Source organism: Zobellia barbeyronii (assembly GCF_018603515.1).
In the GTDB taxonomy this organism is placed as follows: Bacteria; Bacteroidota; Bacteroidia; order Flavobacteriales; family Flavobacteriaceae; genus Zobellia; species Zobellia barbeyronii.
Map to the genome: position 1 here is coordinate 692,059 of NZ_JACATN010000004.1, position 115,343 is coordinate 807,401.

The 115,343-nt window shown below is 37.0% G+C and carries 117 protein-coding genes and 1 tRNA gene (2 of these 118 only partly in view); 63 read left to right on the top strand and 55 right to left on the bottom strand.

The window, feature by feature from the left end:
• The 5 genes from treF to HW347_RS15475 form a co-directional block, all read right to left on the bottom strand.
• Positions 1–496: the start of an alpha,alpha-trehalase TreF gene (gene treF / locus HW347_RS15450; RefSeq protein WP_214612652.1), read on the bottom strand. Its footprint begins 1,103 nt before the window's first position; the window shows 496 of its 1,599 coding nt (coding positions 1–496); the start codon lies at positions 494–496; its stop codon lies beyond the left edge, outside the window.
• Between the two features lie 42 nt (positions 497–538).
• Positions 539–1,717, bottom strand: coding sequence for an acyl-CoA dehydrogenase family protein (locus HW347_RS15455; protein ID WP_214612653.1), 1,179 nt, complete (start codon positions 1,715–1,717; stop codon positions 539–541).
• Between the two features lie 55 nt (positions 1,718–1,772).
• A complete protein-coding gene (locus HW347_RS15460) occupies positions 1,773–2,486 on the bottom strand; it encodes a tRNA1(Val) (adenine(37)-N6)-methyltransferase (protein ID WP_214612654.1) in 714 nt (237 codons plus the stop codon).
• Positions 2,487–3,198: 712 nt separating this feature from the next.
• Positions 3,199–3,369 (bottom strand): cysteine peptidase family C39 domain-containing protein, encoded by a 171-nt coding sequence (locus HW347_RS20695; RefSeq protein WP_225901944.1) that lies wholly within the window; start codon positions 3,367–3,369, stop codon positions 3,199–3,201.
• Between the two features lie 916 nt (positions 3,370–4,285).
• The gene (locus HW347_RS15475; RefSeq protein WP_214612656.1) at positions 4,286–4,444 is read right to left on the bottom strand and encodes a hypothetical protein; all 159 of its coding nucleotides are present in this window, start codon (positions 4,442–4,444) and stop codon (positions 4,286–4,288) included.
• 681 nt (positions 4,445–5,125) lie between these two features.
• On the opposite strand from HW347_RS15475, the gene HW347_RS15480 reads away from it, so the two are divergent.
• The 3 genes from HW347_RS15480 (at position 5,126) to HW347_RS15490 (ending at position 11,018) form a co-directional block, all read left to right on the top strand.
• On the top strand, positions 5,126–8,248 hold the full coding sequence (locus HW347_RS15480; RefSeq protein ID WP_214612657.1) for a SusC/RagA family TonB-linked outer membrane protein: 3,123 nt from the start codon (positions 5,126–5,128) through the stop codon (positions 8,246–8,248).
• A 28-nt stretch (positions 8,249–8,276) separates the two neighbouring features.
• Complete coding sequence (locus tag HW347_RS15485; protein WP_214612658.1) at positions 8,277–9,734, top strand: SusD/RagB family nutrient-binding outer membrane lipoprotein; 1,458 nt, start codon at positions 8,277–8,279, stop codon at positions 9,732–9,734.
• 240 nt (positions 9,735–9,974) lie between these two features.
• A complete protein-coding gene (locus HW347_RS15490; protein WP_214612659.1) occupies positions 9,975–11,018 on the top strand; it encodes a sugar phosphate isomerase/epimerase family protein in 1,044 nt (347 codons plus the stop codon).
• 44 nt (positions 11,019–11,062) lie between these two features.
• On the opposite strand, the gene rimM is transcribed toward HW347_RS15490, so the two are convergent.
• Both rimM and HW347_RS15500 read right to left on the bottom strand, forming a co-directional pair.
• The gene (gene rimM, locus HW347_RS15495; protein ID WP_214612660.1) at positions 11,063–11,593 is read right to left on the bottom strand and encodes a ribosome maturation factor RimM; all 531 of its coding nucleotides are present in this window, start codon (positions 11,591–11,593) and stop codon (positions 11,063–11,065) included.
• A 16-nt stretch (positions 11,594–11,609) separates the two neighbouring features.
• Positions 11,610–12,161, bottom strand: coding sequence for a 30S ribosomal protein S16 (locus HW347_RS15500; protein ID WP_214612661.1), 552 nt, complete (start codon positions 12,159–12,161; stop codon positions 11,610–11,612).
• A gap of 307 nt (positions 12,162–12,468) precedes the next feature.
• Between HW347_RS15500 and dnaE the strand changes: the two genes are divergently transcribed.
• From dnaE to HW347_RS15520, 4 genes are all read left to right on the top strand, one after another.
• Positions 12,469–16,908 (top strand): DNA polymerase III subunit alpha, encoded by a 4,440-nt coding sequence (dnaE, locus tag HW347_RS15505; RefSeq protein WP_214612662.1) that lies wholly within the window; start codon positions 12,469–12,471, stop codon positions 16,906–16,908.
• A gap of 139 nt (positions 16,909–17,047) precedes the next feature.
• Complete coding sequence (trxA, locus tag HW347_RS15510) at positions 17,048–17,365, top strand: thioredoxin (RefSeq protein WP_038237640.1); 318 nt, start codon at positions 17,048–17,050, stop codon at positions 17,363–17,365.
• A gap of 121 nt (positions 17,366–17,486) precedes the next feature.
• Positions 17,487–18,416 carry a DUF58 domain-containing protein gene (locus HW347_RS15515; protein WP_214612663.1) on the top strand — a complete coding sequence of 310 codons (930 nt, stop codon included), beginning with the start codon at positions 17,487–17,489 and terminating at the stop codon, positions 18,414–18,416.
• Between the two features lie 72 nt (positions 18,417–18,488).
• Positions 18,489–18,562 (top strand) — tRNA-Asp (locus HW347_RS15520).
• A gap of 118 nt (positions 18,563–18,680) precedes the next feature.
• On the opposite strand, the gene HW347_RS15525 is transcribed toward HW347_RS15520, so the two are convergent.
• From HW347_RS15525 to HW347_RS15540, 4 genes are all read right to left on the bottom strand, one after another.
• Positions 18,681–19,406, bottom strand: coding sequence for a hypothetical protein (locus tag HW347_RS15525; protein WP_214612664.1), 726 nt, complete (start codon positions 19,404–19,406; stop codon positions 18,681–18,683).
• A 438-nt stretch (positions 19,407–19,844) separates the two neighbouring features.
• Entirely contained in the window at positions 19,845–20,510 is a 666-nt protein-coding gene (locus HW347_RS15530; RefSeq protein ID WP_214612665.1) for a DNA-binding response regulator, read from the bottom strand.
• A 12-nt stretch (positions 20,511–20,522) separates the two neighbouring features.
• Positions 20,523–22,418, bottom strand: a complete 1,896-nt coding sequence (locus HW347_RS15535; protein WP_214612666.1) for a tetratricopeptide repeat-containing sensor histidine kinase — start codon at positions 22,416–22,418, stop codon at positions 20,523–20,525.
• Between the two features lie 196 nt (positions 22,419–22,614).
• Entirely contained in the window at positions 22,615–23,352 is a 738-nt protein-coding gene (locus tag HW347_RS15540; RefSeq protein WP_214612667.1) for an NUDIX hydrolase, read from the bottom strand.
• Between the two features lie 253 nt (positions 23,353–23,605).
• Between HW347_RS15540 and HW347_RS15545 the strand changes: the two genes are divergently transcribed.
• Genes HW347_RS15545 through HW347_RS15570 form a run of 6 tightly spaced genes read left to right on the top strand, consistent with a single transcriptional unit; the run spans position 23,606 to position 30,521 of the window.
• Positions 23,606–24,487, top strand: coding sequence for a hypothetical protein (locus HW347_RS15545; RefSeq protein WP_225901945.1), 882 nt, complete (start codon positions 23,606–23,608; stop codon positions 24,485–24,487).
• A gap of 40 nt (positions 24,488–24,527) precedes the next feature.
• Positions 24,528–25,592, top strand: a complete 1,065-nt coding sequence (locus tag HW347_RS15550; protein ID WP_214612668.1) for a substrate-binding domain-containing protein — start codon at positions 24,528–24,530, stop codon at positions 25,590–25,592.
• Between the two features lie 17 nt (positions 25,593–25,609).
• On the top strand, positions 25,610–27,124 hold the full coding sequence (locus tag HW347_RS15555; RefSeq protein ID WP_214612669.1) for a sugar ABC transporter ATP-binding protein: 1,515 nt from the start codon (positions 25,610–25,612) through the stop codon (positions 27,122–27,124).
• A 27-nt stretch (positions 27,125–27,151) separates the two neighbouring features.
• Positions 27,152–28,120, top strand: coding sequence for an ABC transporter permease (locus HW347_RS15560; RefSeq protein ID WP_214612670.1), 969 nt, complete (start codon positions 27,152–27,154; stop codon positions 28,118–28,120).
• A gap of 22 nt (positions 28,121–28,142) precedes the next feature.
• The gene (locus HW347_RS15565; protein WP_214612671.1) at positions 28,143–29,639 is read left to right on the top strand and encodes a mannitol dehydrogenase family protein; all 1,497 of its coding nucleotides are present in this window, start codon (positions 28,143–28,145) and stop codon (positions 29,637–29,639) included.
• Positions 29,640–30,521, top strand: a complete 882-nt coding sequence (locus HW347_RS15570; protein WP_214612672.1) for a carbohydrate kinase family protein — start codon at positions 29,640–29,642, stop codon at positions 30,519–30,521.
• Positions 30,522–30,533: 12 nt separating this feature from the next.
• On the opposite strand, the gene HW347_RS15575 is transcribed toward HW347_RS15570, so the two are convergent.
• Positions 30,534–32,024 (bottom strand): mannitol dehydrogenase family protein, encoded by a 1,491-nt coding sequence (locus tag HW347_RS15575; protein WP_214612673.1) that lies wholly within the window; start codon positions 32,022–32,024, stop codon positions 30,534–30,536.
• Positions 32,025–32,182: 158 nt separating this feature from the next.
• On the opposite strand from HW347_RS15575, the gene HW347_RS15580 reads away from it, so the two are divergent.
• From HW347_RS15580 to HW347_RS15590, 3 genes are all read left to right on the top strand, one after another.
• Positions 32,183–32,908 carry an NUDIX hydrolase gene (locus HW347_RS15580; RefSeq protein ID WP_214612674.1) on the top strand — a complete coding sequence of 242 codons (726 nt, stop codon included), beginning with the start codon at positions 32,183–32,185 and terminating at the stop codon, positions 32,906–32,908.
• Between the two features lie 253 nt (positions 32,909–33,161).
• Positions 33,162–33,470, top strand: coding sequence for a T9SS type A sorting domain-containing protein (locus tag HW347_RS15585; protein WP_214612675.1), 309 nt, complete (start codon positions 33,162–33,164; stop codon positions 33,468–33,470).
• Between the two features lie 206 nt (positions 33,471–33,676).
• Positions 33,677–34,000, top strand: coding sequence for a T9SS type A sorting domain-containing protein (locus HW347_RS15590; RefSeq protein ID WP_214612676.1), 324 nt, complete (start codon positions 33,677–33,679; stop codon positions 33,998–34,000).
• Positions 34,001–34,125: 125 nt separating this feature from the next.
• Here the strand turns inward: HW347_RS15590 and HW347_RS15595 are convergent, their stop codons facing one another.
• Positions 34,126–34,557, bottom strand: a complete 432-nt coding sequence (locus HW347_RS15595) for an FKBP-type peptidyl-prolyl cis-trans isomerase (protein ID WP_194532759.1) — start codon at positions 34,555–34,557, stop codon at positions 34,126–34,128.
• A gap of 268 nt (positions 34,558–34,825) precedes the next feature.
• Between HW347_RS15595 and HW347_RS15600 the strand changes: the two genes are divergently transcribed.
• Positions 34,826–35,803, top strand: a complete 978-nt coding sequence (locus HW347_RS15600) for a LuxE/PaaK family acyltransferase (RefSeq protein WP_214612677.1) — start codon at positions 34,826–34,828, stop codon at positions 35,801–35,803.
• Here HW347_RS15600 and HW347_RS15605 read toward each other — a convergent pair.
• Together HW347_RS15605 and tyrS are read right to left on the bottom strand one after the other, a co-directional pair.
• Positions 35,800–36,330 (bottom strand): hypothetical protein, encoded by a 531-nt coding sequence (locus tag HW347_RS15605; protein WP_214612678.1) that lies wholly within the window; start codon positions 36,328–36,330, stop codon positions 35,800–35,802. The two genes, HW347_RS15600 and HW347_RS15605, sit on opposite strands and share 4 nt — an antisense overlap.
• 86 nt (positions 36,331–36,416) lie before the next feature.
• A complete protein-coding gene (tyrS, locus tag HW347_RS15610) occupies positions 36,417–37,712 on the bottom strand; it encodes a tyrosine--tRNA ligase (RefSeq protein WP_214612679.1) in 1,296 nt (431 codons plus the stop codon).
• 102 nt (positions 37,713–37,814) lie between these two features.
• Between tyrS and HW347_RS15615 the strand changes: the two genes are divergently transcribed.
• Complete coding sequence (locus HW347_RS15615) at positions 37,815–38,822, top strand: NAD-dependent epimerase/dehydratase family protein (RefSeq protein WP_214612680.1); 1,008 nt, start codon at positions 37,815–37,817, stop codon at positions 38,820–38,822.
• Here HW347_RS15615 and HW347_RS15620 read toward each other — a convergent pair.
• Genes HW347_RS15620 through HW347_RS15630 form a run of 3 tightly spaced genes read right to left on the bottom strand, consistent with a single transcriptional unit; the run spans position 38,803 to position 41,291 of the window.
• Positions 38,803–39,225: a DUF4296 domain-containing protein gene (locus tag HW347_RS15620; protein ID WP_214612681.1), complete on the bottom strand. Its 423-nt coding sequence runs from the start codon at positions 39,223–39,225 to the stop codon at positions 38,803–38,805. The genes HW347_RS15615 and HW347_RS15620 overlap by 20 nt on opposite strands.
• A gap of 1 nt (position 39,226) precedes the next feature.
• A complete protein-coding gene (locus tag HW347_RS15625) occupies positions 39,227–40,561 on the bottom strand; it encodes a dihydroorotase (protein ID WP_214612682.1) in 1,335 nt (444 codons plus the stop codon).
• Between the two features lies 1 nt (position 40,562).
• Positions 40,563–41,291, bottom strand: a complete 729-nt coding sequence (locus HW347_RS15630; RefSeq protein ID WP_214612683.1) for a polyprenol monophosphomannose synthase — start codon at positions 41,289–41,291, stop codon at positions 40,563–40,565.
• Positions 41,292–41,453: 162 nt separating this feature from the next.
• Here HW347_RS15630 and HW347_RS15635 point away from each other — a divergent pair, with 162 nt between their 5' ends.
• Genes HW347_RS15635 through HW347_RS15645 form a run of 3 tightly spaced genes read left to right on the top strand, consistent with a single transcriptional unit; the run spans position 41,454 to position 44,530 of the window.
• On the top strand, positions 41,454–43,121 hold the full coding sequence (locus tag HW347_RS15635; RefSeq protein ID WP_214612684.1) for an ArnT family glycosyltransferase: 1,668 nt from the start codon (positions 41,454–41,456) through the stop codon (positions 43,119–43,121).
• Entirely contained in the window at positions 43,118–43,777 is a 660-nt protein-coding gene (locus HW347_RS15640) for a DUF4271 domain-containing protein (RefSeq protein ID WP_225901946.1), read from the top strand. Before HW347_RS15635 ends, HW347_RS15640 begins: the two co-directional genes overlap by 4 nt.
• A 6-nt stretch (positions 43,778–43,783) precedes the next feature.
• Positions 43,784–44,530 carry a uroporphyrinogen-III synthase gene (locus HW347_RS15645; RefSeq protein ID WP_214612685.1) on the top strand — a complete coding sequence of 249 codons (747 nt, stop codon included), beginning with the start codon at positions 43,784–43,786 and terminating at the stop codon, positions 44,528–44,530.
• A gap of 87 nt (positions 44,531–44,617) precedes the next feature.
• Here the strand turns inward: HW347_RS15645 and pckA are convergent, their stop codons facing one another.
• Both pckA and HW347_RS15655 read right to left on the bottom strand, forming a co-directional pair.
• Entirely contained in the window at positions 44,618–46,216 is a 1,599-nt protein-coding gene (gene pckA / locus HW347_RS15650) for a phosphoenolpyruvate carboxykinase (ATP) (RefSeq protein WP_214612686.1), read from the bottom strand.
• A gap of 86 nt (positions 46,217–46,302) precedes the next feature.
• Entirely contained in the window at positions 46,303–46,689 is a 387-nt protein-coding gene (locus HW347_RS15655; protein ID WP_214612687.1) for a DUF423 domain-containing protein, read from the bottom strand.
• 81 nt (positions 46,690–46,770) lie between these two features.
• Here HW347_RS15655 and HW347_RS15660 point away from each other — a divergent pair, with 81 nt between their 5' ends.
• From HW347_RS15660 to HW347_RS15675, 4 genes are all read left to right on the top strand, one after another.
• Positions 46,771–48,150, top strand: a complete 1,380-nt coding sequence (locus tag HW347_RS15660) for a saccharopine dehydrogenase family protein (RefSeq protein ID WP_214612688.1) — start codon at positions 46,771–46,773, stop codon at positions 48,148–48,150.
• An 87-nt stretch (positions 48,151–48,237) separates the two neighbouring features.
• Positions 48,238–48,708, top strand: a complete 471-nt coding sequence (locus HW347_RS15665; protein ID WP_155594960.1) for an Lrp/AsnC ligand binding domain-containing protein — start codon at positions 48,238–48,240, stop codon at positions 48,706–48,708.
• 40 nt (positions 48,709–48,748) lie between these two features.
• Positions 48,749–49,075: a hypothetical protein gene (locus tag HW347_RS15670; RefSeq protein ID WP_214612689.1), complete on the top strand. Its 327-nt coding sequence runs from the start codon at positions 48,749–48,751 to the stop codon at positions 49,073–49,075.
• A 103-nt stretch (positions 49,076–49,178) separates the two neighbouring features.
• The gene (locus HW347_RS15675) at positions 49,179–49,691 is read left to right on the top strand and encodes a ferritin (RefSeq protein WP_214612690.1); all 513 of its coding nucleotides are present in this window, start codon (positions 49,179–49,181) and stop codon (positions 49,689–49,691) included.
• Between the two features lie 84 nt (positions 49,692–49,775).
• Here HW347_RS15675 and HW347_RS15680 read toward each other — a convergent pair whose 3' ends face one another.
• The 3 genes from HW347_RS15680 to HW347_RS15690 form a co-directional block, all read right to left on the bottom strand.
• Positions 49,776–50,471, bottom strand: coding sequence for a zinc metallopeptidase (locus HW347_RS15680; RefSeq protein WP_214612691.1), 696 nt, complete (start codon positions 50,469–50,471; stop codon positions 49,776–49,778).
• A gap of 197 nt (positions 50,472–50,668) precedes the next feature.
• Positions 50,669–50,923: a SemiSWEET family sugar transporter gene (locus HW347_RS15685; protein WP_194552100.1), complete on the bottom strand. Its 255-nt coding sequence runs from the start codon at positions 50,921–50,923 to the stop codon at positions 50,669–50,671.
• 35 nt (positions 50,924–50,958) lie between these two features.
• The gene (locus tag HW347_RS15690) at positions 50,959–54,021 is read right to left on the bottom strand and encodes a leucine--tRNA ligase (protein WP_214612788.1); all 3,063 of its coding nucleotides are present in this window, start codon (positions 54,019–54,021) and stop codon (positions 50,959–50,961) included.
• An 81-nt stretch (positions 54,022–54,102) separates the two neighbouring features.
• Between HW347_RS15690 and HW347_RS15695 the strand changes: the two genes are divergently transcribed.
• The 5 genes from HW347_RS15695 (at position 54,103) to HW347_RS15715 (ending at position 57,672) form a co-directional block, all read left to right on the top strand.
• The gene (locus HW347_RS15695; RefSeq protein ID WP_214612692.1) at positions 54,103–54,981 is read left to right on the top strand and encodes a cell division protein FtsX; all 879 of its coding nucleotides are present in this window, start codon (positions 54,103–54,105) and stop codon (positions 54,979–54,981) included.
• A gap of 67 nt (positions 54,982–55,048) precedes the next feature.
• The gene (locus HW347_RS15700) at positions 55,049–55,318 is read left to right on the top strand and encodes a DUF3098 domain-containing protein (RefSeq protein WP_214612693.1); all 270 of its coding nucleotides are present in this window, start codon (positions 55,049–55,051) and stop codon (positions 55,316–55,318) included.
• Positions 55,319–55,320: 2 nt separating this feature from the next.
• Positions 55,321–56,115 (top strand): undecaprenyl-diphosphate phosphatase, encoded by a 795-nt coding sequence (locus HW347_RS15705; protein ID WP_214612694.1) that lies wholly within the window; start codon positions 55,321–55,323, stop codon positions 56,113–56,115.
• A gap of 42 nt (positions 56,116–56,157) precedes the next feature.
• Complete coding sequence (gene truB, locus HW347_RS15710; protein ID WP_214612695.1) at positions 56,158–56,871, top strand: tRNA pseudouridine(55) synthase TruB; 714 nt, start codon at positions 56,158–56,160, stop codon at positions 56,869–56,871.
• 117 nt (positions 56,872–56,988) lie between these two features.
• Positions 56,989–57,672 carry a hypothetical protein gene (locus HW347_RS15715; RefSeq protein ID WP_317195323.1) on the top strand — a complete coding sequence of 228 codons (684 nt, stop codon included), beginning with the start codon at positions 56,989–56,991 and terminating at the stop codon, positions 57,670–57,672.
• Here HW347_RS15715 and HW347_RS15720 read toward each other — a convergent pair.
• Together HW347_RS15720 and HW347_RS15725 are read right to left on the bottom strand one after the other, a co-directional pair.
• On the bottom strand, positions 57,649–58,275 hold the full coding sequence (locus HW347_RS15720; RefSeq protein ID WP_214612696.1) for a thioredoxin family protein: 627 nt from the start codon (positions 58,273–58,275) through the stop codon (positions 57,649–57,651). The genes HW347_RS15715 and HW347_RS15720 overlap by 24 nt on opposite strands.
• A gap of 183 nt (positions 58,276–58,458) precedes the next feature.
• The gene (locus HW347_RS15725; protein ID WP_214612697.1) at positions 58,459–59,589 is read right to left on the bottom strand and encodes an esterase-like activity of phytase family protein; all 1,131 of its coding nucleotides are present in this window, start codon (positions 59,587–59,589) and stop codon (positions 58,459–58,461) included.
• A 154-nt stretch (positions 59,590–59,743) separates the two neighbouring features.
• On the opposite strand from HW347_RS15725, the gene HW347_RS15730 reads away from it, so the two are divergent.
• Positions 59,744–60,310 carry a DNA-3-methyladenine glycosylase I gene (locus tag HW347_RS15730; protein WP_214612698.1) on the top strand — a complete coding sequence of 189 codons (567 nt, stop codon included), beginning with the start codon at positions 59,744–59,746 and terminating at the stop codon, positions 60,308–60,310.
• A 22-nt stretch (positions 60,311–60,332) separates the two neighbouring features.
• The gene (locus HW347_RS15735; RefSeq protein ID WP_214612699.1) at positions 60,333–60,920 is read left to right on the top strand and encodes a hypothetical protein; all 588 of its coding nucleotides are present in this window, start codon (positions 60,333–60,335) and stop codon (positions 60,918–60,920) included.
• Positions 60,921–60,924: 4 nt separating this feature from the next.
• Here the strand turns inward: HW347_RS15735 and aat are convergent, their stop codons facing one another.
• From aat to HW347_RS15755, 4 genes are all read right to left on the bottom strand, one after another.
• Complete coding sequence (gene aat, locus HW347_RS15740) at positions 60,925–61,608, bottom strand: leucyl/phenylalanyl-tRNA--protein transferase (protein ID WP_214612700.1); 684 nt, start codon at positions 61,606–61,608, stop codon at positions 60,925–60,927.
• 96 nt (positions 61,609–61,704) lie between these two features.
• On the bottom strand, positions 61,705–62,082 hold the full coding sequence (locus HW347_RS15745; protein WP_214612701.1) for a DUF3127 domain-containing protein: 378 nt from the start codon (positions 62,080–62,082) through the stop codon (positions 61,705–61,707).
• A 101-nt stretch (positions 62,083–62,183) separates the two neighbouring features.
• On the bottom strand, positions 62,184–62,852 hold the full coding sequence (locus HW347_RS15750; RefSeq protein WP_214612702.1) for a hypothetical protein: 669 nt from the start codon (positions 62,850–62,852) through the stop codon (positions 62,184–62,186).
• Positions 62,853–62,942: 90 nt separating this feature from the next.
• The gene (locus HW347_RS15755; RefSeq protein WP_394370284.1) at positions 62,943–63,827 is read right to left on the bottom strand and encodes a flavin reductase family protein; all 885 of its coding nucleotides are present in this window, start codon (positions 63,825–63,827) and stop codon (positions 62,943–62,945) included.
• Between the two features lie 145 nt (positions 63,828–63,972).
• Here HW347_RS15755 and HW347_RS15760 point away from each other — a divergent pair, with 145 nt between their 5' ends.
• Positions 63,973–65,121: a sensor histidine kinase gene (locus HW347_RS15760; protein ID WP_214612703.1), complete on the top strand. Its 1,149-nt coding sequence runs from the start codon at positions 63,973–63,975 to the stop codon at positions 65,119–65,121.
• A 51-nt stretch (positions 65,122–65,172) separates the two neighbouring features.
• Positions 65,173–65,514, top strand: a complete 342-nt coding sequence (locus HW347_RS15765; RefSeq protein WP_214612704.1) for a hypothetical protein — start codon at positions 65,173–65,175, stop codon at positions 65,512–65,514.
• A 6-nt stretch (positions 65,515–65,520) separates the two neighbouring features.
• On the opposite strand, the gene HW347_RS15770 is transcribed toward HW347_RS15765, so the two are convergent.
• Together HW347_RS15770 and greA are read right to left on the bottom strand one after the other, a co-directional pair.
• Positions 65,521–65,910: an HIT family protein gene (locus HW347_RS15770; protein WP_214612705.1), complete on the bottom strand. Its 390-nt coding sequence runs from the start codon at positions 65,908–65,910 to the stop codon at positions 65,521–65,523.
• Between the two features lie 11 nt (positions 65,911–65,921).
• Positions 65,922–66,398 carry a transcription elongation factor GreA gene (gene greA / locus HW347_RS15775; RefSeq protein WP_214612706.1) on the bottom strand — a complete coding sequence of 159 codons (477 nt, stop codon included), beginning with the start codon at positions 66,396–66,398 and terminating at the stop codon, positions 65,922–65,924.
• Between the two features lie 145 nt (positions 66,399–66,543).
• Between greA and HW347_RS15780 the strand changes: the two genes are divergently transcribed.
• Complete coding sequence (locus HW347_RS15780; RefSeq protein ID WP_214612707.1) at positions 66,544–66,981, top strand: Rieske (2Fe-2S) protein; 438 nt, start codon at positions 66,544–66,546, stop codon at positions 66,979–66,981.
• Between the two features lie 7 nt (positions 66,982–66,988).
• Here the strand turns inward: HW347_RS15780 and HW347_RS15785 are convergent, their stop codons facing one another.
• The 3 genes from HW347_RS15785 to HW347_RS15795 form a co-directional block, all read right to left on the bottom strand.
• Entirely contained in the window at positions 66,989–67,648 is a 660-nt protein-coding gene (locus tag HW347_RS15785; protein WP_214612708.1) for a YqgE/AlgH family protein, read from the bottom strand.
• 6 nt (positions 67,649–67,654) lie between these two features.
• Entirely contained in the window at positions 67,655–68,632 is a 978-nt protein-coding gene (locus HW347_RS15790) for a Gfo/Idh/MocA family protein (protein ID WP_214612709.1), read from the bottom strand.
• 132 nt (positions 68,633–68,764) lie between these two features.
• Entirely contained in the window at positions 68,765–70,993 is a 2,229-nt protein-coding gene (locus tag HW347_RS15795; protein ID WP_214612710.1) for a TonB-dependent receptor, read from the bottom strand.
• Between the two features lie 371 nt (positions 70,994–71,364).
• Between HW347_RS15795 and HW347_RS15800 the strand changes: the two genes are divergently transcribed.
• Positions 71,365–73,860 carry a hybrid sensor histidine kinase/response regulator gene (locus HW347_RS15800; protein ID WP_214612711.1) on the top strand — a complete coding sequence of 832 codons (2,496 nt, stop codon included), beginning with the start codon at positions 71,365–71,367 and terminating at the stop codon, positions 73,858–73,860.
• Here HW347_RS15800 and HW347_RS15805 read toward each other — a convergent pair.
• The 13 genes from HW347_RS15805 to HW347_RS15865 all read right to left on the bottom strand — a co-directional run bounded on the left by HW347_RS15805 (position 73,835) and on the right by HW347_RS15865 (position 82,808).
• The gene (locus HW347_RS15805; protein WP_214612712.1) at positions 73,835–75,217 is read right to left on the bottom strand and encodes a sigma-54-dependent transcriptional regulator; all 1,383 of its coding nucleotides are present in this window, start codon (positions 75,215–75,217) and stop codon (positions 73,835–73,837) included. The two genes, HW347_RS15800 and HW347_RS15805, sit on opposite strands and share 26 nt — an antisense overlap.
• 179 nt (positions 75,218–75,396) lie before the next feature.
• Complete coding sequence (locus HW347_RS15810; RefSeq protein WP_214612713.1) at positions 75,397–75,708, bottom strand: hypothetical protein; 312 nt, start codon at positions 75,706–75,708, stop codon at positions 75,397–75,399.
• Between the two features lie 71 nt (positions 75,709–75,779).
• Entirely contained in the window at positions 75,780–76,091 is a 312-nt protein-coding gene (locus HW347_RS15815) for a hypothetical protein (protein WP_214612714.1), read from the bottom strand.
• A gap of 70 nt (positions 76,092–76,161) precedes the next feature.
• Entirely contained in the window at positions 76,162–76,473 is a 312-nt protein-coding gene (locus tag HW347_RS15820) for a hypothetical protein (RefSeq protein WP_155594986.1), read from the bottom strand.
• A gap of 355 nt (positions 76,474–76,828) precedes the next feature.
• Positions 76,829–77,179: a DHCW motif cupin fold protein gene (locus HW347_RS15825; protein ID WP_214612715.1), complete on the bottom strand. Its 351-nt coding sequence runs from the start codon at positions 77,177–77,179 to the stop codon at positions 76,829–76,831.
• 116 nt (positions 77,180–77,295) lie between these two features.
• On the bottom strand, positions 77,296–77,844 hold the full coding sequence (locus HW347_RS15830) for a hypothetical protein (protein WP_214612716.1): 549 nt from the start codon (positions 77,842–77,844) through the stop codon (positions 77,296–77,298).
• Positions 77,845–77,950: 106 nt separating this feature from the next.
• Complete coding sequence (locus tag HW347_RS15835) at positions 77,951–78,268, bottom strand: hypothetical protein (protein WP_214612717.1); 318 nt, start codon at positions 78,266–78,268, stop codon at positions 77,951–77,953.
• Positions 78,269–78,632: 364 nt separating this feature from the next.
• The gene (locus HW347_RS15840) at positions 78,633–78,941 is read right to left on the bottom strand and encodes a hypothetical protein (RefSeq protein WP_155594990.1); all 309 of its coding nucleotides are present in this window, start codon (positions 78,939–78,941) and stop codon (positions 78,633–78,635) included.
• A 230-nt stretch (positions 78,942–79,171) separates the two neighbouring features.
• Positions 79,172–80,710, bottom strand: a complete 1,539-nt coding sequence (locus tag HW347_RS15845) for a DUF4301 family protein (RefSeq protein WP_214612718.1) — start codon at positions 80,708–80,710, stop codon at positions 79,172–79,174.
• Positions 80,707–81,273, bottom strand: coding sequence for an AAA family ATPase (locus HW347_RS15850; protein ID WP_194552076.1), 567 nt, complete (start codon positions 81,271–81,273; stop codon positions 80,707–80,709). Before HW347_RS15850 ends, HW347_RS15845 begins: the two co-directional genes overlap by 4 nt.
• Positions 81,228–81,866, bottom strand: a complete 639-nt coding sequence (pnuC, locus tag HW347_RS15855) for a nicotinamide riboside transporter PnuC (protein ID WP_214612719.1) — start codon at positions 81,864–81,866, stop codon at positions 81,228–81,230. The genes HW347_RS15850 and pnuC overlap by 46 nt, the downstream gene beginning before the upstream one ends.
• Entirely contained in the window at positions 81,850–82,110 is a 261-nt protein-coding gene (locus tag HW347_RS15860) for a thiamine-binding protein (RefSeq protein ID WP_214612720.1), read from the bottom strand. Before HW347_RS15860 ends, pnuC begins: the two co-directional genes overlap by 17 nt.
• A gap of 65 nt (positions 82,111–82,175) precedes the next feature.
• Entirely contained in the window at positions 82,176–82,808 is a 633-nt protein-coding gene (locus HW347_RS15865) for a 4'-phosphopantetheinyl transferase family protein (RefSeq protein WP_214612721.1), read from the bottom strand.
• Between the two features lie 82 nt (positions 82,809–82,890).
• On the opposite strand from HW347_RS15865, the gene ahcY reads away from it, so the two are divergent.
• Positions 82,891–84,207, top strand: a complete 1,317-nt coding sequence (gene ahcY, locus HW347_RS15870; RefSeq protein WP_214612722.1) for an adenosylhomocysteinase — start codon at positions 82,891–82,893, stop codon at positions 84,205–84,207.
• A gap of 166 nt (positions 84,208–84,373) precedes the next feature.
• Positions 84,374–84,991 carry a hypothetical protein gene (locus tag HW347_RS15875; protein ID WP_214612723.1) on the top strand — a complete coding sequence of 206 codons (618 nt, stop codon included), beginning with the start codon at positions 84,374–84,376 and terminating at the stop codon, positions 84,989–84,991.
• 153 nt (positions 84,992–85,144) lie between these two features.
• Here the strand turns inward: HW347_RS15875 and rpmA are convergent, their stop codons facing one another.
• From rpmA to HW347_RS15890, 3 genes are all read right to left on the bottom strand, one after another.
• Complete coding sequence (gene rpmA, locus HW347_RS15880; protein WP_155594997.1) at positions 85,145–85,405, bottom strand: 50S ribosomal protein L27; 261 nt, start codon at positions 85,403–85,405, stop codon at positions 85,145–85,147.
• Positions 85,406–85,484: 79 nt separating this feature from the next.
• Complete coding sequence (gene rplU / locus HW347_RS15885) at positions 85,485–86,132, bottom strand: 50S ribosomal protein L21 (RefSeq protein ID WP_214612724.1); 648 nt, start codon at positions 86,130–86,132, stop codon at positions 85,485–85,487.
• A gap of 185 nt (positions 86,133–86,317) precedes the next feature.
• On the bottom strand, positions 86,318–86,782 hold the full coding sequence (locus tag HW347_RS15890; RefSeq protein ID WP_214612725.1) for a DUF4199 domain-containing protein: 465 nt from the start codon (positions 86,780–86,782) through the stop codon (positions 86,318–86,320).
• Between the two features lie 167 nt (positions 86,783–86,949).
• Between HW347_RS15890 and HW347_RS15895 the strand changes: the two genes are divergently transcribed.
• Positions 86,950–88,272, top strand: coding sequence for a M16 family metallopeptidase (locus tag HW347_RS15895; RefSeq protein WP_214612726.1), 1,323 nt, complete (start codon positions 86,950–86,952; stop codon positions 88,270–88,272).
• 30 nt (positions 88,273–88,302) lie between these two features.
• Positions 88,303–90,372 (top strand): M16 family metallopeptidase, encoded by a 2,070-nt coding sequence (locus HW347_RS15900; RefSeq protein ID WP_214612727.1) that lies wholly within the window; start codon positions 88,303–88,305, stop codon positions 90,370–90,372.
• A gap of 161 nt (positions 90,373–90,533) precedes the next feature.
• Here the strand turns inward: HW347_RS15900 and HW347_RS15905 are convergent, their stop codons facing one another.
• The 4 genes from HW347_RS15905 to HW347_RS15920 form a co-directional block, all read right to left on the bottom strand.
• On the bottom strand, positions 90,534–91,640 hold the full coding sequence (locus tag HW347_RS15905; RefSeq protein WP_214612728.1) for an imelysin family protein: 1,107 nt from the start codon (positions 91,638–91,640) through the stop codon (positions 90,534–90,536).
• Positions 91,641–91,653: 13 nt separating this feature from the next.
• The gene (locus HW347_RS15910; protein WP_214612729.1) at positions 91,654–93,084 is read right to left on the bottom strand and encodes a di-heme oxidoreductase family protein; all 1,431 of its coding nucleotides are present in this window, start codon (positions 93,082–93,084) and stop codon (positions 91,654–91,656) included.
• Between the two features lie 69 nt (positions 93,085–93,153).
• On the bottom strand, positions 93,154–94,329 hold the full coding sequence (locus HW347_RS15915) for an imelysin family protein (protein ID WP_214612730.1): 1,176 nt from the start codon (positions 94,327–94,329) through the stop codon (positions 93,154–93,156).
• 161 nt (positions 94,330–94,490) lie between these two features.
• The gene (locus HW347_RS15920) at positions 94,491–95,366 is read right to left on the bottom strand and encodes a DMT family transporter (protein WP_214612731.1); all 876 of its coding nucleotides are present in this window, start codon (positions 95,364–95,366) and stop codon (positions 94,491–94,493) included.
• Between the two features lie 213 nt (positions 95,367–95,579).
• On the opposite strand from HW347_RS15920, the gene HW347_RS15925 reads away from it, so the two are divergent.
• Both HW347_RS15925 and HW347_RS15930 read left to right on the top strand, forming a co-directional pair.
• Positions 95,580–95,990: a hypothetical protein gene (locus tag HW347_RS15925; protein ID WP_214612732.1), complete on the top strand. Its 411-nt coding sequence runs from the start codon at positions 95,580–95,582 to the stop codon at positions 95,988–95,990.
• Between the two features lie 111 nt (positions 95,991–96,101).
• Positions 96,102–96,521, top strand: coding sequence for a hypothetical protein (locus tag HW347_RS15930; RefSeq protein WP_214612733.1), 420 nt, complete (start codon positions 96,102–96,104; stop codon positions 96,519–96,521).
• Between the two features lie 44 nt (positions 96,522–96,565).
• Here the strand turns inward: HW347_RS15930 and HW347_RS15935 are convergent, their stop codons facing one another.
• A complete protein-coding gene (locus HW347_RS15935; protein ID WP_214612734.1) occupies positions 96,566–97,819 on the bottom strand; it encodes an NAD(P)/FAD-dependent oxidoreductase in 1,254 nt (417 codons plus the stop codon).
• A gap of 207 nt (positions 97,820–98,026) precedes the next feature.
• Here HW347_RS15935 and HW347_RS15940 point away from each other — a divergent pair, with 207 nt between their 5' ends.
• The 21 genes from HW347_RS15940 to HW347_RS16040 all read left to right on the top strand — a co-directional run.
• The gene (locus HW347_RS15940) at positions 98,027–99,565 is read left to right on the top strand and encodes an HAL/PAL/TAL family ammonia-lyase (protein ID WP_214612735.1); all 1,539 of its coding nucleotides are present in this window, start codon (positions 98,027–98,029) and stop codon (positions 99,563–99,565) included.
• On the top strand, positions 99,562–100,689 hold the full coding sequence (locus tag HW347_RS15945; RefSeq protein WP_214612736.1) for a WG repeat-containing protein: 1,128 nt from the start codon (positions 99,562–99,564) through the stop codon (positions 100,687–100,689). The genes HW347_RS15940 and HW347_RS15945 overlap by 4 nt, the downstream gene beginning before the upstream one ends.
• Before the next feature lie 103 nt (positions 100,690–100,792).
• Positions 100,793–101,548 carry a 3-oxoacyl-ACP reductase FabG gene (gene fabG, locus HW347_RS15950; RefSeq protein WP_214612737.1) on the top strand — a complete coding sequence of 252 codons (756 nt, stop codon included), beginning with the start codon at positions 100,793–100,795 and terminating at the stop codon, positions 101,546–101,548.
• 17 nt (positions 101,549–101,565) lie between these two features.
• Positions 101,566–102,783: a beta-ketoacyl-[acyl-carrier-protein] synthase family protein gene (locus HW347_RS15955; RefSeq protein WP_194552059.1), complete on the top strand. Its 1,218-nt coding sequence runs from the start codon at positions 101,566–101,568 to the stop codon at positions 102,781–102,783.
• A 12-nt stretch (positions 102,784–102,795) separates the two neighbouring features.
• Complete coding sequence (locus HW347_RS15960; protein ID WP_194552739.1) at positions 102,796–103,038, top strand: acyl carrier protein; 243 nt, start codon at positions 102,796–102,798, stop codon at positions 103,036–103,038.
• A 23-nt stretch (positions 103,039–103,061) separates the two neighbouring features.
• Complete coding sequence (locus HW347_RS15965) at positions 103,062–103,949, top strand: LpxL/LpxP family acyltransferase (RefSeq protein ID WP_214612738.1); 888 nt, start codon at positions 103,062–103,064, stop codon at positions 103,947–103,949.
• 71 nt (positions 103,950–104,020) lie between these two features.
• The gene (locus HW347_RS15970; protein WP_214612739.1) at positions 104,021–104,944 is read left to right on the top strand and encodes a dialkylrecorsinol condensing enzyme DarA; all 924 of its coding nucleotides are present in this window, start codon (positions 104,021–104,023) and stop codon (positions 104,942–104,944) included.
• Between the two features lie 9 nt (positions 104,945–104,953).
• On the top strand, positions 104,954–106,087 hold the full coding sequence (locus tag HW347_RS15975) for a beta-ketoacyl-ACP synthase III (protein WP_214612740.1): 1,134 nt from the start codon (positions 104,954–104,956) through the stop codon (positions 106,085–106,087).
• Between the two features lies 1 nt (position 106,088).
• Entirely contained in the window at positions 106,089–106,526 is a 438-nt protein-coding gene (locus HW347_RS15980; protein ID WP_214612741.1) for a hypothetical protein, read from the top strand.
• 1 nt (position 106,527) lies between these two features.
• Positions 106,528–106,980, top strand: coding sequence for an ABC transporter permease (locus HW347_RS15985; RefSeq protein WP_225901947.1), 453 nt, complete (start codon positions 106,528–106,530; stop codon positions 106,978–106,980).
• 36 nt (positions 106,981–107,016) lie between these two features.
• Positions 107,017–107,415 (top strand): hypothetical protein, encoded by a 399-nt coding sequence (locus HW347_RS15990; RefSeq protein WP_214612742.1) that lies wholly within the window; start codon positions 107,017–107,019, stop codon positions 107,413–107,415.
• Positions 107,416–107,423: 8 nt separating this feature from the next.
• Positions 107,424–108,419, top strand: a complete 996-nt coding sequence (locus HW347_RS15995) for a BtrH N-terminal domain-containing protein (RefSeq protein WP_214612743.1) — start codon at positions 107,424–107,426, stop codon at positions 108,417–108,419.
• A 75-nt stretch (positions 108,420–108,494) separates the two neighbouring features.
• A complete protein-coding gene (locus HW347_RS16000; RefSeq protein WP_155595015.1) occupies positions 108,495–109,238 on the top strand; it encodes an ABC transporter ATP-binding protein in 744 nt (247 codons plus the stop codon).
• Positions 109,231–110,499 (top strand): ABC transporter permease, encoded by a 1,269-nt coding sequence (locus tag HW347_RS16005; protein ID WP_214612744.1) that lies wholly within the window; start codon positions 109,231–109,233, stop codon positions 110,497–110,499. Before HW347_RS16000 ends, HW347_RS16005 begins: the two co-directional genes overlap by 8 nt.
• Entirely contained in the window at positions 110,489–110,926 is a 438-nt protein-coding gene (locus tag HW347_RS16010; protein WP_155595017.1) for an acyl-CoA thioesterase, read from the top strand. Before HW347_RS16005 ends, HW347_RS16010 begins: the two co-directional genes overlap by 11 nt.
• Positions 110,919–112,067 carry a beta-ketoacyl synthase N-terminal-like domain-containing protein gene (locus tag HW347_RS16015; protein ID WP_214612745.1) on the top strand — a complete coding sequence of 383 codons (1,149 nt, stop codon included), beginning with the start codon at positions 110,919–110,921 and terminating at the stop codon, positions 112,065–112,067. The genes HW347_RS16010 and HW347_RS16015 overlap by 8 nt, the downstream gene beginning before the upstream one ends.
• Positions 112,064–112,672 carry a 3-oxoacyl-ACP synthase gene (locus HW347_RS16020; protein ID WP_214612746.1) on the top strand — a complete coding sequence of 203 codons (609 nt, stop codon included), beginning with the start codon at positions 112,064–112,066 and terminating at the stop codon, positions 112,670–112,672. The genes HW347_RS16015 and HW347_RS16020 overlap by 4 nt, the downstream gene beginning before the upstream one ends.
• Positions 112,669–112,926 carry a phosphopantetheine-binding protein gene (locus HW347_RS16025; RefSeq protein ID WP_155595020.1) on the top strand — a complete coding sequence of 86 codons (258 nt, stop codon included), beginning with the start codon at positions 112,669–112,671 and terminating at the stop codon, positions 112,924–112,926. The genes HW347_RS16020 and HW347_RS16025 overlap by 4 nt, the downstream gene beginning before the upstream one ends.
• 114 nt (positions 112,927–113,040) lie before the next feature.
• Complete coding sequence (locus tag HW347_RS16030; protein ID WP_214612747.1) at positions 113,041–114,243, top strand: beta-ketoacyl-[acyl-carrier-protein] synthase family protein; 1,203 nt, start codon at positions 113,041–113,043, stop codon at positions 114,241–114,243.
• Positions 114,243–115,307 carry a beta-ketoacyl synthase N-terminal-like domain-containing protein gene (locus tag HW347_RS16035; RefSeq protein WP_214612748.1) on the top strand — a complete coding sequence of 355 codons (1,065 nt, stop codon included), beginning with the start codon at positions 114,243–114,245 and terminating at the stop codon, positions 115,305–115,307. The genes HW347_RS16030 and HW347_RS16035 overlap by 1 nt, the downstream gene beginning before the upstream one ends.
• Positions 115,301–115,343: the 5' portion of a polysaccharide deacetylase family protein gene (locus HW347_RS16040; protein ID WP_214612749.1), read on the top strand. Its footprint extends 734 nt past the window's final position; 43 of the gene's 777 nt are visible here — the first part of the coding sequence; the start codon lies at positions 115,301–115,303; the stop codon falls past the right edge of the window. The genes HW347_RS16035 and HW347_RS16040 overlap by 7 nt, the downstream gene beginning before the upstream one ends.

Below are 115,343 nucleotides of genomic sequence, written 5' to 3' on the forward strand. Positions count from 1 at the left end.
AACTGTCCCAATAATAAACTTCTCGGAAACGACCACCTGGAACTATATAGGGCTCAGGTAAAGGAATAAGCGTGCTACCTTCATTTTTAGCATCTGAAACTCTCGTTAGAACCGGCCATAGTGAGACAACATGTTCCGCCGCAGATTTGCTCTTATCCGTCTTAAAGTCTAAACTTATGGTCTCCGGTAATTCAAAATTCTCGAGTACGAATGCCTTCAAATCAAAATTTGCAGAGTCACTTTCCTGCTCATACGCTATTTTAATTTCGGAGTAAGGCCTTTTGGCAATGCAATCAACGAATGTCTTGCTGTCCGGAAAAACCTGTTCTAATTGTACATCTTCGAATAGCTGACCAAGTAAACCATCAAGAGTTTGATGTGTTTCTCCTTTTTCTAAGGTCTCTTGGGTTGTGTTTACTATCTCAACGGCCTTTTTATCCGGTTCGGTCTTACAGGAAATAAAGGCTAATAAGAAAAATAACAAATAGTATCGCATAGCAATGTGAAGTCTTGGTTACGATCTAAAAGTAAGGCTTTACTATTTAAATGCGGAATGACCCGTTATATCCATTCCGGTAATCAACAGGTGAATATCATGGGTACCCTCATAGGTAATTACACTTTCTAGATTCATCATATGGCGCATGATGCTATATTCCCCAGTAATACCCATACCACCTAAAACTTGTCTGGCTTCTCTGGCTATCTTAATAGCCATATCTACGTTATTACGTTTGGCCATAGAAATTTGAGCTGTTGTAGCCCTGCCTTCGTTTTTTAATTGTCCTAAACGAAAAGCCAATAGTTGTGCCTTGGTGATTTCAGTAATCATCTCAGCCAATTTTTTCTGCTGTAATTGAGTGGCGGCAATCGGTTTTCCGAACTGCACCCGTTCTTTAGCATATTTAAGAGCAGTGTCATAACAATCCATAGCTGCGCCAATGGCACCCCATGCAATACCGTAACGTGCAGAATCCAAACAACCTAAAGGAGCTCCTAGTCCAGATTTATTAGGTAAGAGATTCTCTTTGGGAACTTTTACGTTATCAAATATCAATTCACCTGTAGCAGATGCTCTCAAAGACCATTTATTATGCGTTTCCGGTGTTGAGAAACCTTCCATACCACGTTCTACAATAAGCCCGTGAATCCGACCTTCCTCGTTCTTAGCCCATACCACAGCAATGTCCGCAAAAGGCGAATTGGATATCCATAGTTTGGCTCCATTTAAAAGGTAATGGTCTCCCATATCCCTGAATTTGGTTTCCATTCCGCTAGGGTTAGAACCGTGATTAGGCTCCGTAAGCCCAAAACAGCCCATCATTTCACCAGAGGCTAATTTTGGTAAATATTTTTTTCGTTGTTCTTCTGATCCGTACGTATAAATAGGGTACATAACCAATGAAGACTGTACCGAAGCTGTAGAACGCACACCACTATCACCACGCTCTATTTCTTGCATGATAAGTCCGTAGCTGATTTGATCTAAGCCAGCACCGCCATACTCTTCAGGAATATAGGGTCCGAATGCGCCTATTTCGGCCAATCCACCAATAATTTGCTTCGGAAACTCTGCTTTTTGAGCATATTCCTCAATTATAGGTGAGACATCCCTTTTTACCCACTGGCGTGCAGCATCACGCACCAATTTATGCTCCTCGGAAAGAAGGTCATCAAGATTGTAATAGTCTGGCGCTTCGAACAAATCAGGTCTCATAGGATGAATTTTAATCAAATATAATGATGAAACGTAACATTATGCGTACTAATTGTTACATTTTTAAATAAAAATCTTTAGTCAATGAAATATAGTCTTCGGTGTACTCGTGCCTGCCTATTTCAATAGTTAGCTCACTGGTTTCCAGTTCTACCTCCTCAAAACCAAACTGAATTAAGCTGCGTTTAATCTCCGAAGAAGGAGTTCCTTTTACACGGGTGATTCGTTGTGGGTATAATTTAAAGGAATTAGCCAGTTTCAAAAAGGTTTCTTCTTCTTTAAAAGGAATAATCGTCGCAAATGAACCTTTTGGCGCCATTAGTTTTGATACGCCTTCTAACAATTCATCAAACGGTAAAGATTGATTTTGTCTTGCTTTATCTCGCGAATCATCTCCACTGGAAACTTCTTCGGAATAGAAAGGCGGATTAGACAATATTAAGTCATAGGGCTCTTCCCATTCTTCAACAAACTCATCAAGACCAGCATGATAGCAAAAAAGTCTATCAGCCCAATCAGAACTATCAAAATTTGAAACACATTGTTCATACGCATCTTCATCAATCTCCAAAGCATCTATGGTTTCCGCAGTACTACGTTGGGCAATCATCAAAGCTATCAGTCCCGTACCGCCACCAATATCTAGAATAGAATCCGGATTACTTCCTAAGGACGCCCAAGCCCCCAACAAAACACCATCAGTACCTACTTTCATGGCACAGCGGTCTTGCTCTATCTGGAATTGTTTGAATTTAAATGGCTTCATCAAGTTTGACTTGGTTTAATTTTTTGAAATTCAATTTTTTGGATTGAATTCAGAAAAGGGTTTGCATTTGAAAATTAGAATATAGCTGAATCAACAGAAATATACTGAGTAAAGTTAAGATATGGAAAGCATTTAACTACCACGGTATTTTTAAGAATACACTTTATTCCATGAAGCCAACCATAAATAACATTCTCAAAACCTTATTTATATTATTTATTCGTCTATCCCTTATTGTTTAGGCTATCCATTTCTGAAAATCAAAAAAGACAAATCAGAAGTTGACTTTTAGACGAGTACTTCATACAGTAATCTTTAGATAAACTTTGTAGTAATTCTATTACATACCATACATTTTTTGAGTTTTATATCAAGCCCAAATAGATGCTTTTTCTACTTCAAAATAACTGCATTTATGACCATGGGACTTTATGCTATTTTCCCGACATAAAAAAAATTCAATGCGTTTTATCAATTTGTAAAATGATAAAAATCAAGCTGAAATATTCTTCATTAAAAAAATTAAATATCTGCTATTTATGTATTTGGTAAATACATCATTTGGACCCATAATTTTGATGTGGATCTTGGCAGCTTCGTAAATAACAACATAGTGGTGCAATACCTTCTTGACGATAACATGTGCAATGGTCGGTTTAGGTATTTAAATAAGTTCTCGAATTCGCCTCGGACTCCCTTTGCTTCAAACCTCAATTTATCCGCCACTTCTAGAAGCCCCCAAAACATTAGTGTCTTTTTTATCGGTACTTGCGTATTGTCGAATTCTGGCGATAGGTAGCTGTAAATCGTAATGTGTCGTAATAAAGGCCATACAAGCCGCACCGCAATCGGTGATGTCGTGTTGTTTGATGGTTTTCTTTACCATAGTTTCTAAAGTTTATGGCGGTAAGGCAGTAGGGGAAACTGCAAAAAGTTTGCAGCCTAAGAAATAGTACTTTGGTGTGCTAAGAACGATTAAAATTTAAAATTAATCTTTTCAATACTACATCATGTCTTCTGAAAATCATCACTTGTTAAGCGTGGTACCAATAACCATAGGCAAATCCTGTGGCATTGATAAATATATGTAACAACAAACCCCAAATAAATCCATGTTTCAATCTGAGAAAGCCGAAAACAACCCCGTAAACAAATTGAACAAGAACTAAAACTGGAAAGAAAATTTTCTGATAGAAAGTGAGAGGTACAAAGTTGAGCAAATGGATTAATGCAAAAGTGCAACAAGAGAACCAAAGGACATATTTTAAATTTATACCTTTTAATTTATTGATTACGGAACCTAAACGCAGATTTAAAAGTGATACCAGAAAAAACGATGCTACCACCCTTATAATAAATGTTTCGTTATGGAAATCGTAAAACCATGACCGGGCGTATAACGATAATAAAAAGTAAACCGTAAAAAAAAGCGATATACTTATTGTTAGTCTATTTATTTTAAGGTAGAACCGATAACATAATTCTTCTACCAGAGGTCCTACTAAAATGACAAGGTATGCGTTAGATAGTGAAGATTTAAACCGCAGAAATGATTGGGGTTGTTTAAAGATTTGTTCCTGAACTATCATAGAAATGAATGCACCTATGACAGCAACAACTAAAAGAGTCAACATGCATGTCGCCCACCCGTAGAAAAAATCGTACAATACTTTTTTTCGCTCAACGGAAATACCCTTTTCGGAAGGATCATTTGCAAATTGATATAGGGATTGAAAGAATTTAAACATAAGAGTAAAAGGAGGGCTTAAAGGCCTTCCTCTAAAGATATTAATTAGTACTAGTTAGACCAGTGTAAAACCATCAGAAATAGCGTCCCATGCCTCCCATGTATTACTAAGAATTCTCCTAGTATATGCACCAGCCCTATATCCCCAACTATAGGCGGTACCGCCGTGTCCTCCATTAATCGCAATTAATTGAATATGACTTAAATTTTTCATCTTTTTATTTTTTTTAATTGCTAGTAACCGGATTCGATAAATCCTGATAAATAACCTCTTACAGAACCACTTATCTGAAAAGAGTTTGCATTTGAAAATTGGAATATATCTCAATCAACAGAAAATATACTGAGTAAAGTTAAGATATGGAAAGCATTTAACTACCACAGTATTTTTAAGAATACACTTTATTCTGTGAAGCCAACCAAAAATAACATTCTCAAAATCTTACTTTATGTTATTTACCCGTCTACTTTATTATTTAAGCTATCCATTTCTAAAACATAAAAAGGACCAGTCAGAAGTTGACTTTTAGACGAGTACTTCATAAAGTAATCTTTAAATAAACTTTGTAGTACATCTATTCCATACCATAAATTTTTTGAATTTAATTTCAAGCCCAAATAGATGCTTTTTCTACTTCAAAATAACTGCATTTATGGCCATGGGACTTTATGCTATTTTCTTGACATAAAAAAAAATTCAATGCATTTTATCGATTTGTAAAATGATAAAAATCTAGCTGAAATATTCTTCATTAAAAAAATTAAATATCTGCTATTTATGTATTTGGTAAATACATCAGTTTTGTTGCGTTTTTCTTTGTCATTTCTTCCAATTGGTAAATTTTTATCAAACATTTAACAAAACGATAAGAATTACCAAACTAACTATCTTAAAATGATGAAAAAACAAAAACTGCTATTTGTATTGTTCTCACTCCTTGTGATGTACAATGCCAAAGCCCAGACAAACACGATTAGCGGAACCGTTTCCGATCACAATTCCCTTCCCCTTCCCGGTGTTAACATTCTTGTACAAGGCACCACCAATGGAACTCAAACTGATTTTGATGGTAATTATACGATTGAAGCCAGTGAAGGCCAGACCTTATTATTTACTTATATGGGTCAGCGAGACAAAGTAATTACCGTAGAATCTGCCCAAATCATTAATGTTATGATGGAAGAAGATGCTCAAGCCTTGGACGAAGTTGTTGTTACCGCTCTCGGAATCAAAAGAGAAAAAAAGAGCCTAGGCTTTTCCCAGCAAAGCATTGCTGGCGAAGATATTGTAATGGGTAAAGAAACCGATATCAGTCAAGGCCTTGCCGGAAAGATTGCCGGTGTACAGTTGGTAGGCTCTCCCAGTTCTACTTATGAAGCTTCTAATATAAGGTTAAGGGGAGAAGTAGGAGCGCTGTATGTAGTTGATGGTATTAAGGTTAACTCCTCAGGCGACATTAACATGGAGGACGTCGCAAACATCTCAGTGCTCAAAGGTATTGCAGGTACCGCTTTATATGGTCCCGAAGCCCGAAACGGAGCAGTAATAATTACAACAAAAACAGCAAAGAGTGGAGAAACCAAAGTTACCCTAGACGTTGCAACCTCTGTATCCAACCTTTACTTATTACCTGAATATCAAAATGAATATGGCGGAGGTTACACACAGTCATTTTCAGAATTAAATGGCCAAAACATACCTAACTATTCTGCTGATGAATCATGGGGTCCTAAGCTTGATGGTACTTTAGTAAGACATTGGGACAGTTGGGTGCCCGGAACTTCTGAATTTGGAAAACTAAGAGCTTGGTCTCCAACAACAAGTGATGTTCGCGATTTTTACAAAACGGGTGTCACTAAAAATATTACAATTGGCTTTTTAAAAGGTGGAGAAAACTATGATATTAAGACTACTATAAACAATCTTAACACCACGCTCATCAACCCTAATAACGATAGAAAGCAAACAACAATTTCCATGAAAGGGAATTACAATGTTACAGACAAACTTAAATTCAAGGGTGTTTTTAACTATCAATACAGATCTACTTTCAACAACCCCGAATCACGAGGGTATGCCGGGAATTTTAATGAATGGTGGCAAAGACAATTAAATATTGACCGACTGAGAGACTATGAACAGAATGGTCAAATTGTTTCATGGAACATGAGATCATATGACAATCCAACACCTTTATATTGGGATTCACCTTATTTTGAAGTATATGAAAACATAAATAATGAAACTAAAAATGCAATTTATGGTAGTATAGGATTGGAATATGATATTAATGACAATCTAAAGGCACTAGTTGACCTAAGAAGAACTTTTGACCTAACCAACTTTGATGATAAACGAGCATGGGGAGGTTTATCCGTGCCATGGTTTCAAGAACTAACTGAACAAAATAGCTTTACGGAAGCGTATGCTCAGTTAAGTTATAACAAAAATTTTGGAGATATAGATGTCGTTTCTAGCATAGGGGGGCAAACAAACCAAAGAAAATATAAATGGTTAAGGGCAGAAACCGTAGGAGGGCTGCAAATACCGGGCTACTACAGTATTAATACATCAGTAGACACCCCCGACTATGACAGAGACACGGAAGAGCAAAAATTAAATTCGCTCTTTGCATCTGCTTCAGTCGGATATAAAAGCATGCTTTATTTAGACGGTTCTTTTAGAAGGGATTGGGGGTCAACAGCAACAGCTGATGACAATAAATTGAACACCTATGGGTTAACCGGTAGTTTTATTTTCTCCCAACTACTAAATCCTGGAGGTTTTATCAGCTTTGGAAAATTACGTGCTGGTATTGGCCAAGCGCCTAGTTTTCCCGATGTTTATCAACTTCAAAGCTCCTACTCCATATCTAATCCTTATGGCTCAAGCGTTGCTTTAAGTGTTCCTGAAACATTGGCCAATCCATTATTAACTGGTGGCGTAAGGGAAGAAAAAGAAATTGGTATGGAATTAAAATTCCTTCAAAATAGATTTGGTATTGACTTCACCTATTTCACAAGGAATGACGAAAACCTTCCTACAGATCTTACCTTAACCGGAGCTACTGGCTATGCGGAAACTGTAGGCAATGGATCTATAATAGAGACCAAAGGATGGGAGTTAGCTTTAAATCTAGCTCCAATTAGAACGGATAATTTCAACTGGGACATAAATTTTAATATTTCCAATTTTGATAAAAAAGTCATAAAGATTAATGACATCGTATCATCAGTACAAGTTGCAGAAGGTAGAACTGCATATCTAGTTCATGATGCAAATGACGATTGGGGAAATATTTACGGTTACAATATAGTAACCAATGATGCTGGAGTACCATTAATTAATAGCAATGGTCTTAGGGTTTATTCGGATAATTTTGAAAAAGTTGGTAATGTACAGGCCGATTTTAACGGTGGACTTATCAATTATTTTCGCTACAAGAATTTTAACCTGGGTATATCTATAGATTTTCAAGGTGGTGGCGAATATTATTCTGTCACCAGACAACTATTAGCCTATTCAGGTCTGGGAGACTTTACAGTTGGTGACAATAGTCTGGGCAACCCTCTAAGAGACCCTGTACTAGATGTGAGCGGCAATGAAGTTAACCAAGTACTAGCCTCAAATGTGGGAACTGGCTCTGGTGGTGTTCTTGTAGAGGGTGTAGATGAAGCTACAGGAAACCCTGTCTCCTATTATACAAGCTCATATTCCTATTTCAAGAGTATGAACAGAAAAGCGGGTGAGTGGATTTATGACGCCAGTTATGTTAAGCTTAGGCAATTGTCTTTGGGATACAGCATTCCTAAAAAGACAATTGAAAAATTGCCTTTAGACGCAATCACTATTAACCTATATGCCAACAATTTATGGTTAATCTATTCGGAAATAGATGGTATTGACCCTTCTGAAATTGAGGCCTACGAAAGTACTGATGACGATATTCGTTGGACAGAAAATGCACAAGATCCAAACCAAAGAACATTTGGCCTAGGTGTTAAACTCTCTTTCTAACTTCTCGTGAAACAAAACAAAAAATATTATGAAAACATATTCTAAAATTATTCAACCTATCCTTTTATCCCTAGTATTTCTAGGGTGTGAAAATGTGGATTTTGGAGACACCAATTCAGACCCAGACGTTACCACAACTGTGGTCAGCAGCGGTCTACTAACCTATGCAGAGCGTTACATAGGCGATGTTGTAACAGACGAAATGGGAGACCTATATACCCAACACATATCACAGATCACCTATACAGACGGCTCCAGATATGTAGACTTGAGCACAGACTCCGATTACTTATATCAAAACCCACTAATCAATTTAAAAACTATAATTGATTTTAACTCAGATGAGCAATATACGCTTGAACAATCTGCTTACGGGTCCAACGCCAACCAAATTGCGGTAGCTAAAATTCTCATGGCCTACTATTATCAATTCATGACCGATCGGTGGGGAATGATGCCATATACCGAAGCGCTACAAGGAACCGAAAACACCTATCCCGTTTTTGATTCTCAAGAAGCGATCTACAATGGCCTTTTTACTGATATTGATGATGCATTGGCTCTTATAGATGATGGAGCTGGACCAACTGGAGATATTCTTTTTGGAGGAGATATGGAACGCTGGAAAAAATTTGCCAATACACTTAAATTGGTCATGGCTTTAAGACTATCTAACATCTACCCAGATCCTTCCGGTTATGCGGCCACAAAATTCAACGAAGCCATCTCAGGAGCTATAACCTCACATGCTGAAACTATTTATTACCCCTTTCTTTCAGATGACAATAATGACAACCCTTGGCAAGATAATTTCCAAACCCGAGAAGATTATGCCATAAGCGATGTATTGATTGACAGGCTACTAGCTGATAACGACCCTAGAATTGCTGTTTATGCCGAGTTCACAAGAACTTCTGTTTCTTTAGGGTCTCCTGAATATTTAGGCATGCCCTACGGGATTCCTAATTCTGAATGGTTGGCTGCAGACGTTTCTTTTATCTCTAGTGACGTTATTTATGAAAGTACTGCCCCAGGAATAATTTACAGCTATTCTCAAATTGCTTTTTCTTTGGCAGAAGCGGTAGAACTTGGCTGGACAACTGGTGACTCAAGTGCTTATTTCGAAGAAGGATTAGAAGCTTCATTTGATCTATGGGACGCAGAAGATGCCGACACATATATTGCAGCAAACCCCTTGAGTACCGACCCTGAAATCGCAATGAAACAAATAGCTGAAGAAAAATGGAAAGCCCTTTACCTTCAAGGTTGGGAATCCTGGAGTGAATGGAGAAGACTTGGCTATCCCGAACTTGAACCTGCAACTCTCCCGCTAAACGGAGATGATATACCCGTTAGACAAGGCTACGACGTTGACTACCCAACCAATAATGCTGAAAATTACAAAGCTGCTGTAAGTGCTCAAGGGCCTGACAATCTAAATACAAATTTATGGTGGGACGTTCCGCATCCCATAACTAAAAAATGATATTTTAGATTTTGTGATTATATCGAAGCCATGTTCTTTTTAAGACATGGCTTTTTTTCGTGAAACGCATTAAGGTTAATTGAACAAGCTCCATATATTAAAAGATGAAAAACGTTTAACTATGCAATATTTTGTAATTATATGCACAAAACTTGTCCTAGGAATTGAAAATAGTTAATTTTCTAGAGATTATTTATCTCTCTAAAATACCAATACAACTTAAACTAAAGACATATATAAATGCAAAATGATTCAAAGGCAGGACGCCGTAAATTTTTGAGAAACACCCTAACGGTTGCGGCAGGCTCAACCCTGATTACACCTTCTCTTTTTGGAGCTCCATCCATCTTAAAACATTATAACAAACCGAACTCTAAATTTAATGGAGTACAAATAGGCGTTATCACCTATTCCTTTAGAACCATGGAGGACCAAAGCGCAGAAGCCACATTACAATATATTTTAGACTGTGGTGTAAATGCCATTGAGCTAATAGGTGACCCTGCGGAAACTTTTGCAGGAAGACCAGAAAACAAGCTAAATAGAACTGTGTTTTCCGGACTGATGAAGAAGAAACGCAGTGGATCCATTACAGATGACGAAGCTAAAGAACTTGCAGAAATACAAGCAGAACAAGCCGCATATAACGCACAAGTAACCGAGTGGCGAAAAACTGCGGATATGAAAAGGTTTGAGAAATTCCGTAAAATGTATAATGATGCAGGTGTAGAAATATATGCTTTTAAGCCTAGAAACACATTTGGCAAAGACAATTCTGATGTAGATATTGATTGGGGAATGAAAACGGCGAAAGTTCTGGGAGCTAGTCACGTTACCGTAGAACACCCAAGTAACGATGCTACAACACTTAGGTTAGGAAATTTTGCCAAAAAACACGGTATCTATATTGGTTATCATGGTCATGAACAACAAACCCCTACCCTATGGGATACAGCCCTGGAGCAATCAAAATACAATGCCTTAAATCTAGATTTGGGTCATTTTGTAGCTGCAGGAAACGCAGCTCCTTTAGATATTATAAGAAGTAAACACGAGCACATTAAAAGTATGCATCTTAAAGACAGACAAACTCCTGAACATGGTAAGGGTAATTTGGTTTGGGGAAGTGGAGATACTCCGTTGCCAGCTGCTTTGCAATTAATTCGTGATAACAAATACAATTTTCCAGGCACAGTAGAACTTGAGTATGATATACCAGAAGGTTCAAATGCCGTAGCAGAAGTTCAAAAGTGTTTGACTTTCTGCGAGAATGCACTAAAATAAATTGAAATAAAATTATGGGTAAGCCAGACTAAACCAAGTTTGGTTTACCCTAAATATAAATCTACAAGACCCTCTGGAGTACTTACGTGAACCACCTTATTCTCTCGGTCCACTTTCTTCACGATTTCATCTATAATAGGCACCAATATTTCTTTCCCGTCTTTATCTATTTCAAAAATAGCTTGAGAGGTTGTGTCGTTTACTCCGGTTACTATACCAATATTACCATGAGTATCATCTATGACATCAAAACCAATAACCTCGTGAAAGTAGAATTTATCACCTTCTAATTTAGGCAATGCTGCCAAGGGCAAGTAGAGTAAGTGATTCATAATACGGTCTGCAGCTGCCTCATCTTTAACTTCTTCAAAATCTATTCGCAAAAGTGCTGATTTGTGCAGGCGACATCTGTCAATAAAAAATGGAACCAGTACATTGCCTTTCATCAAGACAAATACTGATTCCATGTTTTCATAGATTTCAGGTTCATCGGCATCTAGTTTAACTAGTACCTCACCCTTAAAACTATATTTAGAAACGATCTTACCGAGGTAGAAACAATCTTCCTTACGCATTCGCTTCTAAATTTATTTATTCTTCTTCTTTAGATGCTTCCGCCTCTACAGATGGAGCTTCTTCAACTGCTGTAACTTCCGCCTCTGCATCTTCACCTTCTGGTGTTTCTGGCAATGCGGCTTCAGCTGCTGCTTGTGCCCTCTTATCGTTTACTTCTTTTTCAGCTTTCAAAGCTTCTGCTCTAGCATCAGCTTTCTCTTTATCAAGACCACCAACTTTAGAAGCAATCTTAACTTCTTTTTCTTCTAACCAAGCAGTGAATTTTTCTTCGGCTTGCTCTTCGGTTAAAGCACCTTTACGAACACCACCTAATAAGTGATGTTTTAAAAGTACACCTCTATAAGAAAGAATTGCTTTAGCAGTGTCTGTAGGTTGAGCACCGTTTTGTAACCACTTTACTGCGTCATCTATTTTTAATTCAATAGTAGCAGGGTTAGTGTTTGGGTTATAAATACCCAATTTTTCTAAGAATTTACCATCTCTTTTAGCTCTTGCATCTGCAGCAACTATCCAATAAAATGGTTTTCCTTTTTTACCGTGTCTTTGTAATCTAATTTTAACTGGCATATCACATTAATTTGTAGGGTGCCCGACCCTTGTTATTAATTCATTTTAAAATCTTCCCTTTAAAAGGGGTGCAAATATAGAATTTCTTTTTGAGGTAATCCTACATGTTTTCAATAAAAAACGACCCTTTTATAACTTTTTCCAAAGATAACTCCAATTAATCATAACTAACACGCAATGAACCCCCTGTATAGGCTCAACACTGCACCTATTGATTAGTTGATAACTCTTAACAAGTCATTAGCTTTAAGAGCGTTCTTTTTGTTTAATTTTATAGTCTCTTTTTTAAGCTCAAACACAAGCCTTTATGTACCTTATTTTTGATACGGAAACCACCGGTCTTCCAAAAAACTGGAACGCTCCTTTTACCGACACTGATAACTGGCCACGCTGTATACAGATAGCATGGCAGCTGCATGACGATATGGGCCGCTGTATTGAACATGAAGATTACCTAGTGCGTCCAGATGGTTTTAACATACCATATGATGCCGAGCAAATTCATGGTATTTCTACAGAATTAGCCGAACAAAAGGGTATTTCTCTATCTGAGGTTTTAGAGAAATTCAACATAGCTATGTCAAAGACAAAATTTGTCGTTGGCCAGAATGTGGGTTTTGACTTGAATATTATGGGAGCGGAATTTCACCGTATGGGTGTAGAGAATCCGTTGCAAGAACTTCCCGTGCTAGACACCTGTACCGAGCAAACGGCAAAATTATGTCAAATACCCGGTGGACGTGGCGGCAAATTCAAGCTTCCTACCCTAACGGAATTACATCAATTTTTATTTGACAAGCCTTTTGGCGAAGCTCACAATGCCACTGCCGATGTTGAAGCAACTACCCGTTGTTTTCTAGAGCTTATCCGTAAGCACCAATATACAGCTGAGCAATTAGATGTTAAACCAGATTATTTCAAGAATTTCTCGGAAGCAAATCCGCAAGAGATTCAGCTCATCGGTCTTAAACATATTAACCTAAAAAAAGCATCGAAAAAAATAGCCGATGCGCTTTGGGATAAAGATACCGGCGGGATTTCCCAAGAAGAAATACAAGAAAACCTTGCAACACTAGAATCCGCTAGTTTTTCTCATTTACACAATCACACTCAGTTTTCTATACTTCAATCCACGATAAGCGTACCTAATTTGGTTACTGCTGCCGCTAAAGCAAAAATGCCTGCCGTAGCCATGACGGATCACGCGAATATGATGGGAGCCTTCCATTTTGTAAATGGAGTTCTTAATCATAACAAAGGCGTGGTTTCTCGTAATAAGGAAAACTTAAAGCGTTACGAGGCTACCCAAAACGGAACTCTTGAAGAAGGGGAAGAACCTTTAGACGTATTACCGGAACCAGAATTGGAAATCACCCCTATTATTGGTTGCGAGTTTCAAGTTTGTGAAGACCACACCAATAAATCGCAAAAAGACAACGGGTATCAAATCGTTATGCTTGCAAAAAGCAAAAAAGGATACCTAAATCTTGCGAAAATGTCTTCCATTGCCTTTGTGAGCGGGAAATATTACGTACCGCGGATTGATAAAAAAGTTATAGAGCAGTACAAAGAGGATGTTATGGTCCTTACCGGAAACTTATATGGTGAGGTCCCAAGCAAAGTATTAAATATTGGTGAACACCAAGCAGAAGAAGCCCTTATTTGGTGGAAAGAAACCTTTGGTGATGATTTGTACATAGAGATCATGCGCCACGGTCAAGAAGATGAAGACCGGGTGAACCAAGTATTGATTCAGTTTGCTAAAAAACATAATGTAAAACTAGTTGCCACCAACAACACCTATTACGCAGAAAAAGAAAATGCACATGCGCATGATATTCTTTTATGCGTTAAAGATGGTGAAAAACAAGCTACACCAATAGGTCGCGGTCGCGGGTACAGATATGGATTGCCCAACCAAGAATATTACTTCAAGTCTTCGAATCAGATGAAGGAGCTATTCAAGGACATTCCAGAGGCAATCATCAATATTCAAGAAATTGTAGATAAGGTTGAAACTTTTACACTAGCCCGTGATGTATTATTACCTGCTTTTGATATTCCAGAAGAATTTCAATTTGAAGAAGATAAATTAGATAATGGTAAACGTGGGGAAAACAAGTTTTTACGCCACATTACCTACGAAGGTGCCAAGAAAAGATATGGCGAAATTACTCCCGAAATTGATGAACGACTAGACTTTGAGCTTAAAGTAATTGAGAAAACCGGTTACCCTGGTTATTTCCTGATTGTGGAAGATTTCATAAGGGCAGCAAGAGCTATGGATGTTTCCGTAGGTCCTGGTCGTGGTTCTGCAGCAGGTTCTGCCGTTGCTTACTGTTTATGGATTACGAATTTAGACCCAATCAAGTACGATCTGCTTTTTGAGCGTTTCTTGAATCCGGATCGTGTGTCTATGCCCGATATTGATATTGACTTTGATGATGAAGGGCGTGGTCGTGTAATGGACTATGTAATTGATAAATACGGTTCAAATCAAGTAGCACAGATTATCACTTACGGTACCATGGCTGCCAAATCTGCAATTAGAGATACGGCTCGTGCTTTAGATTTGCCTTTGCAAGATTCCGATCGCATGGCGAAGTTGATACCCGACATGTCTAAACTAAAAAAGATTATTGGGGTTGATGAAAAAATCTTAAAGTCGAAATTTAGGGCAGAAGACCTAGTGAAGATTAACGAACTTTTGGCGATTTCTGAGGGCGATGGTCTTGAGGCAGAAACATTGAATCAAGCTTATATTCTTGAAGGATCTGTTCGTAATACAGGTATACACGCTTGTGGAGTTATTATTACCCCTGATGATATTACGAAGTTCGTTCCTGTAGCTCTTGCCAAGGATTCCGAAATGTATTGTACCCAATTTGATAACTCGGTTGTAGAAGATGCCGGTTTATTAAAAATGGATTTCTTGGGATTAAAGACGCTAACCTTAATTAAGGATACCGTTAAAATCGTAAAAGCAAAACACGGAGTAACATTAGACCCAGAGAATTTTCCGCTAGATGATATAAAAACATACGAACTCTTCCAGAGAGGAGAAACTGTTGGGGTGTTCCAATATGAATCTCCCGGTATGCAGAAACACATGAGGGCCTTAAAACCTACCGTTTTTGCAGATTTAATTGCCATGAACGCTTTGTATCGTCCTGGTCCAATGGAATACATACCAAGTTTTATTGCTCGTAAACATGGTACCGAAGAAATTGTATATGACCTTGATGCTAACGAAGAATACTTAGCAGAAACATATGGTATTACAGTTTACCAAGAGCAAGTGATGCTCCTTTCGCAAAAACTGGCCGACTTTACAAAAGGTGAAGCCGATGTTTTGCGTAAGGCGATGGGTAAAAAGCAAAAGCACGTTCTTGATAAGATGAAGCCTAAGTTTATTGAACAGGCTTCGGCAAAAGGGCATGCGGCAGATAAATTAGAGAAGATTTGGAAGGATTGGGAAGCGTTTGCAGCCTATGCCTTTAACAAATCTCACTCCACCTGCTACGCTTGGATTGCTTACCAAACTGCTTATTGTAAAGCCCACTACCCTGCCGAATATATGGCAGCCGTTCTATCCAACAATATGAACGACATTAAGCAAGTAACCTTCTTTATGGAGGAATGCAAACGTATGGGGCTTGATGTTCTAGGACCAGATGTAAACGAATCTTACTACAAATTTGCGGTAAACGATGCTGGTGCCGTTCGTTTTGGGATGGGCGCAGTTAAAGGCGTAGGCCGTGGCGCAGTAGAAACCATCGTTGAACATAGAAAAGATGAAGAAGGCCCTTTTAAATCTGTTTTTGATTTCGCAAAGCGAATAGATTTACGTGCCGCCAACAAAAAAGCATTTGAAAGTTTAGCCGTTGCCGGCGGATTCGATTCTTTTGGCGACACCCATAGAGCACAATACTTTCATGATGAGGGAGATGGAGTCACCTTCTTAGAAAAAACCATAAAGTATGGCGCCAAATTTCAAGAAAGCGAAAACTCTAGTCAAGTAAGTCTTTTTGGCGAAGCTAGTGATGTACAAATACCAGAACCGGTAGTACCACCTTGCGAAGAATGGGGCACCATGGAAAAACTACGTCGAGAAAAAGAAGTAGTAGGCATCTATATTTCAGGCCACCCTTTGGACGATTTTAAAACAGAAGTAAACGCCTTCTGTAATGCTTCTCTTTCCGATTTAAACAATCTTGAAACCGTAGTAAATCGTGAATTAGCCTTTGCAGGCGTAATTACAGATGTACAGCATCGCGTATCCAAAAATGGAAAAGGCTGGGCACTTTTCACCGTAGAAGATTATACAGAATCTTTTGAGTTCCGAATCTTTGGTGAAGAATACCTAAGGTTCCGCCACTTCCTTATGATTAATTCATTCGCTTACATTAAAGTTTTTGTGAAGGATGGATGGACGAATAGGGATACCGGTAAAAAAGGAGACCCACGTATTCAGTTTAATAGCTTTATGCTTCTTCAAGAAGTTATGGAGACTTATGCCAAAAAGCTCACTATTAAATTGAACATTGACACGCTAAAAGAAGAAGATATTCATCAACTAAAAGAAACCATTGTTTCCCACCAAGGCAACCATCCTCTTAACTTTATTGTATATGAGATGGAAGAAGAGATAAAAGTAAGCCTAACCAGTAGAAAGCAGAAAGTTCAGATAAGTAGCGAACTATTAGCAACCCTAAAAGAAAACGAGGTACACTATAAACTGAACTAGGTTAGCCTCTTATATGTTCAATACCAATTTTAACCCTATAAATTACATTGATAGCACAATAGCTAAAAGCAATGTATCGTTAGTAAGGAAACAGGCATATATTTGACTAACTTTGTATAATATTTAAAAACAGAAAATCATGGCATTAGAAATAACAGACGCTACTTTTGACGAAGTAGTATTAAAAAGTGACAAACCAGTAGTAGTTGATTTTTGGGCAGCATGGTGTGGACCATGTAGAATGGTAGGCCCTATCATTGAAGAGGTTAGTTCAGAATACGAAGGCAAAGCCGTTGTAGGTAAAGTAGATGTTGATGCAAATCAAGAATTTGCTGCTAAGTACGGTGTGCGTAACATTCCAACTGTATTGGTATTCAAAAACGGTGAGATTATTAACCGTCAGGTTGGAGTTTCTCCAAAGAAAGTATACACAGACGCGATTGACGCAGCTTTATAATAATGTTTTCCCTTGACAAAGGGAGCTATAGAAAAAATCCCGCTTTTAGTGGGATTTTTTTATGCCCAAAACTGACGCTTCCCTCAATTTTAGTTTTAGGTTTAATGCCTATCTTAGTAAGATGAACCTGCAATCCGAATTAAATAAAACTTCACTTTTCTCAAATTTAGAGCTTTTAGCCAACCAGGTAGTGGAAGGTTTTATTAGCGGCATACATAAAAGTCCGTTTCATGGATTTTCAGCGGAATTTGCAGAGCATAAGATTTATAACGATGGGGAAAGTACAAAGCACATAGACTGGAAGCTTTTTGCGAAGACTGATAAACTGTACACCAAAAGGTATGAGGAAGAGACCAATTTAAGGTGCCATATGATACTGGATAGTTCAGCCTCTATGTATTACCCCGAAGTAAAGGATTTATCGGCCTCCAATTTAAATAAAATCGGTTTTGGAGTATTAGCCATTGCCGCCTTGATGAACACCCTTAAAAGACAACGAGACGCCGTTGGCCTAAGTGTATATTCGGACAGCTATAACTTTTACTCTCCAGAAAAAGGAAGTGAAAGGCATCATCAAATGCTATTAGCAAAATTGAGTGAAATTAGCTTGGACACTAAACCAGCCCAACAAACGGAAACTTATACCTATTTGCACCAAATAGCGGAAAACATAAAAAGAAGAAGCCTAATTTTTCTTTTTACGGATATGTTTCAAAATTCTGCAGATGATGAAAAAATATTTGATGCCCTCCGTCATTTGAAATATAACAAGCATGAAGTAGTACTATTCCACCTTTTAGACCGATCTACAGAGTTTCATTTTGATTTTGACAATACACCCAAACGTTTTTTAGATGTAGAGTCTGGCGAACATATAGATTTGTATTCCAGCAACATAAAAGAAGCTTACGAACGCAGTGTCACTTCTTATTTTGAAGATTTGAAACTAAAATGCGCCCAGTACAAGATTAAATATGTGGAGGTTGATATAAAGGGAGATTTCTCCAAAATACTCAACACCTATTTAGTGGAGCGAAAGAAATTTGTATAATGATGAAATTTTTATCGAAAATTGTTTGCGCAATTGAAAATGCGGTGTATATTTGCACTCGCTAAACGCCACGGTCTGGTAGTTCAGTTGGTTAGAATACCTGCCTGTCACGCAGGGGGTCGCGGGTTCGAGTCCCGTCCAGACCGCGAAAAGCCTTCAACGCAAGTTGGAGGCTTTTTTAGTTTTAGAATATTAGGAAATATTCACTTCTGCTACGCTAAAGCACGCATCATTTTAATTACAACTAAGACCCACAACAAACCATTAGTTATCTTCAAAAAAGAACTCATGAATTTCAATGAGACTGCTTCGTTTTATCTGCACCAAGTCTCTGGTTTCCTTTAAAAAAATTCCTAACGACCGCTCATTATATATAAACTTCATAGCATCTGAATAATCAACTACTACATACATATCTCCGGATAGCCTGTAAAAAGGTATGACAGCTTTATTTTTCACCTTTATCCCCCTATTCAGAATTTTACCTTGCGTCAACAGACCTTCCACTTTGTTTTCATTTTTTTCATCGGATGCTGTTTTCACATAGGCGACCATCATCTTAACCCATTCCGTTCTGTCTATTAGAAACCATTTTACTTTTGTAAAATCTATACCATATTCATTAATCCATCCATGACTAGTAAAACCAAGTAAGACTTGCTTTCTACCATTCAATTCAGGCTGATCCATTGGCATAAATTCCTGGATTTTAAATGTAATTAAAGAAGCAGAAGACATGTCTTTTAATTTTTTACCATCAAAATCCAATGTTTTCAATGAAAAACTGGTCATTCTAGGATTATTTGCCAACAACCATTCTGTAGCAGTTAACTCCGCTCTTTCCTTCATCTGTTCCACCGCAGCCACACTTGCTCCAATAGCAACCAATGCTCCCACTGCTCCCGCAACAACAGCTCCATCGTTTTGGGCATTCACATATTTCGGAAATGATAATAGTAAAACAATCAACAGTATAGTTAAGTTTTTCATGCACATAATTTATCAGTGGTTAGTATGGATATTATCGAAGTAATATTAAAGACCAAGCCCGCAAAATTCAATGTTCCCCCAAACATCTCTTTAACAGGCCGGTCTATATCTTAATTAAATTTAATATTGAGTAGAATACTTTTTAATACACCACGTACAGACATTAGATTGAACAGAGATTTTTTTGACTATAACAATTGCTAATTGATCCATAGCCTGAAACCCTAAACCTGCCTTGTCAATTCTAAAAGCAAGCAAATTGAAGTCTAGTATGCATATCATCAACTCCATTGAGTTGTGCTGTGTGAGTAACATAGTATTTGGTCATCTATTAGTTTGGTTAGACCAAAACTACCACCATAAAAAGACAACCCCTTACAGATATCCGTAAGGGGTTTAAGTTTTAAAATAATAATGTAAAGACGGGAAGCTAAAACCTTAGATTCTACCTTGCTTAATTAACTTGGCAATAAGGTGATGTGTGTTTTTAGCCCCAAAGGCATCAAACAAACGGCTTACTTTTTTATCAATAGTACTTTCGCTATTTGGAGATATATTCTGATTCTTTAGCTTTTCAGAGATTTCCTTTTTAGTTAAACCTTCGGCTAAATCTTGTAAAATTAAAAGATCATACTTATCTAGCTCAAAAACCGAGTTGCTACTGTTCAGGTTAATCTGGGGAGATACATAAGTTCTATTTTGGTAAACTTCTTGTATAGCAATAATCAACTCATTAAGCCCATTACGACCTTTACAGACGTAGCCGTTTATTTTTTGATCTGTAAAAAGCGGATTAATTTGGGTTGGATCATCTATCATAGAATTTACAATAACTTTGATATCCGGATCCACCTGCCTTACTGCTTCAATAAGAGCCTGGCCTGAAGTTAGCCTACGAGCTACAGGGCCTTCTTTAAATGATAAATCGGTTACTAATAAGTCATAGGGTTCTTTATTAAGAAAAGCCACCTTAAACCTATTAAAGGCTTTATCGCAATAAAGTTCTTCTTGAATATCTTCTACCTCCATCCTATTTTCCAAGGCATTTACAATGCCTTTATTGGTGTCTTGAAAGTCTTCTGCTATCAGTATTTTTTTGAACATAGTCTGCACTATTTAATTCGGTATTTCAATTTGAGCTTTAAAACCATCGCCCTTCTCTGAATCAAAAGTAAGACTTCCGTTAATTGCTAGAATACGCTTTTCTGTATTCCACAAACCATTTTTATTATTCAAGCTGCTTTTTGTAGCTCCATTACCGTTATCTGTGTAGTTAATTTTCAACTTTGTCTTAGTCCGTTCAAAACGGATTGACACAACAGATGCAGCACTATGTTTCTGCATATTTATCATGAGCTCTTGCAGCACCTTGTACAAGGTTTTCTTAGTAATATCGGACAAAATCAACCAATCTATGTCTGCACTACCAGTCACTATTAATTGTGTGTTTTTACAATAGCTACTTAGCATACCAAAAAGAACTTCTTTAAATTTTGGCCCGGTATCTACGTCATTAATTTTTCTAGAAAAATCTCTACTTTGATTGTAGAGATCATCAACAACATTTAACACATCTGTGTTATCCGAACCATTTTGAAGCAATACCATAGCATGGTTAAGCTTACCAGCAAAGTCGTCATGCAATTTTCTGGACAGCTCAGCTTCCGTTTCATAAATTGCTTCCATTTTTGCCGTTCTATTCTCCTGTTTTAATCGCCTAGCCCTTTGAATTGAGAAAAACGCTGCGAAAGCAGAAATAAACAAAATCAATGCTAAACCTGTATAGGATATTATTTTTTGATTACGCTCCTTTACAATCTCCAATTGGTGCTCTACGTTTTCTTTTTCCAAATTAAGTATAGATTCTTGCTTTAACTTATCATCATATCTGTATTTGGCAAATTGGGTTTTTACTTTTAATTCTTGATCATAAATACTATCCTGCAAAAACACATACCTATTTCTTATTTCAATATTTAAAGGCGATAATTGCATCACAAATTTTAAGGCATCCTTTTCTGCACGAGGTATTTTTAAACTTTTAGATAATTGGATAACCGAATCAAAATATGCCCTGGCAATTCTAGGGTTGTCATTACTATAAAATTCTCCTAAATGCGTGTAACTGGCGATTTTACCTCTTTTATCTTTTTTCTGAACCCTTATTTTTAACAGCTGCTCAAACTCATTACTTTTAATAGACGCCCCAGACAACCACTTTGCATATGCCAGATTATCCAAGACTCTTGCATACTCCTTTGGGTTCTTGGAAATCGCAGAATCTTTACTAATATCAACTAGCAGCGTAACAGCCTTATCAAACTCCTTATTATCAATATAATTAGCCGCTAGGTTATTCTCATAAATTAGCTTGTCAGTTTTGGATTCTGTTGTGTAGATAGCCTGCTGGTAATAGTCAATTGCATCAGAAAAGTTGAGTAACTTCCTATGGTTCGTAGCCAAAGTATTGTAACAATTTGCTCTTTTCTCAGGATTCTTTAAAAAAATTAAAGCATCAGTAAGCGTCTCTTTACTGCCAAAAAAGTCATTATTGTTCTTTTGAATAATACCTATATTCATTAGGTTTTCACCAACTAAACTACTGTCTTTAACTCTCATGAAATATTCTTTTGACAAAGAATAGTTTTCAATAGCCTTGTTATAATCGTGTTCTATTTCTGCAAAATAATACCCCATTAAGTAATACTGTTCTGCCAATACAGACGCTTTATCTACATTCAAGGAATTACTTAGCAGCAAATCATTATAGAAAAGCAGGCTATCATACTCTTTGGAAATTAAATGAAGCAGATTCTTCTGATAAAGCACTTGCCCATAAAGACTATCCTTGATGGATTTTTTAATCTTCTGATATGATTTTAGAGCGGTTTTATTCCTATCTATTAAAGAAAGAGATTTATCTTTAGAGAGGTTATAGTAGAACAGCGTACTGTCCAAAATCTCACCAGACTGTACCATGCCCTGGTCATTCCGAGATGTACAGGATGCCATTAAACAGCAAAAAACTAAAAACAAAAACTTATTCAAAAGCAACAATGGGTGTGAGGTTTAATTAAAAAAAGCCATACTATATAGTATGGCTCAAATTAGTAAAATAAATCCGCTTACTTGCTTGCTGTTATGTACAAATACTTTTATTCTAAACACAAATTAATCCAACCTAATATTTTAGCGAATAAGCACAACCCTAAATACTAATTAGATAATTTTTAGTAAACATTTTCTCATATATATCCTTGCTGAACATATATAATTGTGCCGGCTTTTTTGAAACACCTACTTGCTTTTCATCTAAGGCAATAATATATTTTTTATTAATCAATTTTCTTCTAAAGTTTCGGTTATCAATTTCAATCCCTAGAATAGATTCATACAAATCCTGCACATCATTTATTGTAAATTTTACCGGTAACAGCTCAAAAGTAATAGGCTCTGATAAACATTTTATTTTTAGATCTTCATAAGCTTCCATTATAATTTTTTCGTGATCAAATCCTAATTTCGGCAGCTCTCTGATGGGAAACCATTTCGCCTCATACCTTTTACTTCCCACACCCACATCCTCTGTTTTTAGCAAAAAGTAGTATGCAATAGTAAATGTTCTAGAACTAAATTTCTTGTTCTTTATCCAAATCTGGTCCGTCTCACTCATTAAGCGGCTTGGAGAACCAAAGGCTTTGAATTGTTTCTTATACAAATCCGTTAATCCCGTTAACTCTTTCAAAACCCGAGTAGAGGCTTCATCTAGAGTTTCATGCTCATACACATGATAACCCGTTAGCACATAATCATCTACCAAAATATCTGACCCTATTTCAGATTCCAAGTAGCGTTTGATCAATAAAACGTTTAATGATTTTTTATTTGTGTCATACCCAAACACAACACAATCTACTGATATATTAGAAATTACCTCAAGCTCCATAGACCAATATTTTGAATAAAAATAGATAAATATTACGTTAATATACAAATTAAACGTTTTAAATACGTTTTTTAACATATTTCAATATTCTTAATGTTCATGGTAGTTATAAGGTAAAATAGCACAGTTTTAGGGTAAAATATGATAGTTATAATGTTAATTTATTTGGCAATTCGGAAAATATAATATTCTTTTGCCTTAGCAAACGTTCATATGACGTTTATTAATTAACTAACTCAACAAACTTAAAATCATGAGACTATTACTTTTAAACGCTAAAAGAGCAACTAGTTGTGTTTCAGGCAAATCACAGAAATTACGTAACTTAAGTTTCAGGATTACTCTATTTTGCTCTTTACTACTAAGCCTAACCTTAGCCTCGGCTCAAGATGACATGGAAAAAGAAGATGACTACAAGCCATTTAACGCCGGTGGGCATTTAAAAAACATGCATATTTGGCACGGGTTTGTAGTACACCCAGGAGCAATGTTCGCCACCAATCTAGAATACAACTCAAGAAATGAAAAATTTACTTTTGGTGTATGGGGTGGAGCTGGTCTAACTACTGTTGACGTAATCAATAAAAATACAGGTGAAGCCGCAAGCGCACACTATCAAGAATTTTCAATCTACACCGTTTATCGTTTTTCTGATAAATTTTTCGCGGAGGCAGTAACTCACAATAATTACACAGGCGTTGAAGAAAGAGGAGATAAGCTTCGTTACTGGAGCTATGATAAAACCCAAGGATACAATTTTGTAGATATCAACTTTGGATACAATGTTACTCCTAATACTCTACTTTATCTAGCTACCATCGTGGCTGGTGGCTCTGGAGATTACGAAACACAGGCTGATGGTTCTCTTAAAGATTCTTGGACACATTACTTTGAAATTAAAAGTAAAGTTTGGGAAAAAGATGATTATAAACTTTCTCTTTTTGCGGGAGGAGCATGGTCATTCTTAACAGACAAAACTTTTTATACCGAAGACAAAGGGAATGTCATTAATGTAGGTATGGCCCTAAGTAAAACCGTTAACATTGGCAACTACAAAATGCCAGTAGAGGTTACCGCCATGTGGAATCCTGAGAAGCAAAAAACAGTCTTATCATTAGACCTTACCTTATTTTAAAAGAGCAACTAAAAATAAATAACCACAAATACTATTGAATATGAAAACAAAGAACAAAAACTGCGTATTAAGAGAATTTTTTAAGCCACTAATGGTCCTCGCATTAATTTTTAACCTGACCAGTTGTGTGGAAGAAACCAAGACAGCTACCTCATCCAATAACAAAACTGAAGAAGCTGAAGAAGGTATTGTAAGTGAACTAGACCTTACAGGAAAGAAGATAGGATATTGCACTCCTTCCCTAAACGCACCATATTACCAGGCATTACTACAAAGTATTCAGACGAATACTGAAAAAAATGGTATGGTTTTTTTATCTGCTGATGGACAAGATGATATTAATAAACAAATAGCAGCAGTAGAAGATTTAATTACTAAAGGAGTTGATGCCTTATTATTAAACCCTAAAGACCCTGACGCATTGGTAGGTGTTACTAGAGCAGCAAAAGCGGCAGGCATACCAGTATTCATTATTGACAGCTCTATTGATCCTTCAGCAGAATTTATAACAACAATTCAGTCAAATAATTTAGCAAATGGTGAATTAGCAGGAGAATGGCTTGTTAAGAAAATGGGTAAAACCAAAATGAATATTGCTTTATTAAGTGGTAATGCCGGAAACCCTGTTGGGAGAACTCGTAAGCAAGGTTTACTACAAGGTATTACAGAAGAGCAATTAAGAACACAAGGCGAAATTGATTTAAATATTAAAACGCAAGCCTACACGGAATGGTCTTATGCCGGAGGCCTGAAAGCAATGGAAGATATTTTAGTAGCACATCCAGACATTAACGTGGTAATTACAGAATCTGATGTTTGTGTATTAGGAGCAATTAAAGCAATTAAACAAGCAGGAAAAACGGATGATATTTTAATCGTTGCAGGTGCAGACGGACAAAAGGAGGCGATTAAATACATTATGGATACTGATTTTTACGGATGTACTGCAATGAACAGCCCTGTGCAAATTGGCAAAAATGCTGTTGAATATGCAATTCAATATATGAATGGAAAAAGAGATTTTAAGAAAACATCCTTTACAGCACCTTTATTAATTACCAAAGATAATGCAGCAAAATATTACGACCCTAAAGCCTTATTTTAATATTCAAAGTCATTGATATGAAAACTTCAGAAAGTGAATATAGAGTTGAAATGACTGGAATATCCAAAAGTTTTGGTGTGGTTTCGGTACTAGAAAATGTTAATCTAAAAGTAAAGCCTGGAGAAATCCACGCTTTACTTGGTGAAAACGGTGCTGGGAAATCTACTCTGGTAAAAATCTTAAGTGGTGTGCATCAAAAAGATTCTGGAAAAATCACCCTAAACGGTCAGGAAATAAATCCAAAAAACACGCACGAAGGACAAGTGTTAGGGATTAGTGTTGTCTACCAAGAATTATCATTAGTGAACGATTTATCAGTAGCTGAAAATATTTACTTGCACAAATTGGGTGCAAGTAAATTTTGGATGAACTGGAAGAAAATTACAGAAGATGCACAAGAGCTAATTGATTCATTAGGCTTTGAAATTGATGCTGCTGCAAGGGTAAGAGATTTAAGTATTGTACAAAAACAAGTGGTAGAAATTGCAAAAGCACTATCTGAAGACACAAAAGTTCTAGTGTTAGATGAGCCAACTACGGTTTTTGACCCAACGGATATTAAAAAATTATTCGATAATCTTTTCAAACTAAAAGCAAAAGGAATCTCTATAATCTATATATCACATCATTTAGATGAAATTTTTAAAATAGCAGATTCTGTTACCGTACTTAGAGATGGTGTAGATACTGGGAGTATGGCGGTTGCCGATACTGATGCCGATGGCGTTATCCGATTAATGATTGGTAGAGAGTTAAAAGATTTATACCCTCCCCGCAATGTTCAAGTAGGAGAAGTCCCTGTTTTTGAAGTTAAAAACTTAACTGCAAAAGATACATTGGTTCACGATGTATCCTTTTCAGTACGCCCTGGAGAAATTTTAGGAATTGCAGGATTAGGCGGAAGCGGAAGAACAGAAACCGCCAAACTTATTTTTGGCGCGCATAAAAAGAAATCGGGAACAATGCTTCTAAATGGAAAAGAAATAAAAACGAATACACCAGTTTGTGCAGTTGGGCATCAAATAGGTTTTGTTTCAGAAGATAGAAAAGAAGAAGGGGTGTTTTTACCTCTTTCAATTAGACGAAATATTAGTGTAACCAATTTTACAGGCATTTCAGGTAAACTAGGTTTTATTAATACGGATAATGAGTATAAAAATGTAGTAGGGTTAATTGATAAACTGAGTATTAAAGCACCAAGCTCAGAAATAGATGTTAAAAATTTAAGCGGCGGAAATCAACAAAAAGTAGCATTAGCGAAATGGTTGAGTGTTGATAGTAAAGTGATTTTTATAGACGAGCCTACACGCGGAGTTGATGTTGGGGCCAAAGTAGAAATATACAACCTAATCAATGAAGTAGCCGAAAAAGGCGTAGGCGTAGTAGTCATTTCTTCAGATATGCCAGAAATAATGGGTATCTCAGATCGTATTTTGGTAATGTATAAAGGTACCATTTATGGCGAATTACCAAAAGATAAATTTTCCGAAGAAAATATTCTACGATACTCTATTGGAAAGCAATTAAAATAATAAAGTCGAACCACAAAAATTCATATCATGGCCTTAACAATAAAACAACAGTTCAGCAGTCCTGGCGGCATACTTAAGTTTTTAATTAAACATAACACTATTTTCATTTTTATCGTACTGGTTATATTTTCAGCATTAATTTCAGATGTATTCTTTACATCCGTCAACCTTTCCAATTTATTAAAACAAGTTTCCGGTATAGGTATTATTAGTATTGGAATGCTCATAGTTATTCTAACGGGAGGGATTGACTTGTCCGTTGGTTCCATGGTAGCTTTATTGGCAGTTACTTTTGCCATTTTGGTAAACACGGTAATCTTACCACTAGCAATTATACTAACAATTATCATCGGGTTTTCTCTAGGAAGCGTAGCAGGTTACCTCGTAGCCTTTCAAAAGATGGCTCCCTTTATAGCCACGCTCGCCCTGATGACCATAGCAAGGGGACTGGGATTTATATACTCTAAAGGCTCCCCTATTACATTCAAAACCCCCGGAGGAGAGTTTATGTCAAACTTTGCTAATAATTCAACTTTAGGCATTCCTAACATTGCAATCGTTTTTTTTCTAATTGTTATTGGCGCGATGGTAATGCTACGCTACAATGTTTTCGGAAGGCTGGTTATAGCTATAGGAAGTAACGAAGAAGCCTCTAGACTATCCGGTATAAAAGTCAATAAATACAAATTTTTAGTCTACGCAATTTCAGGAGCCTTGGCTGCTACCGCTGCTATAATTGTTGCTTCTAGAACAAATTTAGGCTCACCTAATATGGGTATGGCATGGGAATTAGATGCTATTGCCGCTGTGGTGATTGGTGGCGCAAGCTTGAATGGAGGAAAAGGAACAGCCATAAACACCTTAATGGGCGTTCTTATTTTAGGACTGATAGGAAATATCCTTAATCTTTTAAACGTACCCTCTTATCCGCAACAGGTAGTAAAAGGTGGAATTATAATATTTGCAGTTCTTCTTCAAAAATTTGAAAGCAAATAATGAAAATATAAAGATTGAACACATGACTAATTATAAATTAAATAGCAAAAATCTGAGTAAGCTAACCAAACAGGTTGCTATTCCTCAATACGATAGATCTAATGTAAAAACCGGTATTGTACATGTTGGTATTGGTGGCTTTCATAGATCTCATGAAGCATATTACACAGACCAGTTGTTACATGACGAATCAATTACAGAATGGGGTATTTGCGGAATTGCTTTATTAGATTTTGACTCTAAAATCTACAATACATTAAAAGAACAAGATGGCCTTTATACGCTAATTGTAAAAGAATTAGATGGCTCCTTGACTAAAGGGGTCATTGGCTCCATTGTGGATTATATGTTCGCTCCGGAGAACCCATCAAAAGTAATTGAGAAAATGGCAAGTGCCGATGTTAAAATTATAACATTAACCATTACAGAAGGAGGTTACAATTATAGCGAAGCAACTGGCGAGTTTGATTTTAATAACCCCCTAATTGAATTTGATTTAAAGAATCCTCAGGCACCAAAAACAATTTTCGGGTATTTGACGCAAGCTTTAAAACTTAGAAAAGAAAGAGGACTAGCTGGTTTCACTATTCAATCTTGTGACAATATTCAGGGTAACGGGCATATGACAAAAAAAATGTTGATGAGTTACATCAAAAAAGCCCAACCAGAATTAGCTCCTTGGATTCTATCTAACGTGTCGTTTCCTAATAGTATGGTAGATAGAATTACACCGGCAACATCTCAATCGGATATTATTCAATTACAAGAAACTAGTGAGATAGATGATGCTTGGCCAGTAGTTTGTGAGCCTTTTAAACAATGGGTAATAGAGGATGATTTTATAGCTGGCAGACCAGCATGGGAAACCGTTGGAGCTCAATTTGTAGAAGACGTAGTGCCTTATGAAAAAATGAAACTTAGTCTATTAAATGCAGGGCATTCTGTATTAGGAATACTTGGCGCCTTAATAGGATACAACACGATTGACGAATCTGTTCACAACAAAGCCATTCGTACTTTTTTAAACAGTTACATGGATAAAGAAGTAACTCCTATCCTAGGTGATTTAGAAGGTATTGATTTGTATAAATACAAACAATCTTTACTACAAAGGTTCGGTAATATTTACATAAAGGACCAAATAGACAGAATCTGTTCTGAGAGCTCCGCTAAAATCCCAATCTTCATTTTACCTACGGTAAACACCCAATTACAAGAAGGCGGTTCCATTGAGTATGCTGCGTTCGTAATTGCCGCTTGGGCTATTTACAGTATAGGTATTGATGAAAAAGGAGAACCTTTACTTATTAAAGATGTCTTAGAAACAATTTTAAAAGAAAAAGCCTTGGTTGCAAAAAACGACCCTGCTTCATTTTTAGAAGTAGAGTCTGTATTCGGGAAACTCAAAGACTCCAAAAAATTTGTTGATGCTTATCTAAATGCCTACGGAAACATATTAAAGTACGGAGTAGAAGAATGTATAATACGTATGAATGATAAGGTCTTAAATAATATTTAAATGAAAAATATAGTTTGCTTTGGCGAGGTTTTGTGGGATGTTTTTCCTACTCATAAAAAAATTGGAGGAGCTCCACTAAATGTAGCTGTACGTTTGCAATCTTTGGAAAACAACGTAACTATTATTAGTAGAGTAGGAAATGACGAAGCCGGTAATAAAATTGTAGATTTCATTACCGAACAAGGTGTGAATAAACAAAACATACAAGTTGACGAAAAGTTAGAAACCGGAAAAGTAAAAGTGATGTTGAACGAGAAAGGTTCAGCATCATACGCTATAGAATTCCCAAGAGCTTGGGATGATATTCAGTTAACGGAAGACTCAAAGAAAACCACACAAAAGGCAGATGCTTTTATTTTTGGGAGTTTAGTTGCAAGGGGTGATAATTCTAGAAACACTTTGTATGAACTTTTAAAATTAGCCAAGTATAAAATATTTGATGTAAACCTTAGAGCTCCCTATTACACTACAGAAGTGTTGGAGTATTTAATGAACGAAGCCGATTTTATAAAATTTAACGATGATGAAATTTTTGAAATAGCAAAAACACTAAACTTCAAATCTCAATCTATAGAGCAAAATATCAAATTTATTGCAGAACACACTAACACTAAATCAATATGTGTTACAAAAGGGCGACATGGAGCCATTCTATATTATAATGACGATTTCTACTATAATAGTGGTTACCAAATAATAGTTGTAGATACAGTTGGTGCCGGCGACTCATTTTTGGCTTCCTTAATCAACAAATTACTAAAAGGGGTTTTACCTCAAATTTCCATTGATTTTGCCTGTGCTATTGGCGCTATTGTGGCCAGCAGTCAAGGAGCTAACCCTAAAATAGAAAGAGAAGCCATTGAAAAAATGATTTATGCCTAAACAGTTAAAATACTAAAGCAAGTTGTTATTAAAGTTTTTAATACAATCTTTTATTGAGTGAGATCTAATTTGAGCTAAATACCCTATATATTTTTCAACAAATACAGGATTAGTATTCAACTCTCCAAAAACAGATTCAATCTCCAAAAATTTAATTGGGTCTTGATGAGACAGGGTTGATCTTCTAATAAGCGTGTTACTAATAGAATCTGAAATTTTGAAGACCTTACCTTGATCATTAACCCCATCATAGTATTTACACCATGCCGCAACCACAAAAGCAGCTCTATTAATAACTTTATCCTTTAATAGTTGTGAATTGATAGTTGGCAAAATAAAGGCAGGGACTTTAGCAGAACTTTCGCTACAAATTCTTGAAAGACTATCATGAATATAAGGGTTTTTGAACCTAGTTATTAATTTGGTTTTGTAATTTTCTACCGATAAGGTTTCAACATTCTCCAACACAGGAATAACCTCCTCATCCATATAAGCCTTTAAAAAACTCATAAATTCTTCATCATTTGCAGCTTCATGTACAGTCTTATAGCCATGAAGGGTACCCAAAATTCCTAGAATGGTGTGACCCGCATTTAGCAACTGAAGTTTCATTTTATCATAAAATTCAATCTGCTTAACAAATTGAACTCCAACTTTTCCCCACTGCGGCGTTTCATGAAAAAAGTTATCCTCTATAACCCAATTACTAAAAGACTCACAGACTACCGGCCATTGATCCTCAATTAAAAAATCCCTTTTTAGGGCCTCTATATCTTCCTGTATGGTAAGTGGTGTTATCCTATCTACCATTGAATTTGGAAAAGTAGAATTCTTTTCTAACCAAGGTAATAACTCAGGCTCTACTTGACTTACGTAGTTCAAAAAAGATAGTTTCATCGTATCTCCGTTTCCTTTTATGTTATCACAGGATAATACGGTACAACCAGACAAACCTCTTAGTTTCCTTAACTTAAAAGCCTGAACTAAATAACCAAAAACGGTTTTTGGATAAAACGGATTTTTCACGTCTTCATCAACCGAAGGGTGTTCTTGATCAAATTCTCCCGTAATTTCATTAAGGTGATATCCGTCTTCGGCAATAGTTAAAGAAATTATCTCAATATCAGGATTTGCCAATCTCTCTATAACCGCCATTGGATTTTCGGGCCCAAAAAAATATTCAACTATAGAACCTATTATTTTCACTTGATGAGAACCATTCTCATCCTTTATAATTAATGAATATAGTCCGTCTTGGTCTTTTAAAACATTATATATCTTTCGATCTCCATCCAACAAATCTATTCCGCAAATACCATAGTCTAGCCTATCGTGCTTTTGCATTAACTCATGCATATAATATGCCTGATGTACCCTATGAAAATTACTTACGCCTATATGCGCAATACTTGTTTTAATTTTATCTCGGTCAAATGTAGGCGTAGACACTCTATTTCTCAATGAATCTACATTTTCTATATTTAAATATACCGGGTTTTGCATGTTGTTTCTCCGTATCTAGTCAGTATCCAAAATCTCTGAATTTACATAAAAAATAAAATTATATCGATATTTTTAAGGGTTCATTGTATATTGACAAATTAGAAACCTCCCCAACGGTAATAGAGGGTTAGATTTAAAGATAATAGAGCTGTATTTAAATGGATTTTAGAAAACTGGATAATGTATCTGTTAATTGTATCATATTTGGCTTGGGCTCAGACGGTTTATATGTTCTATTACAAAAACGAACCCTAAATATGTTCCGTGATGACTTTCCCATTATTGATGATTGGATTATAACTGGAGAGCGTGCATTTATTAGCAAAACCTTGGAAGAATCTGCTAATACTATTTTTAAAAGTATTACAAATCTTAGTGAATTTAATAGAATTCAATTTCGCACTTATGGAAACTCCTCTAGCCTAAAAACCGACAAAGACCTTTTGTGGGTAAAAAGTCATGGTCTAAAAGTACAATCAATGACTATCGCCTACTATTTTGTGCAACCTAAGAAGAGCGCTACATTAACAACAGACCAATTTAAATGGTTCTCTATAAAGTCGCTACCAGACCTTGGTTTTGACCACTATGATATTATAAATGATGCTCATGAGGATGTAAAGAAAAAAATAATGGTTGAACCTGTTATATTTGATTTTCTGCCTTATAAGTTTACATTGAATGAATTGCAAATAGCTTTTGAAGCTGTCCTAAATATTGAATTGGACAACCGAAATTTTCGAAAAAAAGCTTTAAAGAAAATTTACATCGTTCCATTGAATGAGACAAAAAAAGGGAATGCCAAAAAACCCTCAAAACTATATGCTTTTAGCCGTGATGTGTATGATAAGGTAACGGAAAAAGAGTCTATGATAAATTTTTAGAATATTAAAAGTAATAGTTATCTTCTTGCTTCTTCTGTAGCGAAAAATCAACGTGCTCTTGTTTAGACTTGTTAACAAAACCTCTTAAACCAATTAAAATACTAACAATCAAATTATTAGATATTATTTTTTTTATCTAAACACCACTTTTAAGGCGCATAATACACACTTTTTCCTACAACTTACAAATTGCGGAAACGATCAAAACAAAGATTTCGTATATTTGTGGTATATTATTTGCTCACGTAACTGTATGAAGCACTTTTACCTCTTAATTACTTTCTTATGTATTTCTTTTTCCTATGGGCAAAACGCTCAGAGTAATGGTGATATTAAAGATTTTAAACTTTACCCAAATCCGGTAACTAACGGAAAGGTATATGTTAGCACTTCTGATACCTCACCAAAACAAATCTTAATTTATGATGTTTTAGGTACGCAGGTTTTAGAAACCAAAATAATTGGCGATGAACTAAATCTTTATGATTTAGATGCCGGTGTTTACGTTCTACGCGTATATCAAAACAACAAGGTTGCTACAAGAAAACTAATCGTTAAGTAGCTCAATACGTTTTCACTCCAAAGGACCAAATTTAGATTCTAGCATTCATTCATTTAAGAAAATTACCTATCGATGAACGGTAACAAAACAGCGATGAATGAAACCTGACATGCCATTCACCAACACCTAGACTGCTTTCACAACATTTTATAACACCTACTGCATCCTTTAGTTACCTTTAAACTATTGACCCCAAATCAATAGTTATGCGCGTTACCTACCTTATGCTTTTAATGGTTTTCTCCATTAGTATGTCTGCCCAAGATTCATTTGATTTTCAAAATCAAAAAACAGAAGAAATCCCGGGTTTTAAGCTATACCCCAATCCTGCTTTTAACGACATGGTGAATGTCATTACAAGAGACAACCAACTCAAACAGATTAAAGTTTACGATGTATTCGGTAAAATTGTGCTTACCCAGAAAATTTCCAAAAGCAACTTAAATATTTCAAGACTAGTACCTGGAGTTTATGTATTACAAGTAACTGAGAACAAAAAAACCAGCAACCGCAAGCTAGTAGTAAAATAATAGTAATAAAAAAAGCCCCCTCTCGGGAGCCATTTCAATTTAATCAAAAACAAATATTCTTAACTTCCCTTAATCTATCTCCTTGCAACGTACTGTTCAAAAAGAAATAAACAGGGAACTTGTTTTTATAATATCTCAACCACTTCTAGATCAAAAATAAGATCTTTACCAGCTAAAGGGTGATTACCATCTACCACTACACTTTCTTCCTTTACGTCAGTAACAAGTAGATTAATTTCCTGTCCGCTTTGAGTTTGAGTAACAAGACCCATACCAACTTTAGGCTCTACATCCTGTGGCAATTGACTTTTAGGAACTTCCTGAATCAATTCTGCCTTAGGCTCTCCGTAAGCTTCCTCTTTAGGAATATTCACAGTTTTTTTCTCGTTGACTTTCATGTCAATAAGACCTTTTTCAAAACCAGGTATCAACTGACCTTGACCCATTGTAAATTCAATAGGCTCTCCTCTTTCCACAGAGCTATCAAAAACTTCACCTGTAGCTAATTTACCTGTGTAATGTACTTTTACTTTATCGTTCTCTTTAACTTGACTCATAATATCATTTTAAAAAAACAGCAAAATGCTATTTTATAGCTATTGCGGTAAAGGTACAGGTATATAACGGGTTACAAAATCTTTAACCCCAGCCTGCGAGGTATTAAGAAAAAATTAACATATTGCAACGCGTTCTCTAAAAGAAATTAACAGCCATTCCGGATTTAAAGAACAGCTCTTACACCTAAATCAAAATTATCCACTTTTACCCATCTTCTTTATTTTATACGGAAAAGGTTATCACTATTTTTGCAACGGCAACACAATTATGAACGGTAACGAAATTTTTAAAATTAATTCACAACGTGAATTTGATGTACAGGCTCTTAAAGTTTATAGACATCAATATCGCCATAATGCCGTGTACAAGGAATTTTGCTCATATTTCAGAAAGACGGAAAAGAATGTGACTCAAGTTTCCGAGATACCCTTTTTACCTATTTCTTTTTTTAAGTCAAAAGAAATAATTTCCGGAGCGAAGAATCCCGTAGCTATATTTACAAGTAGTGGAACCACCGGAAGCGAAACCAGCAAACATTTTGTAAACCGAATAGCGCTCTACGAACAAAGTTTCCGAGAGGCATTTGAACATTTCTACGGAAAAATTGAAGACTATTGCGTTCTAGCCTTGCTACCTTCTTATCTTGAAAGAGAAGGATCATCACTCATCTACATGGTAGATGATATGATTAAACAAAGCAAACACGTTGATAGTGGGTTTTACCTTAATGACCTTGATAGTTTACGAAAGAAATTGACCCAGTTAGACGGAACCGGTCAAAAAATACTGCTTATAGGGGTTTCTTTTGCTCTTTTGGATATGGTTGAAACACACCCGCTACAATTAAAAAATACTATTATTATGGAAACTGGGGGTATGAAAGGCCGCAGAAAAGAACTAATTCGCGAAGAGCTTCACGACATTCTTAAAGCAGGGTTTAGCGTACCGGTCATACATTCAGAATATGGTATGACAGAACTATTATCTCAAGGCTACTCAAAAGGAAACGGTATTTTTGAAACACCTCCTTGGATGAAAATATTGATTCGTGACACCGAGGACCCATTAGCCTACCAAGACCACAAAAAAACCGGCGGTATAAATGTCATTGATTTGGCAAATATTGATTCTTGCTCTTTTATTGCCACACAAGATCTAGGCAAAACTTACGCTAACAACACATTTGAAGTGCTTGGCCGTTTTGATCATTCTGACGTTAGAGGCTGTAATTTAATGGTACTCTAAAGCCCCAATATTTTAGCATCTACAAAGAACGTTGTGTTCACATCAATCTCATGATCTGTAGAAATCAACTCATCCGTAACGGTGTTCATTCTAAGATTAAAATTGTCTTTTTTGATATATTCTTTTAAATCAACATCCAAGACATCTACATCCAAGACATCACCTACATTTTCATCTACTACTTCTTTTGAAGCTATCATGATTTCATCAAGACCATCTGCAGAAATATAGACTTCTAAAGATTCTAGAAAACTAAAATCGCTATCATCTGGCGACGTAATCTCCAGCTGAAGCTTTGTTAACTTAATCTCTTCTATAAGGTCTTTACGTGTGTCGTTTACTTCAAACTGAGAATCTGAGTTGGTTTCCATGTCCGGAGTGAACATATCAAAAGGAAGGTCTATAACAGCAGAAGCGGGAATAGTAACCTGACTCTTATAATCAAGATTAAATTTGGTAAGCTCATCTAACTTATCGCAAGAAACAAGTGTAGAAAAAACGGTAAGAATCAGTAAAAATTTGCGCATCTATTTGGGTTTGAAAAATGTTACTCCTTAGATAACGTCTTTCAAACCCAACTTAGTCTACTTATGTAGTTAATAATCTAAACGGGCTATTTAACAACTAAAACAAAATAGTTCTTCTTACCACGTTGCAACAACACAAACTTACCGTTGATTAGATCATCTTCGGTAATTAGGTAATCATCCTTTACCTTTTCTTTATTTACGGAAATAGAATTCTGTTTCAGCTCTCTTCTTGCCTCACTGTTAGAAGCTAAAAATCCCGTTTTATCAGCAAGAGCACCAATCATGTTAAGCCCTGAAGTAAGTTCTGACTTAGAAATTTCAGCCTGCGGAACACCATCAAAAACATCTAAAAACGTCTTCTCGTTTAGGCCTTTCAAATCTTTAGATGTTGACTTCCCAAAGAGAATATTACTTGCCTTTTGGGCATTTTCTAAATCTTCTTGAGAATGTACCATTACAGTAATTTCCTCAGCAAGACGTTTTTGCAAAACACGCATATGAGGCGCTTCTTGATGCTCTTTTATCAATCCGTCTATTTCCTCTTTTGAAAGAAACGTAAATATCTTAATATACTTTTCAGCATCTACATCTGACGTATTCAACCAATATTGGTAAAACTTATATGGTGATGTTCTTTCAGAATCTAACCAAATATTACCGCCTTCTGTCTTCCCAAACTTGGTGCCATCTGCCTTTGTAATTAATGGACAGGTTAAAGCATAGCCTTTTCCGCCACCTATTCTACGGATTAGTTCAGTACCAGTAGTAATATTACCCCACTGATCACTACCGCCCATTTGCAATGTACAGTTATGGTTTTGGTACAAGTATAAGAAATCATAACCTTGTACCATCTGATAGGTAAACTCGGTAAAAGACATCCCTTCCTTAGATTCTGATGAAAGTCGCTTTTTCACAGAATCTTTGGCCATCATATAATTAACGGTAATATGCTTACCCACGTCTCTGATGAAATCCAAAAACGAGAAGTCTTTCATCCAATCGTAATTATTGACCAAGATAGCAGCATTATCTGCATCACCATCAAAATCTAAAAATCGCGATAATTGTCCTTTTATGGCTTCTTGATTATGTCTAAGAGTAGGTTCATCCAACAGATTACGCTCTGCAGATTTACCAGAAGGATCACCAATCATACCTGTAGCACCGCCAATAAGCGCATATGGCTTATGCCCTGCCAACTGAAAATGACGTAACATCATCACCCCTACTAAGTGCCCTATGTGTAACGAATCTGCAGTTGGATCAATACCAACATAGGCAGATTGCATTTCATTCATTAGGTGTTCTTCGGTTCCTGGCATTGCGTCATGCAACATGCCTCTCCATTTTAATTCTTCTACAAAGTTTGAAGTCATGTCCGTTTAATCTGAAATTTGACTACAAATATAAAAGTAAATCATTGCCTGACCCTTGATTAATACAGGAATTTATTCCCTGCTATTCGCTAACTTTGGCGCATGGTATTGGTTACAGGGGGAACGGGCTTAGTAGGCTCACATCTTTTATTGAAATTGGTACAGAACGGTATTTCCGTTAGGGCCATACACAGAAAGGGCAGTGATCTTAAGCGCGTAGTTAAGATTTTTGGTTATTATACAGACGATGCCCAAATTCTCTTTAATAAAATTGAATGGGTAGAAGCTGATATTATTGACGTTCCTGCCCTAGAAATTGCTTTTGACCAAATCACCCAAGTCTACCATACCGCCGCACTAATTTCTTTTGATCCACAAAAATTTGACACCCTCGAAAAAATAAATACAGAAGGAACCGCGAACATTGTAAACCTCTGTATTGCAAATGGGGTTAAAAAACTATGCTATACTAGCACAATTGGTGCCATTGGTAAAAGTTTGGGGGATGCCATGGCAGACGAAGAAAACGCATGGACACCTAGAGAAGCCAACGTATACGGGCTCACAAAACAGGCTGCAGAAATGGAAGTTTGGCGTGGCTCACAAGAAGGCCTTCCAGTAGTTATGGTTAATCCTGGTGTTATTGTAGGTCCAGGATTCTGGCATAGTGGTAGTGGCGATTTGTTTACTGTTGCTAAAAAAGGATATCGGTTTTATCCTCCGGGTGGAACAGGTTTCATAACCGTTCATGATGTGGTTAAGATGATGATTTCTTTAATGGATTCCGAGATTATAAACGAGCGCTATATTGCCGTAGCAGAGAATTTAACGTTCAAGGAGATTCTTACGAAAATCACTACAGAGTTTGGCATTAAACCTCCATCTGTTCAATTAAAATTTTGGCAACTTGAAATAGGCAGATGGCTCGATTGGCTTAAAAATCTGTTTCTAAAGAATGGGAGGAGAATCACTAAAAATTCCATTCACTCTTTAAAGCATCGCGAAGTTTACGACAATACAAAAATTAAAAAAGATCTTAATTTTGAGTTCGAAACCCTAGACGAGACCATTTCGTTTTGCTGTGAACGGTTTAAGGAAGAGTATCAGTAGCTTTTTCTGCCTTTTCTTTTTCTCGCTTAATTTTTTCTTTCGCTACTCTAAGACTATCATTTATCTTTTTCTGATCTTCTAACGCTTTAGCATCACGCTCAAGATTGGCTTCAACTTCTTTATAGATTTTTTCGTACTCTACCGGTAGCGAAGCATAGTAACGATCACTTTCTACCAATTGCAGACTGTCTATACTATACTTATTAAAAATATAGTCCATAGGTTCTACACCATTATCTCTAAGCACCTGTAAATTGGTTGTTTTAGCTGCATTTACAATGGCTAAATCTTGAAGTATCTCAACCATTCTCTCTTTTGGAATCAGATTTTTAGGCTCCTCCAAAAGCTTTTCATTACAAGCAGTAAATGAAAAGAATATCAAAATGATTGCTAAAAATCTCATATTATCTATTGAATGTTAACCGCTTGGCATTTTTTTCTGTAGAGAAATTTCCGTTTTCATAGGCCAAATGACCATTTACGAAAGTATGCGTAACAGAAGACTTAAACGTAGTACCCTCAAAAGGAGACCATTTACATTTATATGCAATATTTGCTTTGGTTACCTCATAAGGAGCGTTCATATCTACAACTACCAAATCTGCATAATACCCTTCTCTAATATAACCTCGCTTCTCAATCTGAAAAAGTATAGCCGGATTGTGACACATTTTCTGCACCACTTTTTCCAAAGAGATGACGTTCTCATGAACCTTATCTAACAATGCTGTAAGTGCATGTTGCACCAACGGACCGCCAGAAGGAGCTTTAGTGTAAACATTCTCTTTTTCGCTAAACAAGTGAGGTGCATGATCCGTAGCAATAACGTCTAAACGGTCATCCAATAATGCTTTCCATAACTGGTCTCTGTCCGCTGCCGTTTTCACTGCTGGGTTCCATTTGATCAAAGTACCCTTGGTGTCATAATCTGCTTCGGAGAACCACAAGTGGTGTACACAGACCTCAGCAGTAATTTTTTTCTGTTCTAACGGAATATCATTTCTGAACAATTCCGTTTCTTTTCCTGTGGATAAATGAAAAACGTGAAGACGAGCTCCCGTTTTCTTCGCTAACTCTATGGCTTTTGATGAAGAAAGGTAACATGCCTCTTCACTACGAATTTTAGGGTGATATTTTATAGGAATGTCATCTCCGTACTTTTCTTTATACGCTGCAAGGTTTCTCTTTATTGTACCCTCATCTTCACAATGGGTAGAAATTACCATTTCTGTATTTCTAAAAATTTCTTCTATGACCACCTCATCATCAACCAACATATTCCCTGTAGAAGACCCTAAGAATAGCTTAACACCAGAGCAGGCATTTCTATCTAATCGTTTTAATTCTTCCAAATTATCGTTGGTACCTCCAAAAAGGAAAGAGTAGTTGGCGAAACTAGACTTAGCTCCCATCTCAAACTTTTCTTCTAGTTTTTCTATGGTGGTCGTTTGCGGGGTAGTGTTGGGCTGCTCCATATACGTGGTTATACCACCTGCTACAGCTGCCCTGCTCTCTGAGGCTATATCACCTTTATGAGTAAGCCCTGGTTCTCTAAAATGTACTTGGTCATCTATAACTCCCGGCAAAAGATACTTGCCTTTAATATCGATTACTTTTGCGGTATCATCGGAAATATTGACCGCAATTTTCACGATTAAATCATCTTGAAGCAGTACATCGCTTTCAAAAGTTGAATTTTCGTTTACGATTTTGGCATTCTTAATCAATACTTTCCCCATACTAAAATCTAGATTTTTGGAACATACTTCGTATTTTCATCATGAAAACACCAAAGATGGCCTCTTTTATAATAGATGATGTCATTTTTGATTGTCCTCTTACCCTATCTCTGAATATGATGGACACTTCTTCAATTTTATAATTCTTAAGATAGGCCCTAAATTTCATTTCAATTTGGAAGGCATACCCTATAAAACGAACGGAATCTAAATTGATGTTTTCCAAAACATGACGTTTATACACCACAAAACCAGCCGTAGGGTCGTGCACGCGCATTCCGGTTATCATCTTAACGTAAAATGAAGCCCCATAGGACAACAATACGCGATACAATGGCCAGTCTACCACGTTTACCCCTTTTTTATAACGAGAGCCAACTACAACATCTGCACCATTGGCACACGCTCTGTATAACCTTAATAAATCTTGCGGGTTATGGGAGAAATCGGCATCCATCTCAAAAATATAGTCATACTTCTTTCCGATAGCCCATTTAAAACCATGAATATATGCCGTACCTAAGCCAGCTTTCTCTTTTCTAACTTCTAAAAAAAGCTTTCCTGCATACTCTTCCTGTAGCTCAATTACTTTTTTAGAGGTACCGTCAGGTGAATTGTCATCAACAATTAAAACATGAAAATCTTTACTAAGATCAAAGACAGCTCTAATAATAGCTTCAATGTTCTCTATCTCATTGTAAGTGGGGATAATAACTATACTGTCTGACACGTATTTGCTTGAGTTTAGACAAAAATAGCATTTTAAAAGTCACCGAAAAATGCCAACTATCAAATTGTGATATTTTTAAAGGTTCGCTATCTATCAGAATTTGTAATTTTGAGCGTTGTTAATATGATAGGCTATGCCTTAATTTGAGATACTGATTAAACAATGAAGTCTAAACTGCCCCGAATTTTTATTATTCTATTAGGAATTGGTTTTTTAATAAACCTACTTCAATCCTATTTTACTCCGCTTATTTTTGATGAGGCTTACTATTGGCATTATGCCGAAAAACTATCTTGGGGGTATTTTGACCACCCTCCTTTAGTGGCCTTACTTATTAAAATTAGCGGTTTCTTTTTTGACGGGGAGCTAGGAGTCCGCTTTATGAGTTGTGTACTCTCTACCGCTACACTGTTTATTCTTTGGAGTACCATAGACAATCCAAAAAAGAAAGATTACGTAGTACACTTTTTTGTACTCGCCTACTCCATGACCCTTTTGAACGCTTATGGATTTTTTACCCTACCAGACACACCTCTACTATTTTTTACAGCCCTTTTGCTATATGTCTACAAACGATTCCTAGAAAAACCTAGCTTATTTTGGGGTATAATTATGGGTATTACTATGGCAGGCCTTATGTACAGTAAATACCATGCGGCTCTTGTTATCATATTTATTCTACTCTCTAACATAAAATTAGTCTTTAACAAATATGCGTGGCTTTCTGTTTTCGTTGCACTACTTTGTTATGTACCACATTTTATATGGCTATCCCAAAATGACTACGTTACTATAAACTATCATCTTTTTGACCGCCCTAATGACCCCTACAATTTCAAAAAATACACCCTTGGTTATTTTGTAAACCTAGTAGCATTGTTTGGTTTAACCTTCCCCTGGGTATACTGGGGTCTTTTTAAAGCCAGGGCAAATGACAAATTCACTAGAGCTCTACTATTCTTAGTTTATGGTGTACTTATCTTTTTCTTTATATCAAGCTTCAACAGGAGGATACAAACACAGTGGATTATTGTTATTTCCATTCCATTAATTATAATCGTTTTCCGGTTTATGATGGAAAACGAAATTGCAAAAAAATGGATTTACAGAATGGGATTGGTGAATATTGCCATTATCCTTTACCTGAGAATTGGACTCGTTTACGAACCAATGTCCCCTATTTATTATGAAACTCACGGTAATATAGGGCTTGTAAAAGATGTGGCGAAAAAGATTGGCAATATGCCTTTGGTTTTTGAAAATTCATATAGAAATGCTCCAATCTTTGAATTCTATTCAGGAAACAATACCTATTCATTAAACAATGAAAGTTACCGGCTCAACCAATATTCAATTGATGATTCTGAACCCAAAGTACAGCATCAAAAGATTTTATATTTATCCGGTCGCGCTACAGATGCAGATGAAATCTTCACCAAGGAAGATGGCAGTAAAATGTACGGTAAATACATAGATAACTTTGAGTCTTTTAGAAAACTTAAAACACTCTTGGAGGAACCAGTAGATTTTAAAGCGGGCCAAGAACAAATCTTTCAATTGTACAATCCTTATGATTTTGACATAGACTTAAACAAGCTCCAGTTTAATGTAGCCTATATGACCGATTTTAAAATCGTAAAGGACAGGCTACCTATCATACCTAAATTAAATGACCCTAATATTACTAGTATCGGAGCCAAAGACACGCTTACCTATACCTTTAAATTTCCGGAGCCTAGAGAATTAAAAGACCCAACCTACGTTAGAATAGGTATTATGGAGAATGGACTTATTTACGGAATTAACGGAAAAAACACAAAAGTAAAATGATGGACCCCATACTACGAACTGCAGGAACTGCCGATTGGATTACCATTATACTCATTAGCAGCATAGTGTTCTTAGTACTTGCCAAGAGCTTGTTCTATAGCCGTTTTTTGAATTTCATTATACTCCCGTTCAACAACAAGTACATCTTTATGTATAATAAGAAAGAGAAGTTGATGAACTGGTTCCACATATTTTTCACCATTTTCCAAGTGATTAATTTTTCATTGTTCGTTTTCTTGGCTAGGCAAATATTAAGAGGAGATACCAATGATGTTTATCCGTTTATGTATCCTATTATTTTAGCGTGCATTTTAGGGTTTATCCTCGTAAAAATAATCTTACAGATGAGCAACGGGTTCATTTTTGGGTCAGGAAAGACCATTAGCGAACTAATTTTTAAGAAATTATCCTATCTGAACTACAGTGGTATTATCATGTTCTTAGCCAACGTTATGTTAGCCTACGTGACGCAGGGCTCGGAGATTGTAGTATATGTTGCTATTTTATTAGTCCTGTTAATTAACGTAATTGGATGGGTAACAGTGTTAAGGAATCACCAAAAATTTATCACCTCCTACTTTTTCTATTTTATTTTGTACCTTTGCGCTCTCGAAATTTCCCCGTTTGTAATCATAGGTAGTTATCTTAAACAATAGGTTTATATGAAAGTAAAGACGATTTTGGTCTCTCAGCCAGAACCGAAGATGGAGAACTCACCGTATTCGAAACTGATAGATAAAGAAAAAGTTAAAGTTGACTTCAGACCCTTTATTCACGTCGAAAGTGTTGACGCTAAAGATGTACGTCAGCAAAAAATAGATTTAAACAACTACACGGCAATTATCTTAACTAGCCGTAATGCTGTTGATCATTTTTTTAGGATTGCAGAAGAAATGCGTTTTAAGGTTCCTGATTCTATGAAATACTTCTGCCAGTCAGAAGCCGTAGCTTACTACTTACAGAAATACGTCGTTTACCGTAAACGTAAGATTTATGTAGGTAAACGTAACTTTATAGAAATGGTTCCTTTGTTTAAAAAATATAAAGGCGAGAAGTTTTTATTACCTTCTTCTGATGCTTTAAAACCAATTGTACCTGAAATATTGGACGGAATTGACATTGAGTGGAAAAGAGCTGTTTTTTACAAAACAGTAATCAGTGATTTATCTGACTTAAGAGATGTGTATTATGACATCTTGGTATTCTTTAGCCCTTCAGGCATTGAATCATTATTGCAGAACTTTCCTGATTTTGAGCAGAAAGAAACTAGAATTGCTGTATTTGGCAACTCAACTATTGATGCTGCTACTACTGCCGGTCTTCGTATAGATATTAAGGCTCCAACGCCTGAAACACCATCTATGACCATGGCACTTCAGAAGTACATTCACACAGCAAATAAGAAGTAAGAATTCTTACTTAGTACAATATAAAAAACCCTTTGTTCATCAATTTGAACAAAGGGTTTTTTAATGGTATTATATTTCTAAAAAAAACTAAAAAGCATAACGCTGTGGACCACCGCGACGGATTTCCTCACTAGCAAAATCTTCAAACTGTTTGAAGTTCTCTCTAAAGGCATTCGTTAACTTAAAGGCCGTGGTGTAATAAGCTTTATCATCGTTCCAAGTAGTTCGCGGACTAAGCACACTTGAAGGTACTCCAGGACATTCCCTTGGTTGCGCTACTCCAAAAACGGAGTGTATATGATAATCATCATAATTATAAAGCCCTAAATCGCCGTTTAGAACAGCGTTAATCATAGCGCGGGTATACTTAAGTTTCATACGGGTTCCAACACCATAGGGACCACCTGTCCACCCTGTATTGACCAACCATACGTTAACACCGGCATCTTTCATTTTCTTACTTAGCATCTCGGCATACTTAGCTGGATGCAATGGCATAAACGGAGCACCAAAACAAGCTGAGAAAGAAGGTATAGGTTCTACAACCCCTGCTTCTGTACCTGCAACTTTAGCGGTATAACCAGAAATAAAGTGATAAGCCGCCTGACTAGGTGTTAGTTTTGATATTGGAGGCAGTACCCCAAAAGCATCCGCAGTTAAAAAGAATATATTCTTAGGATTCTTTCCTATAGATGGTCTTTGTACGTTGTCTATGTGATAGATAGGGTAACTCACCCTTGTGTTCTGAGTAATGGAAGTATCGGCAAAATCTACATTGCCGGCCTCATCCATGACAACATTCTCTAGGATTGCTCCTTTCTTGATGGCCCCAAAAATTTCAGGTTCATTTTCTTGAGATAGGTTTATGACCTTGGCATAACAACCACCTTCAAAATTAAAAACTGCATTTTCATTATTCCAACCATGCTCATCGTCTCCAATAAGTTTTCGGGAGGCATCAGTAGATAAGGTTGTTTTTCCTGTTCCTGAAAGACCAAAGAATATAGCTGTATCGCCATCTTTACCAACATTTGCAGAACAATGCATTGGCATGGTATTCTTCTCTACTGGAAGTATAAAGTTCAGAGCTGAGAAAATCCCTTTTTTGATTTCCCCAGTATAACCGGTTCCTCCTATCAATGCAATTTTTCTGGTAAAGTTCAAAATGGCAAAATTATGCTGCCTTGTTCCATCTACTTTAGCATCGGCCATAAAACCAGGTGCGTTAATAACGGTCCATTCAGCATCAAAATTCTTAAGTTCTTCTTCCGTAGGACGGATGAACATATTGTATGCAAATTGATTGGACCAAGGATATTCATTAATTACCCTAATATCCATCCGGTAATTATGGTCTGCACACGCATAACAGTCACGAACAAACAATTCCTTTTCATTTAGATAAGCAATAACCTTATCGTAAAGCGCATCAAATTTAGCCGGCTCAAATGGAAGATTGATATCGCCCCACCAAACCCTTTCTTCTGTAATGGCGTCCTTTACAATAAACCTATCCTTTGGAGACCTTCCCGTAAATTCGCCTGTGTTTACGGCCAAAGCACCAGACGATGCTTTTTTGCCCATTTTCCTTTCTAGCGTAATGGCCTCTAATTCGGAAGGCGATAACTGATAATGCAGATTCTCGTGCGTAATACCGTACGATTTTAAAGAAATAGATTTTTCCATTTTTTAAAGAATTGTTAGTTGAGAGTTTCTTTTAGATACCAAAATTATCAAAATAATAACTTTATACGGTTATAAATAAGAATTTATTAGTCAAAATGTTTATAAACTCGGTAGCCGAATATACTCCACGCAATTATGAGTAGCGTGCCACCAAGTGGAGTTACCAGGCCTATGGCTTTAAAATCAAACGCAGTCAAACTGTTTGTTGCCAATAAATAAATGGAAAAAGAAAAACAACAAATACCTGCTAAGACAAAATAAAAAATTAACTTTTTGCTAGCTTCGGGCAATTGTTTCATACTGCCTAAAACCAATAAAAGCAAGGCATGGTACATTTGGTATTTTACTCCCGTCTCAAAAGTTTGGATGGCATTGGCATCTACTAACTTTTCCAGGCCATGGGCACCAAAAGCACCTAATATGACTGCAGTACTACCTAATACAATTCCTGTAAGACAAATTGTTTTGTTCATAACTTTTATACTCTATTTTTTTATAAATATAACAATCACTACCTTAGTCAACCGTTATACATACTAAAAGTACAAAACTAAATGTCGCGAAATATACTTGTTATCGGTGCAGGAAAATCTACCTCCTACCTTCTAGACTATTTTCTTGAAAAATCTGAAGAAGAAAAACTTCACCTAACCATTGGTGATTTAAAACCTGAATCTATTTCGGAAGCCATTAGAAATCATAAGAACTGTAACGTAATTGAACTAGACATACAAAATGAAGCTGCCAGACAAAAAGCTATAACAGAAAGTGATATTGTAGTTTCTATGCTTCCTGCATTTTTACACAGCAAAATTGCCGTACACTGCCTTGCTTTGGGCAAACACCTTGTAACCGCTTCCTATGTTAGTGACACCTTAAGAGATTTAGATAATGCCGTAAAAGAAAAAGGGCTTGTCTTTATGAATGAAGTTGGTTTAGACCCCGGTATAGATCACATGAGTGCCATGCAAATCATTGATAGGATTAGAGACCAAGGTGGAAAAATAATATTATTCGAATCCTTTTGTGGCGGATTGGTAGCTCCAGAAAGCGACAATAACCTTTGGAACTATAAATTTACCTGGAACCCAAGAAACGTGGTCTTAGCAGGACAAGGTGGTGCTGCTAAATTCATTCAAGAGGGTACTTATAAATACGTACCCTATCACAAACTCTTTCGTCGTACAGAGTTTTTTAATGTCAAGGGTTACGGCCGTTTTGAAGGTTATGCCAACAGAAACTCATTAGATTACAGAGAAGCATACGGTCTTGAAGATGTGCTTACTTTATATAGAGGTACTATGCGCAGAACAGGTTTCTCTAAAGCATGGAACATGTTCGTGCAATTAGGCATGACCGATGACAGTTACTCTGTTGAGAATTCCGAAAACATGTCTTATCGCGAATTCACCAACCTATTTCTACCTTATTCACCAACAGATTCTGTTGAGTTGAAACTACGTCACTATCTTAAAATTGATCAAGATGATAGAATGTGGGAAAAGGTATTGGAGCTTAACCTCTTTGACGACCAAAAAATTATTCCATTACAAAATGCTACGCCGGCACAGATACTACAACATATTCTTGAAGATAGCTGGACGCTAGCCGATTCTGATAAGGACATGATTGTTATGTATCATAAGTTTGGCTATGAGCTAAATGGTAAAAAGCTTCAAATTGATGCTAATATGGTGGTTATAGGCGAAAACAGAACTTATACTGCCATGGCCAAAACCGTAGGTCTACCCGTCGCCATTGCGACCTTAGCTATTCTGAATAAAAAAATAACGACTCCCGGCGTTCAAATTCCTATTAAAAAGGAGGTTTACGAGCCTATTTTGAAAGAACTTAAATCTTATTGTATCGATTTTAAGGAGCTGGAAGTACCGTATTTAGGTTACAATCCTGATTCTGTTTCTAATGGAGATTAGTCAGTACACACGATTAAACCCACCTTTTCCATACTTTAAAATTCAAACAATAATAGCTACTTTTACCATCAATTTGAAACTCAGCTCATGAAACTAGGTAACGATAAAGTTAAAATTGACGGAATTGACAAAAAGATTCTAAGGTATCTTATGGAAGATGCCCGAAAGCCTATTCTTGAGATTGCCAGAAATATTGGTATATCTGGTGCTGCTATTCATCAACGTCTTAGAAAGCTAGAATCTTCTGGATTGTTGGCCGGTTCAAAATTTATCATCAACCCAAAAGTAATGGGTTATCATACCATGGCTTACATTGGTATTTACTTGGACAAAGCAATGAGTAACCCCGTTGCGGTGAAACAACTGGAAAAAATTCCTGAAGTTCTTGAATGTCATTACACCACAGGTAACTGGTCTATTCTTATAAAAGTACTCTGTAGAGATAATGAGCACCTAATGCATGTTCTGAATAAAGAAATTCAACAAATAGAAGGTGTTTCTCGTACGGAAACCTTTATTTCTCTGGCCCAACAAATTGATCGACAAATTCAGATCTAATATTTGTATTAAATCTAAATAAGGATTATTTTTGTTCCCAATGGAACGCATTAATTCATCACATTACTATACATTTTTCCAATCCGATAAGGAGAGGTGCTTTTATATAGACCTTGGTCAGAAGCTGGTGCGTTTGTCTTTTTGCCAACTACTTGCTCTTAGACAAAAGGTTTGGAGCATTAATATTGAAGACCATTTTGATGAAGATGCCAATCCGCATGGGTTTGAAATAGTATCGCTTTGCAATAGAGAACACCTTTTCATCTTAAACACTCTTGAAGTTCTAGACCTTAAAGAGTTGCTTACAGGAGCTTTTTTCTTGCTTGACATTGCCGCTCAGACCCCTTCACTTACCTCTAGAGCGTAGATTTCTTTATTTTTAATCAGTCTAAAATCCGTTATAAATAGGTTAATGCCCTAGTTATACGCACTCTTTTATGATAACTTTACGTTAAGTAAAGAAAAAGACAATGAAAGATATAGCTAGACAACAAATGAGTATTAAGGTAGAAAGCATGGATATGCTCAATGCCCAAATACAGATGGAAGGAAGAGCATCTGCCTCATATTTAGCCATGGCCTCTTGGTGTGATCAACGTGGTTACAACCAAAGCGCAGGCTTTATGTATAAGCAAGCTGCTGAGGAAAGAGAGCACATGATGAAAATTTTTAAATTCGTTAATGACTGTGGTGGTAACGCCATATCTCCTGCCATAGAAAGCACAAATCACGATTTCTCATCTTTAGAGGAGGTTTTTGAAACCGCTTTGAGCCAAGAAATAGATGTAACTAAATCAATTAACAGAATAGTTGCAGCTGCCAAAAAGAACAGCGACTTTGGCGTTGAGAATTTCTTGCAGTGGTTTATTACCGAACAATTAGAAGAAGAAAAAACAATGAGAGACATCCTTGACCTATTTGAAATTATGGGACGAGATGGTATTGCATTGAAACTGATAGACGAACGTATATCTGTTGAGTAAACAATTTTCATGCTAACTCAAGCAAAAAAAGGCTGTCTAAGAATATCTAGACAGCCTTTTTGTATTTTAATAAGTTTAAGAAAACTAGTCTCTTCCTCCAAGCACTTGCATGCCCCAATAGACTAAAGTAGCCAATGAACCAATTGCCGCTACCAAATAGGTACGTGCCGCCCATTTTAAAGCATCTTCGGATCCTTTATATTCCTCTGGAGTCACTATATGTTTTGCTTTTAACCAAGCCAATGCGCGGTTACTAGCGTCATATTCTACAGGCAAGGTTATAAAGCTGAATAAAGTTGCCATACCCATCATAACAAGACCGGCTACTGCAACCCAATATCCAAATCCAACACCTGCCGCAGCACCTAACATCAACCCACCAAAAACGACCCACATAGACATGCCGGAAGTAACACTCACTACAGGTACTAATTGTGAACGCATAGTTAACCATCGGTAAGCTTGCGCATGTTGTACAGCGTGCCCACATTCATGTGCCGCTACTGCTGCTGCAGATGCGTTTCTTTGGTTATAAACACCCTCACTTAAGTTTACGGTTTTATTTTTTGGATTGTAATGATCCGTTAACATACCTGCTGTAGAAACTACTTTTACATCTCGTATACCATGGTCTGCCAACATTTTCTCAGCAATTTCCGCACCGCTCATTCCGTTGCTTAAATGCACCTTAGAATAAAACTTAAACTTACTCTTAAGCTTTCTGCTTACTAGCCAGCTAACTAGAGCTATGGCTCCAATTAAAATATAATATCCCATCATAACTGTATTCCTTTTAAAGATTTAAATTTAAAGATAATCAAAAACCTCTCATCTTGTCTGCGCTCACTTCGACTACGCTCAGTGAGGCAGCTTTGCTTAGAGAAAACGTTTAATTATCTGTTATATTGGAAAGCAAAAACCCCGCCAAGTTACATTTAGGAGATTTCAGGTAATCATTCTGCCAAAATGTCTATGGGTTATTTGTACTTGAATTTCAATATTAACATGAAGAAAAGGAGACAACCTGTAATAGCATTCGCCAAAGTAACTGGTAGGCTGTTTATCATAAGTCCGTATGTAAACCATAACACAACTCCTAAAAAAAGAATAAGGTACGTACTAAGTGAAATATCTTTAGTGGACTTATCACGCCACGTTTTGTAGACCTGCGGCACATAACCGGCCGTTGTTAAAACAGCGGCCACCATCCCAAGAATTTCAATCTTATCCATTTGCTATGCTTAGTTGGTAGCCGTATGCCTGATACTTATCCTACGATGTTTATAATTTTACCTGGCACTACAATTACTTTCTTAGGCGTACGCCCTTGCAATTGCTGCGCTGTTTTTTCATGAGCCATTACCGCTGCTTCAATTTCATCTTTACTTAAATCTAAAGGAAGCTCTAGTTTAAAGCGCATTTTTCCGTTGAAGGAAACCGGATATTCTTTACTACTTTCCACCAAGTACTTCTCCTCAAATTTTGGAAAGTCTACCGTAGAAATCGAACCTTCATGACCTAATTGCTTCCAAAGTTCTTCGGCAATATGAGGTGCATAAGGCGATACCAAAATAGCCAACGGCTCTAACACCTTTCTACTACTACATTTCTGAGCACCCAATTCGTTCACGGCAATCATAAAAGTAGATACCGATGTATTAAAACTGAAGTTCTCTATATCTTCTTCTACTTTTTTAATAGTCTTATGTAAAGTCTTGTAACTGTCTTTTGACGGCTCATCTTCTGAAACTGCAAAAGCGCCCTCAGCACCCGAATGATACAAACGCCATAGTTTTTTTAAGAAACCATGAGCTCCCGTAATACCTGCTGTATTCCAAGGTTTGGATTGCTCCAATGGCCCCAAGAACATTTCATACAAACGCAATGAATCTGCCCCATATTCTTCACAAATAGCATCAGGATTTACAACGTTGTATTTCGACTTGGACATTTTTTCGACTTCACGACCTACTTTGTAAACATCATTTTTACCGTCAATAATTTCTCCTTTTTCACCAATAAAAATAGCTTTCTCAAAATCTTCCCCAAATTCATCATCCGTTTTTAAACTGTGAATATCTAGTTCATCTGAAGCATTTACGTAATTTACTTTGACATGAAGAGGCATTAAAAAGTTTTTTCCTAAATCCAATTCTACCCGAAGAACCTCCACTTTTGGAAATTTCTTTCTCGCCAAATCTTCTAATTCATTAAGTTTCCCTTCGACTTTTCTAGTCAGAAACTCAAAATTCTCTGGATTATCGGAAGCCAACAATTTATCTACAAGGTTTTTAGAAATGAAAATTGGGTTGTTACTTATAAGTTCTGCATGAAACTTTTCAACTTCATCTCTATCATAAAACTCATCTGCTTGCGTTATTTCAAACCGCACTTTGTAAACAAAAGCACTAGTACCAGTTATCATACCCTGATTAATCAGCTTTTTAGCAAACTCATCTTTGGGCACCAAACCTTTATCGAACATAAACTTCTGCCAGAAACGGCTGTACAGCAAGTGGCCTGTAGCGTGCTCACTACCACCAATATATAAATCTACATCTTGCCAGTAGTCAATTGCTTCCTTAGAGAAAATTTCATTCTCATTGTGTGGATCCATGTAGCGGTTAAAGTACTGTGAACTACCAGCCCAACCCGGCATGGTATTCAATTCCAACGGAAACACAGTGCTATTATTTATTTCACTATTGTTTACAACGGTATTGGTTACCGTATCCCAAGCCCAAACCTCAGCATTGCCTAATGGCGGTTCTCCTGTCTCTGTGGGCAAGTATTTTTCAACTTCTGGCAACGCAATAGGCAAGAATTCTTTTTCAATCATTTGAGGCATCCCGTCTACATAATACACTGGGAAAGGTTCTCCCCAATATCTTTGACGACTAAATACGGCATCACGTAATCTGTAATTTATTTTTCCTTCGCCTTGCCCTAATTTCTCTAATTCATAGATAGCTAATTTCATAGCTTTCTTATACGGTAATCCGTTTAGGAAATCAGAATTCGCAATAACCGTTTTATCTTTATCAGCATGTGCTTCTTCAGAAATATCTACACCTTCAAATATGTTAGGAATAGGAATATTGAAATGCTTTGCGAAGTCATAATCTCTTTGATCACCACATGGTACGGACATAACCGCACCAGTTCCATAACCTGCCAATACATAGTCCCCAATCCAAATTGGAATAGGTTCTTTTGTAAATGGATGTTCTGCATATGCACCGGTAAAAGCACCTGAAATAGTCTTCACATCTGCCATACGATCACGTTCCGAACGTTTTGCAGTTGCTTCTATATACGCTTCTACCTCAGCTTTTTGAACTTCAGTCGTTATTTTAGAAACCAACTCATGCTCTGGCGCCAAAGTCATAAAACTTACCCCAAAAATAGTATCGGGTCTAGTTGTAAAAACATCTATTTTTTCATCATGGTCCTTTACGTTGAAAACTGCTGAAGCTCCTTGAGAACGACCAATCCAATTGGTCTGCGAATCTTTTAATGGTTGTGGCCAATCTACCGTATTCAATCCGTCTAATAAACGTTGTGCATACGCAGAAATACGCATACTCCATTGGGTCATCTTTTTACGTATTACAGTGTGACCACCACGTTCTGACACACCGTTTACTATTTCGTCATTCGCCAATACCGTACCTAGCGCAGGGCACCAGTTTACCTCGGTATCTGCCAAGTACGTTAATCTATATTGTAATAATATTTCTTGTTTTTTAACATCAGAGAAAGCTTTCCAATCAGCTGCAGAAAATGATTCAATATCATCGTCACAAACAGCGTTTACATTGGCATTGCCATCCGCAGAAAATTTAGCAATCAACGTTTCTACATCTTCCGCCTTATCCGTATCCTTGTTATACCAAGAATTAAAAATTTGTATGAATATCCATTGCGTCCATTTGTAATATTCGGGACTAGAAGTACGTACCTCTCTGCTCCAATCAAAAGAAAAACCTAATTGGTCTAACTGTCTTCTGTATGTTTTAATATTAGCAGCGGTAGTTACTGCCGGATGCTGACCTGTTTGAATTGCATACTGTTCTGCAGGTAAACCAAAAGAATCATACCCCTGTGGATGCAAAACATTAAAACCTTTATGCCTTTTGTAGCGTGCATAAATATCACTGGCTATATAACCAAGCGGATGCCCCACGTGCAATCCGGCACCCGAAGGGTAAGGAAACATATCCAAAACATAGTATTTTGGCTTATCGGAATTGTTTTTGGCTTTGAACGTTTCGTTTTTGGCCCAAAAGTCTTGCCAATTTTTCTCTATTTCCTTGAAATCGTAGTGCATGCTGATATCTTTCTTTTCAATGTTGCCCAAAAATAAGTTTATTCAATTTACTTTCCTAAATTTACGGTCGCATACACGCTTATGGGCAAGTCTTTTGAACAGTATCAGAAACAAAAATTAATATCATCGTATTTTTCGGTGATACTGAGCATTGCTTTGGTTTTATTTTTACTAGGTATTTTGGGGCTTTTGGTTATCAATACCAAAAAAATGGCAGATCACTTTAAGGAGCAGATCACCATTTCTATTTTCTTAAAAGACGAAGCCAAAGAGTCTGAAATAGACCAACTCCAAAAAAATCTCTTACAGCAAGAACACACCAAGAGCGCTGTCTTCGTTTCCAAAGAAGATGCCGCCAAACAGCATAGCGAGGAAATAGGCGAGGATTTTCAGAATTTCTTAGGCTACAATCCGCTTAAAAACTCCATTGATGTGCAGTTACGAGCAGATTTTGTTACGCCTCAAGAAATAGATTCTTTAGCTACCAATCTTGCCAAAAAGACGTATGTGGAAGAAGTTAGCTATGACAAACCTCTAGTTGGTCTACTGAGTGAAAACGTAAAACGCATTAGTTTTTGGATTTTGATTGCCAGTGGTATTCTTACTTTTATTGCCATTTTGCTTATCAATAGCTCCATCCGTTTAAGCATTTACTCCAAACGTTTTATCATTAAAACCATGCAAATGGTAGGTGCTACCAAAACTTTTATACGTAGGCCTTTTATATGGATGAATATTAAACTGGGGATCTTAGGCGCATTAACTGCACTTTTAGCGTTAACGGGAGCATTATATTATTTAGACCAAAACTTTCCCGAACTAGAGCTTTTTAAGGACCTTGAGCAACTGGGTATACTCTACGGAGCCATCTTTGTTTTGGGGATATTCATCTCTTTGATCAGTACGTTTTTTGCAACACAACGGTTTCTGAATCTCAGAACCGATGAACTTTACTATTAAGACCATCCTAACAATAAACCTTTACGACCATAAACTTTTTTAAGTAGAACTTCGTTAAATTTGCAGCATGGGTAAGAAACAAGTAGAACATACAGGCCAGCAGGGTAAACAAGAATTCATTTTTCAGAAAAAGAACTATACCTTCTTTTTTGTGGGTCTTGCATTTATAGCCTTAGGCTTTATACTTATGAGTGGTGGTGGCAGTGATGACCCTAATGCATTTAATGAAGACATCTATAGCTTTAGAAGAATACGCTTAGCACCTACCCTAGTATTAATTGGATTAGGTATTGAGATATATGCCATATTGTTGAATCCGCACAAGAAGAAAAAATAATTTTGGAGACGCTAGACGCAATCATTCTCGGTATCATTCAAGGATTGACCGAATTTTTACCAGTATCATCAAGTGGGCATTTAGAATTAGGAAAAGCTATTTTAGGTGACAATTCCGTTCCTGAAGAAAGCCTTTTATTTACAGTTGTACTTCATGCAGCAACCGCTTTGAGTACTATTGTAGTTTTTAGAAAGGATATATGGGAAATTATTAGTGGACTCCTTACCTTTAAATGGAACGAAGAAGCTCAATTCTCTGTAAAAATTATCATATCTATGTTACCTGCAGTTTTTGTAGGTCTTTTTTTTGAAGAACAACTGGAAGCCTTTTTTGGCGGGAATGTTCGTTTCGTAGGCTTTATGCTTTTGATAACGGCTGTTCTTTTATACTTTGCTGACAAAGCAAAAGACACCGATAAAAAAGTAAGCTTTAAGAACGCCTTTATTGTAGGTGTATCTCAGGCCATTGCTATGTTACCAGGTATTTCTAGAAGTGGTGCTACCATTTCTACATCAGTATTACTAGGTGTTGACAAAACCAAAGCAGCTCGTTTTTCATTTTTAATGGTCGTACCTCTTATTTTTGGTAAAATAGGAAAAGACCTTATGAGTGGCGACCTAAACTTTGACGGCGGAAACAATGTTGCCATGGGTGCAGGTTTTATTGCCGCTTTCTTAGCCGGTCTTGCTGCCTGTACTTGGATGATCCAATTAGTAAAAAAGAGCAAACTTTCTTACTTTGCCATTTACTGCTTTGTTGTTGGACTGATCGCTATTGCCTACGGTTATTTAGGCTAGACGGTTTTCAGTTATTCGCAACAGAGATTAATACTTATTTATATGGATTCGCGCACCCAAGAAGACTTTCTTGATGGACAAATATTACTTATAGACAAACCACTGGGTTGGTCTTCTTTTCAGGCGGTAAATAAATTAAAATGGGCTATTCGCACCAAGTTCAAACTCAAGAAGTTTAAGATTGGGCATGCCGGAACTTTAGATCCTTTAGCAACCGGACTACTTATTATTTGCTCGGGTAAATTCACCAAGAGAATTACAGAACTTCAAGGACAAGTAAAAGAATACACAGGTACGATTACCTTAGGTGGCACAACTCCTTCTTATGATTTGGAAACCGAAGTAGATAAAACTTACCCTACCGAACATATCACGGAAGCACTACTAAAAGAAACCCTTCCCCAGTTTATTGGTGATATTGAACAACGTCCACCTGTATTTTCAGCATTAAAAAAAGATGGCAAACGTCTATACGAATATGCTAGGGAAGGTAAAGAAGTAGAGATAAAACTGAGAAGCGTTAACGTTTCCGTCTTTGAGATTACCGAAATGAAGCTACCAGATGTTAAATTTAGAATTGTTTGCAGCAAAGGCACTTATATTAGATCTTTGGCACATGATTTGGGGCAAGCATTACAGAGTGGAGGGCATTTATCTGAACTTAGGAGAACCAAAATAGGTGACTATAACGTAAATAATGCCATTGACCCCAGTGTATTTGCGGAAAACCTACTAGGAAAAACATCAGAATCATAAAAAGAGTACCCTAGCCTTTCCGTTCAACGAATAATTAAAATATTTTTTTAAAATTGTGGTTATATCACTATGACCTTGAACCGTAAACATTTAGCGTTCCTTATTACCTTTTTTTCGATGTCTATTATCGTGTTGGCACTGTACAACATACACTTAGGCCAAGATAAAAAGGTAGACGACTATGTGGTAGAAATGGTGCTTGAGGAAGATATTGAAGAGCTTCTTAAAGAAAAGGAAGAGTTAGAGCGGGAAAGTCAAAAATTAGACCCTGTAAAAAGCCACATGGCTTATAACGAAACTGCAAAACCAAGCTACGGTAATCCAGAGCCTTTAAAAACACTTGAGGAGATATTAGAGGAAAAAATGGCTGCCGAAAATAGCGACGACCCTAATGAACTACTTTCTGATTCAGAATATGCGGAGCGCGTAAAAGAACTGAAAAAGAAACGTAAGGAAGCCAAGCAGCTACTAGGCGAAAAAGAAGCACAGAAGAAAGAATTCACCAATAATTTAGCAAAAAGAAATACATCGGTTTCCTACTCACTTGTAAACCGTAGTAATTATAGATTACCTCCCCCAATATACACTTGTATTGTTGGTGGAAAGGTTGTTGTAAACATTCAAGTAGATGCAATGGGCAACGTTGTGGATGCCGATTACAACTCCAAAAGCTCTGGCACTTCTAACGGTTGTTTGATAGACAATGCCATTGCTTACGCTTATAAAGCTAAATTTAGTTCTGGTGAAAAATCGGTTCAAAAAGGAACTATCACCTACCTATTTCAAGGGAAAGCTCGCTAATACTTCTTTAAGCGTTGATTGCCCCTTATCTTTATTATACCATTGTTGAATTTCCTCTTTAATCTCAGGTAACAATTGGCCGTGTTTTGCTTTATGGTCTGCTACCAATTTTGCAGCAAGCTTTGGTCTTGGCCCCCAATCTGCAAGTACTTCTTGGTTTTCCTCATCCCAAAAAATCAACTTAGGAATAGACATTCCCCCATTGGTCAAGAAACGGTTCATTAGGTCTACATTTTCATCCCTCAAAACCACTTTAAGATTTATATTATCATTCAACTGCGCCACTTTGTTAATTACAGGTAAAGCCGGAGCAGCATCTCCACACCAACTTTCGGTTAAGACTATCAGTTGTACTTTTCTAACAAGCTTGGCAATCGTAGCTGCATCTTCTGGACTCACCTTTACCGTTTTATCAAAACGCTTCATACGGCGGTCATTAAGCATTGTATAATTAGCCAAGGCTTCTGTTTGCTCTGGTCCCGTTGCTTTTCCTTCAAGAACCAACTGGCTTACCATTGCACGGTAATCTTCGTATGAAATAGCTTGAGAAAGCGCTTTTCCTATTAACTCTTGTGTACTGTTTTCTGTTGTAGGTAATGCCATTTTAATCTTCTTTAAAATTTGATAACAAAGTTAACACTCTGCTATTTCTGACTTGGTAACATGGGTCACATTGGTAGTATTTTATTGCAAGAACTTACAAAACTCTAGCTCAACAACCTTTTTAAGACGAGAAAGTCCGTTATACCATAGTACAACGGACTTTACACAACTTTATTTAATCTCTTATTTTACTTCAAGAAGTATGAATTGATTCAATTGCGGGCCAAATGCACTAAAGTTATTATCCGCCACCAAGACCAATGAACGATTTCCATTTTCTAATTCAGGGCCAAAAGTAATTCCCTCAATGTTATCTACTACCCCATCCGTTAATTGATTTCTAACACTTTCAAAATCGAATAACAACTTCTTGCTCGCTTTTATATAGTCAGCATCTTTAAGACTATCCATACCGCTTACGTCCGCAGCTTTAGAAGCATCCACATCATAAATCTTTACGTTGTTACCACCATCTGCATAGCCAGTTGAAAACGAACGTTCCAATACCAAAAACTTATCGGTATCATATTCTAGAATTTCTACAACGCCATTTACTGTAAAAGCAGTTTCATCAAACTTTCTAGCAATTGGATCTAACTCATAAGCAAACTCTTTTCCGAATGCACCCGAAGCATTTATATAAGCTATTCTTACTGGAGAATCCGTATCCTCCACTATTGGTTCAACCCCGTCTTGAGCAAGAGGCAGTTCCATTGAAGCCCAATAGCCCACTTTATCATAAGCAACAGAAAGACCTTCAATAACCCCATTATGTCTTGGACCTCGGTTTTCATCATCGGATACTTTAAATTTTTCGGATAAGGAAATACTCGATTTATAAGAACCATCGGCACTTGCCAATCTCACAAAAGGATCAATACCGCTTTTGATGTTTCCTTCACTAGACCACAACAAGCTACCACCTGGAGTAACCCGTATAGACTCTGGATCTACCTCACCATCTGCAAAAGGCAAATTACTGCCGTTCAACAATTCCGTAACCCCATTAATAACTACGTTTTCAAATCCGTTTTCATTAAATTGAATGTCTGCCGTGTAAAACCGAATGGGTGCTTTGGCATCATCACTAATCATGTACCACTTTCCATCTGCATAGTCTATTGCAGACAATCCGCCAACAATTGTCCCTGCATATATAGAACCATCAGGTAATACATATTCATCCACAAACTGTAGACTGGTTATATCTTCTCCTTGCGATTTTGCATCGCCCATAATCTCATCTATATGCTCACATGAGATAACCGTGGTTAATATTAGTAGCCCTAAAATTTCTAATGTAAAGTCCTTCATTTTAATGTATGTTTTGGTCTGGCAAGATCTCACTTAGATTGCATTAGGAGTTTAACTCTAGATTACGATTATATTACGGTTATATTATCTGTTGAGATTTAGAGTTGCTAGATCTGCTTGTATATTCATACCTTTAAATGTAGATAAACTGAACATGGAAAAACAAAGATGCGGTTGGTGCAAAGGCGATACACTTTATGAAGCTTATCATGATGAAGAATGGGGCTCACCCGTAAAAGACGATGCCTTATTGTTTGAATTTTTAGTATTGGAAACCTTCCAAGCTGGATTAAGCTGGATTACCATTTTAAAAAAGCGCGAAAATTTCAGGAAAGCATTCGACAATTTCGACTATAAGAAGATAGTTGCTTATGAGGAGGATAAAATTCAGGAATTACTTCAAAATGCTGGAATTATTCGAAACAAATTAAAGGTTCGTGCAACAGTTTCTAATGCTTTAGCGTTTATAAAAGTGCAAGATGAGTTTGGAAGTTTCAGTAACTATGTTTGGGGATTCGTTAATGAAACACCCTTAAAGAATAGTGTTGAGAATTACAAAAATGCCCCCCCTGCAAACACAGAGCTTTCTGATGCACTCAGTAAAGACCTAAAGAAGAGAGGTTTTAAATTTGTGGGCAGCACTGTGGTCTATGCTTTTATGCAGGCAGTGGGCATGGTTAATGACCATGAAATTTCTTGCTTCAGGTATAACGAAGTATAGTTGAAGCTAATTATTAAAGTGTATGAATTTTAAGTCTGTTTTGTTTTTAGTCCTATGTATCACCCTCAGTACCAATAGCGCTTTCGCTCAAGTAAAAAACGAACGCGAACATCGTATTCGTAAATCGCAATTTCCTGAACAAGCACTTACTCTAGTAAAAGAAAAGTTGGCCAATGCCAGACGTATTCGCTTTTATAAAGAAATAGACAGCAGTAAAATTAGTTATGAAGCTAAATTCAAAAAAGACCGTTTACAATACAGTGTTAAATTTAACGCCAAAGGAAAATTAGAAGATGTTGAAATCATAATAAAACCAGTAGATATTCCAAATGATGCATATTCTAAAATTACTACCTATCTAGAAGAGAATTTTATAAAGTATAAAATACGAAAAATACAACAGCAGTATATTACGGACGGTGACAATGTAGATCAAACTTTAAAAGAGGCTTTTCAAAACCTCATGCTACCCTCTATTAAGTACGTGTTTCTAATTAATGGAAAAAACGATAACGGTTCTGAGAAATTTGAAATACTTTTTAATTCCGAAGGTAAATTTGAACTGATGAAGAATGCATTGCCCCCTAATTATGACCATGTACTATACTAGTACATTATTCTCTGTTTTCTAACTTATTTTCAGTCTGTAAAATTTTAATGAATTCGTTACGAGGAATTTCTTCTGCGCCTAGACTCTCAAGATGATCGGTATGTATTTGGCAATCGATAAGTTTGTAGTTCTTACCCTCTAATTCTTGCGCTAGTTTAATAAACGCAAATTTTGAGGCGTTACTCACCGTACTGAACATACTTTCTCCGCAAAAAACAGACCCCAAATCAATACCGTAAAGTCCACCTACAAGTACATCGTTTTCCCAAACTTCATAAGATGTTGCAAATCCCTTTTCATGCATTAGCAAATAGGCATTTTTCATTTTTTGGGTAATCCAAGTGCCATCTTGATCTTCTCTTTCTATACTGGAACAGGCATCAATTACCGCTTTAAAACAGGTGTTTTTTGTTAATCGAAAACGACCATCACGCAGTACTTTACGCATGCTTTTGGATACTTTTATTTTATGTGGATATAAAACCATTCGTGGATCTGGGCTCCACCATAAAATTAAGGCATCATCATTAAACCACGGAAATATTCCGCTTTTATAAGCCAACAGCAAACGCTCCACAGACAAATCACCACCTGCCGCCAAAAGACCTTCGTAATTAGCATTCTCTACGGAAGGAAATACCAATGCGTCAGATAAAACAATTAATGAATTCTCTTGTTCGTAGCTCACCACTTTCTGTTTTTAATATATTTCAAAAATAAGAAAAGCCCCGCTAGGTATACATACCTACGGGGCTTCTCAAGTTTTCATCAATCGATTATTCGCTTAGAAAGGCAAATCGTCGTGATCTTCTTCGTTAAGATTATCAGCTGGCTGAAAAGCTTCTGCTGGTGGTACAGGAGGCATTCCTGCTGCACTTTGCTCAGCTTGTGCACCTTCAATTCTCCAACCTTGGATAGAGTTAAAATACTTCACCTCACCTTGTGGGTTTGTCCATTCTCTACCTCTTAAGTTGATGCTAACTTTTACATCCTGACCAACTTTAAAGTTGTTTAACAAGTCCGTTTTATCCTGTACGAACTCTACCATTATATGTTGCGGATACTGCTCATCTGTAGTTAATACAATCTCGCGCTTTCTGAACCCATTGTTACCAAACGTTTGGGTTTCTCCTACCATTTTTACTTTTCCTTGAACTTCCATGATTATGAATTATATGTGCACTAATTATTTATAGGGATAAAATTACTTTTTATACTATAAATCACCTAGAAAAATAAGCAGAAGTTATTAAAGGTTATTAGCTATAGTTTATAATAAAACTTTACTCCTAAAGAAGGATTAGGCCTAAAATCGCTCTCCTCTTTTTCGTAAATAGTCCTAAAACCATGTCTTGGGCGCTCCGCGCTTCCCTCGCGAGCATTTACCAAATTCCCGAACGTAACATCTTTAAATCGGAAACCGAGACCTCCGTAAAAATTGAATCCCAATCGACTACCTAAATTCAAGAACAGCCCAAACTTTAAATGCATTCCATATTTCTGTCGATTAAAATCGGCCTTGTCATAAAGAAAATCAACACCATCTTTTCGCTGGTATCCATCGTTCAACAATGTTATTGATTCATCAATGTAAAAAAATTCGGCAGAGATATACTTAGGCGTTCTTGAACCTTTTCCTAATCTATAGTATATTTCTGGACGTACCTCAAAGAGTGAACCATCTTCGGACTCTCTCTGTGAAAACAGACCTGTTCCCCCACCTGCACCCAAGTCAAGACCTAGTTTCCAATGCCCTCCTAAGTGTTGAATATAGCCCACACGTAACCTGGGCGAATAGATATCTAATAAAGAAAGTGGACTGAAAGTAAGATACGAATTGATATCAGAGCTTTTGTTTCTGTAATCATCTTGAGAAAACACATGCTGGACGGACAAAGAAAAAATAATAAACGCAAGTATATAAACTCTCATAAGGTGTGTTGGTTTTTAGTTTATTCTAGTTTTAACTAGAACACTTCCCAACTATTTAAACCCTACTAAAATACTGGTTTTCCAGTAGTTTTACTTCGCTAATAGTATCTTCCAAGCAGACAGTACATCATTTTGCTGTAAAAGCTCTTTTGCTTTTTCTTCTAACATCCCTCTATCTCCTCCACTAATAATAGATCGTATTTCTACATGTGATGAAACAAATTCTTCTACAGCTTTGTGGTCGGGAATTTCTTCCACATTACCCAACATACCCAAATCATTACCGGTCAAAACTTTACTTAACCTTATATGTTCAGGAATCTGATCAATACCAATACCCAAAGAAGATAAAGGTTTAGGCACTTCAAACAAACCTAAGTTGGCCCTACTATACCAATTACCTCCCATACGGGCTACTTGATCTATCTTACGTTGGTCAATAACTCCATTCTCATCTAAAACGTCTGGATCTACATGAACTTTGACTACTTCTGCAAAAATTAAATTACCAGCTCCACCTTCACGGCCTAATGCTTCAACCTTTGTCACTTTACATTCAAATTGTACCGGAGACTCTGCTACTCTAAAAGGTTTTACAATATCCGAAGGCAACATTGTTAATCCAGATTTCTCAAACTCATTTACATCCTTTCCGTATTCCGTGCTAGAAAGTGACATCTGCTGCACCATTTTATAATTAACAATATTTATGACCACTTCCATAGTCAGCAAAACATTTTGCAACGTATGCTTGGTAGTATTATCACGCACTCTACGTGCTGGAGAAAATATTAGAATTGGCGGGTTGGCACTAAACACATTAAAAAAACTAAAAGGAGATAAATTGGGATTGCCTTTTTCATCCACAGTGCTCGCAAATGCAATTGGTCTTGGACCTACAGCTCCTAAAAGGTAACCGTGTAATTGTGCAGTAGTTACCGCCTCTGGAAGTATTGAAATCATTTCTTTTGCCATAGGATAAAGGTAAGAAAATTGAATGCATTAAAAACACGCCCGTAAACAGGGTGTACTATAATTTCCTCATATTTACGTTATCTTTGATGAGTTCTTCCTATAATGAAACTCAGGCACGAACGGATTCTAAAAGCTATTTATTCGGATGAATTTTAATCCTAAGAACAGGTCTTCCAATCTTACTTTACTCATTGCATCGTTTGCTATTGTGAGCCTCATCTTGCTGAATACCAATAGTTTTTTTAAGAAATTTAAAGAAGAAGAGCGCCTGAAAATGGAAATCTGGGCCACGGCTCAATCAGAATTTCAACAGTCTTCAGAAGACACTGACCTAGGAAACCTTCACCTTAAAGTTTTTCAGAACAACACCTCTACCCCAATGATCTTGGTGAATAAAGATGGATCTGTCAAGACCAATAATATAGACCCAGAAAAGAGTATTGATTCTGTTTATGTACAACGACAGATATTAAAGTTTCAAAGTGAGAACATTCCGATTTCTATTGATCAACAAGGGGAGCATTTAGCTACTTTATACTATGGTAATTCTGAGGTTTTGAACAAACTAAAGTATTACCCCATAGCCCTTTTGCTAATTATATTTCTGTTCGCTGCGGTAATTTTCTTCTTTTTTAAAACCAACAAAGCTTCGGAACAGAATAAAGTATGGGCAGGTATGGCCAAAGAAACGGCTCATCAAATTGGCACACCTCTTTCTTCTTTATTAGGCTGGAACGAACTTTTGAAAACGGAAAATATCAACCCGGAAATCACCAAAGAGATAGCAAAAGACATTACAAGACTTGAAACTATTACTGAACGGTTCTCTAAAATTGGGTCATTACCCAAATTAGACACCTATGACATTGTTAAAGAGACCAAGGATGCCTATGAATACCTTAAATTGCGAAGCTCTAAACTTATAGAATTCTCTTTCACTTCAGATGAGGAAGAAATTCCGGTGATGCTTAACCACACCCTTTTTAACTGGACTATTGAAAATCTTGTAAAAAATGGTATTGATGCTATGAAAGGCAAGGGAAGCATTCATATTAAAATCATCAATGAAGGGAAACAGGTTCACATTCAAGTTTCGGATACAGGTCATGGCATACCTAAAAGCAACTTCCAAGCAATTTTTAATCCAGGGGTAACTAGCAAAAAAAGAGGTTGGGGGTTAGGTCTTTCATTGGTCAAAAGAATCGTTGAAGAGTACCATAAGGGGAAAATAAAAGTACTTTCGTCGAATAAACAGGGTACAGTTATGCAACTTACTTTAAAGACACTAAGTTAGAAGGTTCAATTAAGAGGATAGTATAATTTTATATTTTTGATACGCAGTAAAATGGCAAATGAAAAGTTAGTGATTATAAAAGAGGCGGACCTGACAAACAACTGTCCGGAATGTTTTAGTCAAGATTTAAAGCTTTCATTTTATCAAAAGCACAAGCAAGGCAAACTTTTCAACTCCATTACCAATGAAGTTACTTCTAAAATTGTCTGCAACAAATGTGGAACTGATATCTACCCCGTAAGTTGGACTGACGATATTGAACGAAGCTTTAAATACTACCAAAAAATGGTGGTACCAGATAGAAGTACAGTAACATTTACCTCTTTATTCTGGATACTTACTCTTTTGTTAGTGGCTGTAGTGGCTGCTGGTGTTTATTTCTTGCTGCAATAAAGACTATTACAGTGCGGCTATAATCTTAGCAGCCGTTTCCTTAAATTCTTCTTCAGAAAGTGAAACCTTATTTTGAAAAGTTGCATCCTGCATATTCGTAAGCGGAATAAGATGCACATGAACGTGAGGAACTTCTAAACCAATAACGGTCATACCTACCCTTTTACACTCAATAGAAGCCTCTATAGCTTTTCCTATTTTACGTGAAAAAGCCATAAGACCCATATATAAATCTTCGTCTAGGTCCATAATCTTATCAACCTCTTTTTTAGGAATACACAAGGTGTGCCCCTTAGCATTTGGGTTGATGTCCAAAAAAGCAAAATAATTCTCGTCTTCCGCTATTTTATAACAGGGAATTTCGCCGTTTATGATTTTTGTGAAGATGGAGGCCATAACTATTTTTTTTAAGCTCTTGTAATCTCTAAGATTTCAAATTTTAAAGTACCGTTTGGCACCGTTATCTCTGCAGTTTCGCCTACTTTTTTACCAAGTAGACCTCTACCGATAGGAGAATTAACAGATATTTTTCCTGTTTTAATGTCGGCCTCACTTTCAGCGACCAACGTATACTTCATTTCCATACCATTATTTTGGTTCTTCAACTTTACGGTTGACAACACCAAAACTTTAGACGTGTCTAGTTGCGACTCATCTATAAGACGGGCATTAGACAGGGTTTCTTCCATCTTTGAAATTTTCATTTCCAACAGACCCTGTGCTTCTTTAGCAGCATCATACTCGGCGTTTTCAGATAAATCACCTTTATCTCTAGCTTCGCCTATAGCTTGAGAAGCTTTTGGACGTTCAATATCTTTTAAGTGATTGACCTCGTCCCTTAATTTTTGTAATCCTTCTTTTGTATAGTAAGATACGTTACTCATGTTATACTCGTTTAATAATCCTGTAAAATAAGAAAATCCTCTACATAAGACGATATATAACCGACTATTTTTAGAGAGGATTTAACGCAAATATACATAATTTTTGATCACTTTTGTTGGACGTATTTTAAATGACAATACCCGTATGAAGCATTTTTGGAGCATTTTTCTTATCCTATTACTTTTTTCGTGTAGTAATGATGGTGTAGTACGTAATCCTTATATACAGGAACTTGGATTTCGGTTTGATATGAATCTTAACTTACCCCTTTATAGTGGCCTAACTAATCTGGGAAGTGTAGTATATATAGACAATTCCGGAATAGGTAACAGAGGAGTATATGTTATTAAATCAAGTTTTGACCAATTCCGAGCGTTTGAAGCAAGTTGTCCAAATCACGTACCCAATGAATGCTCTACTATGACCTTAAAAGGGCAGAACGTTACTTGCTCTTGCGAAGACTATGAGTACAGCCTTTTTACCGGACAATTACTGAACCGGCCAGATGATGGGAAAAGATATTACGACATGCTAGAATACCGTGCTACACAAAGTGGCAACATAGTTCTGGTCACGAATTAAACCAAAGTTATTCATTTCGATATCTATCCATAATTACCTTAAATAATTCTCCCGTGCTTGGTGGCGTATAGGAAATGGCATTTGCACCAGCTTCTATTGCTGCTAAAATAGATTCATCTGTTTTTCCTCCTGTAGCAATTATTGCCACTTCATCATTAATATCGCGAATGCGCTTTATGATGTCTGTAGTTTTACCAGCTCCAGAAACATTAAAAATATCTATCCCAGCCTTTATCCGCCCCTTTATATCGTCTTTTTCCGAGACAATGGTAATGGTGACAGGAATATCTATTCTATCCTTTAACTGCCTTATAAGGTCATTAGGCGCCGGTTTGTTAAGCACTACACCCAACGCTCCTTGAAAATCTGCATGAACTGCCAATTCAACCGATCGGTTACCTGTGGTAATTCCCCCTCCTACTCCGCAGAAAATAGGCTTATCTGCCGCTAAAATCAGTGCATTGGAAATGGTGGGCTGTGGTGTAAACGGATATACGGCAATAATGGCATTTGCATTCGTATTCCGAATAATGGCAACATCTGTGCTAAAGAGGAAAGACTTTAGCAATTGACCAAAAACACGAATACCAGAGCATTCGTCAATAATTTCAGGTACAGCAACGATATTCTTGCGCAGCTTGCTACCAAAAGCAGGTATTTTTTTCATCTTAACTTATAAATTACCCAAAATGCTATCCATTACCCAACTGGTATGCACTGCCGTTTTACCGGTTGAAGGATGAGTTTGTTTCCCTAATAAATCCTTTTTCAAGTTTTCTACATGGAATTTTTGCACATGTTCAGGGTGTTCAATGAACAGCTTTTCTTCACCTTTTGTATTAGCTAATACAACATCGGCCTCTTCAAAAACGGCGAAACTGATTTTACCTTCGCTACCGTAAATCTCAACTAAATCTTCTCTTTGGTGAGTGCCAAAATTCCATGTACCTGAACCTGTAATTCCATTTTCATGAAGCCAATGCCCCGTAATGGCATCTTTAGCAGAGTATAATCCTTGTTGATTTAGCGCCGTACCGGAAACACTTTTAAAATCGCCCAATAAATACGCGAAGAGGTCTAGTCCGTGACTAGCCAAATCATCAAAATAACCTGCAGGAGCCACTTTAGCATCCGTACGCCAATTGTACTCTCCACTCAAATCTATATCGTTAGGTGGCTTACCTAAAAACCATCTAATATGGCGCACTTGTCCAATTTCATTAGCATCTAACCATTCCTTTACCTTTAAAAAACGAGGTAAAGAACGGCGATAATAAGCAACAAATAGTGGTAATTTCTTTAGTTCAAAAGCTTTTTGGATTTCAAGACTATCAGCATAGCTTGGAGCCATTGGCTTTTCAATACAACAAGGCTTACCCGCTGCGGCAACTTTTAGAGCATATAGTTTATGACTGTCGGGAGGTGTGGCTATATAAACCGCGTCTACCTCATCATCATTTATAAGTGCATCCGCATCTGAATAGTATTTGGACACGCCATGCCTTTTAGCATAGTCAGCGGCTTTGTTGGCATCACGGCGCATTACGGCCACTACTTCAAAACCATCTGTTTTTTGATAAGCTGGTCCGCTTTTGATTTCAGTTACATTACCGCAACCTAAAATACCCCAGCGGATTTTAGTTTTATTCATCGTTTCACTCATATAGCCATTACTTTGAATCCGTAGTAAAAATAACGGATTTAAGCACAGCTTGCGAAGCCCGATGAAACTAATTCAACAAGTTTTTAATGCAATCCGTTTACGCGTAAATGACTAGTACCATTAAAACCTAACAGTGGCTCCTAATAGAAAATTGGTTCCTGCTTGTGGATAATAGCCAGCACCCTCAATAGTCTGAACTGAGCCCGAAGAATCATCATCATATGTATAGAAATAGCCATTAGAAACTATATCCTCATCAAAAATATTGTTTACTAAACCAGATAAAGTGATGCTCTTAATAACTGATTTAAAATTAAGGACGTACTGTATATTTAAATCCGTTTGTGAATAGGCATCCAACACAGAATTTTCTGAATCTATATTACCCATATACTGCTCACCCACATATTTAGACAATGCAGATATTTGAAAATTCTTAACTGGCGAAAAAGCCAAACGGTTACCTATGACCACATTTGGAGAATATGCAATATTAGTATTCCCTAAGTCCTGAAGCACCCCGTCTCTTTCAAAAAAGAATTCTAAATTCTTATTAGAACTGATTGCAACATTAGGTTGTATTTGCCATTTTTCACCTAGAAAAATATTAGCATCCAACTCAATACCGGCACGGTAACTATCCCCCACATTTTCGCGTAATGGAGCGCCAGAATCATTGAGCCCACCTGTTAAAACTAACTGATCTTTGTAACGCATATAATATGCGTTAGCATTCAACTGAAAAGCATTGGACACATAACGCCAACCCAGCTCAAAGTCATTCAGTTTTTCTGGCTTAGGATCACCGTTTTCATAATCACTTCTATTAGGCTCCCTATTGGCTACAGCATAACTGAAATAGAAGTTATTGTTTGCGTTCAAATCAAACACCACACCTGCTTTTGGATTAAAAAAGTGAAACGTATCATCTACAAGTCCTGTTTCTTCTCCATTTGCCAAGTACCCTACTCTCCTATATTGAAGATCTGCGAAGAGATTCCATTTATCGTTTAGGCCGTAATTTGCTTTAGTGTAAAAATTGAAATCCGTTTTATTGGAATCATCTTCATAATACCGATCACGAATCTGACTATCAGCAGCGTAATCCGCCCAAATAACTTCCCCAAAGTGATCACCCTGGTAGGAGTTCCATCCTCCACCTAAGATAACATTCAAACGATCTTTTGTATAATCCGCAGAAAAAACAGTTCCGTAAAAATTATTTTCTAACCAACGACGCCTAATGTAGTCCGTGGAAGTAATTTCTTCACCATTTAACGTAAAGCTATCTAGACCAATAAAATTCAATTGCGAATCGCCTTTATTTAACACATTGGTATAATACCAGTCATCAACGTATTCCTCAAAATATCCTCGGCCTTTTGTATAGTGTAATGCCAGATTAAAGCTCCATAAATTCGATAATTTTTCATTCCAAAGAAATTGGGCATGATTTTGCTTATAATTATCTACCTGTCGATCATAGAACCCCTCTAAATCGCCATTGTCATCAAGTTTTACACCCCCAATATTAAAAGAACGATTCGAATCAATGTTACCATCTTGACCAATGAGATTAATTGGCGAAGGGTCAAATCCAAACCAAGATTGATAAGTAACTTCATGACCACCAAAAAGCAAGGCTTTTAATTGTGTTTTATCATCCGTGTAGGCCGCTTGTAAAAAGTAGGAATCTAAATCTGAGGAAGCCCTATCTACATAACCATCTGAAGTTATTCTAGACAATCGCCCTGAAATTTCAATATGGTCATTTAATAGTCCTGTACTAAATTTAATATTGTTACGAAGTGTTTTAAAACTACCTACAGAAGATGAAATCTGAGCAAAAGCTTCATCCGCAACAGCATCCGTTAATAAATTAAGACTAGCACCAAAAGCTCCCGAGCCATTTGTAGACGTACCCACACCACGTTGTAATTGCAAGCTTTCCGTAGATGAAGCAAAATCCGGCATATTCACCCAAAAGGTACCATGAGATTCAGAATCGTTATAAGGAATACCATTAATGGTCACATTTACACGGGTATTATCACTACCACGCACACGAATACCAGTATAACCAACACCTGCGCCAGCATCTGAAGTAGTTACTACACCTGGCAAAAAATTCATAAGAATTGGAATATCCTGACCTAAATTACGAGAGGCAAATTCTTCTTTATTAAGGTTTGAAAAGGTTACAGGAGTTGTTTTATTGACCCTAATAGCCGAAACAAAAACCTCATCTAGGTTTATTTTTTTTCCGGTAACGGAATCAATTTCCTTTTCTTGAGCGGATATTTGGCTGGTAATTACTAAACAAACCAAAAACATTACAAAGTACTTCATTCGTATACGTTAGCTACGAATAAAAGGGGCGTTATTCTTATTTTTAAATTGAATTTTGCCCGATTGCGGACAGACATAAAAATTCCAAGAAGTGAAAAATCACTATCCCTTGGCAGCATTACCCGCCCAGGTTCATTGGGTATGATCTCAGCTTATCTTGTATTTAGTTTAAACATTACTCCGCTTAACCACAATAACAAGAGTTCGCACCCCTTTGAGATTCGGCAAATATAGGTCTAGGCTTTCACATTTCATAACTAATTCAACCAAAAGACCTACTACAGGCGGTCTTTGAGATATATGAGTCAAACAATTAACGCTTATTTATAAACCCTATCAGCTTTATATCCGTATTTTTAGAAACACTTTTTGTGCAAAAAAAGAACATGGTAAACGCTTCCAAAAAATCAAAAAACAAGTTCACCTTAAAAATTGTCACTAGCTACCTTATTTTGGCACTATTGGCAACAAGTGTTGGCTATTTTGTATATACAGAAATACAGACCTATATTTCTACCGAGGCTTCTGATGTAAACGATGAAAAGCTGCTACGCACAAGCTCATTGATGACCAATCTTTATGAGGCAGAAAGTCTATCAAAATTAGCATTGCAAAGCAACGAGAAAATCAATTTTGATGGGTATGCCCTTAAAATTGATTCTATTCAGGTGGAAATTGACACGTTAAAACAGCTGATGTTAGGTGAAGAGCAGAAAAGCTTATTGGATAGCCTTCAAATATTATTGGGTCAAAAAGTTAACAACAACAATGAATTACGTAGCCTGAAGGTCAAAAATAATTCAGCACACTCACTAGACCAAGCCCTTAAAGAATTTGAAAAAATAGAAGAATCTTTTGGTAAGTTTTCTGCAGAAAACCTATTCACCAATTTTGACCAATTATCTCCTAAAGTACAGAAGTCCCTGCGAGAATATGCCGTACTAATTAGTAAAAACGTACCGGAATCAGACAATACCGTCAAGAATGCAGCTTATGTAGATTCTATATTGAACGTTTCAAAATCTATCCTGAGAAAAGCAAAATTAGCGGATTATAGATCACAGCGTTCATTGGCACAAAAAGAAATTGAGGTAAACCGTAATGATCTAGAATTGTCTCGTCAGCTTCAAAATATCATTGCTGCGTTTGAAAAAGAGATTATATCTAGTAGTTACAATACCAGTATTGTAAAAAGGGAAACTTTAAAAAGAACAACGCGAATAGCAGGAATAGCTGCATTACTCGGTTTTTTAATCGTTGGGATATTTTCTTTCTTGATTACCAAGGATTACTGGAAAGTACAGACATACCGAGTGCGATTGGAGAAAGAAAAGAAATTTTCGGAATCAATATTAAAAAGTCGCGAGCAACTCATTTCAACCGTAAGCCATGATCTTCGTACTCCTCTTAATACTATTAGCGGTTATTCCGAACTACTGGAAAGTACGGAGTTATCAAAGAAACAAAGCGGTTATATTAAGAATGTAAAATCCGCTTCGGAATACGTGGGTAATCTAGTGAACGACCTAATGGATTTTTCCAAGCTAGAAGCCGGCAAACTCAAAATTGAAAAAGTACCATTTATTCCAGCGCATCTTATTCAAGAAACTGCTGAGAATCTTCAAGCTATTCATGCCAACAAGGGATTAAAACTCATTCTGGAAATAGCACCACAGTTACAACAAACGGTCTTGGGAGACCCTTTTAGAATTAGGCAGATAATTACTAATCTTATGGGCAATGCCTTTAAGTTTACTGAAGATGGCTCAATAAGAATTACTGCAACCGCAGAAAAAGGAAAGGATAAAGCTATAACTGCGCGAATTCAAGTAGCGGATACAGGTATTGGTATTGCCAAGGACAAACAGCATCTAATATTCAGAGAATTTACACAGGCCGAAAAAACTACTGAAAAGAAATTCGGCGGGCATGGATTGGGTCTCACCATATCTAAAAAATTGGCTGAGCTCCTTAAAGGTAAGTTGACTCTTGAAAGTAAGCTGGGTGCCGGAAGTACTTTTACCTTGCGATTACCCCTAGAAATTACCGATGCCGTTGAAAAACCAGGTGAGGAAATGCCTTATATGGCGCCAAAACTGCGTATGCTAATTATAGACGATGATACCGCTCTGTTGCATATGCTACGCGAACTAGCGGAAAGCATGGGTATTACTGCACATACTTTTACCAATTTCCTTTCTATTGAGAAAGACTCTCACCTAGCTTATGATATTGTTCTAACGGATATTCAAATGCCACAGGTAACTGGCTTTGAAGTGCTGAAAAAGTTGCAATCTGGTGCATACAAACATTACTCGAACCAACCAATAGTAGCCATGACGGGAAGAAGAGATTTGGGCCCAGAGGCCTACATAGGGGTTGGTTTTTCTCAAGTTTTACAAAAACCTTTTACAAGAGGTGAACTCATAGCTACCCTAAAATTACTAGGTATAGCTACCCAAAATCAAGAGCCGAAAGAAGAAGAAATAAAAATACCGGAGCAAGAGCCAAAACTATATAATCTAGATATTATACATTCCTTTTTAGGAAAGAACGAAGATGCCATTCAAGATGTATTAGGTACTTTTTTAAGTGACACGGAAACCAACATGAAACTTCTTGAAGAAACGGTTTCTGCAAAAGATTACCAGCAAGTAAACCATGTAGCACACCGTATGCTGCCTATGTTCAGACAGCTAAAAGTTGAGAATTGTGTGACCATATTAGAAAGAATGGAACTGGGCACACCAGAAAATCTTGACCCAGATATCCTTGCAAGCTCCTTTGTAGTCTTAAAACACAGTGTTAAAGAACTAGTAGCAGAACTAGAAGAACGCTTGGCTACAAATCCAGATTATAATGGTTGATTTTATTATAAAGAGTCTTTCTAGTAACCTGAAGTAATTTGGCCGCTTTCGATTTATTGAAATTGGTCTTTTTTAAAGCTTTTATTATGCGGTCTTTTTCGAATTCTGATTTTGAAAAATTCTCTACTGTAGCTTCTCTTTCTTTAGGTTGAAGTACCTCTCGCGGTAAAGCATCCATTTGAACTTCATCACCAGTAGTCAGCAGTACAGCCCGTTTAATGACATTCTGTAATTCACGAAGGTTACCAGGCCAATGATACTCTTGAAAAGCCTCCCAAACTTCTGGCGAGAAACCGCCTACGTTTTTATCTAAACTGGCATTCGCCTTATTCAAAAAGTTCTCTGCAAATAGCATTAAATCTTCAAATCGCTCTTCCAGAGAAGGTATTTGAATCGAAAATTCATTCAACCTATGAAAAAGATCTTCCCTAAAAGTTCCTTTTTCAACGGCTTCTGTTAAATCCTCGTTAGTAGCGGTGATAATACGTAAATCAACATCAATCTCTTTGGTACTACCTACACGTTTTATTTTTCTTTCTTGAAGCGCACGAAGCAATTGTATTTGATTCTCGTAAGACAGATTGCCCACCTCGTCCAAGAACAAAGTACCTTTATTAGCAGCTTCAAAATTTCCTATTTTATCTTCTACAGCACCCGTAAAACTCCCTTTTATATGACCAAAAAACTCACTTGTAGCCAATTCTTTAGGTATCGCACCACAATCTACGGCTATAAAGTTGAAGTCTTTTCTTTTGCTGTTATCGTGAATAGCCTTAGCCGTCACTTCCTTACCCGTACCACTTTCGCCAGTTATTAATACCGACATATTTGTAGGGGCTACCAGTTTTATATAATCCTCCAATTTCTTAGAAGCATCACTAACGCCTTTAACAATGGACTTTAAGTCTACTTTTTCAGCAGCTGGATTTGCACTTTTTTGTTTTGAGTTCTCCTTTATCTCCTGTACTACAGAAGTAGCAACTTGGGTTGGATTAGCCTCTACCTTTAAGGCATTGTCTAAAATCATTACAATTTCATCCGGAGTAAAAGGTTTTGAAATATAGTCGAACGCACCTTTTTTCATGGCATTTACAGCCGTGCCCACCTCTGCATAACCCGTCATTACTACTACTTGAGTTTTTGGGCTTACCTCTTTTATATCGGATAACAATTGTATTCCGTCATAATCGGGCAAACGCAAGTCTGTCAATATCAAATCAAAATTAGTTTTTCCAAATTTTGATTTGGCATCTGGGGCAGTGAAGCTGGTCTCTACTTCGTAACCGTGTTTTGTCAAAAACTTTTGGAGCATCTGACAAAATGCGGCATCATCTTCAATGATTAAAAGGTTTGGCATAAAAGCATTCTAATGTTCTGTATCTATCTACGTAAAAATAGCACAAGAAAGCTCTTTCTCTTCTAATTTTATCATAAAAGATACTTTTAGAAAAAGGCCAAAACGCAAAAAAGGAACCGTTATATCACGGTTCCTTTCTTAAAATTGGTTCGGAATTACTTCCTACAATTTAACTTTTCTTACTGCTCAATAGCGTTTCCTTCTTCGTCAACGATTAGTGCACCTGAAGTACCATCTTCTAAAGAAACTTCCAATTTGTACTGATTAGCTTCGTTTTTGTGTGCTGCATTGATAGTAGCACCTGGGTAGTTAGTTGCAACCATTGCAGTTACTGCTTCTGGAACTTCTTCCAATGCAACCTCAGCAAAAGCATCTTGCTCTTGTGCTACAGCTTCAGTAGCTGTTTCTGCAGCCTCAGCAGCTTGCTCTTCTTGAGCGAATGCAGTTAAACTTCCTAATGCGAATACAGACGTGATAAATAATTTTTTCATAATATTTTATTTTTATATGTGTATATAATTAATGGTAATAGTATTATTTGGGGGAACTAATAAACTTATTCTTACTGCTCTATAGCGTTTCCTTCTTCGTCAACGATAAGCGCACCTGAAGTACCATCTTCTAAAGAAACTTCCAATTTGTACTGGTTAGCTTCATTTTTATGTGCTGCATTAATAGTAGCACCTGGGTAGTTAGTTGCAACCATTGTAGTTACTGCTTCTGGAACTTCTTCCAACGCAACCTCAGCAAAAGCATCTTGCTCTTGTGCTACAGCTTCAGTAGCCGTTTCAACAGCTTCAGTAGCTTGCTCTTCTTGAGCGAATGCAGTTAAACTTCCTAATGCGAATACAGATGTGATAAATAATTTTTTCATAATGTTCTATTTTTATATGTGTATAATTAATGGTAAAATGCTTTGTCTTTGGGGACTTTTAAGCTAATTCTTACTGCTCAATAGCGTTTCCTTCTTCGTCAACGATAAGTGCACCTGAAGTACCATCTTCTAAAGAAACTTCCAATTTGTACTGGTTAGCTTCATTTTTGTGTGCTGCATTAATAGTAGCACCTGGGTAGTTAGTTGCAACCATTGTAGTTACTGCTTCCGGAACTTCTTCCAACGCAACCTCAGAAAAAGCATCTTGCTCTTGTGCTACAGCTTCAGTAGCCGTTTCAACAGCTTCGGTAGCTTGTTCTTCTTGAGCGAATGCAGTTAAACTTCCTAATGCGAATACAGACGTGATAAATAATTTTTTCATGATATAGTGTATTAAGTTTATTACTAATTGATTTCCCTTAGTACATAGAAAATATGATACCAATATTCATAAAAACATTTAATTAACTGATAAACAATGTATTACATTTTTTGTCGATTTTTAAAAGTGTGTATTATTGTAAAATTCTGTTTCCTTTGAGTAATAATTCCACAGTATACACAGTACAGAATTCGTACATATATTTTAGAAGAACCTTAATTTTTCACTTTCAAAACTAAGGTTACTATAACTTTCAAGTAATTACTATTATAAAAAGGAACCTTATACCTAGAAAACAAAAAACCGGTCGAATATATTCGCCGGAAGGTTTTATTTAAATAGGTTCTGTTGTATTTCAATTTTGCCTTAAAAAGTCGCCATCAATGATTAATAGTTTTACTCCTTTTTTAGAAATTGAACGATGAGAGCTTAAACCATCAGAAACAACATAAGTCATTCCTTTAGTCAAAGTTATTATCACCCCACTTTTTAGCTCGTTCTCACAAGTACCTTCCAAACATTGAACGATATGACCTTTTTCACACCAGTGGTCTGCAAAGTAATCCTTAGAATACTCAACCATCCGAATGCGCAATCCATTATATTGAGTTGTTTGCCAGTATGCCATTCCTGTTTCTCCAACATGTTCAGTTTTCGGAATTTTAGTCCAGTCTATTGATTGGAAAGGAATATTTTCTGTTGACATATATCTTAGGATTTACTTTTCCGGTTAGTTAGTTAATGTTTTAGCAATAAATAGTACGGGAATAAACTAGCACTTCCTTTACACCTTACACGTAGTTAAATCTTTTGGTTTTGGTTTTACTCCATTCGTTTTAAATAACTACCGTCATCATTTTTAATAAATTGGATTCCAATTAAAGGTGAGTAAATTATAAATCCAGAATGACTTCCAGAGTTTAATACAAAAACATTATTAAATTCATATCCGTCCGAGCTGAAATCCGCAAGTGCTTCTTCTAAATTTTCAGTATTTAGACTATCTATTCCATAAAACCCAGGACCATCAGCAACAACGATGTGAGATTTATTTTCATCCCTTTTTTCTATTATAGTAGTAAACGTTCTCCCTAAATCTTCAAATATCAACTCATTTTCCTGACTTTCAGCCAACACAACGACGCAGCTATCATCGTCCGAAGAATTAAGGCTTCGATTTTCAGTTATTTTGACAGTAACTTTAGCAGTTTGCATTTCTTGTTCGTTGTTAATAAACTGAATGTTATCTTGAGCTATTGTACTCATCGCAGATGATTCAAACTCATTAAGATTGTAGTTGATAGTTTCATCATCTGAGCAACCACACCCATATATTATCGTAAAGCAAAGAATTCCAACAAGTATTTTCATTTCTAAAATATTTAGTTAACAAACTTATTTAAATATAGAAAGGGGCTGCAAATGCAACCCCTTTCTGACCAAACCAACTTGATACAAAACAAATAACTCAAGTTATTTACATTTCAATCCAGTTACCATTTTCGTCAGCATACAAAGTACCAGCAGTACCATCTTCTAGAGATACTTCTAGTTTGAACTGATTTGCTTCGTTTGTGTATGCTTTATCTATTGATGCAGTAGGATAGTTTTTAGAAACTGCAGCAGTTACTGCTTCAGGTAGCTCTTCTGATGATACTTCAGAAAAATCATCTTGTGTAGCTACTACCTCTGTTGCTTCTGTAGCCTCAGTTGTTTCAATAACTGTTACTTCTTCCTGAGCAAAAGCCGAAAGACTTCCTATTGCAAAAATTGCTGTGATAAATATTTTTTTCATAATCGTGTACTTTACATTAATATTCTGATTACTGTAAAGAAATAATGATACCAAAAAACAAAATAACATTCAAATAATTGATAATCAGATATTTAGTAATATTTTCATTTATTTAAAGTGTGTAATAGTGTGTATTTGTTGGTATAACTTGTGTAAAATATACACGAATAGCCAAGAGGCAGCCAAACAAGCCTATACACTCGCAATTACCCTAATTAAAATCTTATAGAACTTATCAATCTCAAATAAAACTGCACCCTTATCCTATTGAATAGAACTAGCGTAAAACAAAAAGTCCCGTCTTCATGTGAAGACGGGACTTTTCTACTAACTTTTTTAACTATATAGTTAAATAAGGATAATCTTATTTTTCAATCCAGTTACCTTCAGCGTCTGCATACAATTCAGCAGTTTCACCGTCCTCTTTAGCAACTTCTAATTTATACTCAGCTTCTTCGCTTAAGTAAGCTTTAGAGATAGTTGCACCTGGGTGAGCAGCCTCTAGAGCTTCAGAGATAGCAGCAGGAACTTCTTCAACAGCAACTTCAGCATAAGCATCTTGAGCTTCAACTACTTCAGTTACTACTTCTTCTGCAACTACAGTTTCTTCTTCTTGAGCAAAAGCAGTCATTGTACCTAAAGACAATACTGCAGCAAACATTAAATTTTTCATTTTGTGTGTTTTAAAATTATTATTTGTTTTGATAATCGATTAGTATAGAGAGAAAATGATGCCAACAAGTCTAGCACCCCTTAGAAACACATTAGTATGTTGATTATCAATGTTTTAATTTAAAACCAAACCTACATCAAAATGTATACAGGTGTGTAAAAACAAAAAAAAGTGTGTAAAAAATACACACTTTTTGGGTAATTATTAATTTGAGTTACTCCTATACCTACTTACTTTACTTGATGTGCAGGTCGTAATAGGTCGTTTACAGTCTTAACAGGGTTGAAGGTAGAAGAAGGTACTTCTACAAAAATGGTGTTCCAGAAAGCCATTGCACCGTTCCATAAACCTGGAAGCTCTAATGCTTTTAACTCTCTACCTTCTTTTGTCTTCCCAGTAATGAAACCTTGCTTAACATCTACAAAGTTCATAAGATTATACTTTTCTCCTTTATAATTCTTAACAGCGCAAACCAAATCTACAGGATTAAAGTGCGTAGAATTCTTAAGAATACTAGCCTGCTGACTCTTATCCATATCTATTTGAGCCGACTCTATAATCTGAAGTGATATATTACCTTTTCTGTCATTAATCCAAAACGGACCACCACCAGGCTCACCTTCATTCTTGACCATACCACATATGCGTATTGGTCTATTGATTTTATCTTTCAATATTTCAATCTGCTCGCCAATGCTAAAACCAGAGAAACTATCCGAGAAACGAACATTAAGATCATTCTCTAAGAAGCTCTTAATTTCATCTAACTGATTAGATGATAACTCATCATTGTCTAAACTCTTGGCATAAGCAAATGCTTTTTCCTGAGCGGTTATTAGAACACCAGCCAATACCTTCTTACTATCTGCAACCTCGGTAGCAAATTTTGGTACCGTAACATTATCTATATTCTTTATAAAAATAATATCTGCATCTTGCTCATTAAGGTTCTCTATTAATGCACCGTGGCCACCTGGTCTAAATAGAACAGAGCCGTCACTATTTCTAAAAGGTTCATTTTGCATATCTACAGCAATAGTATCTGAAGATGGCTTTTGATTGGAATAGCTTACTTTAAAAGAAGTATTGGTGGCTGCAGAAACTCGTTCGCTAACATCATTGAATTCTTTATTAAACATATCACCATGCTGCTCGCTAATGGTAAAATGCAATTCTGCGGTATCGCCAGTTTTTGCATACACTGATGCTTCGGTCAAATGCTCTTCAAAAGGTGTAGCTGTATGATCACCATAATTATGGAAGGGCAATAAACCTTTTGGAAAAAAGCCATAGTTTAAAGCATCTTCTGACATCATCTCTTTTACAAAAAGATAAACCTCTTCATCTTTTGAGGAAGTTTTGCCTGCAATACGTTGCTTTACTAAATCATAAAAAGCAAAGTTGGTCATCCCTTCAGAAAACTCTTTTAGGGCTTTGTCATTCGTGCGTTCAAAATAACTTTCAAGTGTTTCATTAGCCGGATTGTAGGCATCCAAGAAATTGAACAAAGCCTTAAACATACGGGATGCAGCTCCTGATGCAGGAACGAACTTCAATAAAGACAAGTTACTTTGCGAAGCATCAAACTTCTGTATCAATCCTTTTTCTTCAGCATCGGTAAATTTTGAAAGACCTTCACCCACAGTGGCAGCCTTTTCTAATTGTACAAATGGAATACCTTCTTTAAAAGTTTCTATTTGATCGTGTACCTTTTTTTCTGAAATTCCTTTTTTAGCCAGTAAGGCCAAATCCTTTTCTGTTAGTGTCATTTAATCTTCAATAAGTTATCTATATGTTCTACAGCTGCAGTTAAGCGTTCTTGTTTATTACCGGTTAATATAACAAATTTCCTATTATATTTTTCCAGGGTTTCTTTAAAATAGGCAAACATTCGTTCGCGTTCTTGCGGCTTATCCCTTAAATCATCGCCCACCCATGGCACATCTATATAAGTAAGGAAATATAAATCATAATGATTATTTAACGCGTGCTTCTCCAAAGCTGGATCACAGTACCCAAGATAATACGCTTCGGAATATACTTTGGTCTCAAGCAAATCCGTGTCACAAATAAGAACATTGGTAGCCTTTTTTGCTAGTTGGTTTTCTAGCCTCATCTGTCCTTCTGCAATTGGCAAAAGGTCTTTGGGCTCGCAAGTTTTGCGTTCGTTGTTCCACTTATCCTGCAAGTACTCTCTTGCATACTCAGCAACCCAGACCGTATTATAATGTCGTGCTAACTGATCAGAGAGCGTTGTTTTACCCGTAGACTCAGGACCAAACAATACTACTTTAATAACGTCTGAGGGCTCTTGTTCAAACTTTTTTTCCATGCGAGATAACCGTAAACTGCAACAATTGTAAACAAGAAATATTGCAGGGAGGTAAATATAAGGCCTTTGTACCAATAAAGGGGGACGCTAATGACGTCACCTATAATCCAATAGACCCAGTTTTCTAATTTCTTTTTTGCCATAAGCCACATGCCTACAAAGAAAATAGCAGTGGTAATGGTATCTACGTATGCTGTCCAATTATTGAATTTATCAAAATACAGATAAATTAAACATACCAGCACAACAGTTAAGACGAATAGCAAAACAGACCATTTCTTCTCGCTGTTCGTCGTACGGGTAATGGGTATAAAATGGGTAGCATCTATTTTACGTGTCCAGATGTACCAACCATATATACTCATAGAAAAGTAATATGCATTTATAAGCATATCACCTAAAAGACCAAAAACCAAAAGGATATAAACAAAAATTGCCGTGCTAATTATTCCTGTAGGGAAAACTAATATGTTTTCCTTTTTTGAAAACCAAACACTAAGAAAGCCAAAGACTACCCCAATAATTTCCAACACTACAAGATGTACGGGCGTACCTTGGTACTGGGCAAATATCCAATCAAAAAAATGGTTCATACTCGCTTCGGTCAGACTTTACAATTTTCATAAACAACAGACCTTTATCCATTAGTTCAAAAGCTTCTTTAATGTCGTTTTTGAGAATGTCCATTACCTCATTATACTCACCAAAAACTTGTGTACTTAATGGGTTCTCCAAAACAGTAAGGCCAGAAGTACGTAGTTTTTTTATAAAATTGATGATATGCTCCTCAAAATCGTCCTGTAGAGGGGAAAAGGTAAGTTCTACCGATATGTTCATTTTCTTTGATTATTTATTAAAAGGAATAAAGTTCATTGTAGTCTTTACTATTGAAATACTAGATTTTAGCTCCTTAAAGCGTAGACACAGGTAAAACCTTCAAACTCCATAAACCTAATTTGATAAGTAGATAAATCTCCGTGGTATAAAATATCGGCAGTAGTAGCCGCACTATCAAAAGTAAAATCCTTCACATTAATATGATGTATAAAACTTAGACCCTGCTGAGCATATATTTTATAAAGTGCCTCTTTGCTACCCCAAACAATAGTAAGTTTTCGTATTAAAGCGTCGGTATTGGCAATAGTTCGGTATTCTTCAATAGGCGTAAATTTGTGCGCAATTCGCAGTATTTTTTCCCTTTGCATCTCAACATCTATCCCTACTTCATTCTTGGTACTAACGATAATTCCTGTAAAGTGGTTGGAATGGGTAATACTTATTTTATTACCATCTTTTAAATGGGGTTTTCCAAATTCATCATAACGCAAATCCGCATCAACATAGCCAGCTTCGGCCATTAAATGTCTGATACTTAAGAACCCCCTGCGGTGCATCTCAGATTTCATACCCAGCATTCGGTTTTGGCAATATTGGGTCAGGTCTATAGCTTTAGAAAGTTCCTGTTCTGATTCAGTAACCTTCCAGATATACACTTTAGTGTCCTTATTTACCTTTACTATCTTATAAAGAGGCATACGGTTCTATACGTTTTTCTTAACTTTGCAACCACAAATAGCTGTTTAGCTAATATAACGAAAGTAAAAAATAAAAAAGAATATGGATACCAAAACTGTTTCTTATGTACCTTATAAGGTAAAAGATATTTCTTTGGCGGATTATGGAAGGAAAGAAATAGAACTTGCAGAAGCCGAAATGCCAGGTCTTATGGCATTACGTGAAGAATATGGAAAAGAACAACCTTTAAAAGGTTCTAGAATTGCCGGATGTCTTCACATGACCATTCAAACTGCTGTTCTTATTGAAACGTTGGTAGCCTTGGGTGCCGATGTTACTTGGAGTTCTTGTAACATTTTCTCTACACAAGATCATGCCGCTGCTGCAATTGCCGCTGCTGGCATACCTGTTTATGCTTGGAAAGGAATGACCGAAGAAGAGTTTAGCTGGTGTATTGAGCAAACTTTGTTCTTTGGAGAGGACCGCAAGCCATTAAATATGATTTTGGATGATGGTGGTGACCTTACAAATATGGTATTGGACGATTATCCTGAATTAGCGAAAGCTATTAAAGGTCTTTCTGAAGAAACTACAACTGGAGTTCACCGTTTATACGAGCGTGTGAAAAAGGGAACTTTACCTATGCCAGCCATTAATGTAAATGATTCGGTTACTAAATCGAAATTCGATAATAAATACGGATGTCGCGAAAGTGCAGTTGATGCTATTCGTCGTGCTACAGATACCATGCTTGCAGGTAAAAAAGTTGTAGTTGCAGGTTACGGTGATGTTGGTAAAGGTACTGCCGCTTCTTTTAGAGGTGCTGGATCAATTATTACCGTTACTGAAATTGACCCAATATGTGCTCTTCAAGCATGTATGGACGGATTTGAAGTTAAAAAGTTGGAAAATGTTGTTGGTAAAGCTGATATTATCATCACCACTACAGGTAACAAAGACATCATTCGCCCAGAGCATTTTGAAGCTATGAAAGACAAAGTCATAGTTTGTAACATTGGCCATTTTGACAATGAGATAGACATGACTTGGCTAAACAGCACCCATGGAGCCTCTAAAGATGAAATCAAGCCACAGGTAGACAAATATACTATTGATGGTAAAGATATTATTGTATTGGCAGAAGGTCGCTTAGTGAACCTTGGTTGTGCTACAGGCCACCCAAGTTTTGTTATGAGTAATTCATTCACAAACCAAACTCTAGCACAAATAGAGCTTTGGAAAAACAGCGCTAATTACAAGAACGAGGTATACATGCTACCAAAACATTTAGATGAGAAAGTAGCTGCTTTACACCTATCTCGTTTAGGTGCTGAGCTTACAGAACTTAAACAAGAACAAGCCGAATATATTGGTGTAACCGTAGAAGGCCCATTTAAGCCCGAGTATTACAGATACTAGGCCTTTTCACTGAGTTCAGGCTTATAGATTAAACTTAAAGACCCTTACAGCAATGTGAGGGTCTTTTGTTTTCTAAAACATAACATTTTCTTATTATTGAAAGAAAAAGCTTTCATTATATTGCGAGGATTACAATACCTTTAAACAACTTATCTCAAGACTTATAATGAAAAATTGGATTATTTCTGAATCCCTGTCAACGAAGACTTATTTCATAGCCAGTCCAAAATCTATATGGATAACAGAGCAGCACAATGATGCTAATATTACTGAGCTCATTGAAACCAGGAGTTTAGGAGCCATTAAAAGTATCCCTTATGCTAGTCTAAAGGAAATTGTATTCATAGACTCTGATGCAATTATTGAATGCCGATATATTGATGATAAGACAACTGATGTAGAATTTGAATTAGAAAGAAATATCTACTCAGAGATTAAATCATATCTAAAATCCAATTTAAAGGGAACGGAAATAAAAAACTTCTCTCTATTCAAACAAATTGCTCCTAACCTGATTCTTTTGAGCGCAGCTATCGTAATTAGCACTTTAACCTATACAACTGCTATAAGCTTGGAACAAGGAGATGAAATACGCACAGGTGGCAGAAGAGGCTTGATAAAACTAATTATCACTTGGATTGCAGAATTACTAGGAGCAACGGGAACGTTAATAGCTGGTTCTTTGATTATAATATTTTTCATTTACTTAGTAATCAAAGCTATTCAGAATCCAAAAAAAGGAGAGCTTCTAAAAATCAAGACCTCTCCACAATTGACAACTTGATTCTAAAACTATACTATTAATTAGACTTAATTATCTGACTACTTCTTAAAGATAAGAAAGCCACTAACCTAGTCCAGCCCATAAATATTTAAACACAAAAAACCCTGTCCAAAAAATTGGAAAGGGTTTTTTTTACGATAAAAGAAAGACTTCTTAAGCCTCAAAAGGCTCAATGGAAACAAAAGATTTCCCTCCTGCTTTCTTTTCAAACTTTACTAGTCCGTCTACACGGGCATGTAATGTATGATCTTTACCGGCATACACATTCTCACCTGGATTGTGTCTTGTACCACGTTGTCTAACGATGATATTTCCGGCAATAGCAGCTTGGCCACCAAAAATCTTAACGCCTAAACGTTTGGATTCCGATTCCCTACCGTTTTTAGAACTACCTACACCTTTTTTGTGTGCCATGATATTAGTTTTTAAATAGTGCTTCCGTCAGTAAAACTTTAGGATGCACGTTATTGATTATACTTTAAGGGGTTAGCAATTATGCTTTACCACCGTCTAATTCGTCTTGCCATTTCTTCAACTCATCCCATTTACCTTCAGCAGCTAATTTAGCTTGTGCAGGCCATGTATCAGTTACGTGGTTACCACGTACATCTGCGATGATTTCAGAAATCTTAGCGGCATCAGCTTTTGCCAATTCAGCAAATGTAGAAATACCTGCAGCGATTAAAGTCTCGGCAATTTTTGGTCCGATACCTTCAACTTTTTTCAAGTCGTCTGCTTTTTCAGATTTTTTAGGAGCAGCAGCTTTTGGCGCAGCTTCCTTTTTAGCAGGCTTCTCCTCTTTCTTAGGAGCAGCAGCTTTCTTACCACCTTTCGCAACGATACTCTCGATTACGATTTCGGTCAAAGCTTGACGGTGACCATTTTTAACTTGGTACCCTTTACGTCTCTTTTTCTTGAAGACGATTACTTTGTCACCTCTTAGGTGTTTAACGACTTTTGCCTCAATAGTGGCTCCGTCTATAGCCGGGGCGCCTACAGTAATGTCCGATCCGTCTGCTAAAAGAAGTACATTGTCAAAAGTTACCTTTTTTCCTTCTTCAGCTTGTAAACGGTGAACATACACTTTTTGGTCTTTCGCAACTTTAAATTGCTGCCCTGCCATCTCTACGATTGCGTACATAATTGTGTATATATTAGTTTATTGTTTTCGCTAATTTTTTCAATTAGCGGATGCAAATATACGTCTAAATCGTTAACCCACAAGTGTTTTTTATAAATTTTACCCTCGTTTTATGGGCAAAAACGACAAAAATAAAGCTGCAAATCATCTTTGCAGCTTTAACTTCATTTTATTCCAAGTATTTATCACGTATTGTTGACCAATTTTCTTTTTAGATTACGGCTAGTTTTAAACAGTTGCATGAACGATAATGTCAGCACCACCGTTGTTGCAAAACCCATAACGGCAACAGTAAAAAATACAATACCTTCAAAACTTTTATAATCTTTAAACCAAACTGTTGAAAGCTGTTCTAAAAACAACATATTAACCTCTGTACTGTATAATGCAAAGAAAATAGTAAATGTAAAGGTTGCCACAAAACCGGTTATAAGTCCCGCAGTAAAACCTTTTCCGTAATCAAAACTATCTGGGTCCTTTAACTTAAAAGCCTTTATAGCTTCGTAAATTCCTCCTGCCGTAATAATACCATTAAACAGACTAAAGAAAATATTGGTATGCAAGTTGAATAATGAGAGAATCAAAAAATAAGCAATTAAGCAACCGCTAGTAGCGATTCCAAATCGAATGGGTTGTGCGAATTGTTTCATTTTCTAAGTTTTTGAAGTTCAATTCTTTAAGGTAGTAAATTTTTCAAAACAACACTACAAAAACTTGTTAAAGGATTCTACGGGAAGTAATTTTTCTTACAAAAAAGATATATTCGTGTAACAATCCTAAATGCTCGGCTACTAACTTAGCATCTAAACACTATACTATGAAAAATAAATTACTATCAGGAGGTTTCCTCCTCCTAGCCGGGTTTTGCCTTCAAGCGCAAGAGGTAACGTACGAAGAGTACGAACTGGACAATGGTCTTCACGTCATACTCCATCAAGATAAAACTGCGCCCTTGGTTACCACATCTGTAATGTACCATGTGGGCGGTAAGGACCGTACTGACGGGCGCACTGGTTTTGCCCACTTTTTTGAACACCTCCTTTTTGAAGGTACTGATAATATAGAACGTGGAAAATGGTTTGAAATCGTTTCTTCTCATGGCGGTAAGAATAACGCCAATACCTCTCAAGACCGCACCTATTACTACGAAGTCTTTCCTTCTAACAACCTAAAACTAGGACTCTGGCTCGAATCTGAGCGTATGCTGCACCCCGTGATTGACCAAAAAGGAATAAACACCCAACAAGAAGTGGTAAAAGAAGAAAAACGACTGCGATATGATAATAGGCCTTACGGCCAACTGATTACGGAAGTTGGCAAGAATTTATTTAAAAAACATCCTTATAAAGACCCTAACATTGGGTACATGAAAGATTTGGACGCTGCAACCTTGGAAGATGTAATTGCTTATAATCACAAGTATTATGTGCCCAACAATGCAGTCCTAGTAGTTGCCGGAGATATTAATGTGCCGGATACCAAAAAAATGATAGAAGACTATTTCGGCCCCATACCTAAAGGAGAAGACGTAACCCGTAGTTATCCTAAAGAAGACCCTATTCTAACCGAAGTTAGAGCCAAGGCTTACGACGCCAACATACAGATTCCCGCCTCTGTTATCTCCTATAGAACTCCAGGTTTTAAGGAAAGAGACGCTTATGTACTAGATATGATATCTACTTATTTAAGTGACGGGCGCAGTTCAAAACTGTATAAGAAAATGGTGGATGACCAAAAGCAGGCATTACAAGTTGGCGCTTTTAATGTAGGGCAAGAAGATTATGGCATGTATTTGGTTTATGCGCTTCCAGTAGGAGAAACTGGTTTAGAAACTCTGGTTACCGAAATGGAAGAAGAGATTGCTAAAGTTAGAGACAGTCTAATTTCCGAGAGAGACCATCAAAAACTATTGAATAAGTTCGAGAACCAATTTGTAAACTCAAACTCTAGCGTTGAGGGTATTGCAAATTCATTGGCCCGTAATTATTTACTTTATGGTGATACTGAATTGATCAATAAAGAAATTGACATCTTTAGATCTATTACACGTGAAGAAATTATGGAAGTAGCTAATAAGTATTTGAGACCAGATCAGCGGGTAATTATAGATTACCTTCCTGAAGAACCTCAATCTAACTAATTCATTCGCTTTAAAGTAAAAACACTATACATGAAAAATATATTTACAACCCTATTCTTTCTTGCTTTTGCCCTAGTTGCAGAGGCACAGGTAGACCGTACCCAAATGCCGGAAGCAGGTCCTGCACCGGAAATAAATCTAAAAGACCCACAGACTTTTGAACTTAGAAACGGACTTAAAGTTTTAGTAGTAGAAAACCATAAACTTCCAAGAGTATCTATTCAATTGAGTATTGACAACCCTCCTGTTCTAGAAGGAGCTAAAGCAGGGGTTTCAACACTAACAGGTAGTCTTTTAGGAAAAGGTTCCAAGAATATCAAAAAAGACGATTTTAATGAAGAAGTAGACTTTTTAGGCGCCCGCATTAATTTTGGTTCACAGAGTGCTTTTGCCAGTTCGCTTTCAAAATATTTTCCAAGAATATTGGAACTGATGGCAGATGCCGGTTTAAACCCAAACTTCACTCAGGTTGAATTTGATAAAGAAAAACAGAAGATTTTAACGGGATTAAAATCGGAAGAAAAAAGTGTTACTGCCATTTCAGGAAGAGTTGGCTTGGCTTTGGCTTACAGTAAAAAGCACCCTTATGGCGAATTCATGACCGAAGAGAGCATCAACAAGGTTACCCTTACAGATGTTATTCAGTTTTATGAAGACTATTTTGTTCCTGCCAACGCTTATTTAGTGGTTGTAGGCGATATAAAATTTGATGATGTAAAAACTTTGGTCGAAGAACAGTTTACCCCGTGGACAAAAGCAGTACCACCTTCATTTGGCTTCTCTAAACCTGCAGATGCACAATATGCACAAATCAACTTTGTAGATGTGCCCAATGCTGTTCAATCAGAAATCACAGTAGAGAACTTGGTAAGCCTTCAGAAAAAAGACCCTGATTACCTTTCTGCACTTATGGCAAATGAAATCTTAGGCGGCGGCGGTGAAGGACGTTTATTCTTAAACCTCCGTGAAGACAAAGCATACACTTACGGCTCCTACTCAAGTCTAGGTAACGACAAGTATGTACCTGCTCGTTTTAGAGCTACTGCAAGTGTTAGAAATGCCGTTACCGATAGCTCTGTTGTAGAAATTCTAAAAGAAATTGAACGTATCCGTACTGAGCCGGTTACCAAGGAAGAGTTAGAAAACACCAAAGCTAAATATACCGGTCGGTTTGTGATGGCGTTAGAAGACCCTTCTACTATAGCAGACTATGCGTTAGAGATAGAAACCGAAAATTTACCTAAGGATTTTTACAAAACGTATCTTGAAAAAATCAACGCTATTACTATTGAAGATGTACAGCAGGCAGCACAGAAATATATAAAGCCTGATAATGTTCGTATTGTAGTAGCAGGTAAAGGTAGCGAAGTCCTTGGAAATCTTGAAAACGTAACTTTTAAAGGCCGAAAAGTTCCTATTAAGTATTTTGACAAATATGCGAATGCTACAGAAAAGCAAGATTACAATACTAGTGTACCCACAGATGTAACGGCCAATACCGTATTGAACAAATACATTGAAGCCATTGGCGGAAAAGAAAAATTAGAAGCCGTAACGTCTTATTCTCTCCTGGCTGAAGCCGAATTGCAAGGCATGAAACTAAACTTAGAGGTTAAAAAAACCAATAAGGACCAGTTTATGCAAGATGTAAAAATGTCCGGAAACTCAATGAGCAAGCAAGTCTTTAATGGAGACAAGGGCTACATGGTGATGCAGGGACAGAAAAAGGATATGGGTCCAGATGAAATAGAAAAAGTAAAAGGTGAATCTGCTCCTTTTCCAGAACTGAATTACCTCAACACTGATATTACTTTGGAAGGCACAGAAAGTATTGACGGCAAAAAGGCCTACAAGCTGAAAATATCCGAAGAGAAAACAGCTTTCTATGATGTTGAAACTGGTTTGAAAGTACAAGAAGCTACCACAGCTGAAATGGGCGGACAGAGCATCACTAGTATTATAAACTACTTAGACTACAAAGAGGTATCAGGAATACAGTTCCCATTTACCATGGCGCAGACCGTAGGTCCTCAGAGTTTTGAATTTAAAGTTTCAGAAATAAAAGTAAATGAAGGTACTTCAGATACGGATTTTGAATAGAAGTCGTATTTGAATACTATTTTATGTGCGGTCGTAGCGTTTGGGAAATTACCTCCCCTACCTTACGACCGTACTTCATTTTACGTTCACACTAAACCAGCCTACCTCATACACACTGCTATTGATCAGGTAATTATACTATAAAAATACCATTCAGTTTTTTAATCTCCATCATTGTCGTTAAACGTTACTACAATGTTAGCAGCACTTGAATAATCGTTTTTCAATAAAGCAATAATCTCGGTAACCGCATCTCTTAACTCTACAATTTTTTCGGGATTATTGACGGCTAGGTTTTGTAAGCTTTCATCGGTTTCATTGAATAAGGCAATAGCCTCATGAAATTCGTCAAGAATTAAATCATTCAAGTCAGCTCGATCTAAAACATCAACTAAGTAATCTTCCATTCCAAAACCTTCTCCTTCAAAATTACCTGTATAGGTTTTCTGTAATACTTCTAAATTGACAAGTATAGCTTCTCTTGATGTTCCACTATAAAATGCCTCTAAACGTAATTCTGGACTTTCTGCATTGTTTATTATCTGTTCTAACTTCTTTAATTTAATTGTCTCCAATTCTGCTATTACGGCATTTACAGTTAAATTTTGACTTCCGTTCACACCGCTTTCAAGCCTCGTTTTAAAGGAAGATTCCGTAGCAACCCACAACTCCTGCAGACTCTTGGCATTCGTATTTAGATTTTTGGCCAATGACACCAAATAATCCAAACGATTTTGTGCGTTTTCATCGGCACTCATTTCATCTAAAACCTTAGCTTCCGTAGTATGAAAAAGCAAATATTCAATAGCACCATATCCTTTTGACAAAACTCCCAAATTAGCAATATAGTCTTCATCAATAACTGTCTCACCTGCAATGCTTCCTTTAATTGCATCAACGTTTACCGGCCACTCATGAATTTGAGAGTGAACAAAAGAATTTCTTACAACCCCTATATTGTAAGCTTCTGCCTGTTCCCAAAACATAAAGGCTTCTGACCAAGTGTTTTTAAGGTCTGTCAAAGATTTTTCCGTAGGAAGCTCTTTAAACGCATTCACCGCTTCCATTAATTTTTGAGTCAGCGCAATATGCTCTGCCTGTAATGGTTCTATTTGCGCATCGTACAAATTCTCAATTTGCAACCTACGTCCTTCTTCAATACTGATGGTTTCCACTACTGCCTGATTATCGTCAGACCCACAAGAAATATTCAGGGCAAGAGCGCCACAAAATAGACTTACATATACTATTGCCTTTTGGTATTTCATTTTACTAATTGGATTATAATGTTTTAATAAATGCTATAATTTTAGTGCGTTCCTCTTTATTTAGAGCCATAAAACTGTTCTTTACCGATTCCGCTTCACCTCCATGCCATAATATGGCTTCTTCAATATTTCTTGCTCGTCCGTCATGCAACAAATTAGTATGGTCGTTTACAGTCTCAATGAGGCCAACACCCCACAAAGGCGGTGTTCTCCATTCATTCCCCGTTGCTCTAAATTCTGGAGCATCATCACCTAAACCATCTCCCATGTCGTGCAGAAGCAAATCTGTATAAGGTCTAATAGTTTGGTTTGCTAAAGCATCTATACTAGAAGTCCCTGTTTCATAAATCGCAACATGACAGCCAGTACAGTTTATAGAGGTAAAAAGTTCCTTACCCTGAAGTACTTCCTCTTCATCAAAATCACGTCTGGCAGGCACAGATAAGGTAGCCGCATAAAAAGCAACATTATCTAAATTATCATCAGGAATTTCTGGGCTTCCGCCATTAGGAATTTGATTACAGTCTAACTCTGGATTACAGTTTTCTTCAGGAAACAAAGAAGAAGTAATACCCAAATCTCCAGAAAATGCTGCCGCTACTTGTTGTTTTACCGTAGGCTGATTAGCTTTCCAACCAAACCTTCCTAATTTTAGATCGGCAGTTTCAACATCATAAACATAATTAGGACGACCTGAGATTCCATCACCATCCGAATCATTTTCATCGGCATAACTTAAAAGAACCACCTCGGGAATTGCATCTAATAATCCAAGACCTATCATTTGATTAGCAACTCTAGGTGATACCTGAACCGCTGCATTCATAGCGCCGTAGTTTAAATCTATCATTTCATAAATAGGTTTTTGTAAATCTACCGAGCTACCGTCAGGATAAGTTACTGCCACCGTTTCATAAGTGACCCTTAGGACTCCTTCTCTATTAATACCAAAAACACTATTATCTTGAAATTGCCCACCATAAATGGGATCAGGGACAGTACCTCCGTTTGCACCGATTTCTGGCAAAGTCAATCGCAGTAACAGGCCATGCGCCAGCTCCCCTTCAAAAGCAGGAGGACGACCTCTACCATCTTTGAAATGACAACCCGAACAAGAACGAGAATTGAAAAAAGGTCCTAGACCATCTCTTGCAGTTGTGGATGCCGGAGCTGTAACCCAACTCTGATTGAACAACGAATTACCCACTCCAAAAGTAATCTGCTCATCTAATGATAGGCCGTCTACAGAAAAACCAAAAGCATCAGGAGAAAATATAAAAGAAGTTGCACTACCCCCAGAAAGCTCTTCATCTTCTTCCGGAATCAAAGGGGTATAATCATCCGTATTGCTACACGAAGCCGTAATTACAAGCAACCATAACAGACCGAACTTGAGTAAGAAATTACGTTTACTACCCTTTATTTTACCACTTAATAAGTTCATAATAGAATAAAATAGTAAACAGGGCCGCAACTAAGCAACCCTGTTTTTCAATATTGTAAAAGACTTTTACTAGTTAATTTCTAAAGGTGTTTTAGCCTCTAAAAGTTTATTTCCAAAAGCCTGAAGAGCAACAACCGCTTCTTGTACTTTAGCTCCTTCAACACCTGTTTTACCCTGTGCAATAGCAAAATCAAAAGGTATTGCCGTTGCGTTCACCGCTGTTTCAGCAGCAGCAAGCAAAGTATCTAATTCAGAAGCCAAATCTGCATCGACCTCTGCAATCAAATCAGCTAATGAAAGTCCATTTACAGAACCGTAAGCACCTGTATATACATTTTTAACACCCTCAAGATTTAATCTAATATCGCGGTGTGTATTATCACTAAAACAAGAATGTTCATCTTCTTGATCCTGATTGTTTAATGCAACTGCCATACGCTCTACGGCCAATTCGCTGCTTGATAACTCTGCAATACTACCCAGCATATTATTTAATGCCTCTTTTTCAGATAAGGCTAAAAACGTGGCCTTGTAACTTGTTGACCAAGTATCTACAACTTCTTGAAGGTTATCTACCAATAATTCTGCTACTACTTGTAAATATGTTCTTCTTCTATCTTGATTAGCTGCGGTGCCTCCATCTACAAAATCTGTAAAAGGTCTTTGTCCGCTTATTTTTTCAGATGGATTGGTAAGATCTTGGCCCCAAAGCAAAAACTCAATCGCATGGTAACCAACGGAAACATTTTCTTCCGTATCACCTTCACCATTCTTAACGACCAAATTAGCCTTGGTAATCTCAAAAGTGGCATCCGTATCATTTATTAGACCTGCTGTAGCATCGCCCTCAACATAGTCTACATAAGCCTCATCCATTGGCCATGAATTCAATAAACCTTCTAAATCCTCTGTATCGCCTGTATCAATTGGTCCGTTTGCAAAACGAAAAGCCTCTGTAGTTCCATAAGATTCCCGAGAAGCCAACCAAGCTATTTTTGAAGCTTCAAAATTAACCTCAGTTGGATCGGCAACGAATGTGTCAATTGCAGTTTGTAATGCCTGAGCATCTGCAAGTGCCGCAGCGTAATTAGCCTGTACAACATCAGCATAATTTTCCATTACCTCTGCACGCACCAAAACTTCTTTTTCATCAACCTCACTAGTACCATTATCATCATTTGAACAAGCAGATAAAATAAGGGCAAAAGCACTTAATACATATAACTTTGAAATTGGTCTTTTCATTCGATTATTATTTAGACTGTTTTTAAATAGTCCGCAAATATATTTTTTCAAAATGAAACCGACAACGTTTATTTAGATTAAATACAAATAATTTTATGAGTACTAGCAGTACATTACGGATATAAACCGTAACCCACACAAGCAGAGAAGATTAAATTGATTTACTTTTTTCGCCTGTTAACCATCCAGACACCCAACAAAATTACTACACCACCAATAAGTTGGTAAGCGTTTAAAGATTCCCCGTCTAACACTCCCCAAAAAATAGCCACAAGAGGAATTAAATAAGTAACCGATGCCGCAAAGACAGGGCTAGACAACTGTATTAATTTATTGAAAAATATATTGGCAATTGCGGTTCCTACAATAGCCAGTATTAAAAGATACCAAAGCGAAGATTGCATGGTTATATTCCCTTGAACTTCATTGAAAAATCCCGAGTAAAAAACTAACGCTAAAGCAGGCAGAAAAGCTATGGAAAAACTAGCTGTTGTGACTGCCAATGGGCTTAGGTGATTTAAATGCTTCTTTATAATATTAATATTCAAGGCATACGCCAAAGCTGATAGCAGGATAAAGATAGCGTACCAATAATTTTGATTAGGATTGAAATCCATTCCTGCAACAACCAATGCTAATGTTCCCGCCAAACCAATAAATACGCCTCCTACTTGTTTTTTGGTTATTAAAGCGCCAAAAAGGAGCACGCCTACTAGCGTAGTTAATAAGGGTACTACAGAATTTAAAATAGAAGTCACACCGCTATCAATCTGGGTCTGCGCAAGAGCGAACAGAAAAGGAGGGAAAAAGGAACTCAACAAACCTGCCCATGTAACCCATTTCCAATCTTTAACACTCAAAGTACGAATGCTTCTAAAGCCGAATAAAAAAAGAATAAGAGACGCGAATACAATTCGCAAACCACCCAATTGTATAGGTGTAAGTCCAATCAAAGCTTTCTTTATCAGGATAAACGAAGAGCCCCACACCAACGATAACAAAATCAGATAAAGCCACTTTTTATTATAATCGTTCAAGGTCTTGTTGGGTTAAGGTTGATTGAAACCAAAAAGTAAAGGTGGGGATTTTTTGGAAAAAATTGAATAAAACTATCACATCATATTTCTCACTAGTTTAAATCTTATTAAATTCATACATCGGTAAAATAAAATCCAAGAACTGCAGCCTAATTTGATTTCAAACAGCTGTTTTAACCGTCACGGGAGTATTATATTTGCAAAAAACATAACATGAAAAAAATAATCATATTAATGGTACTCGCTTTTGCCGCTTTTACCATTTCGTGTAATTCAAAAACAGATGGCACCCAAATGAAAACCGTTATGGCCGTTCATGACGAAGTAATGCCAGAAATGGGCAAAATGGGTAAATTGGTAGGTGAACTTAGCAGTAAAGAAGATAGTACCGCAGTCGGACTAAAATACAAAGAAGCACGTATGGACTTACAGGAAGCTCATAAATCTATGATGACTTGGATGCAAAATTTTGGTACTCGTTTTACTTCCGATGAGATTCTTAATGGCGCTGAACTATCTGATGAGAAGCAGGTATGGCTAAACGAAGAGCAAGTAAAAATTGAAGATTTACGCGAGCAAATCAACGGAAGCATCAAAACCGCTGAAGAACTGTTGAAGAAATAAGTTAAATCACGCAGTATACCGAAAAAACACAGCGTTAGCAGATAAATAGAAGTATCTGAGGTAGTTAACCTGTATTTTTACAGAGTACATTATTACAAAAGTTTTATTGCTATGAAGAATTTATTTTTAACACTTGCTACAGTTTTGGTTTTGGGTACAGCTACAATCAGCGCACAAGATGCCGCTGTTGAGCCTACTAAAATGGAACAGGTAATGGCATCTCATGACGTAGTTATGGATAAAATGCCGTTAATTTCCAAGCTTATAAATCAATTACAGACCAAAGCCAACGCTTCTTACGAAAAGAAAAAATACGAAGACGCTATCGCAGACCTTAAAAATGCCAACAAGTCTATGATGACTTGGATGGAGAGTTTTGGTAAGCGTTTTAATGCAGATGAAATGTTGAAAGGTAAACAGCTAAATCCTCAAAAACAAGATTGGATACTTGAAGAAGAAATAAACGTTGAGGAATTAGACGAAGAAATAAACTTAAGTATTGACCAAGCAGAAGCTGTTTTGAACAACTAAAATTCGAGCAACACTTTTCATTTAGAACACAACTACGCGTTATTTCAAGAATCTTTTTTTGCTTCCATTTCCATATCTGCAATATGGGCTACGGTTTTCACTAACCTATTATGTTTCTTAACGAACGGGTTTGTTTTATCCCATACATAACCAGCTAAGACCGCACAAATTTGTTCTTTTATCACTGGGTTTTCAGTACTGTGAAAGAAAATAGTCTGCAAATTACCCGTATACCACTCCTTAACATATGTAGAGAAAACATTTACGCCTTCTATCATATAATCATTATACTCTGTTTGCCAATCTACTTTTTCACCTTTTAGTTCCTTTGTAATCAATTGGGAAGCCAAATGAGCGGATTCCACAGCAAAAGTTACTCCTGAAGAAAATACGGGATCTAAGAATTCTGCACTGTTCCCAGTTAGCACATATCCTTTTCCACAAAGTTGCTTAACTGACTTGGCAATGTTCTTTATCATGCGAGGTTCAAACGTGTAATCCACGCCGTCAAACCTATCAAAATAATAACTAGAAAGCTTCATCATCTGTTGAAGTTTCTCTGTATTCGTTCCCTCAAAAGATTCCAAATACTCAGTCTTCCCTACATAACCAATACTTGTAGAACCATTAGAAAAAGGAATAACCCACAGCCAGGTATCCGTATCAATTACATCAAAAGTGATTATGGTACCTTCCTCTCCTTCAGGTCTTTTAACATCTTCTACATGGGTAAATATGGAAGAATGTTTAGGTATTTCTGAAGGTTTCTCTAAATCTAATAATCTAGGTAACACTCTACCAAAACCACTAGAGTCAACTATAAACTTAGCCTGAACGGTAGATTCATTTCCGTCTATATCCTTTATGGTCGTAACAGATGTACCATCCTCAGAAAAATCTACAGCAGTTACTTCTTGTTGAAAAGCTATATCTACGCCCCAAGATTGCAACTCATCGGTCAAGGCTTTATCAAAATCAGCTCTGGGCACTTGCCATGTCCAATCCCAACCATTTCCGTGTTTCTTACTAAAATCAAAATTACAGACCACCCCTTTATTATTCATAAAACGGGCGCCACCTTTCACTTCAAAGTTCATAGCTTTAAGACAATCCAACAAACCCACCGCTTCAAAATTATCCATGCAGCGCGGTATAAGACTTTCGCCTATTACAAAGCGAGGAAATTTACTCTTTTCAACCACCTTTACTTTTAGCCCTTGTTTGTGAAGGTATGCGGATGCAACAGAACCTGACGGACCTGCTCCAATAACCAAAACATCTACTTTCTCTTGCTGCATTTACTAGATTTAATGTTAACCTTCTACAAGTACCGACACTAATAAATTAAAGATACCTTGCTAAAAGAAGTGTATTGTCTGCTAAATTAAGACATTGATTCACTAATTATTATAAATTTGCAATCCAAAATCGCTAATTTTAGGTTACCAAGTCTTATTTACAGACGTCACTAAAATATTACAAATACCTCATAGAATCAATCATAGATGCCGAAAATAAAAGGAAAGTTAGGAATTGAAGAGTTTTACAGTATCATTTTCAAGGGAGAACCTTTATCAATAGATGACAAAGTAATTAAGACTGTAAAAGACAGTTTTGATTTCCTAAAAGAATTTTCAAAGAATAAAGTTATTTACGGAGTTAACACGGGTTTTGGACCCATGGCTCAGTATAAAATCAAAGATTCTGAAACTATTCAGCTACAATATAACTTAATTCGCAGTCATGCTTCAGGTACAGGTAATGCCATACCACCTCAATATGTTAAGGCTGCCATGTTAGCAAGATTGAACACCTTGAGCTTAGGTAATTCAGGAATTCATCCGTCTGTTTTAGTCGTCATGACCTCCTTGATTAATGAAGACGTTACCCCTCTTATTTTTGAACATGGTGGTGTAGGCGCTAGTGGCGATTTGGTTCAACTTGCACATTTAGCTCTTGTTCTAATTGGCGAAGGCGAAGTTTTTTACAAAGGAGAAAGAAGACCTACCCAAGATGTTTTTAAAGAATTAAACATCACACCTATAAAAGTTGAATTACGAGAAGGTTTAGGTTTAATAAACGGTACTTCTGTAATGACCGGTATAGGAATAGTAAATGCGATCTATACGCGTAGGTTATTAGAATGGACTATCTGTTGCTCTTCTGCTATAAATGAAATTGTACAAGCTTACGACGATCATTTATCAGAAGAACTCAACCACACAAAAAGACATAAAGGGCAACGCGAAATTGCACGAGCAATGCGAAGCCACTTAGAGGATAGCACGCTTACTCGCAAAAGAGAACATCATTTATATGTTGATAATAATGGGGTTTCGGTTTTTGAGGAAAAAGTGCAAGAATATTATTCCATACGTTGTGTACCGCAAATCTTAGGACCCGTATTAGACACTTTGCAAAATGTAGAAAAAACACTCATAGCAGAGGTGAATTCTGCCAATGACAATCCTATTGTTGATGTTGAAAAAAAGAACGTGTATCATGGCGGTAATTTCCACGGAGATTATATTTCCTTGGAAATGGATAAGCTAAAACTTGTTGTAACCAAAATGACCATGTTAGCGGAAAGACAACTTAACTATCTCTTAAATTCAAAACTGAACGATATCTTGCCTCCTTTTGTTAACTTAGGAACTCTAGGTCTTAACTTTGGTATGCAAGGGGTACAGTTTACGGCCACATCAACTACCGCCGAAAACCAAATGCTGTCAAACCCAATGTATGTTCATAGTATTCCGAACAACAATGACAACCAAGATATTGTTAGTATGGGTACGAATGCCGCCAATATTACTAAGCAAGTAATTGAAAATGCTTTTGAAGTAATAGCTATAGAAATGATTACCGTAGTCCAAGCTATAGAATATTTAGACTTAAAGGACAAGGTTTCTTCTAAGACAAGAATGATGTACGACGCGGTTCGTAAAATAGTTCCCCCGTTTAAAGATGACACTATCATGTATCCCTACGTAAACGAGGTAAAGGACTATATTATTAACCATCAAAATAAAGAAGTAAAATGAAAAAGCTAGCATTTTTATTGGTACTTATCGTAAACACATTTACTCTTTTCGCACAAGAATATGCCTTGGTCCGAGAAGATGACAAATTTGGTTTTATTGACAAAACAGGCGCTTATGTAATTGAACCACAGTTTGAAAAAGCAGGTAGCTTTTCTGACGGGTTAGCAGCAGTCTTAGAAGGTGACTTCTGGGGATTTATTGACACCAAAGGCGAATGGATAATTAAACCCGACTATGATCGTGTAAAAATGTTTAATTCAGGTTATGCTTTGGTTTTAAGAGATGACCAGTGGAGTTACATTGATACGACAGGGAAAAAACTTGAAACTCCAAACAGCGAAAAGTATTATGATTTTGAAGATGGAGTCGCCCTTTTTCGCGCAGGAGAAAAAGTTGGTCTTTTAGGAACCAGCGGCAAACTGGTATTAGAGCCTACTTATGACGTTATAAAAAAATTCAGAAATGGCCACGCTAAAGTGAATAATGGCGAACTATGGGGAATGATAGATGCTTCTGGCAAAGAGATTATTCCCGTGGAATACGAAGAAATAGGAAACACGTTTAGCGAGGCAGGCGTCTACGGTAAAAAAGATGGCACTTTTGGCATTATACACAACGGAAGTTTTAATCCAATTGATAACGCTACCAAAGTGCATAACTTCTATAAAGACTCAAAACTTACCTATGCTTCTCGTGACAAAAAAACAGGCTTCGTAAATAGCAAAGGAGAGTGGGTTCTTGAACCTACATTTGATAAGGCCAGAGCTTTTTCTAATGGTTTAGCTCCTGTTTCAGAAGGCAAAAAGTGGGGTTACATTAACGAAAAAGGAGAGATGGTCATAGAACCACAATTCCGTGATGCAGAAGTGTTTTCTGCAAGTGGTTTTGCTCCTGTAAAAGATAAAGCCTGGGGTTTCATAAATACTTCTGGCGAAGTCATTATCCCTATGGAATATGGTATTTCAGGAAATTTTGCTTTCTTAAAAGGTTCTGAAGAAAAAGGTTTTGTAAACGGTATTGCTAGAGTAAAATCTAAAAAGGGCTGGGGCTTCTTTAACGAAAAAGGTGAATTACTGGGTGATAAATGGTTTCAGAATGCAGAACCATTTGTATCTGTTAAATAATATTATTTCGTTTTTTAACTACAAAATATCGCTAGCTTTAAATACTAACTAGCAAACCAAACGCTCCGTATTTACCGGAGTTTTGAAAACTTACAATTCTTAGATGGAAGAAAAGAAAGCGGAAAAGCAAAAATATGCATTGGTAACTGGTGGTTCTAGAGGAATAGGCCGTGCAGTATGTGTACAACTAGCCAAGGACCTAGACTACCAAATTCTTATCAATTACAATAGCAATAAGGCAGCTGCCGAAGAAACGCTTAAACTTGTAGAAGAAGCTGGTGGAAAAGGAGAATTACTGCCTTTTAATGTTACGGATGCCGAAGCTGTGAAGTCCGCTTTGGAAAACTGGCAGGAAGCTCATGAAAAAGATATCATAGAGGTAATCGTGAACAATGCCGGAATTACACAAGACGGTATGTTCATGTGGATGAAATATGAAGACTGGTCCAAAGTTATAGACACTAGCCTTCATGGTTTCTTTAATGTCACCAACGCCCTTATTCAAAAACTTTTGGTCAACAAATATGGCCGTGTCATCAATATGGTTTCCGTTTCTGGACTTAAGGGCACACCTGGTCAGACCAACTATTCCGCAGCTAAAGGAGCAGTTATTGGGGCAACTAAAGCACTTGCACAAGAAATTGCAAAAAGAAACGTTACAGTAAATGCTGTTGCACCTGGTTTTATTAAAACTGATATGACCAATGACCTAGATGAAAAGGAATTAAAACGAATGATTCCCGCAAATAGGTTTGGCGAAGCAGAAGAAGTAGCACATGTTGTATCTTTTCTAGCTTCAAAAAAATCGGGTTATATTACTGGTGAGGTCATCAATATAAACGGCGGTATTTATTCTTAAACATTACAGAAGGGGCAATGAGAAGAGTAGTAATCACAGGTATGGGCATATATTCTTGTATAGGTAAAAACCTAGACGAGGTTAAGACATCCCTGTATGAAGGAAAATCAGGTATCGTTAATGACCAAGAACGTCTTGATTTTGGCTATCGCTCTGGGCTCACAGGAATGGTAGATGAACCTGAACTGAAGAAACTACTATCAAGAAGACAACGACTTAGTCTTGGCGAAGAAGGCCGTTATGCCTACATGGCTACAATTGAAGCTTTAAAGAATGCCAAGATCGAAGACAGTTTTTTTGACGAGAATGAAGTTGGCGTAATTTACGGTAACGATAGTACTGCACGATCGGTTGTAGAATCTACAGATATTTTAAGAGAAAAAAAGGATACCACGCTGGTAGGTTCAGGAGCTATTTTTAAAGCCATGAACTCTACTATAACCATGAACCTTTCCACTATATTCAGGCTAAGGGGCGTTAATTTTACGATTAGTGCTGCATGTGCAAGTGGGTCCCACTCTATTGGTATGGGTTACCACCTTATAAAAAGTGGACTTCAAGATTGCATTATAACAGGTGGAGCGCAAGAAATAAATAAATTGGCCATGGGTAGTTTTGATGGCCTTGGAGTATTTGCCACAGTAGATGGCGACCCTGCTAAAGCATCAAGACCTTTTGACCAAGCCAGAAACGGGTTAGTACCTAGCGGTGGCGGAGCTACTCTAATTTTAGAAAGCTACGAGTCCGCAGTTAAAAGAGGTGCGCCTATTTTAGGTGAAATTATAGGATATGGTTTTTCATCGAATGGAGGGCATATATCCACACCAAATGTTGATGGACCTTCACGGGCAATGCGTAATGCATTACATGATGCAAATATTGATGCTTCGGTTATAGATTACGTAAATGCTCATGCAACTTCTACTCCGGTAGGCGACAGCAATGAAGCAAAGGCTATTTATGAAGTCTTTGGCGAGAGCAATACTCCGGTAAGCTCTACCAAATCTATGACAGGCCATGAATGTTGGATGGCAGGCGCAAGTGAGGTTATTTACGGTATGATTATGATGCAGAATTCGTTTGTTGCACCCAACATTAATCTTGAAAATGTTGATGAGGATGCAGCGAAATTAAACATAGTTAAGGAAACGTTAAATAAAAAAATTGACGTATTTTTGTCGAATTCATTCGGATTTGGTGGTACAAATTCCGCTTTGATATTAAAAAAATGCTAGAGAAAGATGGTGATGACCAAAGAAGATATAATTCAAAAAATAGATGATTTCCTAATCGACGAATTTGAAGTTGAGGAAGAGGATATCGCTGCTGATGCTAATCTTAAAGACACTCTAGGTCTAGATAGTTTGGACTTCGTTGATCTTGTAGTGGCTGTAGAAAGCAATTTTGGTGTAAAATTAGTGGGTGAAGACTTTGTAAACGTTACCACTCTACAGAATTTTTACGACCTTATTGAGCGAAAACTTCACTGATATCTCCCAGACAAAACCCAAAAATGGCAACAGAATGGGAAGGTAAATCCAAAGGCACCGTTTTAGGATATAGAATCTATATTTTCTTTATCAAAAAACTAGGACTAAGCGCTTCTTATGCACTCCTTCATTTCGTAGTTCTTTACTACTGTATTTTTTCAGTGGCGAGCACAAGAGCTATTTTCTACTATTTTCATAAGAGACTAAGACAATCTACTTTAAAAAGTCTTTTCAATGTATACCGGAACTATTATGTTTTTGGTCAAACTATAATTGACAAGGCCGCTATATCAGCAGGACTTAGAGATAGGTTTACCTACGATTTTGATGGAATAGATAAGATTGAAGACCTACTTTCTCAAAAAAAAGGTGGTATCCTTTTAAGTGCGCATATTGGGAACTTTGAAGTAGCACAACATTTTCTACAAGACGTCAATGCTTTTTCTTCTATCAATTTAGTTACTTGGGACCGTGAACACGAAGAAATCAAAGCCTATTTAGATAGTGTTACGTCAAAATCTAACATCAAGCTCATTTTAATTAAAGAAGATATGTCTCATATCTTTGAAATACATACCGCACTAACCAATGGGGAGCTTGTTTGCTTTACAGGTGACCGCTATATTGAAGGTACAAAATTCTTAGAGCAGCAGTTTTTGGGTGCTACTGCCAAATTCCCAATGGGGCCCTACCTATTGGCCTCTCGCCTAAAAGTTCCTGTCTTGTTCGTTTACGTGATGAAGGAATCCAAAAAACATTATCATTTATACGCACGAACTGCCGAAGTAAAACGCGGTGATGCCCAAGGTCTACTAGAAAAATATACCGACAACTTGGAATGGATCATTGAAAAATATCCATTACAATGGTTTAATTATTTTGATTTCTGGGGAGATAAGGCAAATAAGTAAGATATTTGATCTATCCCTAAAGCGCCTGCGAATAGTTATTTGTTCAATGGCCGTATCATAACCTGAAGCAAATGAAAGAAGTACTCGTTGTATATTACTCTCAAACAGGACAATTACGTACCATTATAGATTCTGTGCTATCTCCTTTAGACCAGGAAACCGCTAACATTACTTATCATCAAATTATTCCTGACGAGCCTTATGAGTTTCCATGGAAGAAAGAACGATTCTTTGATGTTTTCCCAGAATCCTTCCTTCAAATTCCTACGCCAATCAACAAACCAGATGCATCTGTCTTGTCAAAAAAATATGACTTGGTTATCTTAGGCCATCAAGTTTGGTACCTAACTCCTTCCATCCCCTTAAATTCCTTTTTAAAATCAGAAGAAGCCAAAATAGTATTGAACGATACCCCTGTAATCACAGTAATCGGTGTTCGTAATATGTGGGCCATGTCTCAAGAAAAGGTAAAAAAAATGCTCATAGGCTTAAATGCAAAACTTGTAGGGAATATAGCTTTAGTAGATAAAAACCCTAACCATGTTAGTGTAATTACTATTGTGCATTGGATGTTAAAGGGAAAAAAAGACCGTCTGTGGGGTATTTTCCCAAAACCTGGTGTTTCGGATAACACCATTTCATCTGCAGATAAATTTGGCCATCCGATCAAGGAAGCCCTTTTGGCTTCTGACTTTTCTTCCTTACAAGAAAAACTGAATGATTTAGATGCATCAAAAATCAGTAACGTACTGGTTCAGATGGACAAACGTGGTAACATACTATTCTCTAAATGGGCAAACCTCATCAAAAAGAAGGGAGACCAAGGAGATCCTGCCCGAAAAAAATGGCTACGTTTATTCAACTATTACCTGATATTTGCCATTTGGTTAATCGCACCTATAGTTTTTATCGTATTTTTGTTGACTTATATCCCTATGTACAGAAAGATTCAAAGGGAAAACAAATATTACGCCTCTGTAGCCTATAAGGAGTAAGACTGACACATGAAAAACGCTTACATTACCAGAATATCCAAGTTTCTGCCCAACTCACCTGTCGAAAATGACCAAATTGAAGAAAAATTAGGGTTTATTGACGGGCAAAAGTCAAGGGCAAAAAGCATAATTCTACGCAACAATAAGATTAAAACAAGGTACTATGCCATTGACGAAGATGGCAACGTAACCCATAACAATGCCCAGCTTACTGCGGCAGCGATAGAAGAACTTTGCGATGCTGATTTCAACAAAGAAAATATAGAACTCCTTTCCTGCGGAACTTCTACACCGGATCAACTTTTGCCGTCTCATGCTGCTATGGTTCATGGTGTATTGAAAAACGGGAACATGGAGATAAATTCTGCCTCGGGAGTTTGCTGCTCAGGTATGAATGCCTTAAAATATGGCTACATGGCCATACAGGTTGGCTCAGTAAATAATGCGGTATGTACCGGTTCGGAAAAAGTTTCGACTTGGACCAAAGCCGATTTCTACCAAGAAGAAATTGAGCATCTAAAGGAATTGGAGGAAAACCCAATGATTGCTTTTGATAAAGATTTTTTACGATGGATGCTTTCTGATGGTTCGGGAGCTATTTTAGTAGAAAACGAACCTAATGGAGACACCCCGTTAAAAATTGAGTGGATGGAAGGTTTTTCATACGCTTTTGAGATGGAAACTTGCATGTACGCCGGTGGCGAAAAACTAGAAAACGGTGAACTAAAACCATGGAGCGAATTTGCACCTGAAGATTGGGCAAAGAAATCTGTTTTTGCTATTAAACAAGATGTGAAACTATTAGGTGAAAACATCTTGAAAAAAGGAGTAGACTGCCTAAAACTCGTATACGAAAAATACGGTATTGGCCCTGATGATGTTGATTACTACTTACCTCATATTTCTTCATATTTCTTTAAACAAGGACTATATGATGAAATGAAAGATAGAGGTGTAGAAATGCCTTGGGACAAATGGTTTTTAAATCTTCAATCCGTAGGTAATGTTGGTGCTGCATCCATATATCTTATGTTAGAAGAATTGGTTGGATCTGGCAAATTAAAAAAAGGGGATAGAATTTTATTACATGTACCAGAAAGCGCACGTTTTTCTTATACCTATGCCTATTTAACTGTTTGCTAGCATGAACTTATTGAAAGAAACCATAACCGATCAAGAGTTTCTACAAAATCTCATTCCGCAGAAACCACCTTTTATAATGGTGGGTAAATTACTTCAATATTCAGACACTAAGATTGTATCTGGCTTTATCGTTCCAGAAGACAACTTATTCGTTTTTGAGAACCGATTCATGGCTCCAGGACTTATTGAAAATATGGCACAAACCGTTGCATTGCATACGGGATATAAATATTACCTAACTCAAAAACCAGCTCCTACAGGATATATTGGCGCTATAAAGAAAGCTACCGTAAACGCTTTACCATTTGTTGGCCAAGAATTAGAAACTACGGTAGAGATTCTACACGATATTATGGGCATTACCTTAGTATCCGCCACAGTAACCTGCGAAGGAATTGTATTGGCTTCAAGTGAAATGAAAACCGCATTGGCAAACTAATTTGGAAGCAAGAATTAACATAGACATTAAGAATTTTCTACCGCACCGTGAACCTATGCTCATGGCAAGCGTTACTCCGTATCTTGATGAAACCTCTGTTGAAACTCGCTTTAAAGTAGAAGAATCCTGCATTTTCGTTAAAGATGGATATTTATCAGAAACCGGACTTATTGAAAATGCTGCTCAAACCTGTGCTGCCATTGTTGGTCAAAGTTTTTTTGACGATGACGACAAGGACGGTAGCAAGAGTAAAGTCATAGGTTATATTAGTGCCGTAAAAAAAGTACACATCACAGCATTGCCAAAAGTAGGCGAAACTATATCCACCAAAGGCGAACTTGTTTCTAGATATGATAACGACGCCTTTAGCAGCTGCACCATAGCTTCGGAGACTTTCAGAAACGGAGAATTAATCGTAGCTTGTACATTGAACTTTTTGATCCATGAAGTTTAAGAGGGAAAATTTAATAATCCCCCAAAACAACGACCAGTGAAAAAAGAAGAAGTACCACAAGATAAAGGCCTATTAGAAACTGCCCAGACCAAAGAACTCACCTATGCCGTAGATGAAAACGGTGAGTACACTACAGAATTAAGCTCTGGTTGGGACCCCAAGACTATTGCCCTTAGCAATGCTATAAAAGACATAGAAGAACGCGTGGCGAATGCCAAAGAACGCGTTCAGAAAAACGAGACCAGTCCCATTGAATATTACATGGAATTACATAAAATGGATTTACCCATTCTATCTAGCTATGTTGGTCTTTGGCAATGGCGTGTAAAGCGACATTTTAAGCCTAAGAATTTTCAAAAGATAAATCAAAAGACCCTTCAAAAATATGCCGATGTTTTCGATATTAGCATTGAAGAACTGAAACACATTTCTTAAACATCCCCATGCAAATAGAATTCACTCACAAACAATCGGCACATTGCGAAAATGGTGTGGTAAGCAACCTAATGCGCCACAACGGTTTTGAAGTAAGCGAGCCCATGGTTTTCGGCATAGGATCAGGCCTATTGTTCTGTTATATTCCCTTTTTAAAAGTGAACCACGCACCCGTAGTAACCTACAGGGCTATGCCAGGTTTTATTTTCAATAGGTTTGCAAAGAGAGTGGGCATCAAGATAAAACGTGAAAAATTCAGCAATCCTGAATCGGCAAAAGCTCGTTTAGATGAAAATCTAAAAAAGAATAATCCTGTTGGCTTACAGGTAGGAGTTTACAATCTGTTATACTTCCCGGATGAATATCGGTTTCACTTTAACGCGCATAATTTGGTAGTCTATGGTAAGGAGAACGACAATTACTTAATTAGCGACCCTGTTATGGAACAGGTTACCACTTTAACCGAGAAACAACTAGAAAAGGTTCGTTTTGCCAAAGGAGCTTTTGCTCCTAAAGGCCACATTTACTATCCTACTGCGTTTCCAGAAAAACTGGAATTAAAGAGTGCCATTATAAAAGGGATTAAACAAACCTGTCGTGAAATGACCGCCCCCTTCCCTATTGTGGGAACAAACGGAATAAAGACTATTTCAAAACTTATCCGCAAATGGCCTAAGAAAAAAGGTGCTAAAGTCGCCAACCATTATCTAGGTCAAATTGTACGTATGCAAGAAGAAATAGGTACCGGAGGTGGTGGATTTCGCTACATATACGCTGCCTTTTTACAGGAAGCAAGCCAAATTCTTGAAAACGAAAAACTAAATGAACTTTCTAAAGAAATGACTCAAATTGGTGACGATTGGCGTGATTTTGCAGTAAACGCATCACGTATCTATAAAAATCGTAGTGCTCAAGATGATGCTTACAATAAAGTTGCAGATCAACTTGAGGCTATTGCCAATAGTGAAGCAGCCTTTTTCAAGAAGCTAAAAAAGGCAATTTAATCCCAACTTAAATTCTATCGCCCTAAATAGGAAAAATCATACTTTATCTTATAAATTTCGATTAGTTTTGACATCATGATTCAGATTAATGAGCTTTCAAAAAAGTACAAAGGAGCGGACGATTTTTCCGTCCGTGATTTGAACTTGACTATAGAGAACGGCGAGATTTTTGGACTTTTAGGCCCAAACGGTGCCGGCAAGACTACTTTAATCTCTATGCTCAGCTCATTGCTAAAACCAACTTCAGGCCATTTTACTATTGATGGATTGAACTACAAAGACAATAAAAACCAACTAAAGCAATTGATTGGAATTGTCCCTCAGGAATATGCCCTTTACCCTTCTTTGACCGCTTATGAAAACCTCATGTATTTTGGAAGTATGTATGGTTTAAAAGGCCAGTCATTGAAAGATGACGTCAATACACATCTTGAAGCGATGGGACTAGCAAAATTCGCACATAAAAAAATAGATGCCTTTTCTGGAGGAATGAAACGACGCATTAACCTAATATCAAGTATTCTGCATAATCCCAAAGTACTATTTTTAGACGAACCCACAGTGGGTGTTGATGTACAGTCTAAAAATGTGATTATGGCACATTTAAAAGAATTAAATACAGCAGGAACGACTATTATTTATACCTCTCACCATTTGAACGAAGCTGAGAAATTTTGTACCCGTGTGGGCATTATTGACCACGGAACGCTTATATGCTTAGGAAAACCACAAGAGCTTATAGCTCAAGAAGAAAATGCCGAAAACTTAGAAGGGGTATTCTTGGCCAAAACTGGTAAAGCACTTCGCGATCATGCATAAACTCTGGGCATCTACATATAAAGAATTTTTACTCGTTACACGTGATCTTGGCGGACTGGCCGTTCTATTCCTAATGCCTTTGCTATTGGTTATTGTCATCACTACAATTCAAGACAATTCATTCAAAAGCATAAAAGAAACCAAGTTGCCCATTCTTTTGGTAGATATGGATAAAGGAAAAGTATCCGAAGATATTCTAAAGAGCTTGGCAGACTCCAAATTGTTTCAAGTAGATATGGCTGCTAGTGACGAAGAAGCCAAACAGCAGGTATTGAAAGGCGATTACCAACTGGCCATAGTGATACCGGAAAATCTATCATCGGACCTTCAGATTAAAATCAATGAAAATGTAGATGGTATTCTTTCCAAATTCAGCGATAACGAAGAAAGTATTCCAGAAGTAAAGTCCAAGATGATGCCCAAGGAGGTTAAGCTTTATTTTGACCCCGCCACACAACAGTCTTTTAAAAGTTCTGTTCGGAGTAATATTGATAAGATGATTTCTAAAATAGAAACAGAAACCATCTATACAGCCTTTCAAGAGCAATTAACAGATGACCCTTCCGAAGACATTTTTGAAACTGAAAAGTTTATCACCTTTACCGAAATTGTACCGAGCAAGTATAAAGAAGCCCTAATTCCCAACTCCACGCAGCATAATATTCCTGCATGGACACTCTTTGCTATATTTTTTATTATTCTGCCTTTGGCTATAAATATGGTGAAGGAAAAAAACCAGGGTACTTTTGTACGCTTAAGAACAAATCCTGTCTCATACGCCACAGTTCTTGGTGGAAAGACTATTGTATTCTTAGTGGTTTCTCTAGTACAATTCGCACTTATGTTAGCAGTTGGAATTTTTCTCTTTCCACTAATTGGTTTACCTAAACTAGATGTAACAGGTAGACTGCCTCTATTATTTGTCGTAGCCTTCTTTGCTGGTTTAGCAGCTGTTGGCCTTGGTTTATTATTAGGGACTATTGCCAAGACCCAAGAACAATCGGCACCTTTTGGGGCTACTTTTGTGGTTATCCTTGCAGCAATTGGCGGTGTCTGGGTTCCGGTATTTGCAATGCCCAAATTTATGCAAGTACTGTCTAACCTATCACCTATGAATTGGGGTCTAAGTGCATTTTATGATGTATTTTTGCGCAACGCAACCTTTGTTGAAATAATCCCCGAAATATCTCTTTTATTGATATTTTTCGTGGTCACCACGCTCATAGCAATTATCTATAACGAAAGAAAAAATGCCGTCTAACACCAAAAAAGAAATTAGTTTCACTAGTGAAGTCCGCGTACGTTTTGCAGAAACGGACCCATTGGGCATTGTCTGGCACGGTAATTATATTCAATATTTTGAAGATGGTCGTGAAGCTTTTGGGCGTCACCATGGTATATCGTACCTAGACCAAAAAGACCATAATTTCTCTACGCCAATCGTAAAATCGGCATGTGAGCATAAGCTTCCTTTGACTTATGGGGATGTGGCTACAATTAAAACGACTTATATAGATTCTCAAGCAGCAAAACTGATTTTCAAATATGAAATCTACAATCCTAAGGGAGCTGTTGTTTGTACCGGACAGACCGTTCAGGTATTTGTAGAATTGGGAGGCGAACTATCTTTGGTAATCCCTGAGTTTTTTGCCGAATGGAAGAAAAAAGTAGGCCTTTTAGATGAATAATATTTACCTATCACATAACAACATTGTTTCCGCTTACGGATTTGATAGTGCTTCTGCAGTTGATAGCATTAAAAACGAGGTATCTGGACTATCACTGGTAGATGATTCCAAAATTCTGCCAAATCCTTTTTATTCCTCCCTCATCCCACAAGACAACTTATCTAAAGCATTCCAAAAACTCAATCCACAAGAAGATTATACAAGACTAGAGCAAATACTTCTAGTTTCTTTAGCCAACACCCTTAAAGAATCAGGTTTAGAACTTACGGATAAAGTTGGTTTGATTGTATCCACCACAAAAGGTAATATTGATGTATTGGATGCTGATAGCCCGTTTGATGAAAACAGGGCATATCTAAGTGAACTAGGTAAAAAAATAGAAACTTTTTTCGGTTTTAAAAATGAAGTTATTGTACTATCTAACGCCTGTGTTTCGGGAGTTTTAGCGCTAGCCGTAGCTAAACGGTTTATTCATCAAAAACGTTATGATCACGTTTTTGTGGTTGCCGGAGATTTAGTGAGTCAATTTATTTTAACGGGTTTCAACTCGTTTCAAGCTTTGAGCGAACTACCATGCAGACCTTATTGTAAAACCCGTGCGGGAATTAACATTGGAGAAGTAGGTTGCAGCGTACTTGTTACTAAAGACGAAGACCATCTTGTAAACGAATCCGTACGTATTATAGGTGAGGCTTCATGCAATGATGCTAACCACATATCTGGCCCTTCCCGAACCGGTGAAGGCCTATACCGTAGTGTTGTTTCAGCAATGAACCAAGCAAACATAGAAGCTGAAGCTATAGATTATATTTCTGCGCATGGTACAGCTACCATGTTCAATGATGAAATGGAAGCCATAGCGTTTAACCGGGCTAATTTGCAAAACACACCTTTAAATAGTTTAAAAGGATATTTTGGACACACCCTTGGTGCTTCCGGTCTTTTGGAAACCATTATCGGCATGTATTCCCTGCATTCAAATACACTTTTTGCCTCGTTGGGTTTTCAGGAACTGGGTGTATCCCAGCCTTTGAACATTATAACAGAAACTACAGCAAAAGAAAGCAGTATTTTTTTAAAGACCGCTTCTGGTTTTGGTGGTTGTAATACAGCTGCAATTTTTCAAAAAGTCAATTCATGAGTACGCCAGACTACCATATAAAATCGTATTGCCGCATTTCTAACGGCAAGATTTCGAAAAACGGAGAAGTTCTCTTTTCTGATGATTCAGAAGAGTTTCCTGCTTTTATAAAGGCGGCTTACAAACATTTTGAAACCGATTATTCTAAGTTTTTCAAAATGGATAATCTCAGCAAACTGGCTTTCATAGGTGCCGAGGTTTTATTAAAAGACAACAACGAAGAAAATACGGCTCTTGTTCTTTCAAACAGCGCTTCTAGTTTAGATACTGACCGAAAGCATCAAAACGCCATTAGTGACCAATCAGGCGCATATGCCAGTCCAGCCGTGTTTGTTTACACCCTTCCAAATATCTGTATGGGTGAAATTAGCATTCGCCACAAACTGTATTCTGAAAATAGTTTCTTTATCTTTGCCGAGTTTAACCCCCATTTATTGTCAGATTATGCCAATGATTTGCTAGAAACAGGTCAGGCAAATGAAGTACTTTGTGGTTGGGTTGATTATGACAAAGGAAAATATGATGCGTTTTTATACGTTATCGCTAAAAAAGGTCTATTACCCTTTGATACAGGAGAACTGACTAAATTATACAGAACAAAATGAGCGAACTTAAACTAGAATTGAAGGAAAAAATCATCGAGCAATTAAACTTAGAAGATGTTTCCGTTGACGAAATCGCAGATACCGATCCGCTTTTTGGTGAAGGCCTTGGTCTTGACTCTATTGACGCATTAGAACTTATTGTAATGCTCGATAAAGATTATGGCATTAGATTGGCAGACCCTAAGGAAGGTCGCAAAATTTTTGAGTCTATCGATACCATGGCAGCTTATATTACTGCAAATCGTACGAACTAAGAACTACATCGCTTTTAAGCATACCATCAAACAATCGTAAGCGCTATTTGAGAATCGCACTTAAGACCAATATTCGTATTTTTATTATTATATCTATAATACTTCCAAATTAATATGGGAAAGGGCGTAGCAATTACGGGCATGGGTGCTATTTCTGCCATTGGAGACAATGTGCAAGAAAACTATGATGCGTTGGTTTCTGGCAAGGTAGGTATTTCTAGAATTTCAAAAATAGATACCGTTCATAAGGACGATATTATGGTTGGCGAAATAGAAATGACCAATGACCAATTGAAGCAAAAATTGGGAATTCCTAAAGAAGACGCCGTATCAAGAACTGCTCTTTTGGCCATGCTTGCTGCTGATGAAGCTATTTCACAAGCGGGAGTTACCGATATAAACGATTGCGAAACCGGACTCATTTCAGGAACTACCGTGGGCGGTATGGACCAATCTGAAAAATATTATTTTGAATACCTAGAAAGTGACGAGCATTGGGGGCATATAAACGGACTTCATGCAGGAGATTCTACCCAAAAACTGGCTGACCACCTAGGGCTGACGGAAAGTTTTGCATCAACCATAAGTACAGCTTGCTCCTCTGCAGCCAACGCAATTATGTTGGGTGCACGTATGATACAATCAGGTCAATTAGACCGTGTTATTGTTGGCGGGACAGATAGTCTTTGCAAATTTACCATCAACGGTTTTAAGACCTTGATGATTCTATCCGATACGCACAACACTCCATTTGATGATGAAAGAAAAGGGCTAAACCTTGGTGAAGCCGCTGCCTATCTAGTCTTAGAATCTGATGAAATCGTTAAAAGAGATAACAAAAAAGTATTAGGCTACGTAACTGGTTATGGTAATGCCAATGATGCCTACCACCAAACTGCATCTTCCGAAAATGGAGACGGAGCAGTTCTAGCCATGGAAAAAGCATTTAAAGTAGCAGGTTTAGACCCATCTGATATTGATTATGTGAATGCACATGGTACCGCAACCCCTAATAATGACCTTTCCGAAGGTCGTGCGTTGCTAAGAACATTTGGAGGAAACGTACCAGAATTCAGCTCAACTAAAGCATTTACAGGCCACACATTGGCAGTAGCAGGGGGTATTGAAGCTGTTTATTCAGTTTTGGCATTACAGAACAATATAATTTACCCTAACCTGAACTTTACAACTCCAATGAAGGAGTTTACCCTGCTTCCGCAGACCACGGTAAAACAAAAAGAATTACGCCATGTACTCTCTAATTCATTTGGGTTTGGAGGGAATTGCTCTACTTTAATCTTTTCTAAAGAAGCCTAATGAAGCCAGTTTATATAAATAGCGTAGGTTCGGTTTCGGCCCAAAAAACTTTTGAAAACAACGAGTTTCTTAACGAGATTACGGACTATAACGACACCGTTATTCATGTAATTGACCCCAACTATAAAGAATACATTCCCCCAGCAGCTGCACGCCGTATGGCACGCGGTATAAAGATGAGCACAGTAAGCTCTAAAAATGCCCTTACAGAAGCTGGTATAGAGAATGTAGACGCGATTATTGTAGGGACAGGATTAGGTTGCATTGGTGATTCTGAACGTTTCGTAAGCGACATCATCAAAAACGACGAACAATTTTTAACTCCTACTCGTTTTATACAATCCTCACACAATACCGTGGCCGGGCAAATTGCATTGGGCCTTGGCTGTAAAGGACATAATTTTACCTTTGTACATTCGGCAGTTTCTTTTGAATCATCATTGATTGATGCCAAAATAATGCTCGAAAATAACGAAGTTAATACCGTGCTAGTTGGCGGAGTAGATGAGCTTGTTGAACATCACGTTACTACTCACCGTTTAATTGGTCATATTAAAAAAAAACCTATAGCATTAAAGGAACTTCTACAATCAAAGACCGAAGGCATGGTAATGGGTGAGGGGTCTCACTTTTTTGTGCTTTCCACAGAAAAATCGCCTTCTACGTATTCAGAATTGGTTGCCGTTAAAACGTTCAACACCCTTTCTAAGGAACGTGTCGAAGGAAAAATAGTTGCTTTTCTAGAACGTCAACACCTTAGCATAAACGACATAGACCTGGTTATACTTGGTAACAATGGCGATGTTAACTATGATGGCTATTACGAACAACTCAGTACTACCCTATTTAACGATACGCCACAAGCATATTATAAACATCTTTCGGGTGAATTTGATACCGCAACTGGATTTGCATTTTGGTTGGCGAACAAAATCCTAAAGACACAGAATATTCCTGATGTTGTGAAACTAAACGCTATTGAACCATCCAACCTAAAGACTGTATTGATTTATAATCAATACAGAGGAGAAAACCATAGCCTCACCTTAATTCGCAAATGTTAAAGCGAAAAAAGGTAAATACCGCTGCTTTTTTTCTTT

Bases quoted from the DNA above. Each gene is read 5' to 3' on its own strand.
- HW347_RS15455 (WP_214612653.1), bottom strand. From the start codon at position 1,717: ATGAGACCTGATTTGTTCGAAGCGCCAGACTATTACAATCTTGATGAC.
- HW347_RS20695 (WP_225901944.1), bottom strand. From the start codon at position 3,369: ATGGTAAAGAAAACCATCAAACAACACGACATCACCGATTGCGGTGCG.
- HW347_RS15475 (WP_214612656.1), bottom strand. From the start codon at position 4,444: ATGAAAAATTTAAGTCATATTCAATTAATTGCGATTAATGGAGGACAC.
- HW347_RS15480 (WP_214612657.1), top strand. From the start codon at position 5,126: ATGATGAAAAAACAAAAACTGCTATTTGTATTGTTCTCACTCCTTGTG.
- HW347_RS15485 (WP_214612658.1), top strand. From the start codon at position 8,277: ATGAAAACATATTCTAAAATTATTCAACCTATCCTTTTATCCCTAGTA.
- HW347_RS15490 (WP_214612659.1), top strand. From the start codon at position 9,975: ATGCAAAATGATTCAAAGGCAGGACGCCGTAAATTTTTGAGAAACACC.
- rimM (WP_214612660.1), bottom strand. From the start codon at position 11,593: ATGCGTAAGGAAGATTGTTTCTACCTCGGTAAGATCGTTTCTAAATAT.
- HW347_RS15500 (WP_214612661.1), bottom strand. From the start codon at position 12,161: ATGCCAGTTAAAATTAGATTACAAAGACACGGTAAAAAAGGAAAACCA.
- dnaE (WP_214612662.1), top strand. From the start codon at position 12,469: ATGTACCTTATTTTTGATACGGAAACCACCGGTCTTCCAAAAAACTGG.
- trxA (WP_038237640.1), top strand. From the start codon at position 17,048: ATGGCATTAGAAATAACAGACGCTACTTTTGACGAAGTAGTATTAAAA.
- HW347_RS15515 (WP_214612663.1), top strand. From the start codon at position 17,487: ATGAACCTGCAATCCGAATTAAATAAAACTTCACTTTTCTCAAATTTA.
- HW347_RS15525 (WP_214612664.1), bottom strand. From the start codon at position 19,406: ATGAAAAACTTAACTATACTGTTGATTGTTTTACTATTATCATTTCCG.
- HW347_RS15530 (WP_214612665.1), bottom strand. From the start codon at position 20,510: ATGTTCAAAAAAATACTGATAGCAGAAGACTTTCAAGACACCAATAAA.
- HW347_RS15535 (WP_214612666.1), bottom strand. From the start codon at position 22,418: ATGGCATCCTGTACATCTCGGAATGACCAGGGCATGGTACAGTCTGGT.
- HW347_RS15540 (WP_214612667.1), bottom strand. From the start codon at position 23,352: ATGGAGCTTGAGGTAATTTCTAATATATCAGTAGATTGTGTTGTGTTT.
- HW347_RS15545 (WP_225901945.1), top strand. From the start codon at position 23,606: ATGAGACTATTACTTTTAAACGCTAAAAGAGCAACTAGTTGTGTTTCA.
- HW347_RS15550 (WP_214612668.1), top strand. From the start codon at position 24,528: ATGAAAACAAAGAACAAAAACTGCGTATTAAGAGAATTTTTTAAGCCA.
- HW347_RS15555 (WP_214612669.1), top strand. From the start codon at position 25,610: ATGAAAACTTCAGAAAGTGAATATAGAGTTGAAATGACTGGAATATCC.
- HW347_RS15560 (WP_214612670.1), top strand. From the start codon at position 27,152: ATGGCCTTAACAATAAAACAACAGTTCAGCAGTCCTGGCGGCATACTT.
- HW347_RS15565 (WP_214612671.1), top strand. From the start codon at position 28,143: ATGACTAATTATAAATTAAATAGCAAAAATCTGAGTAAGCTAACCAAA.
- HW347_RS15570 (WP_214612672.1), top strand. From the start codon at position 29,640: ATGAAAAATATAGTTTGCTTTGGCGAGGTTTTGTGGGATGTTTTTCCT.
- HW347_RS15575 (WP_214612673.1), bottom strand. From the start codon at position 32,024: ATGCAAAACCCGGTATATTTAAATATAGAAAATGTAGATTCATTGAGA.
- HW347_RS15580 (WP_214612674.1), top strand. From the start codon at position 32,183: ATGGATTTTAGAAAACTGGATAATGTATCTGTTAATTGTATCATATTT.
- HW347_RS15585 (WP_214612675.1), top strand. From the start codon at position 33,162: ATGAAGCACTTTTACCTCTTAATTACTTTCTTATGTATTTCTTTTTCC.
- HW347_RS15590 (WP_214612676.1), top strand. From the start codon at position 33,677: ATGCGCGTTACCTACCTTATGCTTTTAATGGTTTTCTCCATTAGTATG.
- HW347_RS15595 (WP_194532759.1), bottom strand. From the start codon at position 34,557: ATGAGTCAAGTTAAAGAGAACGATAAAGTAAAAGTACATTACACAGGT.
- HW347_RS15600 (WP_214612677.1), top strand. From the start codon at position 34,826: ATGAACGGTAACGAAATTTTTAAAATTAATTCACAACGTGAATTTGAT.
- HW347_RS15605 (WP_214612678.1), bottom strand. From the start codon at position 36,330: ATGCGCAAATTTTTACTGATTCTTACCGTTTTTTCTACACTTGTTTCT.
- tyrS (WP_214612679.1), bottom strand. From the start codon at position 37,712: ATGACTTCAAACTTTGTAGAAGAATTAAAATGGAGAGGCATGTTGCAT.
- HW347_RS15615 (WP_214612680.1), top strand. From the start codon at position 37,815: ATGGTATTGGTTACAGGGGGAACGGGCTTAGTAGGCTCACATCTTTTA.
- HW347_RS15620 (WP_214612681.1), bottom strand. From the start codon at position 39,225: ATGAGATTTTTAGCAATCATTTTGATATTCTTTTCATTTACTGCTTGT.
- HW347_RS15625 (WP_214612682.1), bottom strand. From the start codon at position 40,561: ATGGGGAAAGTATTGATTAAGAATGCCAAAATCGTAAACGAAAATTCA.
- HW347_RS15635 (WP_214612684.1), top strand. From the start codon at position 41,454: ATGAAGTCTAAACTGCCCCGAATTTTTATTATTCTATTAGGAATTGGT.
- HW347_RS15640 (WP_225901946.1), top strand. From the start codon at position 43,118: ATGATGGACCCCATACTACGAACTGCAGGAACTGCCGATTGGATTACC.
- HW347_RS15645 (WP_214612685.1), top strand. From the start codon at position 43,784: ATGAAAGTAAAGACGATTTTGGTCTCTCAGCCAGAACCGAAGATGGAG.
- pckA (WP_214612686.1), bottom strand. From the start codon at position 46,216: ATGGAAAAATCTATTTCTTTAAAATCGTACGGTATTACGCACGAGAAT.
- HW347_RS15655 (WP_214612687.1), bottom strand. From the start codon at position 46,689: ATGAACAAAACAATTTGTCTTACAGGAATTGTATTAGGTAGTACTGCA.
- HW347_RS15660 (WP_214612688.1), top strand. From the start codon at position 46,771: ATGTCGCGAAATATACTTGTTATCGGTGCAGGAAAATCTACCTCCTAC.
- HW347_RS15665 (WP_155594960.1), top strand. From the start codon at position 48,238: ATGAAACTAGGTAACGATAAAGTTAAAATTGACGGAATTGACAAAAAG.
- HW347_RS15670 (WP_214612689.1), top strand. From the start codon at position 48,749: ATGGAACGCATTAATTCATCACATTACTATACATTTTTCCAATCCGAT.
- HW347_RS15675 (WP_214612690.1), top strand. From the start codon at position 49,179: ATGAAAGATATAGCTAGACAACAAATGAGTATTAAGGTAGAAAGCATG.
- HW347_RS15680 (WP_214612691.1), bottom strand. From the start codon at position 50,471: ATGATGGGATATTATATTTTAATTGGAGCCATAGCTCTAGTTAGCTGG.
- HW347_RS15685 (WP_194552100.1), bottom strand. From the start codon at position 50,923: ATGGATAAGATTGAAATTCTTGGGATGGTGGCCGCTGTTTTAACAACG.
- HW347_RS15690 (WP_214612788.1), bottom strand. From the start codon at position 54,021: ATGCACTACGATTTCAAGGAAATAGAGAAAAATTGGCAAGACTTTTGG.
- HW347_RS15695 (WP_214612692.1), top strand. From the start codon at position 54,103: ATGGGCAAGTCTTTTGAACAGTATCAGAAACAAAAATTAATATCATCG.
- HW347_RS15700 (WP_214612693.1), top strand. From the start codon at position 55,049: ATGGGTAAGAAACAAGTAGAACATACAGGCCAGCAGGGTAAACAAGAA.
- truB (WP_214612695.1), top strand. From the start codon at position 56,158: ATGGATTCGCGCACCCAAGAAGACTTTCTTGATGGACAAATATTACTT.
- HW347_RS15715 (WP_317195323.1), top strand. From the start codon at position 56,989: ATGTCTATTATCGTGTTGGCACTGTACAACATACACTTAGGCCAAGAT.
- HW347_RS15720 (WP_214612696.1), bottom strand. From the start codon at position 58,275: ATGGCATTACCTACAACAGAAAACAGTACACAAGAGTTAATAGGAAAA.
- HW347_RS15725 (WP_214612697.1), bottom strand. From the start codon at position 59,589: ATGAAGGACTTTACATTAGAAATTTTAGGGCTACTAATATTAACCACG.
- HW347_RS15730 (WP_214612698.1), top strand. From the start codon at position 59,744: ATGGAAAAACAAAGATGCGGTTGGTGCAAAGGCGATACACTTTATGAA.
- HW347_RS15735 (WP_214612699.1), top strand. From the start codon at position 60,333: ATGAATTTTAAGTCTGTTTTGTTTTTAGTCCTATGTATCACCCTCAGT.
- HW347_RS15745 (WP_214612701.1), bottom strand. From the start codon at position 62,082: ATGGAAGTTCAAGGAAAAGTAAAAATGGTAGGAGAAACCCAAACGTTT.
- HW347_RS15750 (WP_214612702.1), bottom strand. From the start codon at position 62,852: ATGAGAGTTTATATACTTGCGTTTATTATTTTTTCTTTGTCCGTCCAG.
- HW347_RS15755 (WP_394370284.1), bottom strand. From the start codon at position 63,827: ATGGCAAAAGAAATGATTTCAATACTTCCAGAGGCGGTAACTACTGCA.
- HW347_RS15760 (WP_214612703.1), top strand. From the start codon at position 63,973: ATGAATTTTAATCCTAAGAACAGGTCTTCCAATCTTACTTTACTCATT.
- HW347_RS15765 (WP_214612704.1), top strand. From the start codon at position 65,173: ATGGCAAATGAAAAGTTAGTGATTATAAAAGAGGCGGACCTGACAAAC.
- HW347_RS15770 (WP_214612705.1), bottom strand. From the start codon at position 65,910: ATGGCCTCCATCTTCACAAAAATCATAAACGGCGAAATTCCCTGTTAT.
- greA (WP_214612706.1), bottom strand. From the start codon at position 66,398: ATGAGTAACGTATCTTACTATACAAAAGAAGGATTACAAAAATTAAGG.
- HW347_RS15780 (WP_214612707.1), top strand. From the start codon at position 66,544: ATGAAGCATTTTTGGAGCATTTTTCTTATCCTATTACTTTTTTCGTGT.
- HW347_RS15785 (WP_214612708.1), bottom strand. From the start codon at position 67,648: ATGAAAAAAATACCTGCTTTTGGTAGCAAGCTGCGCAAGAATATCGTT.
- HW347_RS15790 (WP_214612709.1), bottom strand. From the start codon at position 68,632: ATGAATAAAACTAAAATCCGCTGGGGTATTTTAGGTTGCGGTAATGTA.
- HW347_RS15795 (WP_214612710.1), bottom strand. From the start codon at position 70,993: ATGAAGTACTTTGTAATGTTTTTGGTTTGTTTAGTAATTACCAGCCAA.
- HW347_RS15805 (WP_214612712.1), bottom strand. From the start codon at position 75,217: ATGCCAAACCTTTTAATCATTGAAGATGATGCCGCATTTTGTCAGATG.
- HW347_RS15810 (WP_214612713.1), bottom strand. From the start codon at position 75,708: ATGAAAAAATTATTTATCACGTCTGTATTCGCATTAGGAAGTTTAACT.
- HW347_RS15815 (WP_214612714.1), bottom strand. From the start codon at position 76,091: ATGAAAAAATTATTTATCACATCTGTATTCGCATTAGGAAGTTTAACT.
- HW347_RS15820 (WP_155594986.1), bottom strand. From the start codon at position 76,473: ATGAAAAAATTATTTATCACGTCTGTATTCGCATTAGGAAGTTTAACT.
- HW347_RS15825 (WP_214612715.1), bottom strand. From the start codon at position 77,179: ATGTCAACAGAAAATATTCCTTTCCAATCAATAGACTGGACTAAAATT.
- HW347_RS15830 (WP_214612716.1), bottom strand. From the start codon at position 77,844: ATGAAAATACTTGTTGGAATTCTTTGCTTTACGATAATATATGGGTGT.
- HW347_RS15835 (WP_214612717.1), bottom strand. From the start codon at position 78,268: ATGAAAAAAATATTTATCACAGCAATTTTTGCAATAGGAAGTCTTTCG.
- HW347_RS15840 (WP_155594990.1), bottom strand. From the start codon at position 78,941: ATGAAAAATTTAATGTTTGCTGCAGTATTGTCTTTAGGTACAATGACT.
- HW347_RS15845 (WP_214612718.1), bottom strand. From the start codon at position 80,710: ATGACACTAACAGAAAAGGATTTGGCCTTACTGGCTAAAAAAGGAATT.
- HW347_RS15850 (WP_194552076.1), bottom strand. From the start codon at position 81,273: ATGGAAAAAAAGTTTGAACAAGAGCCCTCAGACGTTATTAAAGTAGTA.
- pnuC (WP_214612719.1), bottom strand. From the start codon at position 81,866: ATGAACCATTTTTTTGATTGGATATTTGCCCAGTACCAAGGTACGCCC.
- HW347_RS15860 (WP_214612720.1), bottom strand. From the start codon at position 82,110: ATGAACATATCGGTAGAACTTACCTTTTCCCCTCTACAGGACGATTTT.
- HW347_RS15865 (WP_214612721.1), bottom strand. From the start codon at position 82,808: ATGCCTCTTTATAAGATAGTAAAGGTAAATAAGGACACTAAAGTGTAT.
- ahcY (WP_214612722.1), top strand. From the start codon at position 82,891: ATGGATACCAAAACTGTTTCTTATGTACCTTATAAGGTAAAAGATATT.
- HW347_RS15875 (WP_214612723.1), top strand. From the start codon at position 84,374: ATGAAAAATTGGATTATTTCTGAATCCCTGTCAACGAAGACTTATTTC.
- rpmA (WP_155594997.1), bottom strand. From the start codon at position 85,405: ATGGCACACAAAAAAGGTGTAGGTAGTTCTAAAAACGGTAGGGAATCG.
- rplU (WP_214612724.1), bottom strand. From the start codon at position 86,132: ATGTACGCAATCGTAGAGATGGCAGGGCAGCAATTTAAAGTTGCGAAA.
- HW347_RS15890 (WP_214612725.1), bottom strand. From the start codon at position 86,782: ATGAAACAATTCGCACAACCCATTCGATTTGGAATCGCTACTAGCGGT.
- HW347_RS15895 (WP_214612726.1), top strand. From the start codon at position 86,950: ATGAAAAATAAATTACTATCAGGAGGTTTCCTCCTCCTAGCCGGGTTT.
- HW347_RS15900 (WP_214612727.1), top strand. From the start codon at position 88,303: ATGAAAAATATATTTACAACCCTATTCTTTCTTGCTTTTGCCCTAGTT.
- HW347_RS15905 (WP_214612728.1), bottom strand. From the start codon at position 91,640: ATGAAATACCAAAAGGCAATAGTATATGTAAGTCTATTTTGTGGCGCT.
- HW347_RS15910 (WP_214612729.1), bottom strand. From the start codon at position 93,084: ATGAACTTATTAAGTGGTAAAATAAAGGGTAGTAAACGTAATTTCTTA.
- HW347_RS15915 (WP_214612730.1), bottom strand. From the start codon at position 94,329: ATGAAAAGACCAATTTCAAAGTTATATGTATTAAGTGCTTTTGCCCTT.
- HW347_RS15925 (WP_214612732.1), top strand. From the start codon at position 95,580: ATGAAAAAAATAATCATATTAATGGTACTCGCTTTTGCCGCTTTTACC.
- HW347_RS15930 (WP_214612733.1), top strand. From the start codon at position 96,102: ATGAAGAATTTATTTTTAACACTTGCTACAGTTTTGGTTTTGGGTACA.
- HW347_RS15935 (WP_214612734.1), bottom strand. From the start codon at position 97,819: ATGCAGCAAGAGAAAGTAGATGTTTTGGTTATTGGAGCAGGTCCGTCA.
- HW347_RS15940 (WP_214612735.1), top strand. From the start codon at position 98,027: ATGCCGAAAATAAAAGGAAAGTTAGGAATTGAAGAGTTTTACAGTATC.
- HW347_RS15945 (WP_214612736.1), top strand. From the start codon at position 99,562: ATGAAAAAGCTAGCATTTTTATTGGTACTTATCGTAAACACATTTACT.
- fabG (WP_214612737.1), top strand. From the start codon at position 100,793: ATGGAAGAAAAGAAAGCGGAAAAGCAAAAATATGCATTGGTAACTGGT.
- HW347_RS15955 (WP_194552059.1), top strand. From the start codon at position 101,566: ATGAGAAGAGTAGTAATCACAGGTATGGGCATATATTCTTGTATAGGT.
- HW347_RS15960 (WP_194552739.1), top strand. From the start codon at position 102,796: ATGACCAAAGAAGATATAATTCAAAAAATAGATGATTTCCTAATCGAC.
- HW347_RS15965 (WP_214612738.1), top strand. From the start codon at position 103,062: ATGGCAACAGAATGGGAAGGTAAATCCAAAGGCACCGTTTTAGGATAT.
- HW347_RS15970 (WP_214612739.1), top strand. From the start codon at position 104,021: ATGAAAGAAGTACTCGTTGTATATTACTCTCAAACAGGACAATTACGT.
- HW347_RS15975 (WP_214612740.1), top strand. From the start codon at position 104,954: ATGAAAAACGCTTACATTACCAGAATATCCAAGTTTCTGCCCAACTCA.
- HW347_RS15980 (WP_214612741.1), top strand. From the start codon at position 106,089: ATGAACTTATTGAAAGAAACCATAACCGATCAAGAGTTTCTACAAAAT.
- HW347_RS15995 (WP_214612743.1), top strand. From the start codon at position 107,424: ATGCAAATAGAATTCACTCACAAACAATCGGCACATTGCGAAAATGGT.
- HW347_RS16000 (WP_155595015.1), top strand. From the start codon at position 108,495: ATGATTCAGATTAATGAGCTTTCAAAAAAGTACAAAGGAGCGGACGAT.
- HW347_RS16005 (WP_214612744.1), top strand. From the start codon at position 109,231: ATGCATAAACTCTGGGCATCTACATATAAAGAATTTTTACTCGTTACA.
- HW347_RS16010 (WP_155595017.1), top strand. From the start codon at position 110,489: ATGCCGTCTAACACCAAAAAAGAAATTAGTTTCACTAGTGAAGTCCGC.
- HW347_RS16015 (WP_214612745.1), top strand. From the start codon at position 110,919: ATGAATAATATTTACCTATCACATAACAACATTGTTTCCGCTTACGGA.
- HW347_RS16020 (WP_214612746.1), top strand. From the start codon at position 112,064: ATGAGTACGCCAGACTACCATATAAAATCGTATTGCCGCATTTCTAAC.
- HW347_RS16025 (WP_155595020.1), top strand. From the start codon at position 112,669: ATGAGCGAACTTAAACTAGAATTGAAGGAAAAAATCATCGAGCAATTA.
- HW347_RS16030 (WP_214612747.1), top strand. From the start codon at position 113,041: ATGGGAAAGGGCGTAGCAATTACGGGCATGGGTGCTATTTCTGCCATT.
- HW347_RS16035 (WP_214612748.1), top strand. From the start codon at position 114,243: ATGAAGCCAGTTTATATAAATAGCGTAGGTTCGGTTTCGGCCCAAAAA.